The organism is Pseudomonas sp. 43(2021) (assembly GCF_017490805.1).
GTDB lineage: Bacteria > Pseudomonadota > Gammaproteobacteria > Pseudomonadales > Pseudomonadaceae > Aquipseudomonas.
The window spans coordinates 1-114,284 of sequence record NZ_JAFGYJ010000005.1 but is presented as its reverse complement, the minus strand read 5'-3'; the positions used below and the strand labels follow the sequence as shown (position 1 = coordinate 114,284).

General features: G+C 61.1%; 101 protein-coding genes, 4 tRNA genes and 2 pseudogenes (1 of these 107 running past the window's edge). 54 read left to right on the top strand and 53 right to left on the bottom strand.

Annotated elements, in window-relative coordinates; all coding sequences use genetic code 11:
- Positions 1-1,965: the 5' portion of an FdhF/YdeP family oxidoreductase gene (locus J5M71_RS06095; protein WP_207830795.1), read on the bottom strand. It extends 366 nt beyond the left edge of the window; only the first 1,965 of its 2,331 coding nucleotides appear in the window; its start codon is at positions 1,963-1,965; its stop codon lies off the left edge, out of view.
- A gap of 339 nt (positions 1,966-2,304) precedes the next feature.
- Between J5M71_RS06095 and moaA the strand changes: the two genes are divergently transcribed.
- Complete coding sequence (gene moaA, locus J5M71_RS06090; protein ID WP_207830792.1) at positions 2,305-3,309, top strand: GTP 3',8-cyclase MoaA; 1,005 nt, start codon at positions 2,305-2,307, stop codon at positions 3,307-3,309.
- A 20-nt stretch (positions 3,310-3,329) separates the two neighbouring features.
- Positions 3,330-4,229, top strand: coding sequence for a bestrophin family protein (locus J5M71_RS06085; protein ID WP_207830788.1), 900 nt, complete (start codon positions 3,330-3,332; stop codon positions 4,227-4,229).
- 119 nt (positions 4,230-4,348) lie between these two features.
- Here the strand turns inward: J5M71_RS06085 and moaB are convergent, their stop codons facing one another.
- Positions 4,349-4,888, bottom strand: a complete 540-nt coding sequence (moaB, locus tag J5M71_RS06080; RefSeq protein ID WP_003259533.1) for a molybdenum cofactor biosynthesis protein B — start codon at positions 4,886-4,888, stop codon at positions 4,349-4,351.
- A 140-nt stretch (positions 4,889-5,028) separates the two neighbouring features.
- Here moaB and J5M71_RS06075 point away from each other — a divergent pair, with 140 nt between their 5' ends.
- Complete coding sequence (locus J5M71_RS06075; RefSeq protein ID WP_207830786.1) at positions 5,029-5,916, top strand: LysR family transcriptional regulator; 888 nt, start codon at positions 5,029-5,031, stop codon at positions 5,914-5,916.
- Here J5M71_RS06075 and J5M71_RS06070 read toward each other — a convergent pair.
- Positions 5,904-6,686, bottom strand: coding sequence for an AraC family transcriptional regulator (locus tag J5M71_RS06070; RefSeq protein WP_207830783.1), 783 nt, complete (start codon positions 6,684-6,686; stop codon positions 5,904-5,906). The genes J5M71_RS06075 and J5M71_RS06070 overlap by 13 nt on opposite strands.
- Before the next feature lie 378 nt (positions 6,687-7,064).
- Here J5M71_RS06070 and J5M71_RS06065 point away from each other — a divergent pair, with 378 nt between their 5' ends.
- The 5 genes from J5M71_RS06065 to J5M71_RS06045 all read left to right on the top strand — a co-directional run bounded on the left by J5M71_RS06065 (position 7,065) and on the right by J5M71_RS06045 (position 13,607).
- On the top strand, positions 7,065-8,681 hold the full coding sequence (locus tag J5M71_RS06065) for an APC family permease (protein WP_063912991.1): 1,617 nt from the start codon (positions 7,065-7,067) through the stop codon (positions 8,679-8,681).
- Positions 8,682-8,704: 23 nt separating this feature from the next.
- Positions 8,705-9,631, top strand: coding sequence for a 4-hydroxyproline epimerase (locus tag J5M71_RS06060; RefSeq protein WP_207830780.1), 927 nt, complete (start codon positions 8,705-8,707; stop codon positions 9,629-9,631).
- 44 nt (positions 9,632-9,675) lie between these two features.
- The gene (locus J5M71_RS06055) at positions 9,676-10,623 is read left to right on the top strand and encodes a dihydrodipicolinate synthase family protein (protein ID WP_207830777.1); all 948 of its coding nucleotides are present in this window, start codon (positions 9,676-9,678) and stop codon (positions 10,621-10,623) included.
- A 156-nt stretch (positions 10,624-10,779) separates the two neighbouring features.
- A complete protein-coding gene (locus J5M71_RS06050) occupies positions 10,780-12,357 on the top strand; it encodes an aldehyde dehydrogenase (NADP(+)) (RefSeq protein ID WP_207830775.1) in 1,578 nt (525 codons plus the stop codon).
- Positions 12,358-12,359: 2 nt separating this feature from the next.
- On the top strand, positions 12,360-13,607 hold the full coding sequence (locus tag J5M71_RS06045; RefSeq protein ID WP_207830772.1) for an FAD-dependent oxidoreductase: 1,248 nt from the start codon (positions 12,360-12,362) through the stop codon (positions 13,605-13,607).
- 123 nt (positions 13,608-13,730) lie between these two features.
- Here J5M71_RS06045 and xenA read toward each other — a convergent pair whose 3' ends face one another.
- On the bottom strand, positions 13,731-14,822 hold the full coding sequence (gene xenA, locus J5M71_RS06040) for a xenobiotic reductase XenA (RefSeq protein WP_207830770.1): 1,092 nt from the start codon (positions 14,820-14,822) through the stop codon (positions 13,731-13,733).
- Between the two features lie 50 nt (positions 14,823-14,872).
- Here xenA and J5M71_RS06035 point away from each other — a divergent pair, with 50 nt between their 5' ends.
- The gene (locus J5M71_RS06035) at positions 14,873-15,208 is read left to right on the top strand and encodes a helix-turn-helix domain-containing protein (RefSeq protein WP_207830768.1); all 336 of its coding nucleotides are present in this window, start codon (positions 14,873-14,875) and stop codon (positions 15,206-15,208) included.
- A 167-nt stretch (positions 15,209-15,375) separates the two neighbouring features.
- Here the strand turns inward: J5M71_RS06035 and mqo are convergent, their stop codons facing one another.
- Positions 15,376-17,013, bottom strand: a complete 1,638-nt coding sequence (gene mqo, locus J5M71_RS06030; RefSeq protein ID WP_207830766.1) for a malate dehydrogenase (quinone) — start codon at positions 17,011-17,013, stop codon at positions 15,376-15,378.
- Between the two features lie 328 nt (positions 17,014-17,341).
- A complete protein-coding gene (locus tag J5M71_RS06025; protein WP_003254720.1) occupies positions 17,342-17,533 on the bottom strand; it encodes a YhfL family protein in 192 nt (63 codons plus the stop codon).
- Positions 17,534-17,787: 254 nt separating this feature from the next.
- Between J5M71_RS06025 and J5M71_RS06020 the strand changes: the two genes are divergently transcribed.
- The 5 genes from J5M71_RS06020 (at position 17,788) to J5M71_RS06000 (ending at position 20,305) form a co-directional block, all read left to right on the top strand.
- Positions 17,788-18,405, top strand: a complete 618-nt coding sequence (locus tag J5M71_RS06020; RefSeq protein ID WP_063913001.1) for a LysE family transporter — start codon at positions 17,788-17,790, stop codon at positions 18,403-18,405.
- Positions 18,406-18,738: 333 nt separating this feature from the next.
- On the top strand, positions 18,739-19,002 hold the full coding sequence (locus J5M71_RS06015) for a hypothetical protein (protein ID WP_144174751.1): 264 nt from the start codon (positions 18,739-18,741) through the stop codon (positions 19,000-19,002).
- A 138-nt stretch (positions 19,003-19,140) separates the two neighbouring features.
- The gene (locus J5M71_RS06010; protein ID WP_025340252.1) at positions 19,141-19,413 is read left to right on the top strand and encodes a DUF3077 domain-containing protein; all 273 of its coding nucleotides are present in this window, start codon (positions 19,141-19,143) and stop codon (positions 19,411-19,413) included.
- Between the two features lie 254 nt (positions 19,414-19,667).
- Positions 19,668-19,958, top strand: coding sequence for a type II toxin-antitoxin system RelE/ParE family toxin (locus tag J5M71_RS06005; protein ID WP_207830764.1), 291 nt, complete (start codon positions 19,668-19,670; stop codon positions 19,956-19,958).
- The gene (locus tag J5M71_RS06000; protein ID WP_085590631.1) at positions 19,955-20,305 is read left to right on the top strand and encodes an addiction module antidote protein; all 351 of its coding nucleotides are present in this window, start codon (positions 19,955-19,957) and stop codon (positions 20,303-20,305) included. Before J5M71_RS06005 ends, J5M71_RS06000 begins: the two co-directional genes overlap by 4 nt.
- Before the next feature lie 97 nt (positions 20,306-20,402).
- On the opposite strand, the gene J5M71_RS05995 is transcribed toward J5M71_RS06000, so the two are convergent.
- The 5 genes from J5M71_RS05995 to dapA all read right to left on the bottom strand — a co-directional run bounded on the left by J5M71_RS05995 (position 20,403) and on the right by dapA (position 24,108).
- Positions 20,403-20,492: transfer RNA gene (locus tag J5M71_RS05995), tRNA-Ser, on the bottom strand.
- A gap of 91 nt (positions 20,493-20,583) precedes the next feature.
- Positions 20,584-21,294: a phosphoribosylaminoimidazolesuccinocarboxamide synthase gene (gene purC, locus J5M71_RS05990; protein WP_004375217.1), complete on the bottom strand. Its 711-nt coding sequence runs from the start codon at positions 21,292-21,294 to the stop codon at positions 20,584-20,586.
- A gap of 30 nt (positions 21,295-21,324) precedes the next feature.
- A complete protein-coding gene (locus tag J5M71_RS05985) occupies positions 21,325-22,083 on the bottom strand; it encodes an MBL fold metallo-hydrolase (RefSeq protein WP_207830762.1) in 759 nt (252 codons plus the stop codon).
- The gene (bamC, locus tag J5M71_RS05980; protein WP_207830760.1) at positions 22,084-23,205 is read right to left on the bottom strand and encodes an outer membrane protein assembly factor BamC; all 1,122 of its coding nucleotides are present in this window, start codon (positions 23,203-23,205) and stop codon (positions 22,084-22,086) included.
- Between the two features lie 15 nt (positions 23,206-23,220).
- Positions 23,221-24,108 carry a 4-hydroxy-tetrahydrodipicolinate synthase gene (dapA, locus tag J5M71_RS05975; RefSeq protein WP_063913006.1) on the bottom strand — a complete coding sequence of 296 codons (888 nt, stop codon included), beginning with the start codon at positions 24,106-24,108 and terminating at the stop codon, positions 23,221-23,223.
- 259 nt (positions 24,109-24,367) lie between these two features.
- On the opposite strand from dapA, the gene J5M71_RS05970 reads away from it, so the two are divergent.
- Together J5M71_RS05970 and J5M71_RS05965 are read left to right on the top strand one after the other, a co-directional pair.
- Positions 24,368-24,928, top strand: a complete 561-nt coding sequence (locus tag J5M71_RS05970; protein WP_013973793.1) for a glycine cleavage system protein R — start codon at positions 24,368-24,370, stop codon at positions 24,926-24,928.
- Positions 24,929-24,939: 11 nt separating this feature from the next.
- Entirely contained in the window at positions 24,940-25,413 is a 474-nt protein-coding gene (locus J5M71_RS05965; protein WP_207830757.1) for a peroxiredoxin, read from the top strand.
- An 88-nt stretch (positions 25,414-25,501) separates the two neighbouring features.
- Here J5M71_RS05965 and J5M71_RS05960 read toward each other — a convergent pair whose 3' ends face one another.
- A complete protein-coding gene (locus J5M71_RS05960) occupies positions 25,502-26,572 on the bottom strand; it encodes an AI-2E family transporter (protein WP_063913008.1) in 1,071 nt (356 codons plus the stop codon).
- Positions 26,573-26,591: 19 nt separating this feature from the next.
- Entirely contained in the window at positions 26,592-26,831 is a 240-nt protein-coding gene (locus J5M71_RS05955; RefSeq protein ID WP_008097503.1) for a sulfurtransferase TusA family protein, read from the bottom strand.
- 122 nt (positions 26,832-26,953) lie between these two features.
- Between J5M71_RS05955 and J5M71_RS05950 the strand changes: the two genes are divergently transcribed.
- The gene (locus J5M71_RS05950; RefSeq protein ID WP_063913009.1) at positions 26,954-28,390 is read left to right on the top strand and encodes a M48 family metalloprotease; all 1,437 of its coding nucleotides are present in this window, start codon (positions 26,954-26,956) and stop codon (positions 28,388-28,390) included.
- Between the two features lie 109 nt (positions 28,391-28,499).
- On the opposite strand, the gene nadA is transcribed toward J5M71_RS05950, so the two are convergent.
- Entirely contained in the window at positions 28,500-29,558 is a 1,059-nt protein-coding gene (nadA, locus tag J5M71_RS05945) for a quinolinate synthase NadA (protein ID WP_019472564.1), read from the bottom strand.
- A 277-nt stretch (positions 29,559-29,835) separates the two neighbouring features.
- Positions 29,836-31,344, bottom strand: a complete 1,509-nt coding sequence (locus tag J5M71_RS05940) for a YdgA family protein (protein WP_207830755.1) — start codon at positions 31,342-31,344, stop codon at positions 29,836-29,838.
- Positions 31,345-31,789: 445 nt separating this feature from the next.
- Here J5M71_RS05940 and J5M71_RS05935 point away from each other — a divergent pair, with 445 nt between their 5' ends.
- From J5M71_RS05935 to J5M71_RS05925, 3 genes are all read left to right on the top strand, one after another.
- Positions 31,790-33,142, top strand: coding sequence for an APC family permease (locus J5M71_RS05935; RefSeq protein WP_207830752.1), 1,353 nt, complete (start codon positions 31,790-31,792; stop codon positions 33,140-33,142).
- A gap of 66 nt (positions 33,143-33,208) precedes the next feature.
- On the top strand, positions 33,209-35,272 hold the full coding sequence (gene mcpU, locus J5M71_RS05930) for a methyl-accepting chemotaxis protein McpU (protein ID WP_207830749.1): 2,064 nt from the start codon (positions 33,209-33,211) through the stop codon (positions 35,270-35,272).
- Positions 35,273-35,427: 155 nt separating this feature from the next.
- Complete coding sequence (locus tag J5M71_RS05925) at positions 35,428-36,387, top strand: cation transporter (RefSeq protein ID WP_207830745.1); 960 nt, start codon at positions 35,428-35,430, stop codon at positions 36,385-36,387.
- A gap of 314 nt (positions 36,388-36,701) precedes the next feature.
- On the opposite strand, the gene J5M71_RS05920 is transcribed toward J5M71_RS05925, so the two are convergent.
- The 17 genes from J5M71_RS05920 to J5M71_RS05840 all read right to left on the bottom strand — a co-directional run bounded on the left by J5M71_RS05920 (position 36,702) and on the right by J5M71_RS05840 (position 49,710).
- Positions 36,702-36,777 (bottom strand) — tRNA-Lys (locus J5M71_RS05920).
- A gap of 60 nt (positions 36,778-36,837) precedes the next feature.
- Positions 36,838-37,512 carry a 7-cyano-7-deazaguanine synthase QueC gene (gene queC / locus J5M71_RS05915; protein WP_207830742.1) on the bottom strand — a complete coding sequence of 225 codons (675 nt, stop codon included), beginning with the start codon at positions 37,510-37,512 and terminating at the stop codon, positions 36,838-36,840.
- 17 nt (positions 37,513-37,529) lie between these two features.
- Complete coding sequence (gene queE / locus J5M71_RS05910; protein WP_207830739.1) at positions 37,530-38,177, bottom strand: 7-carboxy-7-deazaguanine synthase QueE; 648 nt, start codon at positions 38,175-38,177, stop codon at positions 37,530-37,532.
- A 160-nt stretch (positions 38,178-38,337) separates the two neighbouring features.
- Positions 38,338-39,144: a tol-pal system protein YbgF gene (gene ybgF, locus J5M71_RS05905; protein WP_063913016.1), complete on the bottom strand. Its 807-nt coding sequence runs from the start codon at positions 39,142-39,144 to the stop codon at positions 38,338-38,340.
- 6 nt (positions 39,145-39,150) lie between these two features.
- The gene (pal, locus tag J5M71_RS05900; protein ID WP_015271469.1) at positions 39,151-39,651 is read right to left on the bottom strand and encodes a peptidoglycan-associated lipoprotein Pal; all 501 of its coding nucleotides are present in this window, start codon (positions 39,649-39,651) and stop codon (positions 39,151-39,153) included.
- Positions 39,652-39,705: 54 nt separating this feature from the next.
- A complete protein-coding gene (gene tolB / locus J5M71_RS05895; protein ID WP_063913017.1) occupies positions 39,706-40,977 on the bottom strand; it encodes a Tol-Pal system beta propeller repeat protein TolB in 1,272 nt (423 codons plus the stop codon).
- Between the two features lie 26 nt (positions 40,978-41,003).
- Positions 41,004-42,113, bottom strand: a complete 1,110-nt coding sequence (tolA, locus tag J5M71_RS05890) for a cell envelope integrity protein TolA (protein WP_063913018.1) — start codon at positions 42,111-42,113, stop codon at positions 41,004-41,006.
- The gene (gene tolR / locus J5M71_RS05885; RefSeq protein WP_003254760.1) at positions 42,113-42,565 is read right to left on the bottom strand and encodes a protein TolR; all 453 of its coding nucleotides are present in this window, start codon (positions 42,563-42,565) and stop codon (positions 42,113-42,115) included. Before tolR ends, tolA begins: the two co-directional genes overlap by 1 nt.
- A gap of 14 nt (positions 42,566-42,579) precedes the next feature.
- Positions 42,580-43,275 carry a protein TolQ gene (tolQ, locus tag J5M71_RS05880; protein ID WP_063913019.1) on the bottom strand — a complete coding sequence of 232 codons (696 nt, stop codon included), beginning with the start codon at positions 43,273-43,275 and terminating at the stop codon, positions 42,580-42,582.
- Between the two features lie 2 nt (positions 43,276-43,277).
- Positions 43,278-43,730 (bottom strand): tol-pal system-associated acyl-CoA thioesterase, encoded by a 453-nt coding sequence (gene ybgC, locus J5M71_RS05875; RefSeq protein WP_015271472.1) that lies wholly within the window; start codon positions 43,728-43,730, stop codon positions 43,278-43,280.
- 125 nt (positions 43,731-43,855) lie between these two features.
- Positions 43,856-44,902, bottom strand: coding sequence for a Holliday junction branch migration DNA helicase RuvB (ruvB, locus tag J5M71_RS05870; RefSeq protein ID WP_087502834.1), 1,047 nt, complete (start codon positions 44,900-44,902; stop codon positions 43,856-43,858).
- Complete coding sequence (ruvA, locus tag J5M71_RS05865) at positions 44,899-45,516, bottom strand: Holliday junction branch migration protein RuvA (RefSeq protein WP_015271473.1); 618 nt, start codon at positions 45,514-45,516, stop codon at positions 44,899-44,901. Before ruvA ends, ruvB begins: the two co-directional genes overlap by 4 nt.
- A gap of 109 nt (positions 45,517-45,625) precedes the next feature.
- Positions 45,626-46,150: a crossover junction endodeoxyribonuclease RuvC gene (ruvC, locus tag J5M71_RS05860; protein WP_004375291.1), complete on the bottom strand. Its 525-nt coding sequence runs from the start codon at positions 46,148-46,150 to the stop codon at positions 45,626-45,628.
- A 186-nt stretch (positions 46,151-46,336) separates the two neighbouring features.
- Positions 46,337-47,083: a YebC/PmpR family DNA-binding transcriptional regulator gene (locus J5M71_RS05855; protein WP_013973810.1), complete on the bottom strand. Its 747-nt coding sequence runs from the start codon at positions 47,081-47,083 to the stop codon at positions 46,337-46,339.
- Positions 47,084-47,197: 114 nt separating this feature from the next.
- The gene (aspS, locus tag J5M71_RS05850) at positions 47,198-48,973 is read right to left on the bottom strand and encodes an aspartate--tRNA ligase (protein ID WP_207830737.1); all 1,776 of its coding nucleotides are present in this window, start codon (positions 48,971-48,973) and stop codon (positions 47,198-47,200) included.
- A gap of 93 nt (positions 48,974-49,066) precedes the next feature.
- The gene (locus J5M71_RS05845) at positions 49,067-49,288 is read right to left on the bottom strand and encodes a zinc ribbon domain-containing protein (RefSeq protein WP_003254776.1); all 222 of its coding nucleotides are present in this window, start codon (positions 49,286-49,288) and stop codon (positions 49,067-49,069) included.
- A 92-nt stretch (positions 49,289-49,380) separates the two neighbouring features.
- Complete coding sequence (locus J5M71_RS05840; RefSeq protein WP_207830735.1) at positions 49,381-49,710, bottom strand: ribbon-helix-helix domain-containing protein; 330 nt, start codon at positions 49,708-49,710, stop codon at positions 49,381-49,383.
- Positions 49,711-49,991: 281 nt separating this feature from the next.
- On the opposite strand from J5M71_RS05840, the gene J5M71_RS29545 reads away from it, so the two are divergent.
- The gene (locus J5M71_RS29545; protein WP_207830733.1) at positions 49,992-50,585 is read left to right on the top strand and encodes a cold-shock protein; all 594 of its coding nucleotides are present in this window, start codon (positions 49,992-49,994) and stop codon (positions 50,583-50,585) included.
- A gap of 172 nt (positions 50,586-50,757) precedes the next feature.
- On the opposite strand, the gene J5M71_RS05830 is transcribed toward J5M71_RS29545, so the two are convergent.
- Together J5M71_RS05830 and J5M71_RS05825 are read right to left on the bottom strand one after the other, a co-directional pair.
- Positions 50,758-50,964: a SlyX family protein gene (locus J5M71_RS05830; RefSeq protein ID WP_063913024.1), complete on the bottom strand. Its 207-nt coding sequence runs from the start codon at positions 50,962-50,964 to the stop codon at positions 50,758-50,760.
- Positions 50,965-51,384 (bottom strand): HIT domain-containing protein, encoded by a 420-nt coding sequence (locus tag J5M71_RS05825; RefSeq protein WP_207830731.1) that lies wholly within the window; start codon positions 51,382-51,384, stop codon positions 50,965-50,967.
- Between the two features lie 690 nt (positions 51,385-52,074).
- Between J5M71_RS05825 and J5M71_RS05820 the strand changes: the two genes are divergently transcribed.
- From J5M71_RS05820 to J5M71_RS05810, 3 genes are all read left to right on the top strand, one after another.
- A complete protein-coding gene (locus tag J5M71_RS05820; protein WP_207830729.1) occupies positions 52,075-53,340 on the top strand; it encodes an OprD family porin in 1,266 nt (421 codons plus the stop codon).
- A gap of 160 nt (positions 53,341-53,500) precedes the next feature.
- Positions 53,501-55,216 carry a proline--tRNA ligase gene (locus J5M71_RS05815; protein ID WP_063913027.1) on the top strand — a complete coding sequence of 572 codons (1,716 nt, stop codon included), beginning with the start codon at positions 53,501-53,503 and terminating at the stop codon, positions 55,214-55,216.
- Positions 55,217-55,236: 20 nt separating this feature from the next.
- On the top strand, positions 55,237-56,190 hold the full coding sequence (locus tag J5M71_RS05810; protein ID WP_063913028.1) for a hypothetical protein: 954 nt from the start codon (positions 55,237-55,239) through the stop codon (positions 56,188-56,190).
- A 169-nt stretch (positions 56,191-56,359) separates the two neighbouring features.
- On the opposite strand, the gene dinB is transcribed toward J5M71_RS05810, so the two are convergent.
- Positions 56,360-57,418 carry a DNA polymerase IV gene (gene dinB, locus J5M71_RS05805; protein ID WP_172827523.1) on the bottom strand — a complete coding sequence of 353 codons (1,059 nt, stop codon included), beginning with the start codon at positions 57,416-57,418 and terminating at the stop codon, positions 56,360-56,362.
- Between the two features lie 221 nt (positions 57,419-57,639).
- Between dinB and J5M71_RS05800 the strand changes: the two genes are divergently transcribed.
- From J5M71_RS05800 to J5M71_RS05785, 4 genes are all read left to right on the top strand, one after another.
- A tRNA-Met gene (locus J5M71_RS05800) sits at positions 57,640-57,716 on the top strand.
- Positions 57,717-57,850: 134 nt separating this feature from the next.
- Positions 57,851-57,927: transfer RNA gene (locus tag J5M71_RS05795), tRNA-Met, on the top strand.
- Positions 57,928-58,188: 261 nt separating this feature from the next.
- Positions 58,189-60,831 (top strand): bifunctional lysylphosphatidylglycerol flippase/synthetase MprF, encoded by a 2,643-nt coding sequence (gene mprF / locus J5M71_RS05790; RefSeq protein WP_207830726.1) that lies wholly within the window; start codon positions 58,189-58,191, stop codon positions 60,829-60,831.
- Positions 60,831-62,123, top strand: a complete 1,293-nt coding sequence (locus J5M71_RS05785) for a virulence factor family protein (RefSeq protein WP_207830724.1) — start codon at positions 60,831-60,833, stop codon at positions 62,121-62,123. The genes mprF and J5M71_RS05785 overlap by 1 nt, the downstream gene beginning before the upstream one ends.
- Before the next feature lie 285 nt (positions 62,124-62,408).
- Here the strand turns inward: J5M71_RS05785 and J5M71_RS05780 are convergent, their stop codons facing one another.
- The gene (locus J5M71_RS05780; protein ID WP_207830722.1) at positions 62,409-64,319 is read right to left on the bottom strand and encodes a potassium transporter Kup; all 1,911 of its coding nucleotides are present in this window, start codon (positions 64,317-64,319) and stop codon (positions 62,409-62,411) included.
- A gap of 235 nt (positions 64,320-64,554) precedes the next feature.
- On the opposite strand from J5M71_RS05780, the gene rimO reads away from it, so the two are divergent.
- A complete protein-coding gene (gene rimO / locus J5M71_RS05775; protein WP_207830720.1) occupies positions 64,555-65,886 on the top strand; it encodes a 30S ribosomal protein S12 methylthiotransferase RimO in 1,332 nt (443 codons plus the stop codon).
- A gap of 71 nt (positions 65,887-65,957) precedes the next feature.
- Here rimO and J5M71_RS05770 read toward each other — a convergent pair whose 3' ends face one another.
- The 4 genes from J5M71_RS05770 to J5M71_RS29230 form a co-directional block, all read right to left on the bottom strand.
- Positions 65,958-66,707, bottom strand: coding sequence for a hypothetical protein (locus J5M71_RS05770; protein ID WP_207830718.1), 750 nt, complete (start codon positions 66,705-66,707; stop codon positions 65,958-65,960).
- A gap of 54 nt (positions 66,708-66,761) precedes the next feature.
- A complete protein-coding gene (locus J5M71_RS05765; RefSeq protein ID WP_207830716.1) occupies positions 66,762-68,444 on the bottom strand; it encodes a DUF5666 domain-containing protein in 1,683 nt (560 codons plus the stop codon).
- Positions 68,441-69,286 (bottom strand): DUF6502 family protein, encoded by an 846-nt coding sequence (locus J5M71_RS05760; protein ID WP_207830714.1) that lies wholly within the window; start codon positions 69,284-69,286, stop codon positions 68,441-68,443. Before J5M71_RS05760 ends, J5M71_RS05765 begins: the two co-directional genes overlap by 4 nt.
- Before the next feature lie 197 nt (positions 69,287-69,483).
- Positions 69,484-70,125, bottom strand: a complete 642-nt coding sequence (locus tag J5M71_RS29230) for a hypothetical protein (protein ID WP_243434100.1) — start codon at positions 70,123-70,125, stop codon at positions 69,484-69,486.
- Positions 70,126-70,326: 201 nt separating this feature from the next.
- On the opposite strand from J5M71_RS29230, the gene J5M71_RS05745 reads away from it, so the two are divergent.
- From J5M71_RS05745 to tsaA, 4 genes are all read left to right on the top strand, one after another.
- The gene (locus J5M71_RS05745; protein WP_063913038.1) at positions 70,327-70,779 is read left to right on the top strand and encodes a GNAT family N-acetyltransferase; all 453 of its coding nucleotides are present in this window, start codon (positions 70,327-70,329) and stop codon (positions 70,777-70,779) included.
- A 77-nt stretch (positions 70,780-70,856) separates the two neighbouring features.
- Complete coding sequence (locus J5M71_RS05740) at positions 70,857-71,567, top strand: rRNA pseudouridine synthase (protein ID WP_207830709.1); 711 nt, start codon at positions 70,857-70,859, stop codon at positions 71,565-71,567.
- Positions 71,568-71,615: 48 nt separating this feature from the next.
- Entirely contained in the window at positions 71,616-72,077 is a 462-nt protein-coding gene (locus J5M71_RS05735) for a DUF1456 family protein (protein ID WP_013973832.1), read from the top strand.
- A 6-nt stretch (positions 72,078-72,083) separates the two neighbouring features.
- Positions 72,084-72,776 carry a tRNA (N6-threonylcarbamoyladenosine(37)-N6)-methyltransferase TrmO gene (gene tsaA, locus J5M71_RS05730; RefSeq protein ID WP_063913040.1) on the top strand — a complete coding sequence of 231 codons (693 nt, stop codon included), beginning with the start codon at positions 72,084-72,086 and terminating at the stop codon, positions 72,774-72,776.
- A 204-nt stretch (positions 72,777-72,980) separates the two neighbouring features.
- Here the strand turns inward: tsaA and J5M71_RS05725 are convergent, their stop codons facing one another.
- The 4 genes from J5M71_RS05725 to J5M71_RS05710 all read right to left on the bottom strand — a co-directional run bounded on the left by J5M71_RS05725 (position 72,981) and on the right by J5M71_RS05710 (position 77,491).
- A complete protein-coding gene (locus tag J5M71_RS05725) occupies positions 72,981-74,303 on the bottom strand; it encodes a dicarboxylate/amino acid:cation symporter (RefSeq protein ID WP_025340279.1) in 1,323 nt (440 codons plus the stop codon).
- 411 nt (positions 74,304-74,714) lie between these two features.
- On the bottom strand, positions 74,715-76,061 hold the full coding sequence (locus J5M71_RS05720) for an ATP-binding protein (RefSeq protein ID WP_063913041.1): 1,347 nt from the start codon (positions 76,059-76,061) through the stop codon (positions 74,715-74,717).
- Positions 76,058-76,735, bottom strand: coding sequence for a response regulator (locus J5M71_RS05715; protein ID WP_207830707.1), 678 nt, complete (start codon positions 76,733-76,735; stop codon positions 76,058-76,060). The genes J5M71_RS05720 and J5M71_RS05715 overlap by 4 nt, the downstream gene beginning before the upstream one ends.
- A 150-nt stretch (positions 76,736-76,885) precedes the next feature.
- Positions 76,886-77,491, bottom strand: coding sequence for an outer membrane beta-barrel protein (locus tag J5M71_RS05710; protein ID WP_013973837.1), 606 nt, complete (start codon positions 77,489-77,491; stop codon positions 76,886-76,888).
- 129 nt (positions 77,492-77,620) lie between these two features.
- Between J5M71_RS05710 and J5M71_RS05705 the strand changes: the two genes are divergently transcribed.
- Both J5M71_RS05705 and J5M71_RS05700 read left to right on the top strand, forming a co-directional pair.
- Positions 77,621-78,412 carry a dienelactone hydrolase family protein gene (locus tag J5M71_RS05705; RefSeq protein ID WP_207830705.1) on the top strand — a complete coding sequence of 264 codons (792 nt, stop codon included), beginning with the start codon at positions 77,621-77,623 and terminating at the stop codon, positions 78,410-78,412.
- A 109-nt stretch (positions 78,413-78,521) separates the two neighbouring features.
- Positions 78,522-79,223 carry a 4'-phosphopantetheinyl transferase superfamily protein gene (locus J5M71_RS05700; protein WP_207830702.1) on the top strand — a complete coding sequence of 234 codons (702 nt, stop codon included), beginning with the start codon at positions 78,522-78,524 and terminating at the stop codon, positions 79,221-79,223.
- A 3-nt stretch (positions 79,224-79,226) separates the two neighbouring features.
- Here the strand turns inward: J5M71_RS05700 and J5M71_RS05695 are convergent, their stop codons facing one another.
- On the bottom strand, positions 79,227-80,834 hold the full coding sequence (locus J5M71_RS05695) for an ATP-binding protein (protein ID WP_207830700.1): 1,608 nt from the start codon (positions 80,832-80,834) through the stop codon (positions 79,227-79,229).
- Complete coding sequence (locus tag J5M71_RS05690; protein ID WP_207830699.1) at positions 80,831-81,529, bottom strand: response regulator transcription factor; 699 nt, start codon at positions 81,527-81,529, stop codon at positions 80,831-80,833. Before J5M71_RS05690 ends, J5M71_RS05695 begins: the two co-directional genes overlap by 4 nt.
- An 829-nt stretch (positions 81,530-82,358) precedes the next feature.
- Between J5M71_RS05690 and J5M71_RS05685 the strand changes: the two genes are divergently transcribed.
- Positions 82,359-85,238, top strand: a complete 2,880-nt coding sequence (locus J5M71_RS05685; protein ID WP_207830696.1) for a ribonucleoside-diphosphate reductase subunit alpha — start codon at positions 82,359-82,361, stop codon at positions 85,236-85,238.
- Between the two features lie 246 nt (positions 85,239-85,484).
- Positions 85,485-86,735, top strand: a complete 1,251-nt coding sequence (locus tag J5M71_RS05680; protein ID WP_087502863.1) for a ribonucleotide-diphosphate reductase subunit beta — start codon at positions 85,485-85,487, stop codon at positions 86,733-86,735.
- Positions 86,736-86,880: 145 nt separating this feature from the next.
- On the opposite strand, the gene J5M71_RS05675 is transcribed toward J5M71_RS05680, so the two are convergent.
- On the bottom strand, positions 86,881-87,159 hold the full coding sequence (locus J5M71_RS05675) for a helix-turn-helix transcriptional regulator (protein ID WP_207830695.1): 279 nt from the start codon (positions 87,157-87,159) through the stop codon (positions 86,881-86,883).
- Positions 87,160-88,107: 948 nt separating this feature from the next.
- On the opposite strand from J5M71_RS05675, the pseudogene J5M71_RS29650 reads away from it, so the two are divergent.
- The 3 genes and pseudogenes from J5M71_RS29650 to J5M71_RS05655 all read left to right on the top strand — a co-directional run.
- Positions 88,108-88,669, top strand: a pseudogene (locus J5M71_RS29650) (TIGR03747 family integrating conjugative element membrane protein); the annotation flags it as partial.
- A 179-nt stretch (positions 88,670-88,848) separates the two neighbouring features.
- Positions 88,849-89,661 carry a hypothetical protein gene (locus J5M71_RS05660; protein WP_207830693.1) on the top strand — a complete coding sequence of 271 codons (813 nt, stop codon included), beginning with the start codon at positions 88,849-88,851 and terminating at the stop codon, positions 89,659-89,661.
- A gap of 36 nt (positions 89,662-89,697) precedes the next feature.
- Positions 89,698-90,198 carry a fimbrial protein gene (locus J5M71_RS05655; RefSeq protein ID WP_207830691.1) on the top strand — a complete coding sequence of 167 codons (501 nt, stop codon included), beginning with the start codon at positions 89,698-89,700 and terminating at the stop codon, positions 90,196-90,198.
- A gap of 629 nt (positions 90,199-90,827) precedes the next feature.
- On the opposite strand, the gene J5M71_RS05650 is transcribed toward J5M71_RS05655, so the two are convergent.
- Positions 90,828-94,433: a transporter substrate-binding domain-containing protein gene (locus J5M71_RS05650; RefSeq protein ID WP_347709862.1), complete on the bottom strand. Its 3,606-nt coding sequence runs from the start codon at positions 94,431-94,433 to the stop codon at positions 90,828-90,830.
- Positions 94,434-94,550: 117 nt separating this feature from the next.
- The gene (locus tag J5M71_RS05645) at positions 94,551-95,747 is read right to left on the bottom strand and encodes an EAL domain-containing response regulator (RefSeq protein ID WP_207830688.1); all 1,197 of its coding nucleotides are present in this window, start codon (positions 95,745-95,747) and stop codon (positions 94,551-94,553) included.
- 203 nt (positions 95,748-95,950) lie between these two features.
- On the opposite strand from J5M71_RS05645, the gene J5M71_RS05640 reads away from it, so the two are divergent.
- The 11 genes and pseudogenes from J5M71_RS05640 to J5M71_RS05590 all read left to right on the top strand — a co-directional run.
- Positions 95,951-96,580, top strand: a complete 630-nt coding sequence (locus J5M71_RS05640; RefSeq protein ID WP_207830685.1) for a response regulator transcription factor — start codon at positions 95,951-95,953, stop codon at positions 96,578-96,580.
- A gap of 173 nt (positions 96,581-96,753) precedes the next feature.
- Positions 96,754-97,308, top strand: a complete 555-nt coding sequence (locus J5M71_RS05635; protein WP_207830682.1) for a fimbrial protein — start codon at positions 96,754-96,756, stop codon at positions 97,306-97,308.
- 70 nt (positions 97,309-97,378) lie between these two features.
- Positions 97,379-97,903, top strand: coding sequence for a fimbrial protein (locus J5M71_RS05630; protein ID WP_207830679.1), 525 nt, complete (start codon positions 97,379-97,381; stop codon positions 97,901-97,903).
- 44 nt (positions 97,904-97,947) lie between these two features.
- Positions 97,948-100,434, top strand: coding sequence for an outer membrane usher protein (locus tag J5M71_RS05625; RefSeq protein WP_207830676.1), 2,487 nt, complete (start codon positions 97,948-97,950; stop codon positions 100,432-100,434).
- Between the two features lie 21 nt (positions 100,435-100,455).
- Positions 100,456-101,214, top strand: coding sequence for a fimbria/pilus periplasmic chaperone (locus J5M71_RS05620; protein WP_207830673.1), 759 nt, complete (start codon positions 100,456-100,458; stop codon positions 101,212-101,214).
- 32 nt (positions 101,215-101,246) lie between these two features.
- Positions 101,247-101,816, top strand: coding sequence for a fimbrial protein (locus J5M71_RS05615; protein WP_207830669.1), 570 nt, complete (start codon positions 101,247-101,249; stop codon positions 101,814-101,816).
- Positions 101,817-101,825: 9 nt separating this feature from the next.
- A complete protein-coding gene (locus J5M71_RS05610; protein WP_207830667.1) occupies positions 101,826-102,305 on the top strand; it encodes a fimbrial protein in 480 nt (159 codons plus the stop codon).
- The gene (locus tag J5M71_RS05605) at positions 102,302-102,805 is read left to right on the top strand and encodes a fimbrial protein (protein WP_207830665.1); all 504 of its coding nucleotides are present in this window, start codon (positions 102,302-102,304) and stop codon (positions 102,803-102,805) included. The genes J5M71_RS05610 and J5M71_RS05605 overlap by 4 nt, the downstream gene beginning before the upstream one ends.
- A gap of 8 nt (positions 102,806-102,813) precedes the next feature.
- A complete protein-coding gene (locus J5M71_RS05600) occupies positions 102,814-103,347 on the top strand; it encodes a fimbrial protein (protein ID WP_207830662.1) in 534 nt (177 codons plus the stop codon).
- 1,371 nt (positions 103,348-104,718) lie between these two features.
- Entirely contained in the window at positions 104,719-104,946 is a 228-nt protein-coding gene (locus J5M71_RS05595) for a hypothetical protein (RefSeq protein ID WP_186688025.1), read from the top strand.
- 131 nt (positions 104,947-105,077) lie between these two features.
- A pseudogene (locus J5M71_RS05590) lies at positions 105,078-105,203 on the top strand (IS256 family transposase); the annotation flags it as partial.
- A gap of 704 nt (positions 105,204-105,907) precedes the next feature.
- Here the strand turns inward: J5M71_RS05590 and J5M71_RS29645 are convergent.
- The gene (locus J5M71_RS29645) at positions 105,908-106,816 is read right to left on the bottom strand and encodes a site-specific integrase (RefSeq protein ID WP_207830660.1); all 909 of its coding nucleotides are present in this window, start codon (positions 106,814-106,816) and stop codon (positions 105,908-105,910) included.
- Between the two features lie 173 nt (positions 106,817-106,989).
- Here J5M71_RS29645 and J5M71_RS05580 point away from each other — a divergent pair, with 173 nt between their 5' ends.
- Both J5M71_RS05580 and J5M71_RS05575 read left to right on the top strand, forming a co-directional pair.
- Positions 106,990-107,967, top strand: coding sequence for a DNA-binding protein (locus J5M71_RS05580; protein WP_207830658.1), 978 nt, complete (start codon positions 106,990-106,992; stop codon positions 107,965-107,967).
- 329 nt (positions 107,968-108,296) lie between these two features.
- A complete protein-coding gene (locus J5M71_RS05575; protein ID WP_207830655.1) occupies positions 108,297-108,656 on the top strand; it encodes a hypothetical protein in 360 nt (119 codons plus the stop codon).
- 209 nt (positions 108,657-108,865) lie between these two features.
- Here J5M71_RS05575 and J5M71_RS05570 read toward each other — a convergent pair whose 3' ends face one another.
- The 3 genes from J5M71_RS05570 to J5M71_RS05560 all read right to left on the bottom strand — a co-directional run bounded on the left by J5M71_RS05570 (position 108,866) and on the right by J5M71_RS05560 (position 111,502).
- Entirely contained in the window at positions 108,866-109,024 is a 159-nt protein-coding gene (locus tag J5M71_RS05570) for a hypothetical protein (RefSeq protein ID WP_207830652.1), read from the bottom strand.
- Between the two features lie 136 nt (positions 109,025-109,160).
- Complete coding sequence (locus J5M71_RS05565) at positions 109,161-109,349, bottom strand: antitoxin Xre/MbcA/ParS toxin-binding domain-containing protein (protein ID WP_207830649.1); 189 nt, start codon at positions 109,347-109,349, stop codon at positions 109,161-109,163.
- Positions 109,350-110,575: 1,226 nt separating this feature from the next.
- Positions 110,576-111,502, bottom strand: coding sequence for a hypothetical protein (locus tag J5M71_RS05560; protein ID WP_207830647.1), 927 nt, complete (start codon positions 111,500-111,502; stop codon positions 110,576-110,578).
- A 1,203-nt stretch (positions 111,503-112,705) separates the two neighbouring features.
- Here J5M71_RS05560 and J5M71_RS05555 point away from each other — a divergent pair.
- The coding region (locus J5M71_RS05555) for a transposase (RefSeq protein WP_207830645.1) at positions 112,706-114,284 on the top strand (1,579 nt) is incomplete at its 3' end.

Here is a 114,284-nt window from a genome sequence, read left to right as displayed (position 1 = left end):
ACGCAGGGTCTGCAGGATCAGGTCGGGCTTGTCACCACGCGCCAGCACCTTGGCATTCACCAGTTGCTCCGGCAGCAGGTGCGGGCTGAAGCGCGCCTTGCCAGTGGCCGTGCGCCAGGTACGGTCGGCGGCGTTGTTGCCCAGGTGGAAGCCGCCCGGGTGTTGCAGGCGCTCGTTGAAATCGGTAAAGCCGGGGATCACATCGGCAATCATGCTGCGGATACGGCCGTAATCGGCAACAGCGTACTCCCAGTCGATCGGCTGCTTGCCCAGGGTCGCCTGGGCCATGCCGGCGATGATCCAAGGCTCCGAGCGCAGGTGCGGCGAGCGCGGGCGCAGCTGGCCGTGGGAGATGTGCACCATGCTGAAGGTGTCCTCCACGGTCACGCCTTGCGGCCCGCTGGCCTGCATGTCGATTTCGGTACGGCCCAGGCACGGCAGGATCAGCGCGTCGCGGCCGGTGACCAGGTGCGAGCGGTTGAGCTTGGTGGAAATCTGCACGGTCAGCGCGCAATTGCGCATGGCCGCATGGGTGCGCGGCGTATCCGGCGTAGCCTGGGCAAAGTTGCCACCCAGGCCGATGAACACCTTGGCCCGCCCCTCTTCCATGGCCTTGATCGCCAGCACCGCGTTGTGCCCGTGGGCGCGCGGCACGCGGAACCGGAAGCGTTTTTCAATGGCATCGAGCAGTGCCGCCCCGGGCTTCTCGTCGATGCCCATGGTGCGGTCGCCCTGCACGTTGCTGTGGCCACGCACCGGTGACAGGCCGGCGCCGGGCTTGCCAACGTTACCGCGCAGCAGCTGCAGGTTGACGATTTCCTGAACGGTCGGCACCGAGTGGCGGTGCTGGGTGACACCCATGGCCCAGCACATGATCACCCGCTCGGCCTTGCGGTACATGCGCGCGGCCAGTTCGATCTCGGCCTGGGTCAGGCCCGACTGCTCGACGATGTGCGCCCAGGGCGTGGCATCCACGGCTTCCAGGTATGCGTCGATGCCACTGGTGTGCTCGGCGATGAAGGCATGGTCGAACACCGCCGGTTCGCCCTTGGCCTGGGCTTCACGCTCCCACTGCAGCAGGTACTTGGCAATACCGCGCATCACCGCCATGTCGCCACCCAGTGCCGGGCGGAAGTAGGCAGTGTTGGTTGGCTCGGAGCCATTGCTGAGCATCTCGAACGGGTGCTGCGGGTGCTGGAAGCGCTCCAGGCCGCGCTCCTTGAGTGGGTTGAAGCAGACCACCTGGGCACCACGCTTGACCGCTTCACGCAGCGGTTCGAGCATGCGCGGGTGGTTGGTGCCGGGGTTCTGGCCGATGACGAAGATGGCATCGGCCAGTTCCAGGTCGTGGAACACCACGGTGCCCTTGCCCACGCCCAGGGTTTCCGACATGCCCACGCCGCTGGCCTCATGGCACATGTTCGAGCAGTCGGGGAAGTTGTTGGTGCCGTAGGCGCGGACGAACAGCTGGTAGAGGAACGCCGCCTCGTTGCTGGCCCGGCCCGAGGTGTAGAACTCGGCCTGGTCGGGCGATTCGAGTGCGCGCAAATGTTGGGCAACCAGCGCGAAGGCTTCTTCCCAACTGGTTTCCACATAGTGGTCGGTGGCCGCGTCGTAGCGCATCGGGTGGGTCAGGCGGCCCTGGTACTCCAGCCAGTAGTCGGTCTGCTCGGCCAGCGCACTGACGCTGTACCTGGCGAAGAACGCCGGGTCCACCGAGCGGCCGGTGGCCTCCCAGTTGACCGCCTTGGCGCCGTTTTCGCAGAACTTGACCATGTCGTTTTCCGGCGACTCGCCCCAGGCGCAGCCGGGGCAGTCGAAGCCGCCGTTCTGGTTGGTCTTGAGCATGGCCCGCAGGTTCTTGAAGGCATTGTCGCTGCCCAGCCAGCTCTTGGTCACGCTCTTGAGCGCACCCCAGCCGGCGGCGGCGCCCTTGTAGTCCCTGATATGTTGGTCCTGGCTCATGCGGTGAATCCTCACGCTTCGATGCTTTTTTTCAGCCTATGGAGCGTGGGGTAGAGCCGTCCAATCGAAAGATCTTACGGGGTGATAGGCGGTTTCGATCATGGGCTGGAACCGCGTCACGGCCTTCGCGGGTGAACCCGCTCCCACAGGGCCCCCACAGGTTTCGAGTCCTGCGCTTTACCTGTGGGAGCGGGTTTACCCGCGAATTGGGCGACGCGATGAAATACGTGGCCTGCAGCCATGATAGAGGCCATCGATCAATCGGTCGGACAAAGCAATTTGACGGCCCTGCGCCCAAGTTATAGCTTGAATCGAGTCCCAAGCCATTCGAGCGCGAACGTGGAACAGAACAGCCGGGCCCTGATCGACGGCTTCAACCGGAAAATCGACTACCTGCGGATGTCGGTCACCGACCGCTGCGACTTCCGTTGCGTGTACTGCATGGCCGAAGACATGCAGTTCCTGCCGCGCCAGCAAATCCTCAGCCTCGAGGAACTGTTCCAGGTGGCCGAGCGCTTCGTCGCCCTTGGCACCCGCAAAATTCGCCTGACCGGTGGCGAGCCTCTGGTGCGCCGGGGCATCGTCGACCTGTGCGGGCGCATCGCCGCCCTGCCCGGCCTGCGCGAGTTGTGCCTGACCAGCAACGGCTCGCAACTCGGGCGCCTGGCCCAGCCGCTGTTCGACGCTGGCGTGACGCGCCTGAACATCAGCCTCGACAGCCTGGACGCCGACCGTTTCAAGCAACTGACCCGCACCGGCGATCTGCACCAGGTAATCGCCGGCATCGACGCCGCCCGCCAGGCCGGCTTCAAGCGCACCAAGCTCAACTGCGTGGTGCTCAAGGGCCGCAACGACCATGAACTGGTCGACCTGGTGCGCTTTGCCATCGACCGCGAGCTGGACATCACCTTCATCGAAGAAATGCCCTTGGGCGTGATCAGCGAACATGAACGCGGCGAGTCGTTCTGCTCCAGCGATGAAGTACGTGCGCTGCTGGCCGAGCAGTTCACTCTGGTCGAATCGACCGAGTCGTCCCAGGGCCCGGCCCGCTACTGGCGCCTGGCCGAAGCCGCCAACACTCGGGTCGGCTTCATTTCGCCACACAGCCACAACTTCTGCGCCACCTGCAACCGCGTGCGCCTCACCGTCGAAGGCCGCCTGCTGCTGTGCCTGGGCAATGAACACTCGGTAGACCTGAAACAGGTGCTGCGCGCCCACCCCGGCGACCCCGAACGCCTGGAAAAGGCCATTCGTGACTCGTTGCACCTCAAGCCCTACCGCCATCACTTCGAAGTCGGTGGCGACGTGCAGATCCTGCGTTTCATGAACATGACCGGCGGCTAGGCAGCCGTCCCTGGATTTCCATGATCGTCCATCCCACCCCCGATGTGCTGCGTGTGCTGTTCACACTCAAGGGATCGATCGTCAAGCGCATTGCCCTGCGCTGCCTGACGATCACCCTGCTGGCCGCGCTGATCGTGTTGGTCGAGCGGCATTTCCCGGCGTTTTTCTACCCGGTCAGCGCCACCCCGTTCACCTTGCTGGGCCTGTCACTGTCGATTTTCATGAGCTTTCGCAACAACGCCTGCTATGACCGCTGGTGGGAGGGGCGCAAGGCCTGGGGCAAGCTGATCATCGAAACCCGCTCGTTCGTGCGCGAAAGCCTGGTGATTACCGACGAACCCCTGCGTGCCGAACTGTTGCGCAGCCTGTGCGGCTTTGCCCATGCGCTGAATGCTCGGCTGCGCAGCGAGGATGAACTGGCCGCCGCCCGGCCCTGGCTGGCCCGCCCCGAGGTGATCAGCCCGCACAATGTATGCGACGCTATCCTTCGCGAAGTTGGCGGGCATTGCTCGCGGCTGGCTGAACGGCAGCAGATCAGTGACTGGCGCTACAGCCTGCTGGAGCAGCGGCTGGTGGGCCTGACCGAAGTGCAGGCCACCTGCGAGCGGATCAAGGGCACGCCGTTGCCATTCCCCTACACGCTGTTGCTGCACCGCACCATCTACATCTTCTGCCTGCTGCTGCCGTTTGCCCTGGCCGAGCCGCTGGGCTGGCTGGCACCGCTGTTCACCACCATCGTGGGGTACACGTTCTTCGGGCTGGATGCGATTGGCAACGAACTGGAGGACCCGTTCGGGCGCGATGAGAACGACCTGCCGACCGATGCCATGGTACGGACCGTGGAGCGCGATGTGCTGGCGGGGTTGGGAGAACAACAGCTGCCGCCAGCGTTGTTGCCTGTAGACCATGTATTGAGCTGACCGAATGCAGTGGCCTGTGCCGGCCCTTTCGCGGGTAAACCCGCTCCCACAGGTTTCGAACCCTGCGCGTTACCTGTGGGAGCGGGTTTACCCGCGAAGAGGCCAGGACAGGAGAAGACTCAGCCCCGGCTTGCGCAGGCCTCGATCGGTTTCAGGTGCTTGACGAAGTTGCACGGCCGGTGCCGCGCATCCAGCTGCTCCGCCAGGATGCCCTCCCACGCCGTACGGCAGGCGCCGGTGGACCCCGGCAGGCAGCACACCAACGTGCGGTTGGACAGCCCGGCCAGCGCCCGGCTCTGCACGGTCGAGGTACCGATATCGAGAATCGACAGGGCCCGGAACAGTTCGCCAAAGCCATCGATGCGCTTGTCCAGCAGGCACTCGACCGCTTCCGGCGTGCTGTCACGGCCGGTAAAACCGGTACCGCCCGTGATCAGCACCACCTGCACCTGCTCGTCGGCAATCCAGGTGGCGACCTGGGCGCGAATCTTGTAAAGGTCGTCCTTGAGCAACGCCCGCGCCACCAGGCGGTGACCAATCTCTACCGAGCGGCTGGCCAGCAGCTCACCGGAGGTGTCGTTGTCGTAGGTACGGGTGTCGCTGACAGTCAGCACGGCGATATTGAGCGGTACGAAGACCGCGTCGGGTTGGACACGCACGGGGAGGCTCCTTGAGTGGCATTGCCGCCACGCTAGAGGCATGGCCCAGGAGCGTCCAATCGATATGGCGTACCGACTGATCAATGACATCTATCGCAGACGTGGGTTAAGGTCTGCACAACCCGCTACCAGGCACTTCCATGGACATCAAGCAGCTCAAATTCCTCATCGCCCTCGACCAGACCCGCCACTTCGGCCAGGCGGCGGCGCTGTGCCATATCACCCAGCCGACGCTGTCCATGCGCCTGCGCAACCTGGAAGACGAACTGGACCTGGTGCTGGTCAAGCGTGGCCAGCGCTTCGAGGGTTTCACCGAGGCCGGCGAGCGCATCCTGGCCTGGGCCCGCACCCTGCTCGCCGCTCACGACGGCCTGCAGGCCGAAGCCGCCAGCTGCCGTGGCCAGGTGGTCGGCAGCCTGCGCCTGGGCACGGTGCCGCTGGCCAGTTTCAACCCCATGCACCTGTTGCTGCCGCTGCGTGAAAAATACCCTGAACTGCACTTCCAGCTCAGTTCGCTCAGCTCGGAACAGATCATCGACGGACTCAGCCGCAACCAGCTCGACCTGGGCATCTGCTACCTCGACCAGGTCAACACCAGCTTCTTCGAAGTGATCGAACTGGGCACCACCACCATGGGCCTGCTGCACGATACCCGGCACTTCCAGTTCACCAGCGATACCCTGCGCTGGGACGAGCTGGGCGACATTCCGCTGGGCCTGCTGAGCAAGGGCATGCATTACCGCCAGTCGCTGGACCTGAGTTTCCGCAGCCGTGGCCTGGAGCCGAATGCGGTGCTGGAAAGCGACTCGAGCTTCCAGCTGATCCAGGCCATCAACACCGGCATGTGCTGCGCGGTCATGCCACTGGACTGCGGCCTGGAAGACCTGAGCGAGCACCTGCGCATCCTGCCGGTGGCCGACGCCGCGATCCACAGCCCGGTCGGCCTGCTGCTGCGCCGTAGCGAGCCGCGTTCGGCCATTGCCGAGCAGTGCTTCGATGAGGCGCGGGCGCTGTTTCAGGCCAGCTGAGCGCTGGTCGCCTGGCGGTACTGGCGCGGGGTGAAGCCGGTCAGCTGCTTGAACTGGCGGCTGAAGGCGCTGTGGTCGGTATAGCCGCAGCGCATCGCCACATCAGTGATCGGCATTTCCGAGTGCAGCAGGCGGTGAGCGTGTTCCAGGCGCGCCTTGTGGATCATCTGCCTTGGCGTGAGGTGGAACACTCGCTTGCAGTAACGCTCCAGCTGGGCCACGGAGATGCCGGCGATACGGGTCAGCTCGCCCATGCTGATCGGCTGGTGGAAATGCCGGCGGATATGCTCGTCCACCGCGGCCAGGCGCTGGTACGCGGGGTGGCTGTCGGCGGCTGATTGCAAATCGACCGAGATGCCGACCAGGCCGATGATCTCGCCGGCCTGGTTGTACAGCGGGCGCTTGTGGGTCAGGCACCAGCCAGGCTCGCGGCTGCCGTACAGGTGCAGTTCCAGCTGGTCTGCCAATACCAACCCTTCCTTGAGTACACGACGATCCTGCTCGGTGTAGCCGGGGCCCAGCTGTGCCGGGAACACTTCGGCACTGGTCTTCCCTAGCAGCGGTTGCAGGCGCTTGAGGCCGCAGCGCTGGACCAGGGTGTTGTTGGCCAGCACGTAGCGGGCGGCCGGGTCCTTGATGAAGATCGCGGCGTTGGGGATGGCGTCGAGGATTGGCAGCAGCAGGGAGACACCGGCGAGCAGCGCCTCGAGGCTGGCGGGGCGGTGCTGGTCGAGGGACTGGTACAGGGTTGCCAGGGGGGTGTTGGTCATCTGCTCTGTCTCGGTCTGCTGTGCCGGCCCTTTCGCGGGTAAACCCGCTCCCACAGGTACTGCGCAGCCCTCGAAGCTGCGGGGGTACCTGTGGGAGCGGGTTTACCCGCGAAAGGGCCGGCACAGCGAGTAAATGTCTACAACCCTTATGCGGTATGGCTTACAGCCTATTCACCCCCCGTTCCTCTCGCCACTGTTTTTCTGCAACTGTGCCGATTTCGTCATCAGCCCTGCAGAAAACCATCAAGATCCGCCGCCCTGATCGGTCCACTCTATGCCCCACGCAAGCCGCCCCAAGTCCTACAAGAGCGCGGCCCAAAAAGCCGCATCTCGTGACATCAGACCTGCCTATCCAATAACCAACAAAAAGGCGAACCCATGTCAGGCAAATTCAAAAAACAGTTGTCATTGCTGGACCTCACCTTCATCGGCCTAGGCGCCATCTTCGGCTCCGGCTGGCTGTTCGCCGCCAGCCACGTCTCGGCCATCGCCGGCCCGGCCGGCATCCTGTCCTGGTTCCTTGGCGGCTTCGCCGTGCTGTTGCTGGGCATCGTCTATTGCGAACTGGGCGCTGCCCTGCCGCGCGCCGGGGGCGTGGTGCGCTACCCGGTTTACTCCCACGGCCCGCTGCTGGGCTACCTGATGGGCTTCATTACCCTGATCGCCTTTTCCAGCCTGATCGCCATCGAAGTGGTCGCCTCGCGCCAATACGCCGCCGCCTGGTTCCCCGGGCTGACCAAGGCCGGCTCCAGCGACCCGACCGTGCTCGGCTGGCTGGTGCAGTTCGCCCTGCTGGGGCTGTTCTTCTTCCTCAACTACCGCAGCGTGAAAACCTTCGCCAAGGCCAACAACCTGGTCAGTGTGTTCAAGTTCATCGTGCCGCTGCTGGTAATCGGCGTGCTGTTCACCTTCTTCAAGCCGGAAAACTTCGAGGTCCAGGGCTTTGCCCCGTTCGGTCTGTCCGGTGTTGAAATGGCGGTATCGGCCGGTGGCATCATCTTCGCCTACCTGGGCCTGACACCGATCATTTCGGTGGCCAGCGAGGTGAAGAACCCGCAACGCACCATCCCGATCGCGCTGATCCTCTCGGTACTGCTGTCCACCGCGATCTACGCCCTGCTGCAACTGGCCTTCCTTGGCAGCGTGCCAACCGAAATGCTGAGCAACGGCTGGGCCGCCGTGACCAAGGAACTGGCCCTGCCCTACCGTGACATCGCCCTGGCCCTGGGTGTGGGTTGGCTGGCCTACCTGGTGGTGGCCGACGCAGTGATCTCGCCCAGCGGCTGCGGCAACATCTACATGAACGCCACCCCGCGCGTGGTCTATGGCTGGGCGCAGACCGGCACCTTCTTCAAGTACTTCACCCGCATCGACGCCGAGTCCGGCATCCCGCGCCCGGCGCTGTGGCTGACCTTTGGCCTGTCGGTGTTCTGGACCCTGCCATTCCCGTCCTGGGAAGCACTGATCAACGTGGTTTCCGCCGCCCTGGTACTGAGCTACGCCGTGGCCCCGGTCACCGTCGCCGCCCTGCGCCGCAACGCCCCCGACATGCCGCGCCCGTTCCGGGTCAAGGGCATGGGCGTGCTCGGCCCGCTGTCGTTCATCATCGCCGCGCTGATCGTGTACTGGTCGGGCTGGAAGACCGTGTCATGGCTGCTGGCCCTGCAGATCGTGATGTTCGTGCTGTACCTGCTGTGCGGCCGCTTCGTGCCGACCCAGCACCTGTCGCTGGCCCAGCAAGTGCGCTCGTCGGCGTGGCTGATCGGCTTCTACGCAGTGACCATCCTGCTGTCGTGGCTGGGCAGCTTCGGCGGCCTGGGAGTGCTCGGCCACCCGTTCGACACCGTGGTCGTGGCCGCTTGTGCGCTGGGCATCTACTACTGGGGCGCGGCCACCGGCGTGCCTGCCCACCTGGTGCGCCTGGAGGGTGAGGATGAAAGCGAAGCCTCTGCCGAAAGCTACCCAGGCCAGCGCCCTGCCGCCGTCGCCTCCTGACCCACTCCGGAATGGACAAGCTCATGAAACAGATTCACGTCATCGACTCCCACACCGGCGGCGAACCCACCCGCCTGGTGATGAAAGGCTTCCCGCAACTGCATGGCCGCAGCATGGCCGAGCAACGCGACGAACTGCGCGAGCTGCACGACCAATGGCGCCGCGCCTGCCTGCTGGAACCACGTGGCAACGATGTGCTGGTCGGTGCGCTGTACTGCCCACCGGTGTCGGCCGACGCCACATGCGGGGTGATCTTCTTCAACAACGCTGGCTACCTGAACATGTGCGGCCACGGCACCATCGGCCTGATCGCCTCGCTGCAGCACCTGGGCCTGATCGCACCGGGCGTGCACAAGATCGACACCCCGGTCGGCCAGGTCAGCGCCACCCTGCATGAAGACGGCGCCATCACCGTTGGCAACGTGCCGTCCTATCGCTACCGCCAGCAGGTGCTGGTGGAGGTGCCCGGCCATGGCCTGGTGCGCGGTGACATCGCCTGGGGTGGCAACTGGTTTTTCCTCGTCTCCGAACACGGCCAGCGCATCGAGCTGGACAACCGTGAGGCGCTGACCGAGTACACCTGGGCCATGCTCAAGGCCCTCGAAACCCAGGGCATCACCGGTGAAAACGGTGCCCCCATCGACCATGTCGAACTGTTTGCCGACGACGCCAACGCCGACAGCCGCAACTTCGTGATGTGCCCCGGCAAGGCCTACGACCGCTCGCCCTGCGGCACCGGCACCAGCGCCAAGCTGGCCTGCCTGGCCGCCGACGGCAAGCTCGACGAAGGCCAGACCTGGGTTCAGGCCAGCATCACCGGCAGCCAGTTCCATGGCCGCTACGAGCGCGACGGCGAACGCATTCGCCCGTTCATCACCGGCCGCGCCTACATGACCGCCGACAGCACCCTGCTGATCGACGAACAGGACCCGTTCGCCTGGGGCATCTGACCCCGGCTTTTTCCAAAAAACGAATAGTGCGAGGAGTAACAACAATGACCAACAATATCTTCACCGGCACCATGCCCGCCCTGATGACCCCCTGCACCGCCGAGCGCAAGCCGGACTTCGAGGCCCTGGTGCGCAAGGGCCGCGAGCTGATCGAGGCCGGCATGAGCGCCGTGGTGTACTGCGGCTCGATGGGCGACTGGCCGCTGCTGACCGAGGCCGAGCGCCAGGAAGGCGTGGCACGCCTGGTGGCCGCCGGCATCCCGACCATCGTCGGTACCGGCGCGGTGAACACCCGTGAGGCGGTATCTCACGCCGCCCACGCGGCCAAGGTCGGTGCCGCCGGCCTGATGGTCATCCCTCGCGTGCTCAGCCGCGGTGCCTCGCTGATTGCCCAGAAGCATCACTTCTCGGCCATCCTGGCAGCCGCGCCGAAGCTGCCGGCGGTGATCTACAACAGCCCGTACTACGGCTTCGCCACCCGCGCCGACCTGTTCTTCGAACTGCGCCGCGAGTTCCCCAACCTGATCGGCTTCAAGGAGTTCGGCGGTGGCGCCGACCTGCGCTATGCCGCCGAGCACATCACCTCCAAGGATGACGACGTGACGCTGATGGTTGGCGTGGACACCCAGGTGGTGCATGGCTTCGTCAACTGCAACGCCACCGGCGCCATCACCGGCATCGGCAACGCCCTGCCGCGTGAGGTGCTGCACCTGGTGAGCCTGAGCAAGCAGGCGGCCAAGGGTGACGCCAAGGCCCGCCGCCTGGCACGGGAACTGGAAGCGGCGCTGGCGGTGCTGTCGTCGTTCGATGAGGGCTGCGACCTGGTGCTGTACTACAAGCACCTGATGGTGCTGAACGGCGACAGCGAATACAGCCTGCACTTCAACGAAACCGACCTGCTGACCGACGCCCAGCGCAATTATGCCGAGCAGCAGTACGCGCTGTTCCGCACCTGGTACGCCAGCTGGTCGGCCGAGCAGAACATCGCCTGATCGCCTGATTCAGGCCGAGCCGCAGCCCCTGTGGGAGCGGGTTCACCCGCGAACACCGGCGAAGCCGGTGCCAGGCACCGAGTCGCCTGCTTCGCGGGTAAACCCGCTCCCACAAGAGCTGCGGTCTCCCTTGATATTGATTCCAAAGGAGGCCCCATGACCCTCACAGGCAACCTGCTGATCGGCCAGACACCGGTAACCGGTAGCCGCGAAGCCATCCGTGCCATCGACCCGGCCACCGGCCAGGCGCTGGAACCGGCCTACCTCGGTGGCAGCAGCGAACACGTAACCCAGGCCTGCGCCTTGGCCTGGGCGGCGTTCGATAGCTACCGCGAAACCTCGCTCGAACAACGGGCACAATTCCTCGAAACCATCGCCGCGCAGATCGAAGCGCTGGGCGATGCCCTGATCGACCGCGCCGTGGCCGAAAGCGGCCTGCCCAAGGCGCGCATCCAGGGCGAACGTGGCCGCACCTGCACCCAACTGCGCACCTTCGCCCGCGTGGTACGGGCCGGCGAATGGCTGGATGTGCGGGTCGACAACGCGCTGCCCGAGCGCCAGCCCCTGCCGCGTGCCGACCTGCGCCAGCGCCAGGTGGCCCTGGGGCCGGTGGCCGTATTCGGCGCCAGCAATTTCCCCTTGGCCTTCTCGGTGGCCGGTGGCGACACCGCCTCGGCCCTGGCTGCCGGTTGCCCGGTGGTGGTCAAGGCCCACGGCGCCCACCCGGGCACCAGCGAGCTGGTAGGCCAGGCAGTGGCACAAGCAGTGAAGCAATGCGGCTTGCCGGCCGGCGTGTTTTCGCTGTTGTACGGCTCCGGTCGTGAAGTGGGCATTGCGCTGGTCAGCGACCCGCGCATCAAGGCCGTTGGCTTTACCGGCTCGCGCAGCGGCGGCATTGCGCTGTGCCGGGCGGCCCAGGCCCGCCCGGAGCCAATCCCGGTGTACGCCGAAATGAGCTCGATCAACCCGGTGTTCCTGTTCGACGGTGCCCTGCAAGCCCGCGCCGAGGCACTGGCTCAAGGCTTCGTCGCCTCGCTGACCCAGGGCGCCGGCCAGTTCTGCACCAACCCCGGCCTTGTGATAGCCCGCCAAGGGCCCGACTTGCAGCGTTTCATCAACGCCGCCAGCGAACACGTGCGCCAGGCTGCTGCACAGACCATGCTCACCCCAGGCATCTTCAGTGCCTACCAGGCCGGTGTCGGCGCCCTGGCCGCAAACGCCAATGCCCAGGCCGCCGCCAGTGGCCAGGCCGGGCAAGGCCCCAACCAGTGCCAGGCGCAGCTGTTCGTGACCCAGGCCGAAGCGTTCCTCGCCGATCCGGCGTTGCAGGCCGAGGTCTTCGGCGCGGCGTCGCTGGTGGTGGCCTGCGCCAACGATGAGCAGGTCCGCCAGGTGGCCGAGCATCTGGAAGGCCAACTGACCGCCACCCTGCAACTGGACGATGCCGACATCGACAACGCCCGCGCCCTGCTGCCGACCCTTGAGCGCAAGGCTGGCCGCATTCTGGTCAATGGCTGGCCGACCGGTGTAGAGGTATGCGACGCGATGGTCCACGGCGGGCCGTTCCCGGCCACCTCCGACGCCCGCACCACCTCGGTGGGCACGGCGGCAATCCTGCGCTTCCTGCGCCCGGTGTGCTACCAGGACTTCCCCGATGCCCTGCTGCCGCCGGCGCTGAAACACGGCAACCCGCTGCAACTGCGGCGCCTGCTCGACGGTAAACGGGAAGGCTGAGCATGGTCGAAACCGCTGAAACCGATATCGCCGTGGTCGGCGCCGGCATTGTCGGCGTCGCCTGTGCCCTGCAACTGGCCCGCCAGGGCCGCCGGGTAACCCTGGTCGACCGCCAGGCACCCGGCCAGGGCGCGTCCTACGGCAACGCCGGGCACCTGGCTACCGAGCAGGTATTCCCGATTGCCGACCTGTCGATCCTCAAACGCCTGCCGCGCATGCTGCTGGACCCGATGGGCCCGCTACGCCTGGACTGGAAGTACCTGCCCAAGGCCATGCCCTGGTTCACCCGCCTGCTGCTCAACCTGCGCCCGGGCCCGTTTCAGCGCAGCGTGGCCGGCATTCGCACATTGAACGAAGGCAGCCTGGGTGCCTGGCAGCGGTTGCTGGGTTCGATCGGGCGCAGCGAACTGTTCCAGGAAGATGGCTCGTTGCTGGTGTTCGAACGGCCTGAGTCGCGCCAGGCGCTGGAGGCCTTGCGCGCACGCTTGCAACAGCAGGCGGTGCCGGTGGACTTCTGGTCGGCCGACACCGTGCGCGAGGCGGCGCCGCAGTTGAGCCCGTCACTGTTGGGCGGGCTGTTCTTTCCGCGTACCGGCCACTTCATCGATCCCTACCGGGTAGTGTGCGATTTGTTCGAAGCTGCCAAGGCCAGTGGTGTGCGCTTTGTCCAGGCACAGGTCGATGGCGGGCGGCTGCACAGCGGCGGAGTCAGCCTGGCCAGCGACCAGGGCACCCTCGATGCCCGCCAGGTGCTGATCAGTTGTGGCGCGCACTCTGCGCGGTTGACCGGCGCGCTGACCGGCAAGCAGGTGCCACTGGATACCGAGCGCGGCTACCACCTGATGTTGCCTGGCGAGCATCAGCGCCTGCCGTTTGCAGTCACATCGCTGGAACGCAAGTTCATCATGACGCCCATGGCCGAGGGTTTGCGCCTGGCCGGCACCGTGGAATTCGCCGGGCTGGACGCGCCGCCGAGCATGCAACGAGCGTGGCAGTTGCACCGGTTGAGCAAGGGCTTGTTCCAGCGGGACTTGAGTGTGGAGGGAGCGACGCCGTGGATGGGCTTCCGGCCTTCGTTGCCGGATTCGTTGCCGGTGATCGACCGGGTGTGTGACGGGCGGGTGCTGTTGGCGTTCGGGCATCAGCACCTGGGGTTGACCCAGGCGGCGGTGACGGCGGAGTGGGTGGGGCGGTTGGCTGACAGGGACAGTGGGGCTGATATGGCGGCTTACCGGTTGGACCGGTTTTAGCCTGTACTGGCCTCTTCGCGGGTGAACCCGCTCCCACAGGGATCGCACAGGCCTTGAGGGCAGTGGAGATCCTGTGGCAGCGGGTGTACCCGCGAATGGGCTGCAAAGCAGCCCCTTCATGCCTCAGCGATAACGCTCCAGCCAGTGCGCATACGGTGCCGGCAAGGTCCAGGAGGCTTTCTCCACCCCCAGCTCCTTGGCCGCAAAATATGCCCAGTGCGGGTCAGCCAGGTGCGCACGCCCTACCGACACCAGGTCCAGCTGGTTGGCCTGCAGCGCTGCTTCCGCCAGTTGCGGCGTACCAAAACCCCACGCCGAAGTCACCGGCAGCTTCGCCTCGCGGCGCACACGCTCGGCAATCGGCCCCATGAACGCCGGGCCCCACGGGATCTTGGTGTCAGGAATGGTGAAGCCGACACTCACGCTCAGCAGGTCAAGGCCACCGGCCTTGAAGCGGCGCGCCAGTTCGATCGACTCTTCCAGGGTCTGCTCATCGCGGCCATCGTATTCCAGCACACCAAAACGCGCGGTCAGTGGCAGGTTTTCTGGCCATACCTCACGCACCGCTGCCAGGGTTTCCAGCAAGAAGCGGCTACGGTTGTCGAAGCTGCCACCGTAGGCATCGGTACGCTTGTTGGAGTGTTCGGAGAAGAAGCTCTGGCCCAGGTAGCCATGGGCAAAGTGCAGTTCGATCCACTCGAAGCCGGCATCACGCGCCCGGCGGGCGGCATCGACGAAGTCCTGCTTGACCCGGGCGATGTCGTCCAGGGTCATCTCGCGCGGCACTTGCGGCAGGTGTGCACCGAAGGCGATGGCGGACGGGGCGATGGTTTCCCAGCCGCGGGGGTCGTCGGCAGCGATGTGGTCATCACCTTCCCACGGGCGGTTGGCGCTGGCCTTGCGCCCGGCATGGGCAATCTGGATACCCGGCACGGAACCGGCGGCCTTGATTGCCTGCACCACTGGCACGAAAGCCTGGGCGTGGGCATCGCTCCAGATACCGGCGCAACCGGGGGTGATGCGCCCTTCCGGGGCTACTGCAGTGGCCTCGACCACCAGCAGGCCGGCACCGCCACGGGCCAGACCGGCCAGGTGCACGTGGTGCCAGTCGTTGATCATGCCGTCCTCGGCCATGTACTGGCACATCGGCGGGATGGCAATGCGGTTGCGCAGGGTAACGTCCTTGAGGGTGTACGGTTCGAACAAGGCGGACATGGGCAAGCTCCTGGGCTATTTGATTACGATAGTTCGATCATAATCGAACTATGGCAATTAATGATAGCCCCGTTATCATGAACACCATGCGAGCTTATCAACATCCCAATTCCGAAGACCTCACCCTGGAACGCCTGCTCTATGCCCTGAGCGACCCGGTGCGCCTGGGTATCGTGCGCCACCTGGCGGGCGTGGCCGAAGCCAGCTGCGGCGAGCTGGACGGCGGCCGGCCGAAGTCGAGCATGTCCCACCACTTTCGCGTGCTGCGTGATGCGGGGTTGGTGCATACCCGCAATGTGGGGACTACCCATATGAATTCGTTGCGTAGCGAGATGCTGGGGGAGCGGTTTCCCGGGTTGCTGGACTGCATTCTGCGGCAGCAATGATTTTCCTGTGCCGGCCTCTTCGCGGGTAAACCCGCTCCCACACGGACCGCGTTGGCCACAGGCTTGGCGCTATCCCTGTGGGAGCGGGTTTACCCGCGAAAGGGCCGGAACAGGCAACAAAAAAGCCACGAGGTCTCCCCCGTGGCTTCTTTCACAACAATGGCCGATTACAGCGCCATGTCATTCTCAGGCTTGCTCTCGACCGGCTGGCTCGGTGCAACCGCAGTGCCGACGCTTTCGTCGATCACCGGTGGCTTCTCCAGTTGCAGCACTTCAGCGGTGTAGTTCCACTCTTTCTGGGTGGCCGCCGCCGAGTCGTTCAGCTTGGTGCCATAGCTCGGCACGATCTGCTTGATCTTGGCCTGCCACTCAGGGGTAGCGACCTTCTCCTTGAACACGGTTTCCAGCACGTTCAGCATGATCGGTGCAGCAGTCGAAGCACCTGGCGATGCACCCAGCAGGCCGGCAATGGTGCGGTCTTCGGAAGCGACCACTTCAGTGCCCAGCTTCAGCACGCCGCCCTTCTCGGCATCACGCTTGATGATCTGCACGCGCTGGCCGGCCTGCCACAGGCGCCAGTCTTCCTTCTTGGCGTTCGGGAAGTAGGTGCGCAGGGCTTCGAAGCGGTCGTCGTCAGACAGCATCAGCTGGCCAGCGAGGTACTCCACCAGCGGGTACTGGTCGATGCCGACCTTGGTCATCGGCCACACGTTGTGGGTGGTGGTGCTGCTCAACAGGTCCAGGTACGAGCCGTTCTTCAGGAACTTGGTCGAGAAGGTGGCGAATGGGCCAAACAGGATCACGCGCTTGCCGTCCAGCACGCGGGTGTCCAGGTGCGGTACCGACATGGGTGGTGCGCCGGTCGAGGCGATGCCGTAGGCCTTGGCCATGTGCTGCATGGCCACGGTCGGGTTCTCGGTCACCAGGAACGAGCCACCCACCGGGAAGCCTGCGTATTCCTTGGCTTCAGGAATGCCCGACTTCTGCAGCAGCTTCAGCGCGCCGCCGCCGGCACCGATGAACAGGAACTTGGCGTCGGTGGCCGATTCGCTACCGTCCTTCAGGTTCTTGTACTCGACGTGCCACGAACCGTCCTTGTTGCGGGTGATGTCCTGCACTTCGCTGGACAGCTTCAGGTCGAAGTTTTCCTGGGTTTTCAGGTGGCCGACGAACTGGCGGGTGATCTCGCCGAAGTTGACGTCAGTGCCGATCGGCGTCCAGGTCACGGCCAGTTTCTGGTTCGGGTCGCGGCCTTCCATCATCAGCGGGACCCACTTGGCGATCTGCGCGTGGTCCTCGGAGTACTGCATCGGGCGGAACAGCGGGCTGGCCTGCAGCGCGTCATAACGCTTCTTCAGGAACTTGATGTTGTCATCGCCCCACACGAAGCTCATGTGCGGCGTGGTGTTGATGAACGAGTGCGGGTTCTTCAGCACGCCCTGGCGGACCTGCCACGCCCAGAACTGGCGGGAGACCTGGAAGGCTTCGTTGATTTCGATGGCCTTGGCGATGTTGACGTTACCGTCTTTGTCTTCCGGGGTGTAGTTCAGCTCGGCCAGCGCGGAGTGGCCGGTACCGGCGTTGTTCCAGCCGTTGGAGCTTTCTTCGGCCACGCCATCCAGGCGCTCGACCATTTCCATCGACCAGCTTGGCTCCAGCTCGTGCAGCCACACGGCCAGTGTCGAACTCATGATGCCGCCGCCGACCAGCAGCACATCTACTTTCTTGGTTTCTGCGGCGTGCGCTTGCATGACGCTTGCAGCGACAGCCAGACCCAGCAAGGTCTTGCCAGCTTTCTTGAACATTGATCGATTCCAGTCAGGAGAACAGAGGGCGGGCCTGTGGCTGGCCCAGGTAAAGCGTGTTCTGCAGCGCAGGCTTGTTGTTGATCGTTATTCAGCAGCCAGAGAACCAGAAAACGACTCGGCCTTTTGTCGAATTGACCGACAAGGCTGAATCGTTTTTCCGATTGTAGCTCAAATGCCAGCACAAACAAATTGCCGCCCGGAACGTCAAGGCGACGGGTTGCCTCAGTGGCAGAATGTCACGCCGAAAAACAAAAACCCCCGATCATGTACATGACCGGGGGCCTTGGATCACGCCGCAAGCGTCGCGATCAGGGTACCGCCAAGATTACTGCTGCTGAGGCAGTTTATCGATCGGGCCGCAGCCACCGATGATCTTGGAGATGGAAACCGAAGGGTGGAACAGGTAGTCGTAGGTGCAGTTTTTCGGCTGGTTGTAAACCTGGCCGGTGCAACCCGACAGCAGGGCAACACCCGAAACGACAGCAACGGCTACGGTAGCCTTGAACAGCTTTTTCATACTAAATCCTTTAAATGAATCGTCTTCGGCCATCGTCTGATGGCGGCGGGATGATACAGAACCTGGGCATTGGATCCAAGCAGCGGATGGCACTTGTTCGTTGCAGCCGCGCAACAATACGTTGCGGTTGCAAGCAATGTCTCACTTTCCTGAAACCGGATGTTATGTCCAATTCGCAATGCATGGTTGAAAAGTGAGCGGGTGGCGACGATAGTCTTGAACGCTGCTTTCTCACTGCCCTACAGGAGTTCCCCATGCTCGGCGTCACCGACTACGGCGCGTTCGTCATCGCCTTCATCATCGTCCTGGCCATCCCCGGCCCGGGCAACTTCGCCCTGATCACCGCCACGGGCAAGGGCGGGATCAAGGCCGGCATGGCTGCGACCTGTGGGGTAATCCTGGGTGACCAAGTGCTGCTGTGGCTGGCGGTGGCTGGCGTTGCCACCCTGCTGGCCGCCTACCCTGCCGCCTTTCATGTGGTGCAGTGGGCCGGTGCCGCGTACCTGGCGTACCTGGGCCTGCGCATGCTGCTGAGCAAACCCGGTGGCGCGCCGCGGGCCAGCCGCATGGACAACGGCCAGTACCTGCGCCAGACCATGATGATCACCCTGCTCAACCCCAAGGCGATCATGTTCTACATGGCGTTCTTCCCGCTGTTCGTCGACCCGGTGAAACACCAGGGGCTGGTGACCTTCGGCTTCCTCGCGGCGACGGTGGCGGTGGTGACCTTCCTGTACGGGTTGATTGCGGTGGTACTGACGCACCAGTTGGCCGAACGCATGCGCGCCAATCCGCGGATATCCAATATGTTCGAGCGGTTGGCAGGGGCTTGCCTGGTGGGGTTTGGCATCAAGCTGGCGGCGATGCGCTGAGGGCCCTGGGGGGCGCGTTGCGCTCCCGGTCCTACAGTTGAAACTCAGAATAATCCCCTTCCTTGTAGGCCATTTCCCAAACATACTGCCAACCCGCTCAAACTGTTGCGACGGATTGGGTCGCGCTCTAGTCTCGGTTTGTCGTTGCAAAATCAACGACCGGCTTTGACAGGCCGACTACTCAAGTTTCCGTTGCAGCGCGTTATGGCAGCTGTGCATGGGGCACATTCGTGTGCGCCGGGTCTTGGGTAACCGGTCTGTCAACCCATGTATAGCTGCCCCCATTCGTTTGACAGCGTTGCCAGGCGGCTCCACTTACCCAAGGAGCTTTACATGCGCAAGATGGTCCCCGATCCACCCCACTCCCTCGATTCCACCCAGGCTCTGCAAGACACCCTGGTCCAGTCCTCAGAGTACGTACTCTGCGCCCTGTTCGTGGCCCGCCAATCCGTGCAACTCAAACCCACGGCCCCAAGTTCGATCGTGATGCAGGCTGTGATCCATGAAATGGAAGCAGTACAGGGCCTGGTCGAGTCGGCATTGATGCAATTGCAGATGCAGGCCCATTTACCGGTTGAGCCGCGCACCTTGCACTAAGCAGGTCTGGCCTCTTCGCGGGTAAACCCGCTCCCACAGGGGTAATCATTGCCCTCAAGTACTGCGCCGTACCTGTGGGAGCGGGTTCACCCGCGAAGAGGCCTGTACAGACACCCAAAATCCCAGGGAGATTCACCAATGCCCACCGACGACACAAAACAACCCACCACAGTCGGCAAGACCTGCTTCTACCAAGGCGAAAACAACACCCACCCGCTGTTCCGCATCGAGCCCGGCATCCCCTGCCAGGACGCCCGCGAACAGGCATCGGAACTGATGGGCTACGTCCGCGACCTGATCATCACCGGTTTGATGGATGGCGACCAGAAGCTGATCTGGGCCTCGCATTACCTGAGTGCGATGGCAAAGGCGCTGCTGGATGATGCTGAATTGGGGATGATGAAAAAATAAGAAAAAAGGAAGCCCTTGGAAACGCATAACACCCAGGGGCTTCATTCATCGCATCTCGTCGCGATCACACTCAAATACGCTCCGGCCCCACGCGGTAATGCGACCCCTTCCATCGCGATGTAGTCCATTTCCCAAACAAACAGCAAACCCGCTGTATTCGTTGCCAGTGCACAGCCCGCACCTTAGCCTCGTCTCTTCATCGCCATTCAAGACCAACGCAGGAAGGCGATCATCAGGCTAGGCGCAACCAACCATTGCGTAATGGCCTCCACCTCGTTTCCGCAGGGCCACTCGGTCAAATCGGCAGAGGTGCTGTCACCTCAAGGATTGCCAGAGCCGAAAATGACAGCTTCGGTGATATCGAATCGGTTGGCGATGGTGTCAGTGAGATGCGCGTGTTTGTCGGCCCCGGATATCGAATCTACTTCGTACGAACGGGCCCAACCCGCTACCTGATGCTCTATGGCAGCGATAAAACGGATCAACACAGAGCCATCAAACGAGCCAAGGAAATTCTTGATGCGGTACGAGGTAAAAAACGATGAGCGACAAATCCACCCCTGAAGACATGCCAATCCTTGATCTGGACTTGAGCAATACCAAACGATTCGAGGCATCCCGGTTTCTCGACAGCCCAGAAACCATCGCAGCATTTCTGGCAGAGGCTATGAAGGCTAACGATGCTCAAATCCTGATGCATGCCCTGGGTGAAGTGGCAAAAGCCAAGGGCGTTAACCAGTTTGCGCAAGACGCAGGCGTCAACCGCGAGTCTCTCTACAAAACTTTGAAGGGCGGCGATAAAACCCGTTTTTCTACAATTCAGAAGCTGATGCTTGCCCTGGGCGTAGAACTCACCGTCAGGCCGCTCAAGAAGCTCCCCGCGTCTTCATAGGCTCGCACGCGCAAATGGGATGCTCGCTACAAACAACTTCGCGCCACACAACGAAAAAGCCCCTGAAAACTTTCGTTCCCAGGGGCTTCATCTTGTATGGCGGAGAGATAGGGATTTGAACCCTAGGTACTGTTGCCAGTACAACGGATTTCGAATCCGTCCCGTTCGACCACTCCGGCATCTCTCCAATGCCGCGCATCATACCAGCGTTCTTTTAAAACGCAAACCTTTTTTTCAAAAAAATCGCGTGGTATCAGGCGCTTGCGTGAACGTGCCGCTTACAGCGGCACGCCCAGGCGCTTGGCAACTTCTTCGTAGGCTTCGATCACGTCGCCCAGGCCCTGGCGGAAGCGGTCCTTGTCCATCTTCTTGCGGGTCTCTTTGTCCCACAGGCGGCAGCCGTCCGGGCTGAACTCGTCGCCCAGCACGATCTGGCCGTGGAATACGCCGAATTCCAGCTTGAAGTCGACCAGCAGCAGGCCGGCGTCATCGAACAGCTTGCTCAGCACTTCGTTGACCTTCAGCGACAGCTTTTTCATTTCGGCCAGCTGCTCGGCGGTGCCCCAGCCGAACGCGACAACGTGGGATTCGTTGATGAAGGGGTCGCCCTTCTCGTCGTTCTTCAGGAACAGCTCGAAGGTGGACGGCTCCAGCTTGATGCCCTCCTCCACGCCCAGGCGCTTGACCAGGCTGCCGGCGGCGTAGTTGCGCACCACGCACTCGACCGGGATCATGTCCAGCTTCTTCACCAGGCACTCGTTGTCGCCCAGCAGCTTGTCGAACTGGGTCGGCACGCCGGCTTCTTCCAGTTTCTGCATGATGAAGGCGTTGAACTTGTTGTTCACCATGCCTTTGCGGTCGAGCTGTTCGATACGCTTGCCGTCGAACGCCGAGGTGTCGTTACGGAACAGCAGGATCAAGCGGTCGGCGTCGTCGGTCTTGTAAACCGATTTGGCCTTGCCGCGGTAAAGTTCGTCGCGTTTTTCCATGATTGGGCTCCGCTTGCTTGAGGTGTTGGGCTAGGCGATTTCGCGCCAGTCGAGCCCGTGTTCCTGATTCGCCACCTGGAGCCAGTCCGGGTCGCACCCAAGGGTGTCGACGAAGCACTGGCGAGCCAAGTGTGGCAGGTTGTTCTTGCTGCTGAGGTGGGCCAGCACCAGGTGCTGCAGGTTGTGCCAGCCCAACTCATGCACCAGGCGCGCGGCCTGGTGATTGTTCAAATGCCCTTGCATGCCACCCACCCGCTGCTTCAGGAAGGCCGGGTAGTGACCGCGTGCCAGCAGGTCGCGGCAGTGGTTGGCCTCGATCAGCAGTGCATCCAGGCCCTGGTAACGCTCCAGCAGCAGCGCGTCGTACGAACCCAGGTCGGTCAGCATGCCGAAGCGCCGCTGGCCGTCACTGACCACGTACTGCAGCGGCTCGTAGGCGTCGTGCTCGACCCGCGCCGCGGTCACTTCCAGGCTGCCGATACGCAGGCTGTCGCCACAAGCGAGAAAACCGGCCACCTCCACCGGCTTGCGCATGCCGCGCAAGGTCCCTTGGCTGAGGTAGACCGGTACATTGTAGCGCCGTGACAGCAAGCCGACCCCATGCACGTGGTCGGCATGTTCGTGGGTGACCAGTACCGCACTGAGCTGGGCCGCCGACACCCCGAGCAGCGCCAGGCGCCGCTCGGTCTCGCGCAGGGAAAACCCGCAATCGACCAGGATGAACGTGTCACCACTGGCGATCAGCGTGCCGTTTCCCTGGCTGCCGCTTCCGAGTACCGCGAAGCGCACTTAGCCCAGGTGGTCCTGAATGGCGCTCAGCACGCGGCGGGCGACATCGGCCGGAGCCACGGTGTTGATGTTCTTCTCGACCGTGACCTGCACGCTCTCACCCACCTTGCTCAGACGAACCTGGTAGCGCTCGGCACGGGCTTCACGCTCTTCCTTGGTGGGCTCGCTGCCGAACATGCGGCCAAAGAAGCCAGGCTGGTTCTGCTTGTCGTCAGGCTTTTCCGACAGGTTGATGTAGTACAGGCCCAGGCTGCGGTTGATGTCCTCGACACGCCACTCGCCACCCTGCTCCAGGGCACGACCCACGCTGGACCAGGCGCGGTCCAGGTCGGCGCCCAGGTACAGCACCGGGTTGCCGCTGCCGTCTTCGCTCAGGCTCACGCGGCTTGGCGCGTCGAAATCGCGCGCGGCCAGCAGCGACACCGAACCGCCCTTCTCGGCGCTGCGGTTCATGCTGGCAAGCATTTCGTCGACCAGCAGGGCATCGGCACCGGTGTTGCTGGAGGTGGACGGGAAATCGGGCTCGGCAGTGCTGCCTGCCGGGCGCTCGACGCTGACCACATACACCTCGGAGGTGTTGCGCTGCACGCCAGGCTCCATGCGAACACGCACGCGCACTTCGCTGTCAGCGCTGCTGGCAGTGCTGGCCAGACGCTGGCCGAGCGATGCCGACAGTTCGTCGAAACGCTGCCAGGTCGTGTTGAATTCGCCGGTCTGCGGGCGCTCTTCGGCGATGCGGAAGCCGTTGTCCTCGAAGAACTGGCGGGCCACCGGCCATACTTCGGCCGGCGAATGCTGGGCCAGCACCCAACGGCTGCTGCCGCTGCGCTGCAGGCTGTAGTCGGTAATCTGGGCGGCGCCACCGGTCATCGGTTGCGGGCGCGGCACCTCGAACTCGCCGGTGGCGCTGTCGTCGGCGACGTTACGCGGGATCGGCAGCAGCGGGTCAAGGCGCTTGACGTTGCTGGCGTCCGGCGGCAGTTGCATAGGCGCGGTCGGGCGCGCCTGCAGGTAATCGCTGCCGCGGTCGCGGAAATAGCCATCCTCGCCCCACAGCCAGCCACACCCGCTGGTGCTGGAGATGATCAGGGCAAGGGCGGAAAGACCAGCCAGTCGCTTCATGCGGTGTACTTCCTCTTAAACCAGTACGCCGGACTGGCGCAAGGCAGTACGGACTTTTTCGTGGCAGCCTTCGCTCAACCAGGTCAGCGGCAGGCGAATGCCTTTGTGCATCAGGCCCATTTCGACGAGTGCCCATTTCACCGGGATCGGGTTGGACTCGCAGAACAGGTCTTTGTGCAGCGGCATGAGTTTTTCGTTGATTGCGCGGGCCTTCTCGGCATTGCCCTCAAGGGCGGCCTCGCACAGGTCGGCCATTTCGCGCGGGGCGACGTTGGCGGTGACGGAAATGTTGCCCTTGCCGCCCATCAGGATCAGCTCGACGGCGGTCGGGTCGTCGCCGGACAGGACGATGAAGTCGCTATCGACGCCATCGAGGATCGCCTTGGCGCGTACCAGGTCGCCGGTGGCTTCCTTGATGCCGATGATGTTCTTGACCTTCGACAGGCGGATCACGGTATCGGCCTGCATGTCGCAGGAGGTGCGGCCTGGTACGTTGTAGAGGATCTGCGGGATGTCGACTGCTTCGGCAATGTGCTTGAAGTGCTGGTACAGGCCTTCTTGCGTCGGCTTGTTGTAGTACGGCACTACCAGCAGGCAGGCGTCGGCACCGGCGCTCTTGGCGTTCTGGGTCAGGTGCACGGCTTCGGCAGTGGAGTTGGCACCGGTACCGGCGATGACCGGGATGCGGCGGGTGCTGCGCTTGACGCGCTCGACCACGTGCTTGATGACCAGGATATGTTCTTCGACATCCAGCGTGGCGGACTCACCGGTGGTGCCGACAGCGACGATCGCATGGGTGCCGTTTTCCAGGTGGAAGTCTACAAGTTTGTCGAGGCTGTCCCAGTCAAGACGCCCTTGTGCATCCATGGGAGTGACCAATGCCACCATACTGCCCGCAATCATGTAACTGCTCCTGCCGGAAAAAGAGAGCGGTAATGGTACTGGGGGCATCGGCCTTGCACAAGCGAAGCAGGCGGGTGGAGCATTCCCCTCGGCGCCTTATTTCGCTACCCTTGCTGCTTTGATCGGTGCAGCGCGGCCCGCCGGGCCGTCGACCTTGCTCCCCGCCAGCGTCCACGACCTCGCATGCGAGCCCCGGGCCCTGCCGACTGGAGGCTTTCGCCCGTCCTGTGCCGACCGCTCATCGCTTTAGGAATGCTGCATGTCCACCCCCACCGTCCGCGAACAATTCCTTGTCATCAGCGCCTTGGGCCCCAACCCCATGGAGCTGGCCAACGTCCTCAGCCGCGCTGCCTTCGAAAACCGCTGCGCGGTGGTCACCTCGCGCCTGAGCCGCCACGGCGAGACCAGCGCCCTGGTACTGCAGGTGGGCGGCAGCTGGGACGCCCTGGCGCGCCTCGAAGCCATGCTGCCGGGCCTGGGCAAGAAACACGGCCTGACCCTGGACGTGGTGCGCAGCGCCGACCAGGAAGTGCGCCCGCAGGCCCTGCCCTACGTGGCCTACGTCAGCGCCGCCTACCGCCCGGACATCATCAACGAGCTGTGCCAGTTCTTCCTCGACCACCGCGTCGAGCTGGAAGCCATGACCTGCGACACCTACCTGGCGCCGCAGACCGGCAGCAGCATGCTCAACGCCCAGTTCACCGTGATTCTGCCGGCCGGCACCCAGATCAGCTGGCTGCGTGACCAGTTCCTGGACTTTGCCGATGCCCTGAACCTCGATGCGCTGATCGAGCCATGGCGTCCACAGAACCCAATGTAAGGAAACCGACCATGGCTGTAGCACTCGACCAACCCGTTGCCGACTTCCAGGCCCAGGCCACCAGCGGGCAAACCGTCAGCCTGGCCGAGCTCAAGGGCCAGCAAGTGGTGGTGTACTTCTACCCGAAGGACAGCACCCCGGGCTGCACCACCGAGGGCCAGGGTTTCCGTGACCAGCATGATGCCTTTGCCGCGGCCAACACCGTGGTGTTCGGCGTGTCGCGCGATGGCATCAAGTCGCACGAGAACTTCAAGGCCAAGCAAGGCTTCCCGTTCGAGCTGATCAGCGACAAGGACGAAGCCCTGTGCCAGCTGTTCGACGTGATCAAGCTGAAGAAGCTGTATGGCAAGGAATACATGGGCGTTGACCGCAGCACCTTCCTGATCGACAAAAACGGTGTGCTGCGCCAGGAATGGCGCGGGGTGAAGGTGCCCGGGCATGTGGATGCAGTACTGGCTGCTGCCCAGGCCCTGAACAAGGCTTGAGATCGTTGGGGGCGCTTTGCGCCCCTTTCGCGACACAAGGCCGCTCCCACAAGGTCCCGAATGGGCCGCAAAGCGGCCCCATTTGCATTCAGAGCATCGGCGAAACGCTAGGCTCCTGCCGCGGCCAGGCATCCAGCACGGCCTTGATCAGCGTCGCCAGCGGGATGGCAAAGAAAATCCCCCAGAACCCCCACAACCCGCCAAACAGCAGCACTGCGCAAATGATCGCCACCGGGTGCAGGCTCACCGCCTCGGAGAACAGCAGCGGCACCAGCACGTTGCCGTCCAGCGCCTGGATGATCGCGTACACCGTCATCAGGTAGATGAACTGGTCACCCCAGCCCCACTGGAACAGTGCGATCAGCGTCACCGGCACGGTCACCACCACCGCGCCCACGTAAGGCACCACCACCGACAGCCCCACCAGCAGCGCCAGCAACGCGGCGTAGTTGAGCCCCAGGCTGATGAAGGCGATGTAGGTGGCAATGCCGCAGATCAGGATCTCGATGCCCTTGCCGCGGATGTAGTTGGCGATCTGCCGGTTCATCTCGCTGCCCACGCGGTTCAGCAGGCTGCGCTGGCGTGGCAGGTAGCCGCTGACCCAACGGCCGATCAGTTCACGGTCCTTGAGAAAGAAAAACACCAGGATCGGCACCAGCACCAGGTAGATCATGGCATTGACCAGCAACGGCAGGCTCGACAGCGAGAAGGTCAGTGCCCACTGGCCGAACTTTCCGATTTCCCCGCGCACCGACTCGATGGCATGCAGCACCTGCTCGTCCGACACCAGGTGCGGGTAACGCTCGGGCAACAGCAACAGCAGCGACTGCCACTTGCCGAGCATGCCCGGCAGTTCGTTGAACAGGGTGATCAACTGGTGCCACAGCAGCGGCACCAGCACCAGCATGAACACAGCCAGCGCCCCCATGAACAGGGCGAACACCAGCATCACCGCCAGCCGGGTCGGTACCCGCACGCGCTCCAGGGCATTGACCAGCCCCTGCATCAGAAACGCCAGCACCATGCCCGCCAACACCGGTGCAAGCATGCCACCCAGGGTGAGTACCGCGGTAAAAGCCAGGAACAACAGGACCGCCAGCACCACCGCTTCCTCATCGGAGAAGTAGCGCTGCATCCAGTCGCGAAGCACTTTGAACATTGACGATCCTTGGAAAGACTCAGGCCTTGCGCAGCCAGTAAGTGTAGGTACCGGCCTCGGCCGTTTCCCGCAGCAGGGTATGACCTGCCAACTGGGCGAAAGTGCGGAAGTCGCGTTGTGAGCCGGCGTCGGTGGCGATGACCTTGAGCACCGCGCCGCTGGCCAGGCGGTTGAGCTCCATCTTGGCCTTCAGCAGCGGCAAAGGGCAATTCAGCCCGCTGGCGTCCAGCTCGGCGTCACAGGTCAGGGTGTCACTCATCGTGGGGCTCTCCAAAGGCATTGCCAGGCTGTATCTGGATTTGGCCGGCTAGGATAGCGCCACTGGTCGCCAACGTGTGAGCCCGCTACAGTAGGTATCTTTGACCGACGCGAGCTTCATGCATGAATCTACTGCGCCCTACCCTGCTGACGCTGGCCTGCCTGTTGGCCCTCCCCGGCCACGCTGACGACCTGCCATCACTGGGCGACGCCAGTTCCGCGATCGTCTCGCCACAACAGGAGCACCAGCTCGGCCGTGCCTGGTTGAGCCTGCTGCGTGGCCAGGTCAACCAGCTCAACGACCCGCAGCTGAAAGATTACGTCGAAACCAGCGTGTATCGCCTGGCCGAAACCAGCCAACTGCAGGACCGACGCCTGGAATTCATCCTCATCGATAGCCGCGAGCTCAACGCCTTTGCCGCCCCGGGCGGCATCGTCGGGGTCAACGGCGGGCTGTTCCTCAACGCCCAGACCGAAGGCGAGTACGCCTCGGTACTGGCCCACGAACTGGCGCACTTGTCGCAACGCCACTTCGCCCGCGGCGTCGAGGCCCAGCAGCGCATGCAGTTGCCGATGATGGCGGCGTTGCTGGCCGGTATCGTGCTGGCCGCCGGTGGTGGCGGTGATGCCGGTATCGGCGTGATCGCCGGCACCCAGGCAGCGGCGATCCAGGAACAGCGGCGCTTCTCTCGGCAAAACGAACAGGAAGCCGACCGTATCGGCATCCAGAACCTGGAAAAGGCCGGCTACGACCCGCGCAACATGCCGACCATGTTCGAGCGCCTGGCCCGGCAGTACCGCTACGACGCCAAGCCACCGGAATTCTTGCTGACCCACCCGGTAACCGAGTCGCGTATCGCCGACACCCGCAACCGTGCCGAGCAGGCCCCCAAGGGCGGCGTCGAGGACAGCATGCGCTACCAGCTGATCCGTGCCCGGGTGGCGCTGACCTACGAAGGCACCCCGGGGCTGGCAGCCAAACGCTTCCGCGCCCAGCTGGACGAAGACCCCAAGCTGGACGCCGCGCGTTACGGCCTGGCCCTGGCGCAGATCAAGGGTGGCCAGCTGAACGAGGCGCGCGAACTGCTCAAGCCGCTGCTGGCCAAGGCGCCCAACGACATTACCTACAACCTGGCGCAGATCGACCTGGATATCACCAACAACCGCCTGGCCGACGCGCAGCAGCGGGCCGAACGCATGCAGGGCCTGTACCCGGGCAACTACCCGCTGAAACAGGTGCGTGCCGACTTGCTGGTGAAGCAGAACAAGCCCGCCGAGGCGGAGAAAGTGTTGAACGAGCTGGTGAAGAGCCGGCCGGATGACCCGGACGTGTGGTACGACATGGCCGAAGTGCGGGGCCTTTCGGGCAATACCATTGGTTTGCACCGGGCGCGTGCCGAGTACTTCACACTGGTGGGCGATTTTGACCAGGCCATCCAGCAGCTGGATTACGCCAAGCGCCGTGCGGGCGGGAACTTCCCGCTGGCAGCACAGATTGACCAGCGCCAGCGCGAGGTCATGGAGCAGCAGCGCATGGTTCAGGAAATGATGGGGCGTTGAGGGCCCTTTCGCGGGTAAACCCGCCCCCACAGGGACCGCACCGCCCGTGAGCGCTGCGCTGTACCTGTGGGAGCGGGTTTACCCGCGAAGAAAGCGACGCGGTACAGCGTCAGGCGTTACCGGACAACTTCAGGCGCGCCGCCTGGGTAAAGTCCAGCATCCGGTTCAGCGGCTTGATCGCTTTCGGCACCAGCGCCGGGTCGACAAAAATCTCGTTAGACCCATTACGCAGGCAATCCAGCACACGCTCCAGGGTGTTCATCGCCATCCACGGGCAGTGCGCGCAGCTGCGGCATGCCGCGCCGTTACCGGCGGTCGGGGCTTCGACGAACTCCTTGTCCGGGCACAGCTGCTGCATCTTGTAGAAGATGCCGCGGTCGGTGGCGACGATGAAGGTCTTGTTCGGCAGGGTCTGGGCAGCCTTGATCAGCTGGCTGGTGGAACCCACCGCGTCGGCCAGTTCGATCACCGCTTCCGGCGACTCGGGGTGCACCAGAATCGCTGCATCCGGGTACAGCGCCTTCATGTCGGCCAACTGGCGCGACTTGAACTCTTCGTGAACGATGCAGGCACCGTCCCACAGCAGCATGTCGGCACCGGTTTGCTTCTGGATGTAACGCCCCAGGTGCTGGTCCGGGCCCCAGATGATGGTCTCGCCGTTGTCCATCAGGCTTTCGACGATTTCCAGCGCGCAGCTCGAGGTGACCACCCAGTCGGCACGGGCCTTCACGGCAGCGGAAGTGTTGGCATAGACCACCACGGTACGCTCCGGGTGCTGGTCGCAGAAGGCCGAGAACTCTTCCACCGGGCAGCCCAGGTCGAGCGAGCAGGTAGCCTCCAGGGTGGGCATCAGCACGCGCTTTTCCGGGGTGAGGATTTTCGCCGTCTCGCCCATGAAGCGCACACCGGCAACGATCACGGTTTCGGCCGGGTGGTTCTTGCCGAAGCGGGCCATTTCCAACGAGTCGGACACGCAGCCGCCGGTTTCTTCGGCCAGCGCCTGGATGACCGGGTCGCAGTAATAGTGGGCGACCAGCACGGCGTTCTGGGCCTTGAGCTCGGCAGCGATGGCCGCACGGTATTCGGCCTCCTGCTCGGCTGTCAGCGGGTTGGGCTGCTTGGCGTCGAGGTGGGCCTGAACCAACAGGCGTTCGGAAATCTGGGTCATGATCGCTGGACCTGCAGGCGCTTGTGCGCGTCAAATCGAGTGTATCACCCGGCCCTGACAGATCGGCTAGGGGCGCCGGACGGCACACAGGCCGCCACGGCCCTCTGCGGGCGCGGATTATTATCGGAGGCCGAAGGCTACAGACAATCCAGCGAATTCTAAAGTGGTTTTTGTGTTGCCTGTGCTGGCCCTTTCGCGGGTGAACCCGCTCCCACAGAATCTGCCAAACTCCTGTGGGAGCGGGTTTACCCGCGAAGAGGCCGGTACAGGCTTTCGATCAGCCCTGCGGCGACAGGGCCGCCAGGTGCGAGGCCATGAGCATCGCGAACTCTTCCACGGTCATTTTCTGGCCGTTGAAATCGACCATGCCATCGGCATAGTGCAAGCTGCTTACCACATCATCGCCCTGCACGGTGGCCATGCCGCTCTGCAACGCCATCATGCCGACCATTTCCCCGGCCTGGCTCGATTGCATGGCAATGGACTGGGCGTCGGTCTGGCCATCCAGCAGCGCCTGCAAGGTTGCCAGGTCACCGAACATCGGCTTGGACAACGACAGCTTGCCCTTAACCTCGGTGATCAGCTGCTTGCTCAACTGGTCAGGCGGCAGGTCGAAGCTGGCCGGGGCAGCGAAGCCCATCGAAAGGTCAAAGCGGCTTTCGCCATTGGCGGTCTTGAACGACAGGTTTTCCACCGCCACCCGGGGCTTGGCAGCCAGCAGTTTCTGCAGCTCGCCCTGGAACCTGGCCTTCTCCACATCGTCCATCTGGATTTCCGGCACCGGCTGGCCGGCTGCGGCTGCGGCCTCGAATTCCGGCAGGTGCGCCTGGTACCACGTCGACAGCGCCTGCAGCGCCGGGGCGTTGACCGACGTGATGCTCACCGCCATTTGCGCCTTGCCCACCGCACGGCCATCCCAGGTGATATCCCCAACCTTGTACTCCACGCGGCCACCCACGGTATCCGGGCCGTCAAGGGTTTGCAGGGCGTTCTGCTCCAGGCCCTTGACCACCAGCACCTGCTGCTTGGGCCCCAGAGTGACCTTGGTTTCGGCCAGCGCCAGGTCGACGTTGCCCACATAGATGGCCTCGTGCGCGGTGGCCGCCAGCTGGCCGCCGACCTTCAGGCCGTTGAGCTCGAAGGTGGCAGGCGGCTGGTCATCGCGCACCAGCTTCATCACGAAACGGTCGGCCTGGCCGTGGAAGCGCGAGGCCTTGCCTTCCTGATCACCGCTTACTTGCAACTGCATGCCCGAGAAGTCGAGGCTGTTGCCATCCGCTTCGTCAAGCTTGACCGGCGCCAGCTGGATCTGGCTGACCACATTGCCGTCGTAACCCAGGCTGGTCTGCGCGCTGACCGGTGCCTGCTCGCCTGCGGCGGCGAACCACGGCGCAGTGGCGTCGTCCTTCTGCAGCGTGCTGTTGCTGACCGCCAGCACCGGCATCAGCTTCAACGCCTTTACCCGCGACCAGGGGAACGGGCCATGCTCGATCTGGTCGGTCACGCCCACGTCGAAGTTCACCACTTCGCCTTCGCCCAGGTTGATATCGCGGGCCTTGAGCCGGTACTGGGCGGTACTGCTGAAGAAATGCTGCTCCAGCGATACCCGCTCGATACTCATGCTGCCACCGGTGCTCACCAGGGCCTTCTTGAGTTCGGCGTTGCTGCGGACAAGGGCGTTGTCCAGCTCCGCAGGCAGCTGCTTGCCGGTGTACCAGGCGCCAGCGGTGATTGCGACGGCGATGGCGATAGCCAGGCCGGAAAGGATGCCAACTGATTTCTTCATGAATAGAACCGATTGCTGTCCGTAAGGGCTTCGTAGGCGGCCAAGGGCCACACAGAACGCCAAGAGTACCACCGCAGCCCAGGCCTGGCGCTGGCCCGGCTCGAGAAATCCCGCTTTTGGGAAACGCCTGACAGCCTTTCCATGGGAGACCGGCATTCGTTAATTTTTACGAACACTCAAATTGATCAAAACCGCAAAAAAACGCGCAATAACCGAACAAAACCCCACTTGAATCGATAAATATTTCAATTCAGCAACATCTTGTCATGTTTAACTTGACACCCAGCTACCCATCGTTTTTTATTTTCACCACTTTGCGCGCTCCCCCGCGCCCCCGCCGCTCCAACAATAAAGGTGAACAACATGGAGCCCACCCGCTCGCCCTTGCCGCATGCGCAGTACACCGTGCCCGCCGTTTACGCCCAGCCGCAGGAGCCATGCCAGCATGCAGCATGACCACAGCGCCTCCGGCAATGGCCAACTTCGCAAAACCCTGCGTCTCTGGCACGTGATCATCATCGGCCTGGCCTACCTGACCCCGATGACCGTGTTCGACACCTTCGGCATCGTATCCGGGATTACCGCCGGGCACGTACCCAGCGCCTACATCCTGGCGCTGGCCGGGATCCTGTTCACCGCCGTGAGCTACGGCACCCTGGTACGACGCTTCCCACAGTCGGGCTCGGCCTATACCTACACCCAGCGTGCGATCAACCCGCACGTGGGCTTCCTGGTCGGCTGGTCGTCATTGCTGGACTACCTGCTGCTGCCAATGGTCAATGCGTTGCTGGCCAAGCTGTACCTTTCGGCCATGTTCCCGGAAGTACCGGAGTGGATGTGGGTGGCTGGCTTCGTCACCCTGATCAGCCTGATCAACATGCGCAGCGTGAACCTGGTGGCGCACTTCAACCTGCTGTTCGTGGCCGTGCAGGTGGCGATCATCGCCGTGTTCATCTACCTGTGCGTGCGCGGCCTGGACCAAGGTGAAGGGCTGGGTACCGCCTGGAGCCTGCTGCCATTCGCCGACAACCAGACCCAGCTCAGCGCCCTGGCCGCCGGTGCGACCATCCTGTGCTTCTCGTTCCTGGGCTTCGACGCGGTCACCTGCCTGTCCGAAGAAACCCGCGACCCGGGCAAGACCATCCCTCGGGCAATCTTCCTCACCGCACTGATCGGCGGCATGGTGTTCATCACCGTGTCGTACTTCATCCAGGCCTACTTCCCGACCATGTCCCGCTTCCATGACCAGGAAGCGGCACTGCCGGAAATCGCCCTGTACGTCGGCGGCAAGCTGTTCCAGTCGATTTTCATCGCCTGCACCGTGATCAACACCATCGCCTCGGGCCTGGCCTCGCAGACCAGCGTGTCGCGCCTGCTGTACGTGATGGGCCGCGACAACGTGATCCCGGCCAGCCTGTTCGCCCGCCTGCATTCCCGCTACAAGACGCCAGTGCTGAACATCGCGGTGGTGGGGCTGATTTCGCTGTCAGCGATCTTCTTCGACCTGGTCACCGCCACCTCGATCATCAACTTTGGCGCACTGGTCGCGTTCAGCTTCGTCAACCTGTCGGTGATCAACCACTGCTACCTGCGCGAAGGCAAGCGCCAAGGCCTGGCCAACCAGCTGACGTATCTGGTGGCGCCCACCATTGGCTTCTGCATCATCGTTTCGCTGTGGCTGGACCTGAACGCGCATTCGCTGCTGTTCGGTGGCGTCTGGGCACTGCTCGGCCTGCTGTACCTGGCCTGGCTGACCAAAGCCTTCAGGGACACCCCGCCCAACTACATCGCTGAATGACCCACGCTGCCGACAACGCCCGCGCCTGAACGCGGGCGTTGTACTTGATCGAAAAGGAAAGCCCTCATGCCGCTGCGCCGCCTCTCCATCCAGTGGAAGATCACCCTGCTCGCCGGCCTGTGCCTGCTGGCCATCGTCGCCTTGCTGGTGACTACGTCGCTGGCCCAGGCGCGGCGCAGCGCGGCACTGGTCAACCAGGCCAACACCGAAATGCTCGACAGCAGCGCACGCCTGCGCCTGCAGGCCCATGCCGAAGCCCAGGCCCTGCGCATCCAGCGCTATTTCATGGACGCCTACCAGTACGGCAATGGCTTTGCCCGCCTGGTACAGGTGCTCAAGGCCCGTGGCGGCAGCGACCTGCGCGCCGAGCTGACGCGCCAGGCCCGCACCAGCCTGGCCGGCAACCCGGACGTGATCGGCCTGTACCTGGTTTTCCAGCCCGACGCCCTGGACCAGGACAGCCAGTACCTCGGCCAGGATGCCGTGGGCAGCAACGAAAGCGGGCGTTTCTCACTGTACTGGTCACAACCCCGCCCCGGCACTCTGGAGCTTGAAGCCATGCCGGAATCGATGCTCGGTGACGCCAGCATCGGCAGCAACGGCGTGGCAAAGAACCGCTGGCTGACCTGCCCGCAGGACACCGCCAGAACCTGCATGCTCGAGCCATACCTCGACGAGGTGAATGGCCGCCAGGTGCTGATGACCAGCATCGCCCTGCCGCTGCTGGAGCATGGCAAGGTGGTCGGCGTGGTTGGCCTGGACATCGGCCTGGCCAACCTGCAGCAGTTGAGCCTGGACGGCCGCCGGGAGCTGTTCGATGGCCAGGGCCAGGTCAGCATCGCCAGCGCAGCCGGCCTGCTGGCCGGCAACAGCCGCGACGACAGCAAACTCGGCGAGCCCATGGACAAGACGGTAGCCGATGGCCTGCTGCGTGTTGCCCACCCATTCACACCGATCCCTGATGCCGCCCCTTGGCAGGTACTGCTGGAACTGCCGGAAAGCGTGCTGCAGGCGCCTGCCGTCGCCCTCAACCAGCGCCTGGACGCGCACAACCACAGCGCCAACCTCACCAGCCTGCTGGTTGGCCTGGGCGCTGCGGTAGTCGGTTTGCTGCTGGTGTGGCTGACCGCGCGTGGCGTGACCCGACCAATCCTGGCCGTGGCCGCACGCCTGGAAGACATCGCCAGCGGCGAAGGCGACCTCACCCGTCGCCTGGACTACGCCCGCCAGGATGAACTGGGCCAGCTCACCGGCTGGTTCAACCGCTTTCTCGACAAGCTGCAACCGGTCATTGCCCAGGTCAAAGGCTCACTGCAGGAAGCACGTGGTACCGCCGACCAGTCGGCCGCCATCGCCAGCCAGACCAGCGACGGCATGCAGCAACAGCACCGTGAAATCGAACAGGTGGCCACCGCTGCCAACGAGATGAGCGCCACCGCCCTGGATGTCGCCCATAACGCCTCGCAGGCGGCCCAGGCTGCACGCGCAGCCGACCAGGCCAGCCGCGAAGGCCTGCAACTGATCGACAGCACCCGCCAGGGCATCGACCGCCTGGCTGCCGGCATGAACACCGCCATGGACGAGGCGCGCGCGCTGGAAGGCCGCAGCGGGCAGATCGGTTCGGTGCTGGAAGTGATCCGTACCATTGCCGAGCAAACCAACCTGCTGGCGCTCAACGCCGCCATCGAAGCCGCCCGCGCGGGCGAAGCCGGGCGTGGTTTTGCCGTGGTAGCCGACGAAGTGCGTGGCCTGGCCCAGCGCACGCAAACATCGGTGGAGGAAATTCGCCAGGTCATCGAGGGCTTGCAGCAAGGCACCCAGGATGTGGTGGGTGCCATGCACGAAGGTCAGCGCCAGGCGCAGGACAGCGCCACGCGCATGGAGCAGGCGCTGCCGGCGCTACAACGGATTGGCGAGGCAGTGGCGGTGATCAGCGACATGAACCTGCAGATTGCCTCGGCAGCCGAAGAGCAGAGCGCGGTGGCCGAAGAGGTGAACCGCAATGTGGCCGGCATTCGCGATGTGACCGAATCGCTGGCAGGCCAGGCCGATGAGTCGGCGCGGATCAGCCAGGCCCTGAACCGGCTAGCCAACCAGCAGCAGGCGCTGATGGAGCAATTCCGCGTCTAACCTGTCAGGGCCAATGCGCCTTTTTCGCGGGTGAACCCGCTCCCACAGGGTTTTGCGCCGATCTCCAAGGCGACGCCAACCTGTGGGAGCGGGTTCACCCGCGAAGAGGCCCTGACAAGCAATACAGCATCACCGTTTCTTCTAGAGCACATTTTATGCAAACCGCAACCAGATCCACCTTCTTCGACATCACCAGCGAACAGGGCCTGTTACGCACCTCGATTGCCGTCACCCTGTTCATCGCCATCATCGGCATCGCCTTCGGCCTGGCCTCCGGCTCGTTCTCCATCGTCTTCGACGGCGTCTATTCGCTGGTCGATGCCAGCATGAGCGGGCTGTCGCTGGTGGTGGTCAGGCTGATTACCGCGCACACCACCAGCGTGCAGATGTCGCGCAAGCTGCGCGAGCGCTTCACCATGGGCTTCTGGCACCTGGAGCCGATGGTGCTGGCGCTCAACGGCATCCTGCTCAGCGGCGTGGCCATCTATGCACTGATCAACGCCGTCAGCAGCTTGCTGCAAGGCGGGCGCCACCTGGAGTTCGGCATCGCCATGGTCTACGCGCTGCTGACCGTGATCGCCTGCGTGACCATCGCCATTGTCGAGGCCCGCGCCAACCGCAAGCTGGGCTCGGATTTCGTGCGCATGGACGTAAAAGGCTGGGTGATGTCAGCCAGCATTACCGCCGCGCTGCTGATCGCCTTCTGCTTTGGCTATGCGGTACAAGGCACATCGCTGGAGTGGGTATCGCCGTACATCGACCCGGCGGTGCTGGCGCTGGTGTGCCTGGTGATCGTGCCGTTGCCGATGTCGGTAGTGCGCCAGGCCCTTTCGGAAATTTTTCTGGTGACCCCTGGCGACCTCAAGCTGCATGTGGACGAAGTCGCCAAAGCCTTCGTCGCACGCCATGGGTTGCAGTCGTACCGGGCTTATGTGGCCAAGGTTGGGCGCTCGCGGGAAATCGAGCTGTACTTCATCGTACCGAAGAGCATGGCCGCAAAAACCATCGATGAATGGGATGCGTGGCGCAACGAGATCGGTGATGCCGTGGGAGGTGAAGGGCCGGACCGCTGGCTTACGGTGGTGTTTACCGGGGATCCGGAGTGGGCTGAGTAAGCTGGGGGCGCTTTGCGCCCCTTTCGCGACACAAGGCCGCTCCCACAACGTCCGCACGGCTCTCAAGGCCTGTGCTTTACCTGTGGGAGATTGCCCAGCCCTTTGGGCTGCGCTGTCGCACAGGGAACAATGTTCGAGAGCGCGTCACAATCCCTTGTGGGAGCGGGCACGCCCGCTCCCACAGAGCCCTGCTAAATCAATGATTTATGTGTTGTTCCATGAGAGCTGGCTTGCCGGCGATGAGGCCAGTACAAGCAGCGGAAAACGAAAAAGCCCGCCACCGTTGCCGGTAGCGGGCTTTGACGTACTGAGTATGGTGGGTCGTGTAGGATTCGAACCTACGACCAATTGGTTAAAAGCCAACTGCTCTACCAACTGAGCTAACGACCCGTTGGATGGCGCGTATAATACTGATTTCTAACAGGAAATCAATACCCCATCAAAGTTTTTTCAAAAGTATCGCGTCGGGTCTGCGACACCGGCTGCCTTGAAGCCGTCGGCACGCAGGCGGCAGCTGTCGCATTTGCCGCAGGCACGGCCGTCATCGTCGGCCTGGTAGCAGGAAACGGTCAGGCTGTAGTCCACGCCGCGGGCCATGCCGGCCTGTACGATCTGCGCCTTGCTCATGTTCTGCAGCGGCGCCTGGATGCGGAAGCCCCGCCCTTCGACACCGGCCTTGGTCGCCAGGTTGGCCATGCGCTCGAAGGCTTCGACGAACTCGGGGCGGCAATCGGGGTAGCCGGAGTAATCCACGGCATTGACGCCAATGAAGATGTCACGGGCATCCAGTACTTCTGCCCAGCCCAGGGCCAGGGACAGGAACACGGTGTTGCGCGCCGGCACGTAGGTGACCGGGATGCCTTCACCCGGGGTTTCAGGCACGTCGATACTGCTGTCGGTCAATGCCGAGCCGCCGATACCGTTCAGGTTCAGGCCAATCACCTTGTGCTCGACCACACCCAGGTCGCGGGCAACGCGGGCAGCGGCGTTCAGTTCGGCGCGGTGGCGCTGGCCGTAGTCGAAACTCATGGTGTAGCAGCTGTAGCCTTCGGCCTTGGCCATGGCGACCACGGTGGCCGAGTCCAGGCCGCCGGACAACAGGATGACTGCGCGTTTGTCGGTCATGTGTGCTTGCTCCTCAATCAACGTCCGGGTTCGTCGTTCCACAGCAGCTTGTGCAGCTGCAGCTGGAAGCGTACGGGCAGGTTGTCGGCGACGATCCAGTCCGCCAGGTCGCTGGCGTTCACCTGGTGGTGGCTGGGCGAGAACAACACCTCGCCGGCACGCTCGGCCAGGTTGTACTGGATCAGCTTGGAAACCGCCCAGTCGTAGTCCTCACGGGAACAGATGACAAACTTGACCTGGTCGTTGCGGGTCAGCTGCTCGATGTTCTCGTAGCGGTTACGGTGCGACTCTTCGGAGCCTGGGGTCTTCAGGTCGACCACGCGGCTGACGCGGGTGTCGGTGCCGGCAATATCCAGCGCGCCGCTGGTCTCCAGCGACACCTTGTAACCGGCGTCACACAGGCGCTGCAACAGCGGCAAGGCATTGGGCTGGGCCAATGGCTCGCCACCGGTAACGCAAACGTAGCGCGGCTTGAAGCCGGCGACCTGCTCAAGGATCGAATCGAGGGTGCGAAGGGTACCGCCACTGAAGGCATAGGCACTGTCGCAGTACTGGCAGCGCAGGGGGCAACCGGTGAGGCGCACGAATACCGTGGGCAACCCGGCCGTTCGCGTTTCACCCTGCAAAGAGTAAAAGACTTCGGTGATGCGTAATGTGTCTTGCATGCTCGCCACGGGCGTGACAGCTAAACAGGCTGCCCGCCTCCGTCAGGCACTGTCGCGGACTCGACATAGCGTTATCCGCAGCAGCGTGTTTACGAAAAAAGGGCAGTGATTCTAACGAAAAAACCCGCGACAGGCGCGGGTTTCTTTCAAACGGTGCTGCTTAGAGCTTCTGCAGGTCACGCTGGGCCAGTTGCGCGGCCGAGGTGCCAGGATACTGGGTGATGACCTGCTGCAGGATACCCTTGACCTTGTCGGTATGGCCCATGCGGCGCTCGACATCGGCCAGCTTGTACAGCGAATCCGGCACTTTGCTGTGCTTCGGATACTTCTGGCTGACCTGGGCAAAAGCCTGGCTGGCGGCTGGCAGGTCGCCCTTGGCCAGGTTCACTTCACCCAGCCAATACTGGGCATTGCCCGCGTACTGGCTGTTGGGGTACTTGCGCAGGAAGGCGTTGAACGCCTGGCTGGCCTTGTCGAAGTCTTTCTGCTTGATCAGGTCGAAAGCGGCATCGTAATAGAGCTTTTCTTTCGCCGGATCACCGGGCTCGCTACTGGCGGCCGGTTGTTGCGCAGCAGCACCTGCTGCTGCATCGGGGGCGGCACTGGATGCACCACCACCGGAGGAATTGTCAGGGGTCGCGGCAGGCGCGGCGCCACTGTTGATGCGACGGTCCAGGTCCTGGTAACGCTCCAGGTTTTCCTGCTTCATGCGCGACACATCGTTCTGCAGCTCTTCGATGATGCCTTGCTGGCGGGAAAGCTGATCCTGCATCTGTTGCAGCTGCATGAACAGCTGGCCCTGTGCAGAGGCAGGGGCCGAAGCCCCCGACCCGGCATAGGCGCCGCTCGTGCCATAACCCGCAGGCGGATAACTGCCTGCGTTGTCATCAATTACAGGGACCTCAGCCCAGGCCGCGAGCGGCAGGCTGAGTGCGAGGACGGTTACTACACGGCGGCACATACGCATAAGAACTTACTTACGCAGTTCTACGCGACGGTTCTGAGCCCAGGACTGCTCGTCGTTGCCAGTGGCAACCGGACGCTCTTCACCGTAGGAGACCAGTTCCAGCTGAGCAGGGGAAACGCCCTGCAGAACCAGGTAGCGCTGAACGGCCTTGGCACGACGCTCACCCAGAGCCATGTTGTACTCGCGGGTGCCGCGCTCGTCGGTGTTGCCTTCCAAGACAACGCGGTTGCCGTTGGCTTTCAGGTCCTTGGCGTGAACGTCCAGAGCGCGCATGGCTTCTGGCTTCAGGTCCGAGCTGTCGTATTCGAAGTAGAAGGTGGTGATTGCGCGCAGGGCAGCTTCTTCGCTCAGGGAGCCGTCAACAGCGCCAGCGTTGGCACCGTAGCCAGCGTTCGGATCTACAGCAGCGCCTTCGCCTGCGTTGTCACCGCCCTTCGAGGAGCAACCTACAGCTACGGCCATGGCCAGAGCCAGCGCAGCAAATTTACCAAACTTCAGCATTTCCATCGTGAAACTCCTAATGAAACCCCAGTGTGTTAAGCAAAAATTATTACGCCGCAATCAGTTCAGGTAAGGGGACCAGGACGGTTCTCTGACTTCGCCTTGAGCGGTAGGAAGTGGGAGCCTCACGCGGCCATTAAGCGACACGAGCATCAAGACTCCCCGGCCCTGCTGGCGGGTGGCGTAGATTAGCATGGTGCCGTTTGGCGCAACAGTGGGAGACTCATCAAGACTCGTTTCCGAGAGAATCTTTACACTTCCGCGCTGCAAATCCTGGGCCGCAACTTTGAAGTTGGTGAAGCCCTGCTGGCGATGGATCATCACCAGGGTCTTTTCGTCCGCCGACAGTTTCGGGTTGGCGTTGTAGTTACCCACGAACGTTACACGCTCGGCGCCACCGCCACCGACCGACTGCTTGTAGATCTGCGGCTTGCCGCCACGGTCGGAGGTGAAGTACAGGGTGTTGCCATCCTTGCCCCAGAACGGCTCGGTGTTGATGCCCGGGCCAGCGGTGACACGGCTGATCTGGCGCGAAGCCACGTTCATCACGTAGATGTCCGGGTTGCCGTCCTTCGACAGCACGAACGCCAGGCGCGAGCCGTCCGGCGACCAGGCTGGCGCGCCGTTCAGGCCTTCGAAGTTGGTGACCTGCTCGCGGCGACCGGTATCGATGTGCTGGACGAAGATGCGCGGGCGCTTCTGCTCGAACGAGACATAGGCGATGCGCTTGCCATCCGGTGCAAAGCGTGGCGACAGGATCGGTTCACGCGATTGCAGCAGGGTGACCGCACGTGCACCGTCGTAGTCCGAACGCTGCAGGGTATAGCGGGTGTTGTTGGTGGAGAAACGCTCGGCCGTCACGTACAGCATGCGGGTGGAGAACGCACCCTTGATGCCGGTGAGCTTCTCGAACGACTGGTCGGAAATGTAGTGCGCCATGTCGCGCAGCTGGTCGACGCTGCCCGCCACGCTACCGGTCAGCACTTGCTGCTCGGTGGCGACGTTGAACAGCGCGTACTGCACCTGCAGGCGACCGCCCGACGGCACGATGCTGCCGACCATCACGTACTGCGCGCCCAGCGCTTTCCAGTCACGGAAGATCACTTCGCTGGCCTGCGACGGCTGGCTGATCATGTTCTGCCGCGGAATCGGCGAGTAGTAGCCGGAGTTGCGCAGGTCGTTGCCGATGATGTCGGCCATGTCTTCCGGCAGCACGCTGCCGCCCTGCAGACCAAACGGCACTACCGCGATGGGCGTGGCCCGGTCGCTGCCGCTGGTGACCAGGATGTTCTTTTCCTCTGCCACGGCCATGCCTGCCACGCAGCACAGCATGACCAGCAGTCCTCTCAGACGTTTAATCACAACGCTAGATCCTCAGGTGTAAATGTCATCTTGAACGAACGATATTGGTTGAAATCGCTCGGCTTCATACCCTGCATCTCGGTCAAACGACCAATGTTCTTCACCGCAGCCACCGCCGAACTGTCGTACGGGCCGTCACCACTGGACCGGGCCACGCTGACGTTGGTGATGGTACCGTCCGGCAACATGTTGATCTGCAGGACCACCGTCATGCCCTTGCGCGCGGAAGGCGGACGCGCCCAACCCTCGGCCGCGCGCAAGCGGATCAGGTCGTCGAAGTCGCCAGCCACCTGGTCACCCTGCTCGTCGGCCAGCGCCTGCTGCCGTTCGGTGGTGTCGGACAACAGCTCGGCCAGGGCCTGGGCTTTCTTGTCTTCCGCCGCCTTGCGGGCCGCTTCCTGTGCCTTTTTCTTCTGGGCGTCTGCAGCGGCCTTTTTCTTGGCCTCTTCAGCTGCCTTCTTCTTCGCTTCCTCGGCCGCCGCTTTCTTCTTGGCGTCCTCGGCAGCTTTCTTCTTGGCCTCTTCGGCTGCCTTTTTCTTGGCGTCCTCGGCAGCTTGTTTCTTCGCCTCTTCAGCGGCCTCTTTCTTGGCCTCTTCTTCGGCTTTTTTCTTGGCTTCTTCTTCGGCCTTCTTCTTGGCGATGTCGGCCTGCTGCTTCTCGGCAGCCTTCTTCGCCTCTTCGGCCTTCTTGGCTTCGGCGGCTTTCTTGGCCTCGGCAGCCTTGGCGGCTTCGGCCGCTGCCTCGGCTTTCTTGGCTTCGGCGGCCTCGCGGGCCTCTTCGGCCTTTTGAGCGGCGTCGGCTTTCTTTTGTTCCGCGGCCTTCACGGCCTCCTGCTCGACCTTCTTCTGTTCCAGCTGCTCGACCTCGGTCTGGCGCGAAGCGGTTTTCTTCGCTTCCCCGGCAATCTTCTGATTGGTCTGGGTGGTCGCCTGGCTCTTGGACTTGAGCTGGTACAGGGTAGCCTGGACGATCGGCTTGGATGGCGGCAGCTCAGGCGTCATGGCAAAACTGACGAACAGCAGGGCGAACACCAGCACATGCAGGCCGATGGCCCAGACACTGGGCCAGAAGTAGCTTTCCGAGGCGGATGGCTCTCGCTGTTGCATCAGGGCGCCTCGGTAATCAGGCCAACGTTACCGACACCGGCCTTCTGCAACCCGCCCATGGCACCCATGACCGCGCCATAGTCGACAGCCTTGTCGCCACGAATGAACACCTGGGTCTGCTTGCCCTGGTCACGGCCGGCGGCAATGATCTTGGTCACCGCGTCGGTCATGGCAGGCAAGGTCATGGCCTTGTCCATCTGCTTGTCGGTATCGACTTCGCTGCCGAGGTTCCAGTAGTAGGTCTTGTCAGCCTTGATGGAGATGGTGAGGATCTGGACGTTGTTGTCCTGCGGCAAGGCTTCACTGGAAACCTTGGGCAGGTCTACCTTCACGCCCTGGTTGAGCATGGGCGCCGTCACCATGAAAATGACCAGCAGTACCAGCATCACGTCGATGTAGGGCACCACGTTCATCTCGGCGACGGGCTTGCGTTTGTGGCGAACTCGGGCCATGGGCTTCTACCTGATTACTCTTCGCTGGTGTGCACTTTGCGGTGCAGGATCGCCTGGAACTCGTCGGCGAAGGTGTAGTAACGGCCGATCAGCACTTCACTGCGGGCCGAGAAGCGGTTGTAGGCGATGACCGCCGGGATCGCCGCGAACAGGCCGATGGCGGTGGCGATCAGCGCTTCGGCGATACCCGGGGCAACCGTGGCCAGGGTGGCCTGCTGGGCGCTGGCCAGGCCGCGGAAGGAGTTCATGATGCCCCATACGGTACCGAACAGGCCGATGTACGGGCTGGTCGAACCGACGGTGGCCAGGAACGGCAGGCTCTGCTCGAGTTTTTCTTCCTCGCGCGAGATGGCTACGCGCATGGCACGGGCAACACCCTCCATGACCGCGTCCGGATCAACGCCCGACTGCTGGCGCAGACGCGAAAATTCCTTGAAGCCGGCACGGAAGACCTGCTCGACCCCGGAGTCCGGGTCCGGGTTGCTGCCTGCCTGGCGGTACAGCTTGGACAGGTCGATGCCCGACCAGAAGCGCTCCTCGAAGGCATCCAGCGCACGACGACCGGCGCGCAGCATGGTGCTGCGCTGAAAGATCATGATCCATGAGGTGACCGAGGCGGCCACCAGGATCAGCATTACCAGCTGTACCAACACGCTGGCATTGCTGACCAGACTCCACATGGAGGTATGGTCGACGACGTTAGCTTCCACGCTTATTCTCCTGCATTCGATTGAGTACCCGAGCCGTCCGCCGCAAAGGCGTCGCGCAGCTCCGGGGGTATGGCTCGGGGTTTGAAAGTGTCGGCGCGCACGGCGGCCACCAGGAACTGCCCTTCGCAGAGCAGCGTTTCATCCTTTTCCCGCCAGACCTGCTGCACGAAGCGCAGGCTGGCGCGATTGAGTTCAAGTACTTGCGCGGTAACCCGAAGCTCGTCGTCCAGCCGCGCCGGCGCGTGATAGCGCGCTTCGCTGGAGTGGACCACGAACAGCAGGTTGTCTTCGGCCAGTTGCGCCTGGGAAAAGCCCAGGTGCCGCAGCCGCTCGGTACGCGCGCGCTCCATGAATTTCAGGTAATTGACGTAATACACCACACCACCGGCATCGGTATCCTCGTAATAGACACGACAACGGTGTGCGAACGGTTCCAGGCCATTTTGCGCGCGCATACTCTAGTGCTTACTCCTCAGCTTGCCAATCCGCTGTGGCAACTGTTTTTTCTTCATTTATGTCCTATTGCCAGCGCACCCTCGGCATGCCAGCGGTAGGACCACGAAAAGCTGTTTTCGATCTGTCACTCATCGCCCGTTTCGGAAAAATCCCCACCCTCCCCCAGGCGCCCGGGTACGTTCAGGCCAAAGTGCAGGTAGGCATGCCGGGTGACCACGCGGCCGCGCGGCGTGCGCATGATGTAGCCTTGCTGGATGAGGTACGGCTCGAGCACGTCCTCGATGGTGTGGCGCTCTTCGCTGATGGCTGCCGCCAGGTTGTCCACGCCGACCGGGCCACCGTCGAACTTCTCGATCATGGTCAGCAGCAGGCGGCGGTCGGAGTGGTCGAAACCGCGCTCGTCGACATCCAGCAGATTGAGCGCCATGTCGGCCACGGCCTTGGTGATCTGGCCCTTGCCGCGCACCTCGGCGTAGTCGCGCACGCGGCGCAGCAGGCGGTTGGCGATACGTGGCGTGCCGCGGGCCCGACGGGCGATCTCGTAGGCACCCTGGTCTTCGATGGCCAGGCCGAGGATGCCGGCCGAACGGCTGACGATGGTGGCCAGGTCCTTGTCGCTGTAGAACTCCAGGCGCTGGACGATACCGAAACGGTCCCGCAGCGGGTTGGTGAGCATGCCCGCACGGGTGGTGGCACCAACCAGGGTGAACGGCGGCAGGTCGAGCTTGATAGAACGGGCCGCTGGCCCTTCGCCGATCATGATGTCGAGCTGGAAGTCCTCCATCGCCGGGTACAGCACTTCTTCGACGACCGGTGACAGCCGGTGGATCTCGTCGATGAACAGCACGTCGTGCGGTTCGAGGTTGGTCAGCATGGCCGCGAGGTCGCCCGGGCGCTCGAGGATCGGCCCCGAGGTACTCTTGACCGACACGCCCATTTCATGGGCGATGATGTTGGCCAGGGTGGTCTTGCCAAGGCCGGGCGGGCCGAAGATCAGCGTATGATCGAGCGATTCGCTGCGGCCACGGGCGGCCTGAATGAACAGCGCCATCTGCTCGCGCACCACCGGCTGGCCGATGTACTCGTCCAGCCGCAGCGGGCGGATCGCACGGTCCTGGACTTCTTCACGGTCGCGGCCACTGGCGGCGATCAGGCGGTCGGCTTCGATCACTTGGTAATCATCCCTTTCAGGCTGCGACGGATCAGTTCTTCACTGCTCAGGCCGGCCTTGTCCTTGATCGCGGCGATCGCCTTGCTGGCTTCCTGCGGCTTGTAGCCGAGCGAAACCAGGGCGCTGACTGCGTCGGCTTCGGCTGTGGATGCGCTGGCCACCGGCAGCGGCCCGTCGGAGACCAGGGTGAACATGGCCGGGGAAGTTTCCCAAGCCTTGAAGCGGTCCTTGAGCTCTACCAGCAGGCGTTCGGCGGTCTTCTTGCCGACACCGGGCACGCGCACCAGGGCCGAGGTGTCCTGGGCCTGCACGCAGCGCACCAGCTCGTCCACTTCCAGCCCGGACATCAGCGCCAGGGCCAGCTTCGGCCCTACGCCGTTCAGGCGGATGAGTTCGCGGAACAGCTCGCGCTCGCGCTTTTCGGCAAAACCGTAGAGCAGGTGAGCGTCCTCGCGCACCACCAGGTGGGTATGCACGGTTACGGGTTCGCCCACCTTGGGCAGACGGTACAGCGTGGTCATGGGAACTTCCAGTTCGTAACCCACGCCATTGACGTCGATAATCAGGTGCGGCGGCTGTTTTTCCGCCAGGGTGCCGCGCAAACGTCCAATCACGTTCCGATCCTTCCTCTCGGGGAGCCGGTCAAAGACCGCTCAACCCTATCAGCAAATGCAGCGGGTGAACGCATCACCCGAACAAAATGTGTATCAGCGCATGAAGCGCCTACAGACGCAAGCGCCCTCCGCGTCGCCGCGCCGTGGCCAGGCCATGCGGCACCAGGCTGGAGCGGGTATGGGCGTGGCACAAGGCGATGGCCAAGGCATCGGAGGCGTCGATCTGCGGCTTCTGCGTCAGTTTCAGCAGGTGCATGACCATCATCATCACCTGCTCCTTGTTGGCCCCGCCGGTACCGGCTACCGCCTGCTTGACCTGAGTGGCGCTGTATTCGGCGATTTCCAGGCCGGCTTCGGCGGCGGCGACGATGGCCGCGCCACGGGCCTGGCCAAGCTTGAGCGCCGAGTCGGCGTTACGGGCCATGAACACCCGCTCGATGCCCATGGTGACCGGGCCGTGCTGGGCGATGATTTCACCCACGCCACGAAAGACGATCTGCAGCCGCTCGTGCAGCTCGCCGCTGCCGGTGCGAATGCAGCCCGACGCCACGTACTCGCAACCACGGGCGGTCTGGCGTACCACGCCATAGCCGGTGATGCGCGAACCGGGGTCGATACCAAGAATCAGAGTCATAGTGCCTGTCAAAAAAATTGATGCATCTGTGCAAACTGTACCGGCCCTTTCGCGGGTAAACCCGCTCCCACAGGTACTGCACCGATTCTGAATGTGGTGCAGTACCTGTGGGAGCGGGTTTACCCGCGAAAGGGCCGGTACAGGCGCTGACAAACTTGAAGAACTGGCCTGGATAGCCAGGACACCTTAGCCGAGGTTTTCCATGATCTCGTCGGAAATCTGGGCATTGGAGTAGACGTTCTGCACGTCATCCAGGTCTTCGAGCATGTCGATCAGTTTGAGCACCTTTTCGGCACCGTCCTGGTCGAGTTCGGCGCTGGTGGTCGGCTGCATGACGATTTCCGCGTCAGCGGCCTTGAAGCCCGCCTCTTCCAGGGCATTGCGCACGGCGTAGAAGCTGTTGAACGAGGTGAACACGTCGAACGAGCCGTCATCGTTGGCCACCACGTCGTCGGCATCGGCTTCCATCGCCGCTTCCATCAGCGCGTCTTCCTCCACGCCCGGGGCAAAGCTGATCTGCCCCTTGCGCTCGAACAGGTAGGCCACCGAACCGTCGGTACCCAGGTTGCCACCACACTTGGTGAAGGCATGACGCACGGCGGCGGCGGTACGGTTGCGGTTGTCGGTCATGGCCTCGACCATGATCGCCACGCCACCCGGGCCGTAACCTTCGTAGCTGAGTTCTTCGACGTTGTCGCTTTCGTTGGTACCGGCACCACGGGCCACGGCGCGATCGATGATGTCGCGGCTCATGTTGGCGCCCAGGGCCTTGTCCAGCGCCAGGCGCAGGCGTGGGTTGGAGGCCGGGTCAGCACCGCCCTGCTTGGCGGCGACCGTCAGCTCGCGGATCCACTTGGTGAAGATCTTGCCTCTCTTGGCATCCTGGCGCTCTTTGCGGTGCTTGATGTTTGCCCACTTGGAATGACCAGCCATAACGACTCCGAATCCTTTGAATCACAAACAGCCCCGCCCCTGTGCGGGGCGGGACGGGAAATTGCCTGCGCCGAAACGCAAAGGCGCATCCATGTGGATGCGCCCGGGGACTGCTTACTCGACCTTGGTCTGTTCGCGCAGCCGGATGTGCAGCTCGCGCAGGGCCTTGGCGTCGACCATGCCTGGGGCCTGGGTCATGACACACGCGGCGCTCTGGGTTTTCGGGAAGGCGATCACTTCACGGATCGACTGGGCGCCGGTCATCAGCATGACCAGGCGGTCCAGGCCGAAGGCCAGGCCACCGTGAGGCGGTGCACCGAACTTCAGGGCGTCGAGCAGGAAGCCGAACTTCTCTTCCTGTTCTGCCGCTTCGATGCCCAGCAGGCGGAACACGGCCTGTTGCATCTCCTTGCGGTGGATACGGATCGAACCGCCACCCAGTTCGGTACCGTTCAGGACCATGTCGTAGGCACGCGACAGAGCGCTGGCCGGGTTGGCCTCGAGCTCTTCCGGAGTGCATTTCGGCGCGGTGAACGGGTGGTGCAGCGCGGTGAAGCTGCCGTCTTCGTTCTCTTCGAACATCGGGAAGTCGACCACCCACATCGGTGCCCACTCGCAGGTCAGCAGCTCGAAGTCGTGGCCCAGACGGATACGCAGCGCGCCCAGGGCTTCGCTGACCACCTTGAACTTGTCGGCACCGAAGAACACGATGTCGCCGTCAACGGCGCCAACGCGATCGAGGATGGTGTTGAGGTTGGCCTCGGGGATGTTCTTGACGATCGGCGACTGCAGGCCTTCGACGCCCTTGGCGCGCTCGTTGACCTTGATGTAGGCCAGGCCCTTGGCACCGTAGATGCCGACGAACTTGGTGTACTCGTCGATCTTGCTGCGCGGCATGCTGGCGCCGCCTGGCAGGCGCAGGGCGGTAACGCGGCATTTCGGATCGTTGGCCGGGCCGGCGAACACCTTGAAGTCGACGTCCTTGAGCTGGTCGGCAACGTCGACCAGTTCCAGCGGAATGCGCAGGTCCGGCTTGTCGGAGCCGTAGCGGCGCATGGCCTCTTCGAAGGTCATGTGCGGGAATTCGCCGAATTCCAGGTCCAGCACTTCCTTGAACAGCTTGCGGATCATGCTTTCGGTCAGGCCCATGATCTCGCTTTCATCGAGGAAGCTGGTCTCGATGTCGATCTGGGTGAATTCCGGCTGGCGGTCGGCACGCAGGTCTTCGTCACGGAAACACTTGGCGATCTGGTAGTAGCGGTCGAAGCCGGCGACCATCAGCAGCTGCTTGAACAGCTGTGGCGACTGCGGCAGGGCGAAGAAGCTACCGGCGTGGGTACGGCTAGGCACCAGGTAGTCACGCGCGCCTTCCGGGGTGGCACGGGTCAGGATCGGCGTCTCGACGTCGAGGAAGCCGTTTTCGTCAAGGAAGCGACGAATGCTGCTGGTGATGCGCGAACGCAGGCGCAGCTTGTCGGCCATTTCCGGGCGACGCAGGTCGATGAAGCGGTAGCGCAGGCGGGTTTCCTCGCCGACGTCGGAGTATTCGTTCAGCGGGAACGGTGGGGTTTCCGCTTCGTTGAGCACGTTCAGCTGGTAGCCGAGGATCTCGATGGCACCGGAAGCCATGTTGGCATTCACCGCACCTTCAGGGCGCTTGCGGACCTTGCCGGTGATCTGCACGACGTATTCGCTGCGCACGCGGTCGGCAGCGGCGAAGGTTTCGGCGCGATCCGGGTCGAACACGACCTGGGCCATGCCTTCGCGGTCACGGATGTCGAGGAAGATCACCCCGCCGTGGTCGCGGCGACGATGGACCCAGCCGCAAAGGGTGACTTCCTGGCCGTCCAGGCTCTCGTTCAGTTGGCCGCAATAATGGCTGCGCATCATGATGGTGGTTTCGCTTCTCGTGATTCGTGTATTCGGTGGAGGCCTTGGCCGCCCGGAGGGCTAATACTGCAAGACCCGGTCACAGCATTCAACTCAGTCGGCCTTGTCGCCGCCTGCCAGATTCTTTTTCGCCCCGGTCTTGAAGTCGGTTTCGTACCAACCGTTACCGCTCAGGCGGAAGCCTGGCACCGACAGCAGCTTCTTCAGCGCCGGCGCCTGACAGGCCGGGCAATCGGTCAGCGGCGCGGCGCTGATCTTCTGCAGCACTTCCATGCGGTGCTCGCAGGATGCACATTGATAGTCATAAAGGGGCATGGGTGTCTCTCGTCAACCATAACGCTGGCTGCCGGGGCAGCAAAAAGCGGGATTATATATGGTTAGCAAGCACTGCGCAGCCCGCCAGGCGATCAGCGCGCACTTGGCGGGTCCTGAAGCCAGGCGACGCAGATCACCCGGATCAGCCCGCTGAAGTTGCGCACCCCACCCTGGCGCAGGTGCACTTCGCGGTCCACATAGGACAGCACCGCGCTGACCGAGCAGCGGTTGGCCGCGGCGATGCGCTCCAGGATGCCCCAATAGACGGCCTCCAGCCGCAGGCAGGTGGAAAAGCCGTTGAGCCGCACCGAACGCGACACCGGCTGGGTCTGCAACATGTCGAAATCCGCCCTGAACGGATCGATGCACTGTTTTCCCGGCCAGCGCCCCTGGCCAGCCACACGTTTGCTCGCTTGCATCATGCGCCACACTTCCTCGTCACAGGTACCAGGTGGCCTATGAAGCGCTGACGGGCGTGGTTAAAGCAGCGGCAAAATCTTCCTGCACAAGCTGCATTACCCGCCGCGCAGCCTGCGGTTTGAGTAGCCTGCGGCTTTACTGTTAAATAGGCATGGTGCCACCCGTGCAGATTGTCATTGCCGGGTGCATAGGCTGGCCTGTCCCGTGTTCGCGCTCTACACCTCATGCGCACCGTGCCGCCAGCTCTTCCTGTGATCGGCCTTATCAACTGTGAGCCAACCCCATGTTCAAGATCGTCCATCTGGTGACGGGCGTGGCAGCATTGCTGCTATCGCTCCTACCCAGCCTGAAAACCGATGCGACCCCCTTCCTTCAACAACCCGACGCGGTCTACCTGGCCCTGCTCGGCCTGCTCAACCTGGTGCTGGCCCCGGTCGTGCCACTGTACTACCGCGGCGCACGGCAACAGCTGCAGCACCTGGCCTGCGCCCTGCTGGTGGTGGCCGTGGTGCTGCAGACCCTGACACTGCTGGCCCGCCCGGAAATGGGCAACCTGGCCGCTCTGGTCTGCGCGGCGCTGGCGGTGGCCGTGCACCTGGCCGTGGGCTTTGCCCGCAGCCCGCGCAAGGCACGCGCCAGCCAGCACGCGGCGCAGGATGCCGGCAATCGTGATACCGGTACCGTGAAGTGGTTCAACACATCCAAAGGCTTTGGCTTCATCTCCCGCGACTCGGGCGATGATATCTTCGTGCACTTTCGCGCCATTCGCGGTGAAGGCCACCGCATCCTGGTGGAAGGCCAGCGCGTGGAATTTTCCGTGATGCACCGCGACAAGGGCCTGCAGGCCGAGGATGTGGTTGCGGTAACCCGCCGCTGATTCCATTTGCAGAAACCATCCCTTGTGGGAGACAGCCCAGCCCTTCGGGCTGCGCTGTCGCGCAGTGAACTGAATTCGCAAGCGGTCCGCTCCCACAGGGGCCCTGCCAATTCAATGAGTCATGTGCAGCTCCATGAGAGCTGGCTTGCCGGCGACAGGGCCCTGAAAGGTATCAATAATGAGGCGGCGGCGCCTCGTCCCCTTCGCTGCCGTACTGGCCAACCATCTCTTCGTAACGCTTGATCAGCTCGGCCATCTGCAACTGCAGCCGTTCGATCACCCGCCCCTGCTCGACCACCACGTCATTCAGCGCCTGGATGGTGTCATCCTGGAACGCCTGGCGGGTTTCCAGTTCGACCACTCGTAATTCAAGCGACATTCAGGCCTCCTGGTAGCCGGCAAGTTGCAGCCCGCGCAGGCGCTGGCGAATGGCTTGCACCTGGTCGTCGGTGTAGGCCACCGCCGGGCACTTGCCCCACACCGGTGCCGGCCAGGCGGCGTCGTCGCGCTGGCGCACGATCACGTGCATGTGCAACTGGCTCACCACATTGCCCAGGGTAGCCACGTTCATCTTGTCGGCGTTGTAGCTGGCCTTCAGTGCCTCGGCCAGACTGGTGGTTTCCTGCCACAACTGCTGCTGCTCCGCAGCATCGAGCTCGAACAGTTCGCTGATACCGGCGCGCTTGGGCACCAGGATGAACCACGGATAGTTGGCATCCTTGCTCAGCAACAACTGGCACAGCGCAAACTCCCCCAGCACCAGGGAATCCTGCTGCAAACGCGAATCGAGGACGAACACGGCAAATCTCCTTGAGGCAGAACCAACCGCTTCACGCGGAAAACAGGCCTGCAAGGATACCTTGCACGTTCCCGGTAACACAGCGCTACTTTTCGCACCAAAATGAGGCCGCCGGTACACCTCCCACCACACTTGCCACCCACAGGTGACGCTGCATGAACAAGTTGCGGTAACACATTGACTTTCATGGCAGCTTTTCAATTTTTAATGATTCTCGACAGCAATACGCCGCCAGACGGCTCCCGCCCCGTGTTTACGGCACTTTCCGACCCCCGGTAGCAGGTTTTGTGAAAATTTCATGAAGCGTTGCGAATTTTGAGCACGCTTGTTGCATTCCTTTCACGCCAAGTCGGCACGACATCTGCAACAGCGGGTGTACGCGACAAATAACAACAGCGACATTGGTTACCAGGGAGTTTCCCCAACCGGAATCGGTAGTTACAGATTCATTACGGTGACAGGAACAGCGCTGGGGTTGTACGGCCCTTGAACCGGGGCGTGATTTGCGACATGGAAATACCTAGAAGCGACATGGTGAAAAAGTTCCGAAAAGGATGTTTATACCCATATCGCCAACAACAGTCTGCGTGCTATACATTTTCGCCGACATAACAAGAAAGAGCTGCCCCATATAACTAAAAGACTTGGACGCAGCGGTACTCTTCCTAAAAACCAAAGGAGCAAATCACGATGCGCGTGATGAAGTGGAGCATGATCGCCCTGGCCGTTGCGGCAGGGACCTCGCAGTTGGCATTGGCCTCTTCCCAGGACGAGTCCAAAGGTTTCATCGAAGACAGCAAGCTGAACGTCAAGACCCGCATGCTGTACTTCAGCCGTGACTTCCGTAACAACGAAGGCGGCCAGAGCCGTCGCGAAGAAACCGGCCTGGGCTTCCTCGGCACCTTCGAGTCCGGCTTCACCCAGGGCACCGTGGGTGTGGGTGTCGATGCCATCGGCATGCTCGGCCTGAAACTGGACAGCGGCAAGGGCCGCGCCGGTACCGGCCTGTTCCCGACCGGCTCCGACGGCCGTTCGCAGGATGATTACTCCAAGGGCGGTGGTGCGGTTAAGTTCCGTATCTCCGACACCGTGCTGAAAGTGGGTGACCAGTTCACCGCACTGCCGGTCTTCGCTACCGACGACAGCCGCCTGCTGCCAGAAATCGCTCAGGGCACCCTGATCACCAGCAACGAGATCGAGGGCCTGACCCTGCACGCTGGTCACTTCACCAGCCTGACCGCCCAGGAGCAGACCAACCGCGACAGCTTCGGCCTGAAGGAAGCCAACGTGGTCGGTGGTACCTACGCCTTCACCGACAACCTCAGCACCAGCCTGTACTACTCGAAGGTCGAAGACTACTGGCGCAAGTACTACGCCAACGTCAACTGGGCGCTGCCGATCTCCGACAAGCAAGGCCTGGTGTTCGACTTCAACATTTATGACACCAAGAGCGAAGGCTCGGCCGAGTACCGCGCGTTCGACGGCGACAAGCTGGACAACCGCGCGTTCAGCCTGTCGGGCGCCTACAACATCGGCGCGCACACCTTCACCCTGGCCTACCAGAAAGTCACCGGCGACGGCGACTATGGCTATGGCATCGACGGTGGCGGCACCATCTTCCTGGCCAACTCCATTGCCCGTTCCGACTTCAACGCCGAAGACGAGAAATCCTGGCAGGCTCGCTACGACCTGAACTTCGCCGAATACGGCATCCCGGGCCTGACCTTCATGACCCGTTATGTACGCGGTACCGACGCCAACGTCGCCGGCACCAGCAACGGCAAGGAATGGGAACGCGACGTCGATATCAAGTACGTACTGCAGAGCGGCCCGGCGAAAGACCTGAGCTTCCGCGTACGTCAGGCCACCTACCGCTCTTCCGATGGCGTTTACTACGATTCCCCATCGATCGACGAACTGCGCCTGATCGTGGAGTACCCGCTGAGCATCCTGTAAGCCTGGCTTGCAGTGCCCCGCACCTGAAAAAGCCCGGCGATCACGCCGGGCTTTTTCTTGGCTGACAAGTGTCACGCCCTGGGGCATCCTGTACGCCTTCGTTTCGCCCCCGTACAATGCGGGGTCATTTCAATGTCTTAGGCAATCGACACGGCTCACCATGCGCACCAGTCAATATTTGCTCGCCACCCAGAAAGAAACCCCTGCCGACGCAGTGGTCATCAGCCATCAGCTCATGCTGCGTGCCGGCATGATCCGCAAACTGGCCTCCGGCCTGTACACCTGGCTGCCGATGGGCTTGCGGGTGATGCGCAAGGTCGAGGCCGTGGTGCGTGAGGAAATGAACGCCGCCGGCGCCCTGGAAGTGCTGATGCCCAGCATCCAGCCCGCCGAACTGTGGCAGGAATCCGGCCGCTGGGAACAGTACGGCCCCGAGCTGCTGCGCCTGAAAGACCGCCACCAGCGCGACTTCTGCGTCGGCCCGACCCACGAAGAAGTCATCACCGACCTGGCCCGCAACGAGCTGTCCAGCTATAAACAGCTGCCGCTCAACATGTACCAGATCCAGACCAAGTTCCGTGACGAGATCCGCCCGCGCTTCGGCCTGATGCGCGGCCGCGAGTTCATCATGAAGGACGCCTACTCGTTCCATGCCGACCAGGCTTCCCTGCAGGAAACCTACGACCGCATGCACCAGGCGTACAGCAACGTGTTCACCCGCCTGGGCCTGGACTTCCGTCCAGTACAGGCTGACACCGGCTCTATCGGTGGCAGCTACTCGCACGAGTTCCACGTACTGGCCGAGTCCGGCGAAGACGACGTGATCTTCAGCGACAGCTCCGACTACGCCGCCAACATCGAGAAGGCCGAGGCCATCCCGCGCGAAACCGTGCGCCCAGCCCCTACCGAGGAGCTGCGCCTGGTCGACACGCCGAACGCCAAGACCATCGCCCAGCTGGTGGAAAACTTCGGCCTGCCGATCGAGAAAACCGTCAAGACCCTGATCGTGCGCGGCGCCGAGGAAGGCAAGCTGGTTGCCCTGGTGGTACGTGGCGACCACGAGCTGAACGAAATCAAGGCGGCCAAGCTGGAACAGGTTGCCGACCCGCTGGTCATGGCTACCGACGCCGAGCTGCGCGAGGCCATTGGTGCCGGCGCCGGCTCGCTCGGCCCGCTGAACCTGCCGCTGGAATGCGTGATCGACCGTTCGGTTGCCCTGATGAGCGACTTCGGCATTGGCGCCAACATCGACGACAAGCACTACTTCGGCGTGAACTGGGAGCGCGACCTGCCGGTTCCACAGGTCGCCGACCTGCGTAACGTGGTCGAAGGTGACCCGAGCCCGGACGGCCAGGGCACCCTGGTGATCAAGCGCGGCATCGAAGTGGGCCACATCTTCCAGCTCGGCACCAAGTACAGCGAGGCGCTGAAGTGCCAGGTACTGGGCGAGAACGGCAAGCCGGTAACCCTGTCCATGGGCTGCTACGGCATCGGCGTGTCCCGCGTGGTCGCCGCTGCCATCGAGCAGAGCTACGACGACAAGGGCATCATCTGGAACGACGCCCTGGCCCCGTTCCAGATCGCCCTGGTACCGCTGCGCTACGAGACCGACGTGGTTCGCGAGGCGACCGACAAGCTGTACGCCGAGCTGACTGCTGCCGGCTACGAAGTGCTGCTGGACGACCGTGACAAGAAGACCAGCCCAGGCATCAAGTTTGCCGACATGGAGCTGATCGGTATCCCGCACCGCATCGTCGTCAGCGATCGCGGCCTGGCCGAAGGCAACCTGGAGTACAAGCACCGCACCGAGCAGGACGCCCAGCCGTTGCCGCTCAATGAAGTGCTGACCTTCCTGCAGGCCCGCGTTCGCCGCTGATAACCAATGCACGAGTGATCATGTTCAAGCGAAGTACCTTTCCCCTGGGGGGCGCCGCACTGTGCGGCGCCCTGCTCGTCAGCGGCTGCGCCAACCAGATGTCCCAGCGCAGCGACCATGAGGAGCGCATCGAGCGCAAACTGCTCGAGCACACCCTGCAGATCGATGTCGGCGAGCCGAAGGTGATGGAGCTTCCGCAGCGACGTGTGCGGGTGCATGAGCAGAAGCGCTTCGAAGTCACCGAGTTCGAAGTCACCCGCAGCTATGACCGCTACACGCCTTACCAGCCCTGGCGGGAGATCTACGAGATCCCGCTGGGTGCGGTGGCGGTAGTAGCGGGCGTCGGTGCCAACGTGGTCAACGTCTTTGCCCTGGGCAACCTGCCGGAAAGCATCACCCACGACTGGCTCAGCTACGGCGTGGACGGGCTCAACCCGTTCATGAACGTGCCGTCCAACGGTCGTGCCCAGCAGAACCTGGCCGGGATCAGCGAAGTGCAGAAAGGCAAGCGCGAGGAATCTACCAGCGTGCCCTGGAGCGAGCGCCTGGTCGAGGTCAAGGCCGGCAAGATGACCCACGAGCTGACCACCGACAGGAACGGCGTGCTGCGCCTGAACCTGCTCGACAGCCCGTTCTCCGAGCAGAACCTCAACCACATCGGCACCCTGCACCTGCAGGTGCTGGACGAGGACAATGCGGTACGTGGCGATGCCAGCCTGCTGGTCAGCGCCACCCTGCGCAACAAGCTGCTCGAAGCCCATGAACTGATCTTCGATGACCTGGAAGACGACGATGTCGGCCAATGGGTACACCGGGTCAAGCGCTTGTCCGAACTGGGCCTGGAAGAGGAAGCCAGTGAAATGGAACAGAGCCTGATCGAACTGACCCGCAACGACCCGGAGCTGCAACAGGAGTTTCTGCAGTCGCTGACCAAGGCCACTGGCCGGTTGGTGGCTGATCCGGGCGTGCAGTAACTGCTGCGGGGCAACGCATCCCCCTGTGGGAGCGGCCTTGTGTCGCGAAAGGGCTGCAGAGCAGTCCCGACAATTGATGCATCATTGCTGAAATCCTGGGGCCGCTACGCGGCCCTTTCGCGACACAAGGCCGCTCCCACAGGGGGCCGTGCAGCCAGGCCCAGGCCATTTATTGAGGCGGGAACAGCTCCAGCTGCTCATGCGCCCCGCGCAAGTCGCGCAACCTTACGCCTACCCCCAGCAAGCGCACCGGCTTGCCACCCCGGGCAAACGCCTGCCCCAGCAACTGTCGATAACTCTCCAGGTCCCTGCCCGCCCCTGCCTGCTCCATGGTGGTCTGGCTGAAGTCATGGAACTTGACCTTGACGAAGGGTTTTTCCGGCCGGTAACTGCTGTCCATGCGGGCAATACGCTCGTTCAGGCTTTCCAGCAACTCGGGGAGCCGTGCCAGGCAACTGGCCAGGTCCGGAAGGTCGGTGTCGTAGGTGTTTTCCACACTGACCGACTGCCGGCGGCTGTCATTGTGCACTGCACGCTCATCGATACCCCGCGCCAGCCCCCACAAACGCTCGCCAAAGCTGCCGAACTCGCGCACCAGCGCCAGACGCGACCATTCGCGCAGCTCCAGGCAGGTTTCGATCCCCAACCGCGCCAGCTTGTCTGCCGTTACCTTGCCCACCCCGTGCAACCTGGCCACCGGCAGGGCGGCGACGAACGCCTCCACTTCGCCGGGGGTAATCACGAACAGGCCATTGGGCTTGCGCCAGTCACTGGCGATCTTGGCCAGGAACTTGTTCGGCGCCACACCGGCCGAGACGGTTATATGCAGGGTGCGGGCGACGCGCCGGCGGATATCCTCGGCAATACGCGTGGCGCTGCCCGAGTACCACTGGCTGTCGCTCACATCCAGGTAGGCCTCGTCCAGCGACAGCGGCTCGATCAGCTCGGTGTAGTCGCGGAAGATCGTGTGGATTTCCCGCGAGGCCTCACGGTAGGCCTCGAAGCGCGGCTTGACGATCAGCAAGTCCGGGCACAGCTTCAGCGCATGCCGCGACGACATGGCCGAGCGCACGCCATAGGCACGCGCTTCATAGTTGCAGGTAGCGATCACCCCTCGATGGTCGGGCGAGCCCCCCACCGCCATGGGCCGCCCGGCCAGGCGTGGGTCGTCACGCATTTCGATCGCGGCATAGAAGCAATCGCAGTCGACATGGATGATCTTGCGCAAGGACATGGATGACCGTCAGCACTGTAAATTCATACAGATAGTATCGCATGCGCCCTCGGGGTATGCAGCCTGTAGGCGGCATTGCTCGATAATCGGCCTGAAAGCCCCGTCGTGCCTGAGCTGCGCGTCATATTCAAACGCTAAGAGTTTGAACAGGAAAGGTTTTTTTCAGAAAAAAGCTTGACAGCCACGGGTAAATCCGTAGAATTCGATCTCACAGGCGCGGGATGGAGCAGCCTGGTAGCTCGTCGGGCTCATAACCCGAAGGTCGTCGGTTCAAATCCGGCTCCCGCAACCAGATTCGAGAAAAGGCCACTGTTCACACAGTGGCCTTTTTCTTTTGCGTCAAATAATGCATTCGTAGAAATATTAAAAAAATCAACGACTAGCGCTTGACACCCATCCTGGAAACTGTAGAATTCGCCCCACTGACGCGGGATGGAGCAGCCTGGTAGCTCGTCGGGCTCATAACCCGAAGGTCGTCGGTTCAAATCCGGCTCCCGCAACCATATTCGTCAGAACAAACCCCGCCTGTGTAACAGCAGTGCGGGGTTTGTTGCTTTTCCCCTCCTGCTTTTCGTCGCCCCCAAAATCCATCGCCCTCCAGCCAACCCGCAGGCTTGAGAGGTCGTGCCCTGGATGAACTATCTTTAACCCTGCCAGGCCGCTGCAAGTGCCTGAGGCCGGAGTAACATTGGATACGTTTTCCTAAGGGACTTTCACTTGGCCACACCTTCCCCTCACCTCGCGCTGCATGCCCGGGGCAATCCATGACTTCGCACAACCCCGAACCCCCGGTGCCGCTTGCCTCGGCGCTACCCGGTGCCGTGCAACGCCTGCCCTTGCTCGAACGCTTGAGCCGCTACCGCCAGCCCATCGGCCTGGTGGTGACCCTGGTGTTGTTCACCATGGGCTTGATCGCCTGTCGCCACCTGCTGAGCGAGCTGGACATCTACGCCCTGCATGATGCCATGCTCAGCGTACCGGCCCAGTCGCTACTCGGTGCCTTGCTGGCAACCGTGCTCGGTTTCGTGATCCTGCTGGGTTACGAGTGGTCGGCCAGCCGCTATGCCGGCGTGAAACTGCCGACGCGCAGCTTGGTGCTGGGCGGTTTCAGCGCCTTTGCCATCGGCAACGCCATCGGCCTGTCGATGCTTTCGGGCGGCTCGGTGCGATACCGCCTGTATGCACGCCAAGGGGTCGGTGCAGGTGAAGTTGCACGGATGACCGTTTTTGCCAGCCTGTCACTGGGCTGCGCGCTGCCGCCTCTGGCCGCCTTGGCGACCTTGAGCGACCTGTCGGCAGCCTCGGCCGCACTGGGTTTGGCGCCTGGCTTGCTGGCGGGTATCGCCACAGCAGTGCTGCTGGCGTGCAGCGTGCTGGTGTTCGGCTTGTACCGCCGGCGCCTGGCTGAACAACCACTGGCCAATAACCTGCTGGTACAACTGGGCCGCCGCACACTGCGCCTGCCGGGTGCACGCCTGGCAGCCCTGCAATTGCTGATCACCGCACTGGATGTCGCCGCTGCCGCCACGGTGCTGTACCTGCTGCTGCCCGAAGCACCGCCATTCGGTGCCTTTGTCCTGGTGTACCTGCTGGCCTTGGCTGCAGGTGTGCTCAGCCATGTACCGGGCGGCGTCGGGGTGTTCGAAGCGATCCTGCTGGCGGCTTTTGCCGACCAGCTCGGCGCAGCGCCGTTGGCAGCGGCCTTGCTGCTTTATCGGCTGATCTACGTGGTGCTACCACTGCTGCTGGCCTGCGTGTTGCTGCTGGCCAACGAAGCCCGGCGCCTGCTGTTCGCGCAACAGGCTATCAAGGCCGCTTCCGGGCTGGCCGCGCCGATCCTGTCGATTCTGGTATTTCTGTCCGGGGTGGTGCTGCTGTTCTCCGGGGCCACGCCCGAGATAGACACACGCCTGGAGCACATGGGCTTTCTGGTGCCGCACCGTCTGATCGATGCCTCGCACTTCGGTGCCAGCCTGATCGGCGTGCTGTGCCTGCTGCTGGCCCAGGGCCTGCGCCGGCGCCTGTCCGCCGCCTGGCTGCTGACCACGGTACTGTTGCTGGTCGGCGCCTTGCTGTCGCTGCTCAAGGGCTTCGATTGGGAAGAAGCCTGCCTGCTGACCCTCACAGCTACCCTGCTCGCGCTGTTCCGGCGTTCCTTCTACCGCCCCAGCCGCTTGCTCGAGTTGCCGTTCTCGCCGGTGTTTCTGGTGGCCAGCGCCTGTGTGGTCGGCGCATCGATATGGCTGTTGCTGTTCGCCTACCAGGATGTGCCCTACAGCCATCAGCTGTGGTGGCAGTTCACCCTCGATGCCGACGCCCCGCGTGGCCTGCGCGCCGCCATGGGCAGCGCCTTGCTGCTGGCGGCCGTGGCCCTGACCTGGCTATTGCGCACGGCACCGCCGGTGATCCACCTGCCCGACGAAGAGGAGCTGCGGCGTGCCAACCGCATTCTGCTGGCCTCCGACCAACCCGATGGCGGCCTGGCCCTGACCGGCGACAAGGCGCTGCTGTTCCACCCTCGCGACAACGCCTTCCTCATGTACGCCCGTCGCGGCCGCAGCCTGGTGGCCCTGTACGACCCGATCGGCCCGGCCCAGGAGCGCGCCGAGATGATCTGGCAGTTCCGTGACCTGTGCGATCTGCACCATGCCCGCCCGGTGTTCTACCAGGTGCGCGCCGAGAACCTGCCGTTCTACATGGACATCGGCCTGACCGCGCTGAAGCTGGGCGAAGAAGCCCGGGTCGACCTGCGCCGCTTCGACCTCGAAGCCAAGGGCAAGGAGATGAAGGACCTGCGCTACACCTGGAACCGTGGTGGCCGTGACGGTTTGAGCCTGGAAATCCACGAACCCGGCCATGCCCCGCTGGCAGAGCTGAAGGAAATTTCCGATGCCTGGCTCGGCGGCAAGAACGTGCGCGAGAAAGGCTTCTCGCTGGGGCGCTTCAGCCCGGAATACCTGCAGCACTTCCGTATTGCCCTGATCCGCTTCCAGGGCCGCCCGGTGGCTTTCGCCAACCTGCTGGAAACCCACGGCAACGAACTGGCCAGCCTCGACCTGATGCGTGCGCACCCCGAGGCCCCGAAGCTGACCATGGAATTCATGATGATCGGCCTGATCCTGCACTACAAAAGCCATGACTACGCCCGCTTCAGCCTGGGCATGGTGCCGCTGTCCGGCCTGCAGCCGCGACGGGGCGCGCCCTTGACCCAACGCCTGGGCTCGATGGTGTTCCGCCGTGGCGAGCAGCTGTACAACTTCCAGGGGCTTCGTCGCTTCAAGGACAAATTCCAACCGGACTGGGAACCCCGCTACATGGCCGTGCCGGCCGGGCTCGACCCGCTGGTGGCACTGGCCGACACCGCCGCCCTGATCGCAGGCGGCCTGACTGGATTGGTGAAACGTTGATGACCCGACGCTTTTGGCTGTACCTGCTGGTTCCCCTGCTGTTGGCCACCCTGGGAGGTGCGCTGGCATTCTGGCTGTGGACGCGCCCGGCTCCCGAGGCACGCCTGGAACAACTGAGCATCAATGACACCCGCATCACCCGCGTGACCCCAGGCGTGCACCCCAAGGCTCGGGTGGCCATCGGTGTACCCCAGGACCAGGCGCTGACCGACAGGCAGCTGCTGGACCTTGCCCAGGCCGGCGAAGCGCAGCTGGTGCAGGTGATCCTGCCGCCCAACGATTGCAGCAAGCAGCAACAGGCCCTGGACCAAGCCCTGGGCCAGCTGTCGGAGAAACCGACCCTGGTCGCTGGTATCGGCCCTGGCGCCGCCCAGGCCTGGCGCTGGCTGGCCAGCCAGAACAACGACAAGGCGCGGGCGATTTCCGTGGACTTCAGCCTGGAACAACCCGGCTGCCAGGCCCCACTGCCGAAGTCGGCCGCCCACGGCCACTGGAACGTCGCCTGGAACGACAACCCGGATGACGCCAGCGCCGCCTTCGTGCGCGACCAGGCCAATGCCGAGACCAGCATCAGCGACTACGACATCCACCTGCCACAAGTGCTCAAGGCCCAGCTGACCCAGGCCCTGGTCGGCCACGACGGCAACGCCCTGGCTATCCCGGTGGTCGAGGTGCCTGCCGGGCAGACCACCGACACGGTTACCCTGTTCCTTTCCGGTGATGGTGGCTGGCGTGACCTGGACCGCGACGTGGCCGGGGAAATGGCCAAGCTGGGCTACCCGGTGGTGGGCATCGACACGCTGCGCTACTACTGGCAGCACAAGACCCCGGAGCAAAGCGCCGCCGACCTGTCCGAACTGATGCAGCACTACCGGCAGAAGTGGGGCACAAAGCGCTTCGTGCTGACCGGCTATTCGTTCGGTGCCGACGTGCTGCCGGCGATCTACAACCGCCTGCCGGCCGAGGACCAGCAACGGATCGACGCGGTGATGCTACTGGCCTTTGCCCGCAGCGGCAGCTTCGAGATCGAAGTCGAGGGCTGGCTGGGCAAGGAAGGCCAGGAAGCGCCAACCGGGCCGGAAATGGCCAGACTGCCGGCGTCCAAGGTGGTGTGCGTGTATGGTGTGGAAGAGGCCGACGAGAGCGGTTGCACCGACAAGACTGCGGTGGGTGAACGCCTCAAGCTGCCGGGTGGGCACCACTTCGACGAAAACTACCCGGCACTGGCCAAGCGCTTGATTGGCGAGATCGAGACGCGCCAGGGCAAGTCCAGCGTGGCTGAGCAGAACTGATAGGACCTTGCGGCCCATTCGCGGGTAAACCCGCTCTCATCGAACTGCACATAACTCATTGAATTAGCGGGGCCCCTGTGGGAGCGGTTTGCTTGCAATTTCAGTTATCTACGCGCCAGCGCAGCCCAAAAGGCTGAGCCATCTCCCACAGGTCCAGCGCAAGCCTTGAAAGCTATGCGGCCCATGTGGGAGCGGGCATGCCCGCGAACACCGGCGAAGCCGGTGCCCTACACCGAGTTGCCGGCTTCGCGGGCACGCCCGCTCCCACATGGGGCGAGTTGAGCCTCAGATCTCGACCTGGGTACCCAGCTCGATCACCCGGTTCAGTGGCAGGTTGAAGAAGCGCAAGTTGCCGTTGGCATTCTTCAGCAGGAACGCAAACAGGTTGCCCCGCCAGCGCGACATCCCCTCCAGCCGTGAGGCGATCACGGTCTCGCGGCTGAGGAAGTAGGTGGTGCGCATCGGGCTGAAGTCCAGGTCTTCCAGGTGGCACAGCTTCAACGCCGCCGGTACGTCCGGTTCGTCCATGAAACCGAAGTGCAGCAACACGCGGAAGAACCCGTCGCCATAGGCCTCCACTTCAAAACGCTCATGCTCAGGCACCCGCGGTCGGTCCTCACTGACCACCGTCAACAGCACCACCTGGCTGTGCAGCACCTGGTTATGCAGCATGTTGTGCAACAGCGCATGGGGCACCGCATCGGAGCGCGCCGTAAGGAACACCGCCGTGCCTTCGACCCGGTGCGGCGGCTGAATGCGTATGCTGCTGATGAACAGCTGCAGCGGCAGCGCGCCTTCGTCGATACGCTCCATCAGGATCTGCTTGCCGCGCTTCCAGGTGCTCATCAACAGGTACAGCACGCCACCAGCCAGCACCGGGAACGCACCACCCTGGATGATCTTCGGTACGTTGGCGGCGAAGAACAGCCCATCCACCAACAGAAAACCCATCAGGATCGGCACCGCCAGCACCGGTGGCCACTTCCATAGCAGCAGCATCACCGCCGAAACCAGGATGGTGGTCATCAGCATGGTACCGGTCACAGCCACGCCGTAAGCCGCCGCCAGGGCACCGGATGACTCGAAACCGAGCACCAGCAGTACCACGCCGACCATCAGCGTCCAGTTAATCGCGCCGATGTAGATCTGCCCCTGTTCATCGCTGGAGGTGTGCTGGATCTGCATGCGTGGGATGTAGCCCAGCTGGATGGCCTGGCGGGTCAGGGAGAACGCCCCCGAGATCACCGCCTGCGAAGCGATCACCGTGGCCATGGTAGCCAGGCCGACCATCGGCAGCAGTGCCCAACCCGGCGCCAGCAGGTAGAACGGGTTACGTGCCGCATCCGGGTCCTGCAGCAGCAACGCGCCCTGACCAAAGTAATTGAGCACCAGCGCCGGCAGCACCAGGGCGAACCAGGCCCGGGCGATCGGCTTGCGGCCAAAGTGGCCCATGTCGGCGTACAGCGCCTCGGCACCGGTCAGCGCCAGCACCACCGCGCCGAGGACGGCCACGCCGATGCCGGGGTGGACCACGAAGAAGTTCACTGCCCAGACCGGGTTGAACGCCTTGAGCACTTCCGGGCTCTGCGAGATGCCATGCACCCCCAGCGCGCCCAGCGCCACGAACCAGGTGACCATGATCGGGCCGAACAGCTTGCCGATCTTCTCGGTGCCGTGCTTCTGCACCAGGAACAGCGCCACCAGTATCACCAGCGAAATCGGTACCACCCAGTGATCGATACCATCGAACGCCAGCCCCATGCCTTCCACCGCCGACAGCACAGACACCGCCGGCGTGATCATACTGTCGCCATAGAACAGCGAAGCGCCGATCAACCCGCACACCACCATCAACGTGCGCAACCTCGGGTAGGCCGCCGTGGCCCGCCGCGCCAGCGCGGTCAACGCCATGGTGCCGCCCTCGCCCTGGTTGTCGGCGCGCAGGATGAACATCACGTACTTGAACGACACCACCCACAGCAGCGACCACAGGATCAGCGACAGGATCCCCAGCACGCCGTCATGGTTGACCGGTACCCCGTACCCACCGCTGAAGACTTCCTTGAGGGTATACAACGGGCTGGTACCGATATCGCCATAAACTACCCCGACCGCCGCCACGAGCAGGCTCATCGACCGCATCGCCCCCTGCTTCCCCTCGTGCCCGCCCTCGGCGTGACTGCTTGCCTGAACCATCGACCACTCCCGCAGACGGCCTTGCAAGGCCAGTAGAATTCCCCATGCGCCAGGTGATACGGATACCCCCGACGCAATGGCGCGAAGCATAGCGCAGCGTTCGTCGTATTTCTGCTGGTCAAGCGATCCTGCGCTCGCTAGAATTGCGCACTTTTTGATCAGAGGCGCCAAAAGCGCCCGTCAAGATCGCCCGCGATTCCGGTCGGGCGACCTGCATTCAATACCGAGGTTAGTCATGTCCACCACGCCCGCCACCCCCAAGGTAGGTTTCGTAAGCCTGGGTTGCCCAAAAGCCCTGGTCGATTCCGAGCGCATCCTGACCCAGCTGCGCATGGAAGGCTATGAAGTCGTGCCCACCTACGAGGACGCCGACGTGGTGGTGGTCAACACCTGCGGCTTCATCGACAGCGCCAAGGCCGAGTCGCTGGAAGTGATCGGCGAAGCGATCAAGGAAAACGGCAAGGTCATCGTCACCGGCTGCATGGGTGTCGAGGAAGGCAGCATCCGTGACGTGCACCCGAGCGTGCTGTCGGTTACCGGCCCGCAGCAGTACGAGCAGGTGGTCAGCGCCGTGCACGAAGTCGTGCCGCCACGCCAGGATCACAACCCGCTGATCGACCTGGTACCGCCTCAGGGCGTCAAGCTGACCCCTCGCCACTATGCGTACCTGAAGATTTCCGAAGGCTGCAACCACAGCTGCAGCTTCTGCATCATCCCGTCGATGCGCGGCAAGCTGGTCAGCCGCCCGGTCGGCGAAGTGCTGAGCGAGGCAGAGCGCCTGGTCAAGGCCGGGGTCAAGGAGATCCTGGTGATTTCCCAGGACACCAGCGCCTACGGCGTCGACGTCAAGTACAAGACCGACTTCTGGAACGGCCGCCCGGTCAAGACCCGCATGCTCGAACTGTGCGAAGCCCTGAGCAGCCTGGGCGCCTGGGTCCGCCTGCACTACGTGTACCCGTACCCGAACGTCGACGACGTGATCCCGCTGATGGCCGCCGGCAAGATCCTGCCGTACCTGGACATCCCGTTCCAGCACGCCAGCCCGAAAGTGCTCAAGGCCATGAAGCGCCCGGCCTTCGAAGACCGCACCCTGGCGCGTATCAAGAACTGGCGCGAGCAGTGCCCGGAGCTGGTGATTCGCTCCACCTTCATCGTCGGCTTCCCGGGCGAGACCGAGGAAGACTTCCAGTACCTGCTGGACTGGCTGACCGAAGCCCAGCTGGACCGCGTTGGCTGCTTCCAGTACTCGCCGGTGGAGGGCGCCCCGGCCAACGACCTGGGCCTGGAAGAAGTACCGGACGACGTCAAGCAGGAGCGCTGGGACCGCTTCATGGCCCACCAGCAGGCCATCAGCGCCGCCCGCCTGCAACTGCGCATCGGCAAGGCAATCGACGTGCTGATCGATGAAGTGGAAGAGCAAGGCTCGGTTGGCCGCAGCTTCTTCGATGCCCCGGAGATCGACGGCAGCGTGTTCATCGATGGCGACCACGGCTTCAAGCCGGGTGACAAGGTACGTTGCCGCGTAGTGGATGCCGACGAATACGACATGTGGGCTGAACCCATCTGACGCAGCCGGAGCCTGAAAAGCCCCTGCCCCGGTATTCCCCGCAAGGAACTGCCGGTGCAGGGGCTTTTTCGTCAGAACGCATGAAATAGCATCAGGCCGCCCTCTGCATCCGGGCTGGCATCCGAGAAGCCCTTGACTGCGTAGAGTTGCACTTTCCACTGCTGGTTGAGCTTGTGGGTCAGGAACAGGGTAAGTTCCTTGATCTGTGCGCCCGTCGAGACGACTTTCTGCCGCCAGTCGTAGGAGGCACCCGCCGAAGTGCCTGCGGCCACAGGCATGGCGAAGCCGAGACTGGCAAATACCGGGTCGTCGAAATCGCTGTCGGGCGGGTCGCCGAACTTCTTCCAGCCCAGGGTCGCAAAGCCGGTCACCGGGCCAAAGGCCTTGGCGATGTCGACCTGGCCGGTGTAGTCGTATTCACCGGTGCCCAGACACTGGTCTTCATCGGCAGTGGGGAATTTGACCTTGCCGATCAGGTCCAGCATCAGGCCGCCGTCACTGCCATCGAGCAGGGCATAACCGGCGCTGGCAACCGTATCTCCCAGCCCGCTTTCCACATCCCGGCAGCCACCGGGCAAGGGGTCGCCATTCGGGCCCACTTCAGGGTTGGTGATGCGCAGCCAGGGCACGGTGACCTTGTAGGTCATGGGGCCGGTTTCATACTTGCCGACCACGGGGACGTACCAGATTTCCGAGGTGGTACCCGTGCCATAGTCACCACTTGAATAGTCCATGCCGATGGCGGCGCTGAAGGTATCGCCCAGGACCGACGCGCTGGTACATGACAGCAAGCAGGCGAAAAGAGGGAGCGCGGGTCTCATCTGCACCTCGGCATTCCGGCGGGAAGTGTGATCGCACTTACCCAGCCTAGTTGCCTAATGCCCGGACCGCTCTGGATGCTCCACTTTTTCGATTTTCTCTACCGTCTCGGGCCTTTCGACCTTTTCGACCTTTTCGACCTTTTCGACTTTCTCGACCTTCTCTACTCTTTCGACCTTCTCGACTTTTTCGACCTTCTCGACTTTTTCTACCTTCTCGACTTTCTCAGGCTTTTCGATTTTCTCGACTTTTTCGGGCTTCTCCACCTTCTCGACTTTTTCTACCTTTTCAACCTTCTCTACTTTTTCCACCCGTTCAAGCTCGACCTTCTCTACCCGACCAGAGCTCCCACTATTGCTGCTCTCGGGCTGCTCCACGGTGTCGACATGTTCCGACTTCCCGGACTTGTCCAGGCTTTCAGTACTGTCACGACCGCTGGAATCGTCAACGCCGCCGTGCCCGCTGTGATCATCACTGCTTTCAATGCGAACGCTGGTCGCATCGCGCCCGCCATGCCCGCTATTGCTGGCGCCTTCAGATTCACCAGTGCCGTGCTCGCTGCCCCGCCCCGAATGCCCTCTGTCCGGGTTGTCGGCACGGTCGTCATGGAACTCCACGCGGGTTGCCCGCAGCTCGTGCTTGCCACTGAACACCCCGCTCACCCGCACACGTTGATCGAGCGCCGATGCCGCGGGCTGCTTGCCAACGATCACGGTGCCCTGCCCCAGCGTCACCTTGATGCCGGCGACCACCAACTGCTGTGCGTGGCTGCGCTGTACCAGCCCCTCGATCACCGCCGTCTGCACACGGCCAGCAAAAGGCAGGCTCGGGTCTGGGCGGGTTTGCGCCACTTCCAACTGACGCCCCGTCCACTGCCCACGCACCAGCACTTCCCGCGCGGGTGCCACGCGGGTTCCCAGCTTCAGCCCCTGGAGGCTACCAGTACGATCAACCGCACCGATGGCACTGGCTTCCCTGAGCCCCGGCGCCCGTTCGATACGACTGGCTACCACTTCGCCCCTGGCATCGCGCAGGCCACTGACCCTGACCGGCTCGCCCGGGCGCAGCCCTTCAGCCACCCGCGCGCCTGCAGCAAGCCGCACAGGTTGGCCCATGACCCGCAGAGGGGCCGAAGCATTCGGCAGTGCCGTCAGCGGCCCTTCGTAAACGTTGAGGATCGAGATGCGCCCTGCTTGCAGGCCGCGTTTGCTGGCAAATGCCTCCACCGCAACAACCTGGCCGATTGCCAGGTGAGCGCTACTGGCAGGCGCACCGTTTTCACTCACCGGTACGTCTTTGCCAAAGTGCACTTCCAGGCCATTGACGCAGATCGAAGCGAACCCGGTGATGGTGCCGACGATGCCCGTGCCACCGGTGCCGCCCGGGCGCAGGATCGGCGCGCCGGTACCGCCGACACCGCCGTGATCGATAAAGGTGCCGTCCACACCGTCGGCCACCGCACCGGTCCCGCCTGTGCCGCCGGGACGCTGCTGCAGCGGCGCACCGGTGCCACCCACACCACCGTTTTCACTGCGTACCCCAGTACCACCGACACCGCCCGTTCTGGCCCCGGTACCACCAATACCACCCGGAAACTGCAAGCCCGCTGCCCCCGCCATACCCACTTCGTCACGGCTGACACACACCGGTGCTGCGGCCACCTCGGCAGGCGCCATCAGGTTCAGCCCGAAACCCAGGGCCAGTGTGACGACACTGAGGCAGCGCGCGAGGAAAGTCATGGGTCTGGTGTCTTCGACAGATCGGGGTCGGTGGTTTCAGTGTAGAAATAAAGCCCGACAGTGATGCGCTGACGCTGCTCGGCGCTGGGCACATCGGCATCTTCCAGGTCTGATGCAAGCCGGCTGAAGGCAAGCAGCGTCTGCATGCCTTCCTTGTCCACCGCTTCGCGCAGATGGTCGACGCTGGCCGGGCTCAAAGCGTCGTAGTGCACACTGCGTTCAAAGAACGGCTGCCCTTCACCTGTCAGGTTGTGCACCGCTGCGCAGGCATGGTCATGCAGGTTGTGGCCGAAGTACGCAGCCTTTTCATCAAAGCCCTTCTGCGGCACGAATGCCTGGGCTTCCAGGTGGACACAGTCCTGCTCGTCGAGCCGGACGATGCCCAGGCGCAACCACTCATCCAGCACCACCCGCCCGCGAATGTCGGTACTGATCTTCGCCACCAGGGCATCGAAAGAGCAATCGCCGCCGACACTCGCCAGGCGCGGTAACGGCAGCGCCTGGCCAGGCTCCGAGCAGAACGGTTTGCCAGTGGTCCACATATTGACCAACTGTGCGCCTAACGTGATGTTTTCCGGCAGCGCAGCGAGCGACGTGCCACCCTCGCTGCGCAAACGCCGTACATCCTTGCGATGCACGCCTGTAAGCAGGCTGACACGGCTGTCGGTCGGCACCGTGCCATCCAGGCGAAACTCGCGATGGGCCACATCGACGAACACTTCCTTGAGCAAGTCGGCGAACATCGTATAGGTGACCCCTTTGCGCAGCATCAGGCGCACCAGAGGGCGCATGACACGCCGCAGTGCGCTTAACATCGAAGGGGGGATGGTAGGCGATTGCATTGAGCGCGTTCCTTGACAGATGAACCCAGTATACGACGCGGGAAAACATCCCACACCAACTGTGACCCTATCCCGGACGAGATGAGGGATGGTCTTCAGCGCTCATTGCATTCGCGTTGAGTGGGGCTGCCGTGCATCCGAACCTGGCCTCATGCAGGCCCGCCCCGAGGGCGCTGCATGAAACCGTTCAGAGCCAGTCAGCTCCGGCTGTTGTCATCACCCGGTTCGCCTGCGGCATGCTCACCGCGGTCATCACCCGGTTCGCCACCCAGATGGTCGCCACGATCATCACCAGGTTCACCACCAACGTGATTGCCGCGGTCATCGCCAGGCTCACCGCCAACATGATTGCCATGATCGTCCCCGGGCTCACCGCCAACGTGATTGCCATGATCGTCACCGGGTTCACCGCCAACGTGATTGCCGTGATCGTCCCCAGGCTCACCGCCAACGTGATTGCCATGATCATCACCCGCTTCAGCGTGGTTACCGCTGCGCCCAGAGTTTGAGGGACCGTCATGGCCGCGACCACTGTTGCCGGCATGGCCATCGCCATCGCCGTGGCCGCCGTGGCCGCCGCCTTCACCACCATGGCCGCCACCACCATGACCACCACCGCCGCCACCGTGACCACCGCCACCGCCGCCGCCACCATGGCCGCCACCGCCACCACCGTGACCACCGCCGCCACCACCATGGCCGCCACCGCCGCCGCCATCCTTGGCGTAGGCACTGGAACCATTGGATATCGAGTCAGGGATCAGAACAATGGAAGTCGACAGCACGCCAGCAACGGCAGCCGCCAATAGCGCCTTTTTGAACAGCATATGGATGTGCATGTTTCGTCTCCAGGTCGTCGCCATGAGAAACGCCAAATCAAGCCGGAAATTCTGTGTTCAGTTTTTTGCTTCTTGATGCGTGGGATTTTTTCCCACGTAAAAGTAATAGACCTCTACACCCCGAGGTTCAAGCACCGCACGGAAAAGCCGACCGGTGGTTGGCCTGCTATGTTTGCCTTATCGTCACGGAGGAACACCGGCATGCATTCGGTACTGACGTTGCAAACCCCGCGCTTGAGTGACTACGGCGAACTGGTACAGGTGTGGGAGGACTCGGTACGCGCCACCCACGACTTCCTGCCCGATGGCTACATCGTCTTGCTGCGCGAACAGGTACTGCGTCGCTACCTCGACGCGGTGATGCTGATCTGCTGCAAGGACCGCCAACGCATCTGCGGCTTCGCCGGGGTCGCCAACGGGCGCGTGGACATGCTGTTCGTCGCACCTGCCTACCGGGGCAAAGGGGTTGGCAAGCGCCTGCTGCACTATGCGATCGACGAGCTGAATGCCGAGCGCCTGGACGTCAACGAACAGAACCCGCAAGCCTTGGGCTTCTACCTGCATGAAGGCTTCGAGGTGATCGGCCGTTCGGAAACCGACGGCCTGGGGCAGCCCTATCCCTTGCTGCACATGCGCCTGCGCAAAACGGCGTAAATGACACAGATTCCCAGCCCCTCTGCCGCGCGGGCAGGTACAATGCAGGTCTTTCCCTGCCTTTGCGAATTGCCGTCATGTCCGAACCCGTCCGCCTGTCCAAACGCCTTATCGAGCAGCTTGGCTGCTCCCGCCGGGAGGCCGAGCTGTATATCGAAGGCGGCTGGGTCACGGTCGATGGCGTGGTGGTCGAGCAACCGCAGTTCAAGGTCGGGCAGCAGCGCGTCGAACTGCTGCCGGGTGCTCGTGCCGAAACGCTGGAACCGGTAACCCTGCTGCTGAACCAGCCAGCCAACGTGGACAGCGAAATCGCCCGCGCCAGCATGAACATGGGCAGCCTCAGCGAGGCCCATCGCGAGGGTGTACGCGCCCTGCACGGGCATTTCGCCCGGCAGGCCTGCGTGGCACCGCTGGAGCGCGGCGCCAGCGGCCTGCAGGTCTTCACCCAGGACTGGCGGGTAACCCGCAAGATCGACGCCGACCTGCGCCGCCTGGAACAGGAATTCATCGTTGAAGTGCGCGGCGAGACCACACCCCAGGCGCTGGAACGCCTGGCACGCGGTGCCACCCGCAATGACCGCGAGCTGCCCAGGACCAAGGCCAGCTGGCAGAACGAGACCCACCTGCGCATGGTCCTGAAAAACCCGCAGCCAGGGCAGATTGCCGAGCTGTGCGCCTATCTGCGCCTGGAGCTGGTAGGCATGCGCCGCATTCGCCTGGGTGGCGTGTCGATGGGCAAGCTGCCCTTGGGCCAGTGGCGCTACCTGGCCACTACCGAACGTTTCTAAGCAATACGCCGCGCGACAGGTGCGGCACCTGAACAGGATTCTGCAACAATGAACCACAACGACGTCCTGCGCAGCCTGCGCTACATGCTCAAGGTGAATGACGCCAAGATGGCCGAAATCATCGGGCTATCCGGCCTCGACGTGCATCCCCTGGTGCTGGCCACCTACCTGAAGAAGGAAGACGAGGAAGGGTTCGTGCGTTGCCCGGAACGGGTCATGGCGCACTTTCTCGATGGCCTGGTGATCCACCGCCGCGGCAAGGATGACAGCCGCCCGCCGCAGCCGATCGAGCTGCCGGTGACCAACAACCTCATCCTCAAGAAACTGCGGGTGGCCTTCGAGCTCAAGGAAGACGACCTGCATGCGATCCTCAAGTCGGTCAACTTCCCGGTCAGCAAGCCCGAACTCAGCGCGCTGTTCCGCAAGGCCGGCCACGACAACTACCGCCCGTGCGGCGACCAGTTGCTGCGCAACTTCCTCAAGGGCCTGACCCTGCGCGTGCGCGGCTGAGTGGCCATGCAGCATACGGTTACCCCGGTCGGCATCATCCGCTCCTGTTTCAAGGAGAAGTTCGCCATCCCGCGCCAGCCACAACTGGCGCCCGCTGCACGCGGTGTGCTCGAACTGCTGCCACCGTTCGACCAGGGTGATGCGGTCGAGGGCCTGGAGCAGGTCAGCCATGTCTGGCTGCTGTTCCTGTTCCACCAGGCGCTGGAAGACAAACCCCGCCTGAAGGTGCGGCCACCGCGCCTGGGCGGCAACAAGAGCATGGGCGTGTTCGCCACCCGCGCCACTCACCGGCCCAATGGTATCGGCCAGTCGGTGGTGCGTCTGGAAGGCGTGGAGCCAGGGCGCCTGCTGCTGTCCGGGATCGACCTGCTCGATGGCACGCCAGTGCTGGACATCAAGCCGTATGTGCCGTACGCCGACAGCATCGCTGGCGCCAGCAACCAGATGGCCAGCGAAGCACCTGCCGCGATCGCCGTGCAGTGGGGCGACAACGCCCTGCCCCAGGCCCGTGAACATGCACTGCGCCTGGGTGAACCGTTGGTGGAACTGATCGAGCAATGCCTGGCACAGGACCCCCGGCCGGCCTACCAGGTGCCACCGGCAGAGCGGGTGTATGGGGTGAAGTTCTGGGATGTGCAGGTAAGGTGGCATTACCCGCAGCCGGAGGTGATCCGGGTGTTGGAGGTGGTGCTGGCCTGAAGGGCGTGTGCAGAACTTGTGGGAGCGGCCTTGTGTCGCGAAAGGGCTGCGCAGCAGCCCCGGCAATCTTGCAGGATGGCTGATATCCTGGGGCCGCTGCGCGCCCCTTTCGCGACACAAGGCCGCGCCCACAAGGAACCGCGCACCGCACAGACATGAAAAAGGCGACCCTGAGGTCGCCTTTTTCTTTTCACCATCCCGCGATCAGCGAGCCGGGCCTTCAGCCACGCCCAGGTCGTCGGTCGGACGGGTGTCGACCAGCGGCGCACCACCGGAGGCCAGCTCCGATGCCAGCTTGTCGTTGTCCATTTCCTTCACCCACTTGGCCACGACCACAGTGGCAACGGCGTTGCCTACCAGGTTGGTCAGGGCACGGGCTTCAGACATGAAGCGGTCGATGCCGAGGATCAGCGCCAGGCCGGCAACCGGCAGGTGGCCTACGGCCGACAGGGTGGCAGCCAGGACGATGAAGCCCGAGCCGGTAACGCCGGCAGCACCTTTGGAAGCCACCAGCAGCACCAGCAGCAGGGTGATCTGGTGAGTGATGTCCATGGTAGTGTCGGTGGCCTGGGCGATGAACACTGCAGCCATGGTCAGGTAGATCGAGGTGCCGTCGAGGTTGAACGAGTAACCGGTCGGGATGACCAGGCCAACCACCGACTTCTTCGCACCCAGACGCTCCATCTTGGCCAGCATGCGTGGCAGGGCCGATTCCGAGGAGGAAGTGCCCAGCACGATCAGCAGTTCTTCACGGATGTAGCGGATCAGCTTGAGGACACTGAAACCGTGGGCGCGGCAGATACCGCCCAGCACCACCAGCACGAACAGCAGGCAGGTGATGTAGAAGCAGGCCATCAGGTAGCCCAATTGCACCAGCGAGCCAACGCCGTACTGGCCGATGGTGAAGGCCATTGCACCAAAGGCACCGACTGGGGCGAGCTTCATGATCATGTTGATGATGTTGAACATGACGTGGGCGAAGCGGTCGATCATGTCCAGCACCGGCTTGCCGTAGCTGCCCAGGCGGTGCAGGGCGAAGCCGAACAGCACGGAGAACATCAGCACTTGCAGGATGTCGCCGTTGGCGAAGGCGCCGACCACGGTGTTGGGAATGACGTTGAGCAGGAAGCCGACGGTGGTCTGCTGCGCGCCGGCGGCGGCGTAGGCAGCCACGCTGCTGGCGTTCAGGGTGCTGACGTCAATGTGCATGCCAGCGCCCGGCTTGACCACGTTGACGACGACGAGGCCGATGATCAGGGCGATGGTGGAGACGATTTCAAAGTACAGCAGCGCGTAGCCACCGGTCTTGCCGACCGACTTCATGCTCTGCATGCCGGCGATGCCGCTGACCACGGTGCAGAAGATGATCGGGGCGATGACCATCTTGATCAGTTTGACGAAGCCGTCTCCCAAGGGTTTGAGAGCGACGCCCGTCTCCGGGTAGTAGTGGCCGAGCAGGATACCGATGGTGATGGCGACCAACACCTGGACATACAGGGATTTGTAAAGCGGCTGACGTGTCGTCATGGCTGATTTTCCTCAAGTGTGCCGGTTCACCCTTCCCAGGGCGATGTGGCACCTGAATCGCTAACCCTCCTGCACATGGAGGGATTTGTCGTTGTGTTCGAGCTGCCTGGGCAGGCCTCTGCGAGGATCAATAGCAAGGGTGGTGCCAAAATGCCCACGAAGGGTGCAAGGGCCGTATTTGCCTGGGATAAACGCCCAACGACGGGGCGATTCTGCGGAGAAAGGCTGGCGGATTTCCGCCCGGTGGCGGGATTTGTACAGGGGTGTTGGCGGGAATCCGCCCATTGTGTTTTGCCTGCGCCGGCCCTTTCGCGGGCTCGCCCGCTCCCACAGAGTGCCCGCAGGGCTCAGGACCTGTGCGGTACCTGTGGGAGCGGGTTCACCCGCGAAAGGGCCGGCACAGGCTACAAATCAATCCAGGTTGAAGGTGATTCTGAACGCCGCACCGCCCAAGGGCGAATCTCCCAGGCTCAGCTCGGCGTCATAGCTGTCGACGATATCCTTGACCACCGCCAAGCCGATCCCCTGCCCCGGGTGCTGGCTGTCCAGCCGTTCACCCCGTTCGAGAATGCGCTCACGCTGGTCGGCCGGCACCCCAGGCCCGTCGTCCTCGACGCACAAGGTCAACTGCCCAGGCGCCTGCTCCAGGCTCACACGCACCTGGCCCAGGCTCAGGCGGTAGGCGTTCTCCAGCAAGTTGCCCAGCAGCTCCAGCAACGCGCCCTGCTCCATCGGCACCTGCGCCGCCTCGGGCAGTTGCAGGGTCACGTTCACCCGCTTGTCCCGGTACACCTTGGCCAAGGTACTGCACAGGCTGTCGAGCAACGGTCGCAGCAACACGCTGTGGCGCACCAGGCCACTCTTGCGCAGGCTGGCGCGTTGCAGCTGGTAGTCGATCTGCTGGCTCATGCGCTCGATCTGGCTCTGCAGCACGCGCGCCTGCTCGCGCTCGCCGCTACGCTGCTGCAGGCTTTCGCCCACCCCCTGCAACACCGCCAGCGGCGTCTTCAGGCTGTGCGCCAGGTCATCGAGCGAATCGCGGTAGCGTTGGCGCTGCTCGCGCTCGCTGCGCAACAGACGGTTCAGCGAGCCGGTCAGGCGCAGCAGCTCACGCGGGTGTTCGCGGCTCAGGCCATCCCGCGCCCCCGACTCCACGTCGTCCAGCTCGAGGCTGAGCCGGCGCAACGAACGCAGGCCCCAGGTCAGGCCGGCCCACAACAGCACCAGCAACGCCAGCAGGGCCGCGCCAAAGCCGAGGTAGAGCTTTTCGCGCAGGCCGTCGAGGGTGTGCTGGTATTCGCGCACCGGTTGCAGGGCGACAATGCTGTAGGCGGCGCTCTGGCCACCCAGCAGCTTGATCTCGACGTCATAGACGAAGAACTCTTCGCCATCGGCCTGGTGAATGCGGGCGAATTCGTTGCCGCGGCCGTCGTAGCGCGGGCGGTAGTTGATGTTCTGCGCGGCGGTGGCCCGCGACTGCCAGACCAGCTTGCCATCGCGGTCGAAGATATAGCCGAGCAGGCCGGTGTACGGCAGGTTGTAACGCTCGTCCGGCAGCAGGGTCGGCATCTGCAACTGGCCGTGCTCGATGCGCGCAGCGGAAATCAGCGTGGTCACATCCGAGGCCAGGCGTTGTTCGATCGACTCCTGCAGGGCCAGGCTGAAGGCTTTCTGCAGGGCCGGCAGCAGCGCCAGCATGAACAGCAGCGCCAGCACCGCGGCCGCCAGCATCAGGCGCACCCGCAGCGAACGGATCATCGGCAGCGCTCGGTGAACAGGTAGCCCAGACCGCGCACGGTGTCGATGGGTTTGAAGCCGCGCTCGCCCTCAAGCTTGCGCCGCAGGCGGCCGACCAGTACTTCGATGACATTCGGGTCACGTTCATCATCACCCGGGTACAGCTGTTCCATCAGACGGTCCTTGGCCACCACCTGCTGGTGATGGCGCATGAGGTATTCGAGGATGCGGTATTCGTAGGCAGTCAGGGCCAGGGGTTGCTCGTCCAGCGTCGCCTGCTTGCGGTTGAGGTCGAGCACCAGCGGGCCGGCGGCGATGGTTGACTGAGTGAAGCCGCTGGAGCGGCGCAGCAGGGCATTCAGGCGTGCTTCGAGTTCTTCGAACTGGAACGGCTTGACCAGGTAGTCGTCGGCACCGGCGGCCAGGCCCTCGACCTTGTCCTGCCAGTTGCCGCGGGCGGTGAGGATGAGAATGGGGAAGGTCTTGTACTGGCTGCGCAGGCGTGTGATCAGGTCCAGGCCGCCGATGCCGGGCAGGCCCAGGTCGATGACGGCCAGGTCGAAGTGGTATTGCCCGGCCTGGTACAGCGCCTCCTCGGCATCGGCGACGGCCTCGACCACATGGCCGCTTTCGCCCAGGCGGGTGTAGAGGTGATGGCGAAGCAGGGCTTCGTCCTCGACCACCAGCAGTTTCATGTGCAGCTCCTTGATATGTATTGCCTGTACCGGCCCTTTCGCGGCTAAAGCCGCTCCCACAGGTATTGCACAGGTTTTATGGACTGTGCGATCCCTGTGGGAGCGGCTTTAGCCGCGAAAGGGCCGGTACAGGATAACCCGGCTCGCCGGTCAGAACTTGTAGCTTGCAGCCAGGTAGGTCTGCGCGCTGCTGGTCAGGCGCAGGGTGCCGTCCTTCGGCCCGCCGTGCGCACCCACTTCGGTGGCGGCATTGGTGCGCAGGTAACGGTAGCCCAGTTCCACCGAGGCCTTGTCGGTGATGTCCTGGATCACACCGGCCTGCAGGCCATACGCGTAACCGTAGTCGGTATCCCGGCTGGCACCTGGCGAGTCCTGGGTCAGCTTGGTCACGCCCAGGCTGCCACCGCCAAACAGCTTGGTGGTATCACCCACCGGCAGGAACAGGTCGTAGCTGCCCAGCAGGTTCTCCTGGCGCAACTTCAGGCCACTGTGGTCGCCCGAGACGTTGTCGTAAGTCATGTAGTAGCGGCCCTGGTCATTGATCTTGCCCACCCGCACACCCCAGGTGTCGTCCTTGCCGATGATGCCGTCGGCGTTGAGGTGGTCGGTGTTGCGCTGCAGCAGGCCGGACTTGCGAACCTTGTCGCTGGTCTGGCCGTAGGTCAGGCTGGCGAAGTTGTCGTCCGCGGCCTGGGCGGTGGTGATGCCAGCGGCGCAGACGGCCATGGCGGCAAGCAGGGTGTTGAAGGTTTTCATGGCTGGATACTCCAGTTGGGTGCGCTGTTTCGGTCTGGAAGCTAGAGTAAGCAGGGCACCCTGAACCGCGACTGAACCCTGGCTGAACCCCGGCTGAACGAACCATTTGCAGAACAAGGAGTAGTGACCATGCGTGCCCTGCTGGCCTTGACCCTGATGTGCTGCGCCGCCCTCGCCCAAGCGGCGGTACAAACCCGCGAGATCCCCTACCAGGACGCCGACGGCAACCGCCTGGTCGGCTACTACGCCTATGACGACGCCCTAGAAGGCAAGCGCCCCGGCATTGTCGTGGTGCATGAGTGGTGGGGGCTGAACGACTACGTCAAGCGCCGCGCCCGCGAGCTCGCGGCGCTGGGCTACAACGCACTGGCCATCGACATGTATGGCGACGGCAAGCACACCGAGCACCCGACCGACGCCCAGACGTTCATGGCAGAGGCGATGAAGGACCCCAAGGCCGCGGAGCAGCGCTTCGATGCCGGCCTCGAACTACTGAAACTGCAGCCGAACACCAACAAGCACCAGTTGGGCGCGGTCGGTTATTGCTTCGGCGGCAAGGTGGTGCTGGATGCCGCACGCCGCGGCGAAAAACTGGACGGCGTGGTGAGCTTCCATGGCGCACTGGCCACCCAGACCCCGGCCAAGCCTGGGGTGGTACGCGCGCAGATCCTGGTCGAGCACGGCGCGGCAGACAGCATGGTTACCTCGCAGCAGGTGGAGGCGTTCAAGGCCGAGATGGATGCAGCCAAGGTCGACTATGAGTTTGTCAGTATCGAAGGGGCCAAGCATGGGTTTACCAACCCGGATGCAGACCGGCTGAGCCATGGCGAGCATGGCGGGCCGGATATCGGCTACAACAAGGCGGCGGATGAAAGCTCCTGGGCGGATATGCAGGCGTTCTTCAGGAAGGTGTTCAAGTAAGGATTGCCGGGGGCGCCCTGCGCCCCTTTCGCGACGCAAGGCCGCTGCCCCAAGGATGCATTGCCACGCTAGCTCCCTTAGTGCCCATACAGCTGGCACAATACCCCCCATGAACACACTCCCCGCCTGCTGCGCCCCGCTCCAGCACCACTGGCCCCTGCCCCGCCCGCTACCCGGCGCGGTGCTGGTCAGTTGCGCCTTCGACCCCACACGACTGGCACCCGACGACTTCCAGCGCGCCGGCGTCGTGCCAGGCGCCAGCCTGCAGCGCTCGGTGGCCAAGCGCCAGGCCGAGTACCTGGCCGGCCGGGTGTGCGCCCGCGCCGCGCTGCTACGCCTGGACGGCCGTGACTACGTGCCCGGCACCCACGAAGACCGCTCGCCCATCTGGCCAGCCGGTATCCACGGCTCGATCACCCACGGCAAAGGCTGGGCCGCTGCCGTGGTCGCCGCCGAGGGCAGTTGCCAGGGCCTGGGCCTGGATCAGGAAGCGCTGCTGGATGACCAGCGCGCCGAGCGGTTGATGGGCGAAATCCTCACCCCACCCGAAGTCGAACGCCTGGACCGCCGCCAGCTCGGCCTTGCCGTCACCCTGACTTTCTCGCTCAAGGAAAGCCTGTTCAAGACCCTTTACCCGCTGACCCGCCAGCGCTTCTACTTCGAGCACGCCGAAGTGCTGGACTGGTCCGCCGAAGGCCTGGCCCGCCTGCGCCTGCTCACCGACCTGTCGCCGCAGTGGCGGCATGGCAGCGAACTGCAGGGCCAGTTCTGCCTGCAGGACGGCCACCTGCTCAGCCTGGTCAGCGTCTGACCGTCACAACGGTGCCTGCTGCCGTGGCCAGTTCAGGCTGAAGCAGGCCCCGCCCAGCGCGGCGCTGCGCCCCACCGTGGCCCGGCCCGCGTGCCAGTAAATGATCCGCCGCACGATCGACAGGCCCAGGCCATGCCCGCCCGAGGCGCGGGTGCGGCTGTCGTCGAGGCGGGTGAACGGTGTGAAGATGCGGTCCCAGAAGCCCTCGGGGATCCCCGGGCCGTCATCCTCCACATCGATACGGCAGCGTTGCTGCCCCAACTGGTAGCTAAGGCGCACCTCGGCCTCGGCATGGCGCATGGCGTTGCCCACCAGGTTCTGCAGGGCCCGGTGCAGGTAGCGCGGCTCGGCCTCGACCCAGGCACCTTCGGCATCGGCGCCCTGGCATTCACCTCGCACCACCCGTACCTCGGCACGCAGCGGCGCGAGCTCTTCGATCACCCGGTCAAGCAAGGCATCCAGGTCGATCCGCTGGAACTTCAAGGCCGGCGCCCCCTGCTCCAGACGGGCATAGGTGAGCATCTCGTCGACCAGCTTGTCGAGATCCTGGATATCGCCGTCCATGCCCGCCAGGTGTTTGGCCCGTGCCTGCTCGGTGGTGGCGTTCTCGATCATCTCCAGGCCAAAACGCAGGCGGGCCACCGGCGTGCGCAGCTCGTGGGAAACCGCCCGCACCAGCTCACGCTGCATGGTCAGCGAGCGCTGCAGGTGCTCGGCCATGCCGTTGAAGGCTGCAGCCAGGCGCCCTACCGAGTCGGCGTCGCCGGCCGGCACGCGGGTGTCCAGGCTACCCTGAGCGATACGCGTGGCGGCAATCTCCAGGCCCGACACGCGCCGCTCCAGCTGGCGCACCAGCAGGTAGACCACCAGGCCGATCAGGCACAGGCCGAGAAAGGCGATCAGGATCAGCAACTGCGGCGGATACGGGTTGAGCTGGTACAGCGGGCCGATTTCCAGCACCCAGGGCGAGCCAGCCAGCCCGGCGAACACGCGGATCGAGTCACCATCCTTGCCCAGGGCCATGACCGTGTCGCCCTCCTCGACCCGGCGCCGCTGGTCATCGTCCAGGCTCACCCGCTCGATGCGCTGCAGGGCCACGCCAAAGCCGAAACCCTTTTCTTTCTTGATCTGTGCCAGGCGCTGCTGCTGCTCGGTTACCGGGTAGCGCACCAGTTCGTCGGCCAGCAGGTAGAGGGTGGCCCGCGCCAGTTGCTCGCTTATCTGCTTGATCTGCGCTACCAGCATCAGGTCTTCCTGGCCGACCTTGCGCAGTACCTGGGCCGCATGCGGGCCGGTCTTCTCGACCACCACCAGGCCGCGGTACAGGCGCGCCCGCTGGCCACCATCGAGGGTGCGCGCGGTCATTGGCTGCAGCGCCAACGGCACGCCAAGCAGGCGCTCCCAGATCAGCAGTGAACGCTTGCGCTCGGTGTCGTTCTGCAGCGCCAGGTTGTCGGCCATCAGGCTGAAAGTACCCTGGGCCAGGCCCTCGCGGTGCTGGGCGGCACGCACTTCGTTGACCAGGTGCAGGCTGAGCACCCCGAGCAGGGCCACCAGCACCAGCACGGCCAGCATGCCGCCATAGATGCGCAGGAAGATCGAGTTGTTCATGAGGCCTCGCCAACGAACAGGTAGCCTTTGCTGCGCAGGGTCTTGATCAGCCTTGGCTGGAGCGGGTCGTCGCCGATCTTGGGGCGGATCCTGGAAATGCGTATGTCGATGGAACGGTCCTGGCCGTCGTAGCCGACGCCACGTAGCGCGGTGAAGATCTGCTCGCGCGTCAGCACCCGGCCGGCGTTGCTGGCCAGCAGCCAGAGCAGGTCGAATTCGGCGCCGGTCAGCTCGATCAGTTGTTCACCCAGACGCGCCTCGCGCAGGCGATTGTCGATGCGCAGCGCGCCGAAGGCCAGGTCCTGGCGCTTGCTGTCCGGTGCTTCGCTGCGGCGCAGCAGGGCCTGAATGCGCGCCAGCAGCAGGCGTGGGCGTACGGGTTTGCAAACGTAGTCGTCGGCCCCCAGGTCCAGGCCCTGGACCTGGTCGAGTTCATCGCTGCGTGCGGTCAGCATGAGGATCGGGCCGGGGTACTGGCTGCGCACCCGGCGGCAGATGCTCAGGCCGTCCTCGCCGGGCAGCATCAGGTCGAGAATGACCAGGTCGGGCTGGCTGTCGACGATGCGCCGCGCAGCGCGGGCGCCATCGCCCTCGACGCTGACTTCGAAGCCGTTGGCCTGCAGGTACTCGGCGGTGAGCTCGGCCAGGCGCTGGTCGTCTTCGACGATGAGGATACGGGGTGCGGGGTGGTCCATGGCTTGTGCCTTTGCTTGTTGTTTTTCTGTGGCCTGTACCGGCCTGTTCGCGGGCACGCCCGCTCCCACAGGGACCGCGCCCCTTTCAAGGCTTGCACAGTACCTGTGGGAGCGGGCGAGCCCGCGAAGGGGCCGGTGCAGGAAACATGACCCTTTAACCAAAAGGCAACATCTGCTTCGGATACTACGTCCCGCCCCCAGGCACTGCCAACCTGCCAGCAGCCCCTCGACTGAACCGTTTTTTGTGACAGGGTTCGCGCCCGAAAAATTCTGCCCAGAACCGGCAAGGCGCAGAAAAATACTGCAAACCACTTGGCACAAGGCCTACAGCGAATACCCACCATTCACTCACAAAGTACGCACAAGTTATCCACAGGCGCTCGCCTTGCAAAGCCCCCAATACCGCATTATCTTGTATCCCGATCGCAGCGAACCACTAGATATAGGGTTTCGTGCAAAATCACACACAAAAGTCAACCCGCAAAATCAAGCGTTTTTTCGGGTGAACTTCAAGTGATTTCAGCAGCCAAACCGCTCCTGCGGAGGCGACCGAGGCAAGCCCTTCCAGGGCCTTGTTCGGGTATGGGTGTGGCAGGCCAGGCCTGGCATCCATCAGCAACAGTTTTTGGGCACGGCCCAGAACCTTTGACTTCGGCCAGGGAGCGGCAAGCCATTGCCCCTTATTCCTGAGTCTGTCCCGAAGTCGGTACGCCCGCGCGGGCGGATGCGCATGCATTGCCCATCCCCGCCAGGCCATCGAGCAAGTGGACGGAACGGTGGGCGCCCAAAAGGCGCCTGAACAATATAGAAACTGTGGAGACACCCACCCATGCAAACCGACACAACTCGCGAGAACCCGCAGGCCAAGGTGCCGCAGGCCGCCGATTCCAACCAGGATCTGGCCGCCACCGCCCCCGGCCAACTGCGCGTGATCAAGCGTAACGGCACTGTCGTCCCCTACACCGACGACAAGATCACCGTTGCCATCACCAAGGCGTTCCTCGCAGTTGAAGGCGGCACCGCCGCCGCTTCGTCGCGCATCCACGACACCGTCGCGCGCCTGACCGAGCAGGTCACCGCCACGTTCAAGCGTCGCATGCCATCGGGTGGCACCATCCACATCGAAGAAATCCAGGACCAGGTCGAACTGGCCCTGATGCGCGCCGGCGAGCAGAAAGTCGCCCGTGACTACGTCATCTACCGCGAGCAGCGCGCCAAGGAGCGTGCCACCCGCGTGAACGCCGAGTCCGTGGTCGAGCCGCACCCGTCCATCCGCATCACCCTGGCCGACGGCAGCCTGGCGCCGCTCGACATGGCCCGCCTGAACACCATCATCAGCGAAGCCTGCGAAGGCCTGGCCGAAGTCGATGGCGACCTGATCCAGCGCGACACCCTGAAGAACCTGTACGACGGCGTGGCCATCAAGGACGTCAACACCGCCCTGGTAATGACCGCCCGTACCCTGGTAGAGCGCGAGCCGAACTACTCGTTCGTGACCGCCCGCCTGCTGATGGACACCCTGCGCGCCGAAGGCCTGGGCTTCCTGAACGTGGCCGAGAGCGCCACCCACCACGAAATGGCCGACCTGTACGCCAAGGCCCTGCCAGCCTACATCGACAAAGGCGTCGAGTTCGAGCTGCTGGACCCGGCCCTGAAAGGCTACGACCTGGACCGCCTGGGCAAGGCCATCGACCACGAGCGTGACCAGCAATTCACCTACCTGGGCCTGCAGACCCTGTACGACCGCTACTTCATCCACAAGGATGGCGTGCGCTTCGAGCTGCCACAGGTATTCTTCATGCGTGTGGCCATGGGCCTGGCGCTGGAAGAGAAAGACAAGGAAGCCCGTGCGATCGAGTTCTACAACCTGTTGTCGTCGTTCGACTACATGGCCTCGACCCCGACCCTGTTCAACGCCGGCACCCTGCGCCCGCAGCTGTCCAGCTGCTACCTGACCACCGTGCCGGACGACCTGTCGGGCATCTACCACGCGATCCACGACAACGCCATGCTGTCGAAATTCGCCGGTGGCCTGGGCAACGACTGGACCCCTGTGCGTGCACTGGGCTCCTACATCAAGGGCACCAACGGCAAGTCGCAGGGCGTGGTTCCGTTCCTGAAAGTGGTCAACGACACCGCCGTTGCCGTGAACCAGGGTGGCAAGCGCAAGGGCGCCGTGTGTGCCTACCTGGAAACCTGGCACCTGGACATCGAAGAGTTCATCGAGCTGCGCAAGAACACCGGTGATGACCGTCGTCGTACCCACGACATGAACACCGCCAACTGGATCCCTGACCTGTTCATGAAGCGTGTCTTCGATGACGGCAAGTGGACCCTGTTCTCGCCTTCGGAAGTGCCAGACCTGCACGACCTGACCGGCAAGGCCTTCGAAGAGCGCTACGAGTACTACGAAGCCCTGACCGAGTACAACAAGATCAAGGTGTTCAAGACCATCCAGGCCAAAGACCTGTGGCGCAAGATGCTGTCGATGCTGTTCGAGACCGGCCACCCGTGGCTGACCTTCAAGGACCCGTGCAACCTGCGTTCGCCGCAGCAGCACGTGGGCGTGGTCCACAGCTCGAACCTGTGCACCGAGATCACCCTGAACACCAACAAGGACGAGATCGCGGTCTGCAACCTGGGCTCGATCAACCTGCCGAACCACATCGTCGACGGCAAGCTGGACACCGCCAAGCTGCAACGCACCGTGAACACCGCCGTGCGCATGCTCGACAACGTGATCGACATCAACTACTACTCGGTGCCGCAAGCGCGTAACTCGAACTTCAAGCACCGCCCGGTCGGCCTGGGCATCATGGGCTTCCAGGATGCGCTGTACCTGCAGCACATTCCGTACGGTTCCGATGCCGCCGTCGAGTTCGCCGACAAGTCGATGGAAGCGGTCAGCTACTACGCCATCCAGGCGTCCTGCGACCTGGCCGACGAGCGCGGTGCGTACGAGACCTTCCAGGGTTCGCTGTGGTCCAAGGGCATCCTGCCGCTGGATTCGCAACAGATCCTGATCGAAGCCCGTGGTGCCAAGTACATCGACGTCAACCTGGAAGAGTCCCTGGACTGGGCCCCGGTGCGCGAGCGCGTCAAGAAAGGTATTCGTAACTCGAACATCATGGCCATCGCGCCGACCGCGACCATCGCCAACATCACCGGCGTGTCGCAGTCCATCGAGCCGACCTACCAGAACCTGTACGTGAAATCGAACCTGTCGGGCGAGTTCACCGTGATCAACCCGTACCTGGTCCGCGACCTGAAGGCCCGTGGCCTGTGGGACTCGGTAATGATCAACGACCTGAAGTACTACGACGGTTCGGTGCAGCAGATCGAGCGTATCCCGCAAGAGCTGAAAGACCTGTACGCCACCGCGTTCGAAGTCGAGACCAAGTGGATCGTCGATGCCGCCTCGCGTCGCCAGAAGTGGATCGACCAGGCCCAGTCGCTGAACCTGTACATCGCCGGCGCCTCGGGCAAGAAGCTGGACGTGACCTACCGCATGGCCTGGTACCGTGGTCTGAAGACCACCTACTACCTCCGTGCCCTGGCCGCGACCAGCACCGAGAAGTCGACCATCAACACCGGCAAGCTCAATGCCGTTTCCAGCGGTGGCGACAGCGCCCCGGTCCAGGCAGCCGGCCCTGCGCCAGTGCCGAAGGCCTGCGCGATCGACGAGCCTGACTGCGAAGCCTGCCAGTAAGGCCAGGCCGAGGCTTCCTACGGGAAGCCTCAACGCGTTTTGCGCACCACTGCGGACCCTGTGGGAGCGGGTTCACCCGCGATGAGGCCGGCACTCCCGCCGCCTCTCCACAGCCAGACACAACAAGCCGTGGCTGCAAAGCCGCGGCCAGCCCTTTTCGGGCACTTCAGATTTGCGTGCACCGCACCGCAACCAAGATCCACCGGCCATACTTGATAGATGGCCCTCAAGCAGGAGAATCTCACCATGCTGAGCTGGGACGAATTCGATAAAGAAGACGGCGAAGTAGCCGCCAAAGGCAACACCCCTGCGCAGGCCGCTGCCGCCGCCACCCTCGACAAGCTCGACAGCGCCGGTGGTGCCGCCGCCCTGGAAGCCCGTGTCGCCACCGCCGACGACTCCGACGCGGTCAAGCGCGCCAAGGCTGCCCTGAACGACCTCGACATCGCCGAAGGCCTGGCCGAGCTGGAAGGCTCCAGCGCCCGCGTGCGCGTTGACGAAAAGCGCATGATCAACTGCCGCGCCGACCTCAACCAGCTGGTACCGTTCAAGTACGACTGGGCCTGGCAGAAGTACCTGGACGGCTGCGCCAACCACTGGATGCCGCAAGAGGTCAACATGACCGCCGACATCGCCCTGTGGAAGAGCATGGACGGCCTGACCGAAGACGAGCGTCGCATCGTCATGCGCAACCTCGGTTTCTTCTCCACCGCCGACTCGCTGGTCGCCAACAACCTGGCCCTGGCCGTGTACCGCCTGATCACCAACCCGGAGTGCCGCCAGTACATCCTGCGCCAGGCCTTCGAAGAGGCGATCCATACCCACGCCTACCAGTACTGCATCGAGTCGCTGGGCATGGATGAAGGCGAGATCTTCAACATGTACCACGAGATCCCGTCGGTCGCGAAGAAAGCTGCCTGGGGCCTGAAGTACACCCGCGCCATCTCCGATCCGGAATTCAACACCGGCACCGTCGAAACCGACAAAGAGCTGCTGCGCAACCTGATCGCCTACTACTGCGTACTGGAGGGCATCTTCTTCTACTGCGGCTTCACCCAGATCCTGTCCATGGGCCGCCGCAACAAGATGACCGGCGTGGCCGAGCAGTTCCAGTACATCCTGCGTGACGAGTCGATGCACCTGAACTTCGGTATCGACGTGATCAACCAGATCAAGATCGAGAACCCGCACCTGTGGGACGCGGCGATGAAGGAAGAAGCGACCCAGATGATCCTGCAAGGGACCCAGCTGGAGATCGAATACGCCCGTGACACCATGCCACGCGGCGTGCTGGGCATGAACGCAGCGATGATGGAGGACTACCTCAAGTTCATCGCCAACCGTCGCCTGACCCAGATTGGTCTGAAAGAAGAGTATCCAGGGACTACCAACCCGTTCCCGTGGATGAGCGAGATCATGGACTTGAAGAAGGAGAAGAACTTCTTCGAGACTCGTGTGATCGAGTATCAGACTGGCGGTGCACTGAGCTGGGACTGATCGTCCGGGCTGAGCCTTATTTTTCAGCGAGAACCGAACGAATTTCAGATTTTCCGAATTCTCGCACCAAATAAGCGCATTAAATGAAAAAAGCCACCTGAGCCGCAAAGGCCAAGGTGGCTTTTTCGTATAAGCCGAAGAACGGCTAAACCCCTACCCGCTTCAGCGCCCTGATTTCATCCCGTATTTTTGCCAGAAGCTCGTCCACATCACCCTCCTGACCTAACTGCATCAAGACAATCAAGGTCGCAGGATTCACTCCTAGTCGCTCCGCAAATTCTTCCATTTTTTCGATCGTTGGGCTGCGAATGCCACGCTCAATTGTGGAAACGAAGGATTGGCTCGCCCCCAGCTGCTCTTGTGCGATCTCCTTTCGTACCCGCACCTCCTTAAGCGCGGAGCCAAAAGCCAACTTGCGTTCCATCTGGTTACCCACAAAAGGAACGATAAAGCCCTGATGCGGACTAAAACGCTATGCTGCATACAGCATATGTGAGAAGATTCGTTGTACTACTAATTAATCAGTACGACCCCACTCCGTCTCCGTTTTGATTGAGGTTTCAAGCCGTGTTTGTTTCAGATCCCCAGGAAGAGGTCATCACTCTTATAGGCAAGGTCGACCCCAGCCACAAGAGTTGGCCTAGAGTTGATACGAGCGAAACATTCTTCCAGGTTCATACTAAGCAGCAAGGGGACCCCAAGCTCACCTTCGGCGTAATATTGCTGGCGACCCCGCGGGCGCTCCTAGATTTTCTGGAATGCTGTCAACGGGATGAGCAAATACGAATTGTACAGATTATTATATCAACCCCTCCTCATGTTAACCGGTCCAGGAAATGGCGCACCGAGGCACTCGTCAAACTGGAGGTAGGCTTCGATGACAATGAAGTTCCAAACTCGATCATCTACCACACGATTGACGAAACCTACTACGAGGATCGTGTGTACGGAAAGCGCAGAAACCGAGGCCAACCAGCATTAAAAACAGTATACAAATCGCGCTCAAGAAGCTCACCAGCTCAAGGAAAAGTTAACAAGCAGCAGTCACTAGACAGCAGAAGCGGTGTCCACTGCTAAAACGTACAACGCTTGGAATCACTTTTTAGAGCTCACGCTCTTTTTAGCTCGCGCGGGCCACGCCCTCCACTAGGCCGTGGAGTGCTTCTTCAACATGAGAAACACTTCAACAGTATTAAGTAGATCAACCAGGCAATCCGGGTGCGACATATTAATTCGCACTCCATCACCTAAAACTAGTTAAAAGCTAGGATTTGAAAACACTATGTTTTGCTTCAAAAGCCAAAACAGATGAAACGATTCATCAAAGTTTATGATTTTTAGCTTCCGAATGAATCCATGATCAAATCTCCCGCAAATGCTGGTCAGCGAGGTCAGCTGGTAATCCAAAGGCCTGGTCCACAGTGCCATAGTCCAAGAGCCGGGGCGCACTGCGACATGGCTGGTCACCGAAGCTTATGACTGGCTGATCGTGAAGACCGGGACGCTCAGCTCGGTCCAAGGGATGGAGTCGATCGCCACGCCGGGCCCCGCAACGAGTTGGACATGCGCTACTGGGCCGCGCAAAGCGTCACAACGGTCCAGAACTATGTGCTGGCGGCTCTCTTCACCGTTCTGGTGTTTTGCGTCCGCTTGGTCGTGCTACTGATGACCATACCGCTGTTCGCCATGGCGGCACTGACGGGTCTGGTCGACGGCCTGGTGCGCCGAGATCTGCGCAAATTCGGCACAGGTCGCGAATCCAGCTATCTCTATCACAACGCCCGCGCAACGATCATGCCGTTGGCTATTTTCCCTGGACCTTCTACTTGGCACTCCCGATCAGCATCAGTCCCATGGTGGTGGTGCTACCTTTCGCTGCCTTGCTCGGCGTGTCCGTGAGCATTAAGGCGGCTAGCTTCAAGAAATATCTCTAAACGACTTGATGCAGAATGCTTACTCCCGGATTTTCAGCTATCGAGTCGCTTTTGACTGGCTGATTACTGCGCACTTGACCTAGGAATTTTCCCACGCAACCACCAGAAATATCTTAAAGAAATTTAAACTTTTTTACGATACATTTGAACTTATCATCAATACCACCCCGGACTTAAGAATGCGACTCGCCGCTATCATTCCTCTGCTTTTTTTAACCTTACAAAATTCAGCCGCTGTCACAATAGAAACAATCGGCGCAAGATATGAACAAGGCGGTACTAGATATTATTTCGTTATCACTGACTGGTACAAATCCGGAACAAAATTCTGCCAAAGCCAAAGCGGTGGAAAATGTTACTTAGCAATATATGGAATTCATGGACCTGGCAACTATATGAACATGATAGGAAGCAATTACAAGTGGTCAGATCTAGAAACCAACACTTCAATGCTTGACCTGTATTACCAAATGAGATCAAAAGGCGGCTTCACAATCCCTTTTGACGGAAGCCTATTTGTCCCTTCAAGCGTGAAAGTTAAAGACGACTTCTGCATAGGCTTCGCTCAAGCCTCGACCACCCCCACTACCGGAGGGGTTGTCGGACCAATAGGGCCTTGCACACAGGTTCAAAAACCGACACTAACTTGTTACGCAACTGGAAGCATCATAATAGACCATGGCGCACTTAGCCATAAATCCATAGATGGGAAATCAGCTGGAGCGCAGCTTTCTTTCAGGTGTAAAGGAGCTGCGACAAGTGTTTTTCTAAAATCTACCGAAACGGACACAGACGGTGTACAGCTAACAACGAGTGGCAATTTATACTCAAAGTTGACTGTTGAAAATGAGGATCTAGCAAGAGGTGTCGTCATACCAATTAAAAATGACGTAACCGAGCGAATTTATATCAAGTCAACATTAAAAACCAAAGGACCGGTGATGCCAGGAAAATTCTTAGGCTCATCAGTAATTACCATTTCCTTACCGTAACCGCGCAAGCTCATAAATTAATAGGCATTATCAGAAATGGCTTATATAAATCTCCCAAACGCCCTCTTACTAGCCATCACATTTTATTCCCTAACTGCCACGGCCAACGCCAGCTTAAGCCAAATAACTGCGACTATCAAAGGTGTCGTCTACGCTGACCCTCCCTGCATCGTCAATAATAACTCACCAATTATCGGATCATTCGGAGACGTAGATGTAGAAAAAATTGATGGGAATTATAAAACCATTACTTTAAATTATTCTCTTGACTGCAGCCGGGCAGTCAGCAATGACTTAAGGTTTTATATATCCGGCAAGGCTACCGAGTTCGATCTTGGGGCATTATATGTCCCAGACCACAAAAACATCGGAATAACCTTTAAAAGAGACGGCCATCATCACGCAATTAATACGTACTACTCATTAACCCCCTTAAACCCACCAACTTTACAAGCCGTTTTGATTAAGCGGCCTGACGGCGATATCAATGGCGGCCCATTCAGATCCTCCGCCGCCTTAGTAGTTGAGTACCAATAACGGACACAATTTCATCTACATTTTTTTGCAATCGCCAGTTTTACGTCAAACGCTGCAAATACACCTGCATTCTCGGCAAAATATTTCGACTTCAGACCTATCAAAATAACGACAAAAGTGAAAATAGTGCAGTGCGATTTTTCACACACATCGCAGCAGAAATTCATATATGACACTCCCGGCAGCCCACACCTGAGCAACAGAGGGCTGACCAAGGGAAACCAAACATTTAAAGAATTTGCATGTGCTGCTACTCCAAAAGAAAAGCAGCGCACCTTTGGTGCCATCTTATCAATAGAAAGCTTGGATAGTAGACGCGTAACCGGCTGTAAAAACTCTTAATAGCAGTCTTTGCAGAGTAACAGCATTACCAATACTCACAACACAAATTTACAGCTCAACCCCGGCACAACCAAGGCACCAGAACGCATGTAAGCTCAAGAATATTACTCTAGATTTTTCCGCTTAATTAAGATGACCAAAGGCTGGCCTGGTTTCATGCAAGGGTGCGTTCTATAAGCGCTTATTTAAGCGCCATAGAGACATCGTGCATGTCCAAAACTTATCGGATCGTCAATGAAATTCTCAATCAGCTCTAGCCGGATGGAGATTAGATCCATAAAGCCCACCTAGCTGACCAGCGATAACATGAGTGCCTGATTCAACCTCTCAATAGCCTTCTTAAGCTGATCAACCGCGTGCTCCAACTCCTGTGAAGGTATCTGGGCAAGTAAACACACCGCCTCCAACTGCCGACAGCATTCGACCACCTGATCACCCCTGACCACTCGCGCAGCACCTTTCATGCGATGCGCAAGCTCGCCGAGCTTGTTGGTGTCCCTCTCAAGCAGCAATACATTCAACTGCTCACAATCACTGCGGTTGTTCTTGATCAGCTCGTCGAGTATCTGGCGAAACTTCACTGGCTCGCTACTGATCATCAGCTCCAGCGGCCCCAGGTCAATGACCTGCGACGTCTGAGGTGGCAGCATCAGCTGTTCCTGCTGACAGTGTTCAATAGTCTCCTCGGAATATGCATCTTCCGGCTGCAACGCGCGTAGCCGAGCATCCAACTCATCCAGACCCACTGGTTTAATTAGGCAATCGTTCATACCAGCCTGAATGCACAACTCGATTTCTTCTGGTTGAGCGTCTGCCGTCAGACCGATGATCACGGTCGCAGCTAAGCCCTGTTCCTGCTCGGTCTGGCGTACGGCACGGGTGAAATCGGTACCGTTCATTACCGGCATATGGCAGTCTGTGATAATGATGTCGAAAGGTTGCTCGCACCAACGCGCGTAAGCCAGCTTACCGTTCTCTGCCTCGAATACGTCATGGCCGAGGTAGTTCAGTTGCTGATGCAACACTTGGCGATTGATCCGGTGGTCGTCAACCACCAACACCTGCAATCGATACCGGGGAACATCCTGGGTCAAGGCAGACACCTGATCGAACTCGATCGGCTCCAACACTTGCAAGCGCATCTGGACGTCGACCCGAGTGCCCCGCCCCAGGGTACTGGTCAGGTCCACTCTGCCCCCCATCATTTCGCATAGCGATCGGCTGATCACCAACCCCAGCCCAGTCCCTTCGGTATGCTGGACATTGCGTTGGGCCTGGGCAAAAGGTCTGAACAAGCGCTCTTGATCGCCCGTGCTGATACCCACGCCAGTATCTTCGACACTCAGGTTGACTGTGAGCAGGCTGGCATCGATCAACATCCCAGCAATACAGATAGTGATCCTCCCCTCTTCGGTGAACTTGATTGCATTGCTAACTAGATTGGAAAGAATCTGTTTGAAACGCAGGGCATCGATGAGCACATCACAGTTGATGCTCGAATCGATCTCGAGGACCAGGGTCAGGCGTTTCTGCCGTGCCAGGCCTTCAAACACGCGCGCCACCGATTCCACAAGCTCTCGAAGGTTGGCGCGCTTGGGCAACAGGCTCAGGCGTCCAGACTCGATTCGAGCGATGTCCAGGATATCGCCGATCAACTCCAGCAGGCTCTTTGCAGAGGCATGGGCGATTTCGATGCTGGCGCGATCAATCGGCTTGTCATCCGCACGCTTGAGGGCGAGTTCGAGAATGCCGATCACAGCATTCATCGGTGTTCGGATCTCATGGCTCATGGTGGCCAGGAAACTGGTCTTGGCGCGGCTGGCATCGTCGGCAAGTGTCTTAGCCTCTTGCAGTTGTTGAACAAGCTGGCGGTGCTCGGTGATGTCCAACCAGCCGCAGATAACCCCTTTGATCTGGCCTGTAGAATCCCGGAAGGGTTGCACCCAGTGATTGATCCACACTTCTCTGCCCTGCAGGACGATGGCATGCACCGACTCGATGGTCTGGCCGTCACGCATGGCTTGTAGGTAACTACGGTGAAAATCCGGGCGGCTCTCGAAGTTTTCCTTGGGTAGCTGGCGCACTGTCTTGTTTAGCACTTGATCAGCGCTCAGGCCGACACTTTTCAGATAGCTGCGATTGCACGACAGCATGCGCCCTTTGATATCGCGTACATACAGCGGCGGAGGCATGCAGTCGGTTAGGGTTTCGACAAACTGCAACTGATCGTTGAGCATCCGCTCGGCTTTGAGCCGTGCTTTGATCTGGCGCCGCAGATAGAACACCCATACCAGCAACAGCACCAGCAGAACCACAGCAGCGGCGACGATTTCGTTAATCACCCGTTGGTAATCGACCCAGGTCTGTCCACTCATTCCCGGCGGCGAGCGCCAGCGATTGGAGATGGCATTGAGCTCGTCGGGTGCAACGGTCTGCAAAACCTTGTCGATGATGGACTGAAGCTCGACATCACTGCGGCGCATCGCGAAGTTTGTTGTGGATGGACCAAGATCGAGCATTTGATTTATGACCAGTCTGTCACGGAATAACCGCTCAATGTAGTAGCGCGCGGCAGGCAGCGACACCATGGCCGCATCGGCCTTGCCCTGGTAAAGCAGATTCATCGCATCCAACGAGCTGCCCGCTTCCATCACTACAGTTTCCGGATAACGTTTACGCAATTGCCGGATAGCCACGTGACCTGTAGGAACAGCCACCCGCTTTTCATCCAAGCTCACCAGTTTGCCTTGTTGATCAACGCTACTGAGCAAAACAAAAGGACTGTTGAGCAGCGACCGGGAAAAGCGCAGATACTCTTCCCTTTCTGGACTGGCCGTCATCAACGCCAGATCGGCTTGACCTAGATTTACCGCTTCGATGATTTGCGGGAGGCCGCCACTGCGCGTAACCACTTCAAAATGCAGGCCAGTAGTGAGGGTGATCACTTCAAGGAGATCGGCTATCGCCCCCGAAAATACACCGTTCGAATCAAAGAACGCACCCGGCGCAAAATCATCATTGATCACCAGACGTACCACCGGGTGTCGATGGATCCAGCGCACCTGCTCTGCCGTCAGGTCGACAGACTCTTCACCGGGAATGAAGCTATTGCCCACCCAGCGTTTGGCCAGGGTGCGCAATTGGTCTTCACCGATAGTCTCTATGGCGGTGTTGATCAATTGCAGCAACCGCGTGTTGCCGGCCGCTAACGCATAACTGTAATCGCCGCCCCGCACGCCTGCGAAACGTTCAAAACGGACATAGTTGTAGAACGCACGGTTGATTAGGAAATACGCACTGTACAGGTCATCTAAGTACACATCCGCCTGGCCAAAGGCGGCAGCGGCTATCGCCTTTTCATGGCTGCCATAAACCCGAATATGGGCCCGAGGGTAGCGCTTCTTGAGCTCGACGCTGTGTTCATCCGTGATCGCTACGCGCAACCCGGCAAGGTCGGAGGGCGATTGCCTTCTTTCAGAACTGCGCTTGAACACCGCCAGCCGATCCTGGGCATAGGGCGTGCTTAGCAGCAGGTCTGAACCCGGCTCCGTGCTGCCATGGGTGCTGATCACATCAACGCGCCCGGCCTGCAACGCCTTCCGTGCCTCCTGCTCGTTGCCGTAGGTCACTATCTTGACTTGCAAGCCCAATAGCTGCGCGACCAAAGCTGTGACATCGGCACTGATGCCTTCGTACAGGCTATCTTGGACATTGACCGAAAATGGCGCGGACTCGGTCTGTGACACACCGACCCTGAGCTCAGCCTTATGGCGCAGCCATTGCCAGTCCTCTATCGAAATCGCCATATCGTGGCGATCGATTTGCAACCGGCTGGCCAGCGTCCTAGGAACTGCTGGCAGTGAGGTCGCCAGCACCGAAGCGCAGCTCAACATCAGGCCAATGGATAGGCAGACAATACGTAGATACATGCTAGATAAAAGCCGAGGCAGTCTGGGATGGCCAACAAGACGGCGCAATGATAGTTCAAAGCAGTTACCGTCGCTCATTCATTACAAGCCGCCTTGCTCCGTCCTTTGGGTGCAAAAGTCGATCAGATGACGCTCCGGCATGGGGCGAGCAAACAAAAAGCCTTGGGCAAGGGTACCGCCCAGCTCGATCAGCCGAGCCTGTTGCTCCACGGTCTCTACCCCTTCGATGACTAGCGAGATACCCAGTGCATGGGCCAATGCCACCGCACAGCTAATGATCGCGGCGCTCTTGGGCTGGCTTTGCATCTTGCGTACAAATGCGCGATCAAGCTTGACCTGGGTAAAAGGTAGTTCGCTAAGCCGGTCCAGCGAGGAGTAGCCTGCGCCAAAATCATCCATGGCCAACCCGCAACCGAGAATACGCAGCCGTACAAGATTCTCTAAACTACTTGCGGGCGCGCTGATCAAGGAGGACTCGGTAATTTCGAACGTGACGCTGGTGGCAGACACCTGGGCGCGTTTGAGCATGAGTGGGATGCGCTCAGTCAGCGCGGTACGAGCAAGCTGTGATGGATGCAGGTTGAAGGCCAGATTGATCGCCCTGCCCTCCAGTTTCAGTCTTTGCTGCAGCGAAAGGCCCTGCTCGAACAATTGCCAGAACAACCGGTCGATAAGGTTGTGCGCTTCCATCACCGAAAGAAAGTGCGCAGGTGTCAACACCCCCCATTGCGGATGCTTCCAGCGTGCGAGCACTTCTGCGCCGACCATCACATTACCTTGAAGCGTGACTTTAGGTTGGTAGTAGGCCTCGAACTCACCGTTGTCTAGCCCCTGCTGCACATCGCTCAGGGTGGGGAGTTCTGCAGGCGACAAGCGTTGTGGGACAGCACTGCATAACTCCCGGTAGCGCTTGACCAATTGACTGAATTCTTCAAGTTTGAACGGCTTGCCAAGATCGCCCAGAAAGGTCAGACCCAGACAGTGGATCATCGCGACCGTGGCCTGGCGCAAAACGGGGTCAAGTTCGCTGCACAAAACCACCGCCCTGACCTTGCCACCGCTACTAGCATGGCGTAGCAATGCCAAACCATCCATACCTGCCATTTTAAGGTCGCATAGAAGGATGTCCACCGTGTCGCAAGCGGATAATTGGCTAATTGCTTCATTGCCATCTGACGCTTGCAAAATCGGACCTGGTAGGAGTTTTTTCAGCGCCGTCACGGTGACGAGGCGCTGAAAGGGTTCATCCTCCAGCACCAAAACAGTCAAATCTTGCATTGTAGGTCTACACATGGCCCATTGAACGACAAACAGTGTGCAAACATGCCAAGGTCCTTTCCATCAGAATTTTCCTGCGCTACGCTAGAATTTTCCCAGCGCGAACCGGGAAGGATTACAGCGCAGTGCTGCATAGAGCATACTGTCATCCGGTGCAGCGAGACTACACACCTCGCAACAAAATCATTTCAAGGTAGGCTTATATGCATAGCGTTCTAATAGTTGACGACCACCCAGTCATTCGAATGGCAGTTCGCGTTCTATTGGAAAAGCACGGCATGCGCGTAGCCGGCGAAACAGATAATGGCATAGATGCAATCCAGCTCACACGTGAACTCGCCCCTCAGGTGGTTGTTCTTGATATTGGCATTCCTAAGCTGGACGGATTTACCGTTATTTCGAGAATAAAAGCGCTGGATGTGCGTAGCGAGATATTGATTTTGACTTCACACCCCGCCGACTCGGTTTGTCGACGCTGCATTCAGCTGGGCGCACGCGGCTTTGTCAATAAGGAAGAGGATTTAGCCAGTCTGATTTCAGCAATCAAGGCAGTGGTTTCCGGCTACACCTTTTTTCCTGTCCTCACGTTTGATAGCGTAACCTCAACCGAACAGCCAACTGAGATGGAGTTAATTCGCTCGCTGACCGACCGAGAAATGACAGTATTGCAATATTTAGCCCAAGGTTATTCAAATAAACAGATCAGTGAAATCCTTCTACTCAGCAACAAGACTGTAAGCACCTATAAAATCCGAATACTACAAAAACTGGGAATCTCCTCACTGATAGATCTTGCCGAGTTCGCCAAACGCAACTCATTGATTTCTCGATAGCCAGCGAGAAGACCTCTAGGAAATTTCTTAGGGCTGCTTCAGCAACGTCCTACATACATCTCCCGTAACCTCTTCTAGGCTAACCCCACCTCAACGGTACGCAGGTATTCGAGATAGACACCTGCTCCATTGAGTTCCCCATCAAGGATTCCAACATCACCTAGGAGTATCAGATGCAAGTTCGTTCGTTGGCTGGTGCAATCATGGCCGTCACCTTGGCAGCAACTTCAGCGGCCAGTTTTGCCAAAGATCAGGGGCATGGTGTGATTACCTTCAAAGGCGCGATTATCGATGCGCCGTGCTCCATCGCTCAAGAGTCGCAATACCAGACTGTCGATTTTGATCAAGTTTCCAACGTCGCCCTGAAGAACGGTGGCAAATCCAACCCGAAAACGTTCAAGATCGAATTGCGCGGCTGTGAACTGGGCGCCCTGAAGTCGGCCACCGCCACGTTCACTGGCTCGCCGGCCGCCAACCCTGACTTGCTGGCCATCAAAGGTACCGCTCAAGGTGCGAGCCTGGCCATTGCCGACCACACCGGCGCGCTGATCAAGCTGGGCGACGCATCCCCTGCCCAGACGCTGAGTGATGGCGACACCTTCCTGCAGTTCAGTGCCTACCTGCAGGGCGATATGGTGACGCCAGGTGGTGGTGGCCAAGCGACGCCTGCCGAAATCGTACCGGGCGACTTCGAAACCTTCGCCAACTTCACCCTCGCCTATCAGTAACGGACGCCGTCACTGAAGTGACCCGCAGTGCGCACGGCTGCGTACTGCGGGGGAGCTCGCGGAGGTTTGGATGATTCGCTCAAGCGCGCTGGTACTGGCCCTCTGCACGTTGGGCGTACCCGTCTGTGCTGCCGATGTATTCAAGGGACGTGTACAACTGACCGGAAGCATCGTCGATAGCGCCTGCACTATTCGTATGGGTAATGACAACCAGACCATTGCCTTCAATCCCTTGGCACTCAATAGCCTGGTCAGCGGCAATACGTCGGCCAAGCAATCACTGAAGATCGCTATCAGGGACTGCTTTACATCGACAACAGCGCGTGACATCGCCCCTTCGCAACGCTTCAGGCTGACATTCGAAGGTCAGCCCGAGGGCAAGAACTTTGCCATTCAGGGCGCTGCAAAAGGCATTGCACTGCGGATTGAAGATGAACACGGGAAGTTGATTTCTCCCGGCGAGTCCATAGTGCACAACACCGACACTGCCGACCGTTTGCTACTCAACTATTCGCTGACGCTTGTCGGCAGCGGACATGCACTGGAAACGGGCGACTATCACGCCACGATCAAACTGAGTATTCAGCACTTCTGAACTGCAAGCACTCAGTGTGCAGTTTCGCTCAAGGATTTAATCACGTGGAACACCATAAGTTACTGGCCGCCACGGCATTGTGCTGTGCCGCGACGTGGGCAAATGCAGCCGAAGAATTCCAATTCAACACCGATGTCCTAGAACTCAAGGATCGCGAGAACCTTGACCTTGGGGTGTTCGCCTCGGCCAACTTCATTATGCCCGGCCAATACAACCTTTTGGTCCACGTGAACCGCGATACATTGACGGAGTATGCCGTCGACTATATTCCGGCCGATGACGACCCCAAAAGCAGCGTAGCCTGTCTTTCGCCGGCGTTGGTCAATGAACTGGGTCTCAAGACACACGTCCTAAAGTCACTCAAGTGGTGGCATGACGGCGCCTGCCTGGACCTCAGCAGTGTCCCGGGCATGCAGGCCCGTGGCGAGCTGGGCCCCTCGGCCCTGTATCTGAGCATCCCTCAGGATCAGCTGGAATACACCACACCGAACTGGGATCCGCCCTCACGTTGGGATGACGGTGTTTCCGGCGTGCTGCTGGACTACAACCTCAACGCACAGACCACCGAGCGTCGGCAAGGCAAAGGCCGCAGCGACAACCTAAGTGGCAATGGCACCGCTGGCATCAACCTCGGCGCCTGGCGGTTGCGCGGCGACTGGCAGACCCAGATGCAACGCAGTGACGACCAGCCATCGCTCAATCAGTTCGCCTGGAGCCGCTTTTATGCCTTGCGCGCCGTGCCGTCGCTGCGCTCGAACCTGATCGTCGGTGAGGACTATCTGGACTCCAGTCTGTTCGGCAGCTTCCGCTACACCGGCGCTAACCTGAGCAGCAACGACAACATGTTGCCCCCCAACCTAAGAGGGTATGCTCCGGAAGTCACTGGCGTGGCGCGGACCAACGCGCGCGTGGTGATTCGTCAACAAGACCGGGTGCTCTATGACACCCAAGTGCCGCCCGGTGCGTTTCGTATCCAGGACCTCAACGATGCAGTCTCTGGCCAGCTTGACGTGCGCGTCGAAGAACAAGATGGCAGCGTCCAGGAATTCCAGCTGGACACCGCCAGCATCCCCTACCTGACCCGTCCCGGCACCGTTCGCTACAAACTGGCCGCCGGCAAACCTTCCGATTGGGAGCACCAGATGGACGGGCCGGCGTTCGCCACCGGTGAGTTTTCCTGGGGGGTGAGCAATGGCTGGTCGCTGTATGGCGGCAGCCTCGGTGCCAAGGACTACGGTTCCCTGGCCGTGGGCATAGGCCGCGACCTGATGGCCTTGGGAGCGCTGTCGTTCGACGTCACCCAGTCGCGCGCGACGCTGCAGGACGATACGCTCAGCGGCAAGTCCTACCGTGCCAGTTATTCCAAGCGTTTCGATGAATACGACAGCCAGGTTACCTTCGCCGGTTATCGGTTCTCCGAGCGGAACTACCTGAGCATGAACGAATTCATCGAGGCCCAGCGTGGCAGCCAGTCGTTGAACCAGAGCAAGGAGCTGTACACGGCGACTTTGAGCAAGCAGTTTCGAAATTCCGCGCTCAGCCTGTACTTCAACTACAACCACCAGACGTACTGGAACAGCCAGGCGAGCGACCGCTACAGCCTGTCGCTGTCGCGCTACTTCGATGTCGGTGGCCTGAAAAACCTGAGCCTGTCGCTGACTGCGTACCAGAACAAGGCAAACGGCACCTCCGAGGACGGTGCTTATCTCTCGGTGAGCATCCCCTGGGGCAGCAGCGGTTCGGTCAGCTACAACTCCTCGGTCAATCGCGGCGATACCAGCCACAGTCTGAGCTACTACGACCGTATCGATGAGCGCAACCACTACATGGTCAGCGCCGGCCAGGCTTCAAATGGTCAAACCGCCAGCGGTTACCTGTCCCACGACGGGGACCTGGCTCAGGTCGTTGCCAGCGCCAGCTACCAGGCCGGCGAGTACACCTCGGCTGGGTTGTCCCTGCAGGGCGGTGCCACCCTCACCGCGTACGGTGCCGCGCTGCACCGGAGCAACGTCATGGGCGGCACTCGGCTGCTGGTCGACACCCAAGGCGTTGCCGACGTCCCGGTCCGCGGCAACGGCGGAATCACCCGCACCAACCGTTTCGGCAAGGCCGTGGTAACCGACGTCAACAGTTACTATCGCAACCAGGCCAGCATCGTGTTGGACAGCCTGGCCGATGACGTCGAGGCCACGCAGTCAGTCACCCAGGCGACCCTGACCGAAGGCGCAATTGGCTATCGCCGCTTCGATGTGATCGCAGGCCACAAAGCCATGGTCGTCATTCGCATGAACAACCACCGTGCGCCACCGTTCGGCGCCTCGGTACAGAACAGCCGCGGCCAGGAAACCGGCATTGTCGGTGAGGGCGGATCGACCTACCTGAGCGGCATGAAACCGGGGGAAACCATGTCGTTGCATTGGGACGGCAGCGCACGCTGCCACTTCACCCTGCCCGACCCCGTGGTCTCGCCCGACCGACAACTGGAGCTGCTGTGCCTGCCGGCCAGCGACGCGGACAACGCCACTGCTTGATTCACCACACCAGGTACATTCATGAACACAAGCTACACACGCACCACCCTGACCCTGCTCGCCCTGTTGAGCACCTGCGCGGCGCAAACCAGCTTGGCTGCGATATCGCTCGACCGCACCCGCGTGATCTTCACTGGCAGCGAAAAGTCGGTCAGTCTCAGCATCAGCAACCAGAACACCCAGCTGCCCTACCTGGCCCAAGCCTGGATCGAAAACGAACAGGCCGAGAAGATCACTACCCCATTGGTGGTGGTACCGCCGATCCAGCGCCTAGAAGCCGGGGCCAACAGCCAGGTGAAAATCCAGGGCCTGCCTGCGCTCGGTCAGTTGCCCCAGGACCGCGAATCGCTGTTCTACTTCAACCTGCGCGAAATACCCCCACGCAGCAACAAACCCAATACCTTGCAGATCGCCCTGCAGACGCGGGTCAAGTTGTTCTATCGACCTGCGGCAATCGCGCCGAGGGCGGGTGTCAACCAAGCTCCCTGGCAGGAACAACTGACCCTGACACGCCAGAACGACCGCTACCAGGTGAACAACCCGACGCCCTACTACATAACACTGATCGATGCTGCGCCCAACCTCAAGGCTGACGGCGTCACCGGCTTCAAACCGCTGATGATCGCCCCCAAAGGCCAGCTCGATCTGGGGGTGAGCAGCAAGGTGCTGGGCGACAAGCCAGTGCTGACCTACGTTAACGACTACGGCGGCCGTCCGCAGTTGCAGTTCAGTTGCGCTGCCGGCACCTGCAAGGCCAGCCCCGTTGCCAACAAACAGTAAATTCCCATGCTGTGTTCCTGTGAGGGCCAATCATGAAGATCGGACGCCGTAGTGCCCTGGCCGTCTTGCTGTGCGGGGCCAGCCTCTCGACTCACGCGGCCAGCCCTGCGCAATCGGCCGAGTTCCAGGTCACCGGCACCCTGCTTGAGAGCGCCTGCTACCTGGACCCCAGCTCCGCCTACCAGCGCTTGTCATTGGGTGAGCTGAGCACCACTCGCCTATCGCACATAGGCGACCAAGGCACGCCCGTGGCCCTGCACCTGAAGCTGCAGGGCTGTGTGCGCAGCGACGGCGGTCGTCATGACGAGCAGCAAGGCTCGCTGGTGTGGAGCTCCATCGAGCCGGTGGCGGCTGTGACATTCCAGGCGGTGGCCGACGCCGACACTCCCTCGCTGATCAAGGTGGTCGGTGCCGAGGGGTTCGGCCTGCGCTTGCTCGATGTCCAGGGCAATGACGTGCGCCTGGGCCGCACTGCCCCGGCCTGGTTCGTCTCGCCCGGTGACAGCCAGCTGACCTATTACATTCGCCCCGAGCGCACGACAGCCCCACTGCGCCCGGGGGCTTTTCGCGCCAGCCTCAATGTGAATCTGGCATATGACTGAGGTCCCATCATGACTGTCGCACGTCTCGCGCTGCTTGCCCTGCTGCTTGACTGCGGGCCTTTGGCCCAGGCCGCTGAGCAACTGCTGACAATCAAAGGTGTCATCTATGCGGCGATTCCCTGCGTGATCAACAAAAACGCGCCCATCAGCGCCCCGTTCAATGATGTTCAGATTGCCGGTATCGATGGCCAATACAAGACCATCTCCATTGACTACTCGCTCGATTGCAGCCGCTCGGCCACCAATGAACTGCGGATGCAAGTGCGGGGATACCCGGCCTTCGACCCCACGACGCTTGAGATACCCGGATACGACAACATCGGTATCGCATTGAAGAAGGACGGCGAACGGTGGGCGCTCAACAGCTGGTCCAACTTCGATACGCGTAAACAACCCGTGCTGCAAGCCGTGCTGGTCAAGCGCGATGCCAGCGAAATCAAAGCCGGCGCGTTCAAGGCCAGCGCAACCCTGGTGGTGGACTATCGATGAGCCTCCTACATCGCACTTTGGCAATACTGTCGATCGCTGCCCTGCCCTTGTCGTGCGTCGGGGCAGGCAATCTTGAGTTCAGCGGGACGCTGTTGGCGCCGTCTGGTTGTACCGTCAGTGACAAAGGCGGGCGTATCGACGTACGTTTCACGCAAAACATCGCCGTCAACCGCATCGATGGCGAGCGCTATCGCCAGGCGATCCCCTACCAGATCGAGTGTCCGGGGGTCACCGATTACAACATCACCTGGCACATGCGCCTGACCCTCAAGGGGACACCCGCATCTTTCGACACCACCGCGCTGCAAACCTCGGAAAACGATCTGGGCATCAGAGTCCTGCTTGGCGGTACCGCATTGGCGCCCAACGAGCCACGAGAGATCGATGTCCGTGCATCGACACCGCCCGTGCTGGAAGCCGTACCGGTAAAGCTCGCTGGCGCTGCATTGCCCAGCACCGAATTTACTGCCTCGGCGCTCTTGATGGCTGAGCTCTACTAGGAGGATCCATGGGCAAGTGGGCCATTACCCTGGGCGTCTGGGCTGCTACCAGCCTCTGCTTGTCGGCGACCCAGGCTGCAGAAGACAACCTGTACTTTTCCGGCACCTTAGTAAATGAGCCTTGTGCGCTCGCCGAAAGGGATAAATTGATCGAAATGAACTTCGAGAGCGTGATCGACAAGGACCTTTACCTGAACGGCAGGACCAAGGGACGCCCCATCGAGTTACACCTGCTGAACTGCGACCTGGACGTCGGCAAGCGCATGGTCAACATCACCTTCAGCGGCAACGAGAGCAGCGAACCACCCGGGTTTCTTGTGCTGCGGAGCACAACCGTTCAAGGCTTGCTGGTGGGGCTGGAGACAACGCAAGGCGTAGCGCTGCCGTTGAACAAGACCCACCGCATCGGCGTGCTGAGCAGTGGCGACAACCTGCTCAGCTTCAACGCTTACCTGCAAGGCGATCCCAAGGTACTGGCCAACCGCACACTCGGCCAAGGCGACTTCGAGGCGTCCCTGACCTTTGCTTTGAGTTACGAGTGATCATCATGGAGAAATTTTATGTAACAGCGTTGCGCTGCCCCCTAGCAGCGATGCTGCTGGGAAGTATGTCGGCCCACGCACGCGTTATCGTCATTCAAACGACAAAGACTTAGTACGTCCTTGGAGGCGTACGTTACCATTTCGAGTTGACTAGCTGGGGAAGCTAAAGCCTCCCCCTGCACGTCGCAGCGATCCTGGAACTTATTATATGCTGCGTTGATTTTAACACATTAATGACCATTCAGTAGGAGATTACGCCGACTGGGACGTTTCCGCTCGCCCTAACTCTAACATGGGAGACATGTTGAAGGATTTGGAAACCAAGGGATTTCGGGTTCCGCTCAGTTGATCAATTTTTGTATATTTAAATATCGGCCTTGTAGTTTTTTTATCGGTTTGTAGCTCAAATGAGAGAGGAAGGCTCAGTTGCTCCTGCCTACCCCTTCGGATGAGGCCTGTACAGCAAGGTTACAGTTAATGACAAGGACCTCACGGCAAACATAGATATGCCAATCACACAGCGACAGCTCACGCCGTTAACCGTTACCTCGACACTGGTTAAGCGCGGGGACGTTTTGCCAGGTCAGTTCATTGGGTCAACAGTGCTAGATTTTCCATTGTAGGCTTCTGTACAAATTTTTATTGCATCCTTATGAGTGGTCGCCGCCAGCCCTCGAAAACCATCGAAAACTTCTTACACGCAAAATGCAAGATATATTTTATCATTATCAACCATAAGTTCGCGCAAAATTAAATTAAGGAGCATTTGGAGCGATGGAAGTACTTGTTCGCCTTATATGGCTTTGGTCTGTTTTCGTTATTTCTTATTCTGCGGTCGCGGTAGAGATAGAATCTACCGGAAGCAGGAACGAAGAAAATGGAGTTCGTTATTTCTTTACCGTTACCCAGTGGGAAGGGGGGGGCGATAACTTTTGCCGGGACCTTTCAGCGCGCACCTGTGATTTAACCATAGCAGGAGTTTTGGGCCAAGGCTATCACGCGTCAAGCAGCTATTATTGGTACAACTTGCGACCTAATAGTACTATGACGGATCTTCGTACTAGCATGTCCAATAGCATAGCCGTAGGGTCGACGGTTTTCACAATACCCTTTAGAGGCTCGATTTTTGTGCCGGGCCCCCGCCGTAGTATATGTATTAGCTTTTTGCAACAGTTTAATTATGGCGGCGGCACCAAAACTCGGTTTGATCCCGTTGGCCCTTGTAGGTCGACTATGGAGCCGCCGGCGAAGTGTGACATCAATGGCTCTCCAACTATTAATCATGGCTCGGTTTCTGACAATATCGACACCCTTAACCTTAGTTCAGCGCAAACGACTCTACAATTGACATGTACTGGGAAAGGAACCGTAATGGCTAGCGCAAGCAAAGAAAGCCCAACAGGCATCAAACTACGAGCCGATGGTAGTCTGTATTCCAAGATCACAATTGAAGGTAAACCTGCCGCAGCTGGTGTTCGCATAAATGTGGAGAGCGGTTTGGCTACTCCCATCACCATCAAGTCACAGCTGTATAGCAATGGTGCTGTTAAGCCAGGTGCTTTTTCTGGGTCTACTGTGCTGACAATCGCTCCCCCTTGATCGGCGAGCTGGCTGTCAGCGCTGCAGGACATAGCTTGATCGTGTCCCGGTAAGTGGTGTAACTGAACCAGCCGAAGGCGCCTTGCGGGCGAAAGAGGATGGTCATCGTGGTTCTTGGCTAACGTTGAGGGCTGGTAGGCGCGATGCTGCTGGAGCAGAACGACGAGTGGTGCCTGCAAAGACGTTACATGCAGTTGGAGGCCTTCGAAGCGGTCAGCGATAATCCACAAGCCAAGCTGTCAGCTGTGATCAACTAAACGGCGAACTCAATGGCAAGAGCCATGATGAGTTACACCACTTCCTGGGACACGATCCATAGCTTCGTGCAAGGATTCGCCCGAGGGTCGGTCAATCGCAGAAAACAGTGACCTGCCTGAGGTAGTTGCATGTCACCTGCAGAATGACATTCTGATGAGAGTTGCTGCGGTCGAATGTCCTTGTCAGCCTATCACCGCCCTCCCCCTTACACCGTGCAGGCCAAAGAGTGACGCGCGTCCGCTCGTACCTCGCTGCCTCGACATTTTCGTCCAGGCCAAACCGCAAATCTAACCGGATGATATAACCCTCCGGCATGGGCCTATCGAACACATGCGCCCAAATAGCGGTGGTGCGATGCTCAATCGCGGAGGAAAGCCAATTCAGGTACACCTGCCAAACGGCAGGGAGTGAGACAGCCAGAATGGTCAACCTGAGCTTGTTCAAATGCCTGCGCCAAATCCCACCCACGGTGATGGCTGCGTTTTGCCTGGCGTTGAAATGGTGTGTTTCGGCTGCTTTGCCACTCTTCGCTGTTGATGCATTCCCGGGACAGGATCAGAGCATACCTTACCAACCGCCGTGGCTAGGAAGAGGGTAATCGTAACTTCGCAATTACCGGGAATTGGCGAAAGCCGCCTCACTGTAAACATCCTCCCTTGAACAGTTGCAGCTTGGTACCCGGCGGTGAGACCTACGCCTAGGGTCAGCGGGCCCACTCCCCAAACGGCGCATCGCCTTCGATATACCGCGCAGCCGTCTGCACATCGCGCCATCCGACATAGTCCATCAAGGCTTTGCTGCTCCATTGATTTTCACTCGCCCAAGTGGCGAAGCCGCGTCGCAGCGAGTGGGCCGAATACCCCTCGGGGTCGACGCCGCTGCGCAGAAAAACCTGGCGCAGTAAACGCGAGAGGCTGTTGGCATTAAGCGTCTGCTTCCCAATATGGCCCCAGCGGTCGATGGAACGAAACAGCGCCCCCTCGTTGAGCCCACTCTCCTCCAACCACACCTCATAGGCCGCGACGGGGCACAAGCGCTTGAGGGCCGGCACCTTGACCACGCGGCCGCGGTTGCTGCGGTCGGACTTACTACTCGGCAAGAACACCTCCAGCCCCTGCGCTGCGCGCCACTGGATGTGCTCGATGCGCAACCGGCTCAATTCATCGCTGCGAAATGCCCGCCAGAAGCCGAGCAGGATCAGCGCTTGATCACGGGCTGCACGCATCCTCACCACTGGCAGCGGATCCGCAAGCTCCTCAGCTAATTGGGCGATGCAGGTTTCCAGCTCCTTTAACGCCAAGGCCTCGGCCTGCTTCACCGGCTGCGGATGCAACGCCTGGATCCCCTTAAGCGTATCGCGCACCCGATAGGATTTGGTGGGGTCAGTAAAGCCCAATTGCTGATGCCAGCGCGCCAAGGCGGCCAGATTCACACGCAGGGTACGGGTCGTGATTTGGTCGCCGTAATGCGTGAGGTAGCGCACGACACTTTCGCTGGACGCCGGCAGCAAGCCACCCCACTCCGTCTCGAAGTGCGCGATGGCCTGGGCGTAGCGCCGCTCGGTACTGGCTCGACGCGCCGCGCGGAGATAACGATCGGGCGAAGTGTCCACCACCGCCTCCGTCTGTACCCCCGCAAGCGGCAAATAACCGCTAAACACACTATCACGTGCGAGAAACTTGGCTTCTCAAACGTCAGTCTGTCCGATTATTGGTACCGGATCAGGCGCCTGTACACGTGTACTTCCATAATGATTGAACAGTACGAAAAAGTGGGAGCAGAACCATGGCCCGCGCTGGTATCAACAAAGCCCTCGTGCAGCGAGCACGGGATGCCCTCCTCGCCCGTGGTCTGTCACCCAGCATTGAGGCCGTGCGAGCAGAGCTAGGTCACACGGGTTCAAAGACCACCATCCTTCGCTACCTGCGTGAACTGGACGTAGCAGAACCCCATCCGCCACAGGTGAATCTGTCGGAAGAATTACAGGCGCTGCTGCAGAGTCTAGCTGAGCGTTTGGCCAACGAAGCGCAGGCCACGGTCGCCGCCGATCGCGCCCGCCTGGAACGGCAACAAGCGGCCTATCAGCAGCAGCGTGCGGTGGAGGCGGCGCGGTTCGAGCAATTGCAGGTGGCACATACCGCAGAGATGGAGGCCCACCGACAGTTGCGTCTACGTGAAGTGCAGCTGACGGGCCAACTGCAACTGTCCGAAGGCGAGCGACGGCGTCTTGAGGAGGCTTGCCGGCAACAGCTCCAACTGCTCGAGGAGCGGGCGACGACGATTCACTCGCTCGAGTCAAAACACCAGCAGGCGCGTGAATCCCTGGAGCACTTTCGCCAGCAGCATAAGTTACAACGCCAGGAAGAACTGCAACGGCATGATCAGCAGTTGAGTCAGTTACAAGCCGAGGTGCGGGGATTACGTGAACAACTCGCTGTCCGCCAGGAAGAACTGACTCAACTCTACCGAGATCTGGAACGTTCGACCGGCGCACAGGGCTTCCAGCAGCAACAGCTCCGTCAGCTCGAGCGTGAGTTGAACGCCGCGCAGCAGCACTTGGCGGCCGAGAAGCTGCTCATCAACCAGGCGCATCAGCAGGAAGAAATAATGGCGAGCGAGATCACCTTGCTACGCGAGAAGTCCAGGTCTTACCTCTTGGCCCACCGACATGACCAGCGCCTCCTACGGGCGCAGGCGCAACAACTGGCACGCCTGCAAGGCTTGGTCGAGCTGGGGTCATCCGACAGTCCAATTCCTCAATGACGGATCGAGCCTGGCGCGGAGTCTTCCCACCTCACGCGAGCGTCGCTGTGTGCCTCAGCGCATGCGGGCAGGAAAGTTAAGAAAAAATGCAGCAAAACTCCAAAACTGAAGATTTTCATGGGCCGCTTAAGAAAAATCTGACGCCCGAGTCTTTCTGAACAGAAAATTCCCGGATAGCCTCATAACACTCGAGCACTAGGCTAGCCTGCCACAGCGACCTGCCGGTCCCTACTCACGACCCTGGTCCGCCCGCACAGGCCGGATGTGAGCTTACTCACCACATCATAAAATTGGGTGGTAGGCGGCCACTGATCACCGGACGGAGATCCATGTCTATGCGCCCTACCCTTTCCCGTGAAACGGCCATGCTGGAGAAGGGCAAAGCACGCCTCCTGAGAAGCGGTGATTTCTTGACTGTCGATACGTTTGCAGTGCTGGCTCAGCTGAGCACGGAGCAATCCAGAGCTGAACTCAAGGAGTGGAAACGCGCGGGCAACATCTTCTCGCTGGCTCATGAGGACAAGGAATACTTTCCCCTCTATGCCTTTGACCCCGCTTCCAACTTCCGCCCATTTTCGTCATTGGCGGCCATCATCACGGCGCTTGGTTCCAACAAGCCAGACTGGGCTGTGGCGCTCTGGTTCGGCTCATCCAATAGCTACCTGGGGGGCAGATGCCGAAGGATGTGATGGTGGACGACCCGGCGCGGGTACTGGATGCCGCCCGAAGTGAGACGTACGGGGCGCTACAGGGTTGATGGGTTGCCACACCATTTGCCTAGGCTTGGCCAAAGTCGTAGACATACCAAATCACAATACGTTACCACCGTAAGCGAGGTCAAAAGCTGACACAACAGGCTCAGCACTGGACCCGGGAAAGTACTTTTTCGCAGGTAGACCTAACCTGCCAGACGCCCTACAGGCTCCCAACTCCGGTCTTTGGAGGCCGCAATTTCGAGAAAGCGACTTTGGTTGCTGCGCTTGGCCAGTGCTTGGCGTGCTTCTGCTTGAAAACGGGCGGTCATCAGAGGCTTGGGATCGTGTTTGATTTGCTTCATGGGCCCCCCGCGTATCATGACATTTCGGTGGATAGTATTACGCTCAGCGACCCTGCCCAAGCGCTTCGCCGTCTCGTACTCGAATGGGGCAGCATCGGGGCAGGCAGCAACCTGCTACCTAGAGTATACGTGGCGATCAATAGACACCGTAATCGAGCCGTACCAGGAAATCCACAACCTCCATGTACTCCTGATCAGTTTCCAAGAGCATGCACGGCAGACGCCGGCCAAGTCCAATCGCCTGCTTGGTGAGCCATGCTTCAGCCAGCTCAGAGTTGCCCAACACTTGCTCAGCTGCCATCAAAATTTGTTCGCGGCGTCTCATGAAGCAGCGGTGCTTTAGGCTCCAACACCTGTCAGGAAACGGCGAGCCGAGTATGAGGATTCTAAATACAGTCATGCTGCATAACGCCCGAGTGGTAAACCCGAACTGCATCGGGGAAATCTGATTTGCGATGGTGATGTCTCATAGGGGCTGCCGGTCCTTTTTCCCCGTAACGGTATTCATGAGGAGAGAATCGTCCCGAGCCAAATAGCAAATGAGCGGTGCACGATTCCACGAACGCAATAGCCTCGCTTTGCACGTTGCGTTCGTAACGGGCGCGATAGGCCAGAGGCACGGTAGCGCGATTGTTTAAGCAAAGGCTGACTAGCTCCGATAACAGATAGCCACGGACGTCGTATCGCATATCCGCCGCTTTGAGCACAGTTGCATAACAAAAGTGGTAAACGAGCGTTGCATCACCGGAGCTCTGGGGCAAATTTTGATCGCTAATCTCTAAATTCCTATAACGCCATTGAACAGCTAACGCAGTGACGACACAACTTCCTAATCTGGGATGCCAGCGGCCAAGGCTTCAAGGTAACGTCTCAAGGTATCCACGGCCTGCTGGGCTAGCGGTTGGCTCTCGGTATCCGTCCGGCCAACACACCTTCGGCGGAGGCGTCAGGAAGTGTTGGCCGGACGGATACCTTGACTATCGTGAAATCTCGATAAATCTACTGTCCACATTTCATGGAATGTGGACAGTTGGCATTCAGGAGTCCGCAACTGTCAATGGGTATGATCCAGGCCAAGCCCATCTGAGGAGTGGCGAGTCCAGGTACCGATTTGCTGACGTCTCTCAGTTTGTTGATGATCCTGAGCAGTGTCCCCTGGCGGCCATGCAATTGCTCAGCCTGCTCTTCAGACACGCTGTCTCGTACCATGGGCACGAGGCCTGCCTTATACCGCGGCTGTCAGATAGCCCCCACCGGACACCAACAGGCTGCCAACCGGTAGCATTGTCAATCTGTCAACCATGCAAGAACATCGACAAAAAAATGTGCAAAAAACTTTGACGTACCGTCCAAGATACAGCTCTGAAACCCCCGGATTTGTTGAGGTAGACAGTTTAAAAAATCTGAAAAAAAATGTGCACATTCGCGTCACCGTCACCAGGATTTACTCGCCCGGTCCGATCAAGCTGCAGAGTTTTAGCCTTTCAACTTCCCCATCAGGGTACGCTGAGCTGCTCCCACGCCGTGATGATCAACAAGCCGGTGAAGGCCCTAATCCCAAGCGTCCTGATCACTGTTTGCCCAACCTTGGAAAGCCTTAGGGTGACAAGCCAGATTTGCAAAATTGAAAACTGTGCCCCCGGCAGTTCGCATATTCAGGCTTGCCAGCCGCCGACAACGCGGCCATACCGCTTGCATCTGGTCATTGACATTTTGACTGAAGGCAGTACGACAGACGTTATCAGTGAGCAGTTCGAATAGCAGTGCGGAAGGACTAATCGCAGTCTTTGGATGTCGAGCACGTACCTTTTGTTTTAAAGCACGCGCCTGTTTGAGTCGGAACTTGAATGCTTGCAAACTAGCAGGCCAACCGTGCACTGGCGCCAAACGCCCCGACGTCAAATGGGTGGAGATAATCTCATAAAACAACCGAGCTGTCCCGGTTAGCTCAGGCTCTGTGCACATCAACAGGAACGACAAAGTGAAGTTACGTCTTAACCAAACCCGCGCTTCATAATAGCGCTTCGAACGGCTGGCGAGGACGGCCAACTGAACACAAAGCGCTATCCAGGAGCTTCCTTTAATCAACCGTTGGTACCGCCTGAGCGTCAACCGGGACAGGGGTAAATCGTTCAGCCTCAAATCATCGGCAAAACGATCAGGCCCCCCAGTACGTCTTTCTAACCAAGCGAGGATTGACCACAACGGGTTAGTCAGCACCAGCAGCAATCCGGTGAAGGGTCGCTGTCGCATCAGTGCCACGCGTAACGCCGGTCCTATCAGCACCCCTTTCAGATATCGACGCCATTTGTGCGTGGACTCTTCGGGCCGGGGGCCCCGAAAAACCTCGGCTTCAAACGCTTCACCCCATCGCTCCAACGCACCCGGCGACCTAGCACATTGGGCAGCAATAACGACGTGATTAACAAAAGTAATCGCGTGGATACGCTTGGCAAGCCTGCGCAGACGGCAACTCATAGGGGCTCTCCACCTGTTCTGTATTTTTTACATCATGCCTTTCCATAGTGTAGGAGCCCCGATAAAAATCCGTATGAACAAGTCAACCATACGTGGACTGACAAAAGTTTCCGCATTAGAGAGGCCCCAAACACGCGAAATAGAGCTGTTCGACTTAATGCGCTTTTTAGGAATCGATACACTTTTTTGAATATTTATTGAAGCGCATACTTAAATGCACTGCAGGGCATGCCATAGCTATGGGTAATCCATCCCGGAGGAGCTGCCGTGACAAAACAGTTGAAGCAGGCTGCTCCCCTCGAGCGGCTACTCAACCATCTGGGAAGACAAGCCAAGTGGCTCCGACGTCTACGGCGCATGGCATTACTTCGTTTGAGGTGGAAAGCTACAGATACTCTGCAGAGGGCTTGCCCGCGCCCTCCGAGCAACAACATTTCACGCTCTCAAATTTCTGATTTGCGGACGAGATGGCTTAGCTATCCAGCCGTAGTGCAAGGGCTGTCGCTCCAGCACGGTTCTACCGAGATTGCACTGACTTTTCTACGGGAAAGCGAGCGATGAATAGCCCCGCGAAGTGCATCTTGGATTCGGCTACTTTCACGCCTAAAAAGCCGCTCTACAAAGGCCGTCACCATATGAGTGTGACGATGTTTCCATCCAGGAAAAATGCTTGTCGATACATGTGTGGCACCACCGCAGAAGCTCAGTTCTGTGTACACCTGGAGTATCTGCTAAATGTCAGCTCTTATACGGTCAGGCCAGGCACCATTGAAATCGCCACGCGAAATTTCAAATTTGATCCAGACATCGTGGTAACGCTCTGCGATGGTAGGACTGTATATTTTCAAGTCGACTCCTACCCTGCGCACGCCGATACTCCGCAAACGCGAAGAATTGACCAATGCAAAGAGCGTCTAAGCAGTGCAGGATTAATTTACGAATATACGGCCCCTGAATTGTTTGGCTCACCGGCCATCACTTTAAACTTAGAGGTGCTATATCATTACAGCCATTCAGGGTCTATTGAACAATCACGCGAATCGGCTGCTAGCCTTAGAAAAAATTTCGCTGGCCAGGCAACCATTCAGTCACTTATTGACTACGGCCACTCTCAAGCTGATGTGACACTAGCCCTTTTCAACCATCAGATACAGTGCAACCTCAATTCGCCTTTGAGGCCATACTCGTCGATATGGACTGATAATGAAAATCCCACTGGAAATTAAGACTGGCGAACACTACTTATATTGTGGCCAGCCCTATCAAGTGATAGAGATTTCTGGCGATCGCGTGCAACTTAGATCTTTACATAGCGCAAGTGATGTTCGATACCTACGGTTACCGAATCTGCGCGCATCTCATCAGAAAGGAAACCTCAGAAAAATCCAGGATGCCCCACTAAATTCTGAGCGAAACCGTGTTATATCCTCGTTGCCGCCCGGCAAATTGAACGGATTAAAACGCAAATTACATTATTTGAACGCGCTATTGGAAAACCGAGGCGGATCGTTGCCCAGCGGCACCAGCTATACCGAGTGGGTATCGTCTATAAAAGAAGAACTCCAAGATCCTACTCCGCCAAGCCGCACCACACTCTATGAGTGGAAGTGCAAGTATTTACTGGCGGGACAAAATTGTTTGGCCCTAGTAGACGTGCGAACCAGCATCCGGCTCTCGCCCCTTGAACGATTACCAGTGCAGATTCAGGAGAAAATCCGGCACTATGTGGAAAAACATTACAAGACCACAACGCCTTACTCACAAGTGGCGCTATTCACGGAAATCAGGGATGCTATTGAAGACTTAAACTCTCACCTGCCTAAACTGGAAGCATATCGCATACCTTCCAACTCCACTTTGTATCGCATACTTCTTAGCTGGGACAAATATGAAATTGATCATGCTCAACTAGGCCGAGACAAAGCCAATAAACTGCATTATTGGGGACGTGCATTTTTTCGTCAGCGTCGTCTTCTGGAATATGTGGAAGCCGACACACAGCAACTTCATATTTTTGTTGTCGACAAATACGGAGAAGTTATTGGTCGCCCCTACTTAACAATATTTATTGAAGTTAAAACGCGCTGGGTAATTGGCTGGGATATATCCTTCAACCCACCGTCCATCGATACAACGCTCAAAGCATTGAGAAATTCCATTCACGAAGACAACCCACGTGGTGGACTCGCGATGTGTTACCGCACTGACAATGGAGCGGAGAACATTGCCGAAGATCTTAAGATAAAACTGTACTGGCAAGGAGCTAAACTATTGTTGTGCCCGCCTAAAACACCTAACCGCAAGCCCTTCGCCGAGTCACTTTTCAAAGTTTGGAGCATCCAGATCGTTCATCACTTGATGGGCACAACTCTTTCAAACGCTGAGGCACTGGGTGACTATAACCCGGAAAAGGAAGCAGGTCTTACAATCGAACACATCAGGGAAGGGTTTGCCAGGTGGCTGAACGAAGATTACGGAGTTCACCCCCATAGCGGCATTGGCGGTATCTCACCTCTAGCTGCCTGGGATGAAGCTATTAAGATGGAATTCACCCCGCGGAAATATTCGGAGAAGGATCTTCGAATGCTGTTCTGGCATTGCGAAACTGTCACTCCTTACGCCAATGGCCGCGTACGCTATAAATATCTATTCTGGACGGGTAGTGCAGTGCAATATCTGAAGCATCGCCAGCCACATTCAGACTACTTATTACTCTACTACGACCGTTCGGACCTAGGTAGAGCATGGCTAGTACATCCTGCCTACAAAGACGCCCCGATAG

What these genes read in the sequence shown, in the direction of transcription:
- mprF (WP_207830726.1), top strand. Translation starts at nt 58,189, where the DNA reads ATGACTTCGCACAACCCCGAACCCCCGGTGCCGCTTGCCTCGGCGCTA.
- J5M71_RS05600 (WP_207830662.1), top strand. Translation starts at nt 102,814, where the DNA reads ATGGGCAAGTGGGCCATTACCCTGGGCGTCTGGGCTGCTACCAGCCTC.
- ybgF (WP_063913016.1), bottom strand. Translation starts at nt 39,144, where the DNA reads ATGCGTATGTGCCGCCGTGTAGTAACCGTCCTCGCACTCAGCCTGCCG.
- J5M71_RS06070 (WP_207830783.1), bottom strand. Translation starts at nt 6,686, where the DNA reads ATGACCAACACCCCCCTGGCAACCCTGTACCAGTCCCTCGACCAGCAC.
- J5M71_RS05955 (WP_008097503.1), bottom strand. Translation starts at nt 26,831, where the DNA reads ATGAGTGACACCCTGACCTGTGACGCCGAGCTGGACGCCAGCGGGCTG.
- J5M71_RS06050 (WP_207830775.1), top strand. Translation starts at nt 10,780, where the DNA reads ATGACCCTCACAGGCAACCTGCTGATCGGCCAGACACCGGTAACCGGT.
- J5M71_RS05940 (WP_207830755.1), bottom strand. Translation starts at nt 31,344, where the DNA reads ATGAAGAAATCAGTTGGCATCCTTTCCGGCCTGGCTATCGCCATCGCC.
- J5M71_RS05570 (WP_207830652.1), bottom strand. Translation starts at nt 109,024, where the DNA reads ATGAAGCAAATCAAACACGATCCCAAGCCTCTGATGACCGCCCGTTTT.
- purC (WP_004375217.1), bottom strand. Translation starts at nt 21,294, where the DNA reads ATGGAAAAACGCGACGAACTTTACCGCGGCAAGGCCAAATCGGTTTAC.
- J5M71_RS05695 (WP_207830700.1), bottom strand. Translation starts at nt 80,834, where the DNA reads ATGAACAACTCGATCTTCCTGCGCATCTATGGCGGCATGCTGGCCGTG.
- J5M71_RS29230 (WP_243434100.1), bottom strand. Translation starts at nt 70,125, where the DNA reads ATGCACATCCATATGCTGTTCAAAAAGGCGCTATTGGCGGCTGCCGTT.
- J5M71_RS05735 (WP_013973832.1), top strand. Translation starts at nt 71,616, where the DNA reads ATGAACCACAACGACGTCCTGCGCAGCCTGCGCTACATGCTCAAGGTG.
- nadA (WP_019472564.1), bottom strand. Translation starts at nt 29,558, where the DNA reads ATGACCCAGATTTCCGAACGCCTGTTGGTTCAGGCCCACCTCGACGCC.
- ybgC (WP_015271472.1), bottom strand. Translation starts at nt 43,730, where the DNA reads ATGCGCGCGCAAAATGGCCTGGAACCGTTCGCACACCGTTGTCGTGTC.
- J5M71_RS05610 (WP_207830667.1), top strand. Translation starts at nt 101,826, where the DNA reads ATGACTGTCGCACGTCTCGCGCTGCTTGCCCTGCTGCTTGACTGCGGG.
- dapA (WP_063913006.1), bottom strand. Translation starts at nt 24,108, where the DNA reads ATGATTGCGGGCAGTATGGTGGCATTGGTCACTCCCATGGATGCACAA.
- J5M71_RS05660 (WP_207830693.1), top strand. Translation starts at nt 88,849, where the DNA reads ATGCGACTCGCCGCTATCATTCCTCTGCTTTTTTTAACCTTACAAAAT.
- J5M71_RS05815 (WP_063913027.1), top strand. Translation starts at nt 53,501, where the DNA reads ATGCGCACCAGTCAATATTTGCTCGCCACCCAGAAAGAAACCCCTGCC.
- J5M71_RS05950 (WP_063913009.1), top strand. Translation starts at nt 26,954, where the DNA reads ATGAATCTACTGCGCCCTACCCTGCTGACGCTGGCCTGCCTGTTGGCC.
- J5M71_RS05960 (WP_063913008.1), bottom strand. Translation starts at nt 26,572, where the DNA reads ATGTTCAAAGTGCTTCGCGACTGGATGCAGCGCTACTTCTCCGATGAG.
- J5M71_RS06060 (WP_207830780.1), top strand. Translation starts at nt 8,705, where the DNA reads ATGAAACAGATTCACGTCATCGACTCCCACACCGGCGGCGAACCCACC.
- mcpU (WP_207830749.1), top strand. Translation starts at nt 33,209, where the DNA reads ATGCCGCTGCGCCGCCTCTCCATCCAGTGGAAGATCACCCTGCTCGCC.
- J5M71_RS05810 (WP_063913028.1), top strand. Translation starts at nt 55,237, where the DNA reads ATGTTCAAGCGAAGTACCTTTCCCCTGGGGGGCGCCGCACTGTGCGGC.
- J5M71_RS06045 (WP_207830772.1), top strand. Translation starts at nt 12,360, where the DNA reads ATGGTCGAAACCGCTGAAACCGATATCGCCGTGGTCGGCGCCGGCATT.
- J5M71_RS05595 (WP_186688025.1), top strand. Translation starts at nt 104,719, where the DNA reads ATGGCTAGCGCAAGCAAAGAAAGCCCAACAGGCATCAAACTACGAGCC.
- J5M71_RS05965 (WP_207830757.1), top strand. Translation starts at nt 24,940, where the DNA reads ATGGCTGTAGCACTCGACCAACCCGTTGCCGACTTCCAGGCCCAGGCC.
- J5M71_RS06010 (WP_025340252.1), top strand. Translation starts at nt 19,141, where the DNA reads ATGCCCACCGACGACACAAAACAACCCACCACAGTCGGCAAGACCTGC.
- J5M71_RS05630 (WP_207830679.1), top strand. Translation starts at nt 97,379, where the DNA reads ATGATTCGCTCAAGCGCGCTGGTACTGGCCCTCTGCACGTTGGGCGTA.
- J5M71_RS05690 (WP_207830699.1), bottom strand. Translation starts at nt 81,529, where the DNA reads ATGGACCACCCCGCACCCCGTATCCTCATCGTCGAAGACGACCAGCGC.
- J5M71_RS05820 (WP_207830729.1), top strand. Translation starts at nt 52,075, where the DNA reads ATGCGCGTGATGAAGTGGAGCATGATCGCCCTGGCCGTTGCGGCAGGG.
- J5M71_RS06020 (WP_063913001.1), top strand. Translation starts at nt 17,788, where the DNA reads ATGCTCGGCGTCACCGACTACGGCGCGTTCGTCATCGCCTTCATCATC.
- xenA (WP_207830770.1), bottom strand. Translation starts at nt 14,822, where the DNA reads ATGTCCGCCTTGTTCGAACCGTACACCCTCAAGGACGTTACCCTGCGC.
- J5M71_RS05635 (WP_207830682.1), top strand. Translation starts at nt 96,754, where the DNA reads ATGCAAGTTCGTTCGTTGGCTGGTGCAATCATGGCCGTCACCTTGGCA.
- J5M71_RS05740 (WP_207830709.1), top strand. Translation starts at nt 70,857, where the DNA reads ATGTCCGAACCCGTCCGCCTGTCCAAACGCCTTATCGAGCAGCTTGGC.
- J5M71_RS05840 (WP_207830735.1), bottom strand. Translation starts at nt 49,710, where the DNA reads ATGATGCAAGCGAGCAAACGTGTGGCTGGCCAGGGGCGCTGGCCGGGA.
- J5M71_RS05650 (WP_347709862.1), bottom strand. Translation starts at nt 94,433, where the DNA reads ATGTTGAGCTGCGCTTCGGTGCTGGCGACCTCACTGCCAGCAGTTCCT.
- J5M71_RS05580 (WP_207830658.1), top strand. Translation starts at nt 106,990, where the DNA reads ATGGCCCGCGCTGGTATCAACAAAGCCCTCGTGCAGCGAGCACGGGAT.
- J5M71_RS05720 (WP_063913041.1), bottom strand. Translation starts at nt 76,061, where the DNA reads ATGATCCGTTCGCTGCGGGTGCGCCTGATGCTGGCGGCCGCGGTGCTG.
- J5M71_RS06065 (WP_063912991.1), top strand. Translation starts at nt 7,065, where the DNA reads ATGTCAGGCAAATTCAAAAAACAGTTGTCATTGCTGGACCTCACCTTC.
- J5M71_RS05855 (WP_013973810.1), bottom strand. Translation starts at nt 47,083, where the DNA reads ATGGCTGGTCATTCCAAGTGGGCAAACATCAAGCACCGCAAAGAGCGC.
- J5M71_RS06075 (WP_207830786.1), top strand. Translation starts at nt 5,029, where the DNA reads ATGGACATCAAGCAGCTCAAATTCCTCATCGCCCTCGACCAGACCCGC.
- J5M71_RS05575 (WP_207830655.1), top strand. Translation starts at nt 108,297, where the DNA reads ATGTCTATGCGCCCTACCCTTTCCCGTGAAACGGCCATGCTGGAGAAG.
- J5M71_RS06035 (WP_207830768.1), top strand. Translation starts at nt 14,873, where the DNA reads ATGGCAATTAATGATAGCCCCGTTATCATGAACACCATGCGAGCTTAT.
- J5M71_RS05565 (WP_207830649.1), bottom strand. Translation starts at nt 109,349, where the DNA reads ATGAGACGCCGCGAACAAATTTTGATGGCAGCTGAGCAAGTGTTGGGC.
- J5M71_RS05715 (WP_207830707.1), bottom strand. Translation starts at nt 76,735, where the DNA reads ATGAAACTGCTGGTGGTCGAGGACGAAGCCCTGCTTCGCCATCACCTC.
- J5M71_RS05680 (WP_087502863.1), top strand. Translation starts at nt 85,485, where the DNA reads ATGCTGAGCTGGGACGAATTCGATAAAGAAGACGGCGAAGTAGCCGCC.
- J5M71_RS05780 (WP_207830722.1), bottom strand. Translation starts at nt 64,319, where the DNA reads ATGGTTCAGGCAAGCAGTCACGCCGAGGGCGGGCACGAGGGGAAGCAG.
- aspS (WP_207830737.1), bottom strand. Translation starts at nt 48,973, where the DNA reads ATGATGCGCAGCCATTATTGCGGCCAACTGAACGAGAGCCTGGACGGC.
- tolB (WP_063913017.1), bottom strand. Translation starts at nt 40,977, where the DNA reads ATGCTGTGCTGCGTGGCAGGCATGGCCGTGGCAGAGGAAAAGAACATC.
- J5M71_RS05770 (WP_207830718.1), bottom strand. Translation starts at nt 66,707, where the DNA reads ATGAGACCCGCGCTCCCTCTTTTCGCCTGCTTGCTGTCATGTACCAGC.
- J5M71_RS05620 (WP_207830673.1), top strand. Translation starts at nt 100,456, where the DNA reads ATGAACACAAGCTACACACGCACCACCCTGACCCTGCTCGCCCTGTTG.
- J5M71_RS05745 (WP_063913038.1), top strand. Translation starts at nt 70,327, where the DNA reads ATGCATTCGGTACTGACGTTGCAAACCCCGCGCTTGAGTGACTACGGC.
- rimO (WP_207830720.1), top strand. Translation starts at nt 64,555, where the DNA reads ATGTCCACCACGCCCGCCACCCCCAAGGTAGGTTTCGTAAGCCTGGGT.
- J5M71_RS05700 (WP_207830702.1), top strand. Translation starts at nt 78,522, where the DNA reads ATGAACACACTCCCCGCCTGCTGCGCCCCGCTCCAGCACCACTGGCCC.
- J5M71_RS05615 (WP_207830669.1), top strand. Translation starts at nt 101,247, where the DNA reads ATGAAGATCGGACGCCGTAGTGCCCTGGCCGTCTTGCTGTGCGGGGCC.
- J5M71_RS05605 (WP_207830665.1), top strand. Translation starts at nt 102,302, where the DNA reads ATGAGCCTCCTACATCGCACTTTGGCAATACTGTCGATCGCTGCCCTG.
- mqo (WP_207830766.1), bottom strand. Translation starts at nt 17,013, where the DNA reads ATGTTCAAGAAAGCTGGCAAGACCTTGCTGGGTCTGGCTGTCGCTGCA.
- pal (WP_015271469.1), bottom strand. Translation starts at nt 39,651, where the DNA reads ATGGAAATGCTGAAGTTTGGTAAATTTGCTGCGCTGGCTCTGGCCATG.
- tolA (WP_063913018.1), bottom strand. Translation starts at nt 42,113, where the DNA reads ATGCAACAGCGAGAGCCATCCGCCTCGGAAAGCTACTTCTGGCCCAGT.
- bamC (WP_207830760.1), bottom strand. Translation starts at nt 23,205, where the DNA reads ATGAAGCGACTGGCTGGTCTTTCCGCCCTTGCCCTGATCATCTCCAGC.
- J5M71_RS06055 (WP_207830777.1), top strand. Translation starts at nt 9,676, where the DNA reads ATGACCAACAATATCTTCACCGGCACCATGCCCGCCCTGATGACCCCC.
- J5M71_RS05785 (WP_207830724.1), top strand. Translation starts at nt 60,831, where the DNA reads ATGACCCGACGCTTTTGGCTGTACCTGCTGGTTCCCCTGCTGTTGGCC.
- J5M71_RS05710 (WP_013973837.1), bottom strand. Translation starts at nt 77,491, where the DNA reads ATGAAAACCTTCAACACCCTGCTTGCCGCCATGGCCGTCTGCGCCGCT.
- J5M71_RS05725 (WP_025340279.1), bottom strand. Translation starts at nt 74,303, where the DNA reads ATGACGACACGTCAGCCGCTTTACAAATCCCTGTATGTCCAGGTGTTG.
- J5M71_RS05640 (WP_207830685.1), top strand. Translation starts at nt 95,951, where the DNA reads ATGCATAGCGTTCTAATAGTTGACGACCACCCAGTCATTCGAATGGCA.
- J5M71_RS29545 (WP_207830733.1), top strand. Translation starts at nt 49,992, where the DNA reads ATGTTCAAGATCGTCCATCTGGTGACGGGCGTGGCAGCATTGCTGCTA.
- J5M71_RS05970 (WP_013973793.1), top strand. Translation starts at nt 24,368, where the DNA reads ATGTCCACCCCCACCGTCCGCGAACAATTCCTTGTCATCAGCGCCTTG.
- J5M71_RS06015 (WP_144174751.1), top strand. Translation starts at nt 18,739, where the DNA reads ATGCGCAAGATGGTCCCCGATCCACCCCACTCCCTCGATTCCACCCAG.
- J5M71_RS05830 (WP_063913024.1), bottom strand. Translation starts at nt 50,964, where the DNA reads ATGTCGCTTGAATTACGAGTGGTCGAACTGGAAACCCGCCAGGCGTTC.
- J5M71_RS05760 (WP_207830714.1), bottom strand. Translation starts at nt 69,286, where the DNA reads ATGCAATCGCCTACCATCCCCCCTTCGATGTTAAGCGCACTGCGGCGT.
- J5M71_RS05675 (WP_207830695.1), bottom strand. Translation starts at nt 87,159, where the DNA reads ATGGAACGCAAGTTGGCTTTTGGCTCCGCGCTTAAGGAGGTGCGGGTA.
- J5M71_RS05655 (WP_207830691.1), top strand. Translation starts at nt 89,698, where the DNA reads ATGGCTTATATAAATCTCCCAAACGCCCTCTTACTAGCCATCACATTT.
- queC (WP_207830742.1), bottom strand. Translation starts at nt 37,512, where the DNA reads ATGACCGACAAACGCGCAGTCATCCTGTTGTCCGGCGGCCTGGACTCG.
- J5M71_RS05645 (WP_207830688.1), bottom strand. Translation starts at nt 95,747, where the DNA reads ATGCAAGATTTGACTGTTTTGGTGCTGGAGGATGAACCCTTTCAGCGC.
- J5M71_RS05560 (WP_207830647.1), bottom strand. Translation starts at nt 111,502, where the DNA reads ATGAGTTGCCGTCTGCGCAGGCTTGCCAAGCGTATCCACGCGATTACT.
- J5M71_RS06000 (WP_085590631.1), top strand. Translation starts at nt 19,955, where the DNA reads ATGAGCGACAAATCCACCCCTGAAGACATGCCAATCCTTGATCTGGAC.
- tolR (WP_003254760.1), bottom strand. Translation starts at nt 42,565, where the DNA reads ATGGCCCGAGTTCGCCACAAACGCAAGCCCGTCGCCGAGATGAACGTG.
- queE (WP_207830739.1), bottom strand. Translation starts at nt 38,177, where the DNA reads ATGCAAGACACATTACGCATCACCGAAGTCTTTTACTCTTTGCAGGGT.
- ruvC (WP_004375291.1), bottom strand. Translation starts at nt 46,150, where the DNA reads ATGACTCTGATTCTTGGTATCGACCCCGGTTCGCGCATCACCGGCTAT.
- J5M71_RS06085 (WP_207830788.1), top strand. Translation starts at nt 3,330, where the DNA reads ATGATCGTCCATCCCACCCCCGATGTGCTGCGTGTGCTGTTCACACTC.
- J5M71_RS06025 (WP_003254720.1), bottom strand. Translation starts at nt 17,533, where the DNA reads ATGAAAAAGCTGTTCAAGGCTACCGTAGCCGTTGCTGTCGTTTCGGGT.
- J5M71_RS05845 (WP_003254776.1), bottom strand. Translation starts at nt 49,288, where the DNA reads ATGCCCCTTTATGACTATCAATGTGCATCCTGCGAGCACCGCATGGAA.
- tsaA (WP_063913040.1), top strand. Translation starts at nt 72,084, where the DNA reads ATGCAGCATACGGTTACCCCGGTCGGCATCATCCGCTCCTGTTTCAAG.
- J5M71_RS05765 (WP_207830716.1), bottom strand. Translation starts at nt 68,444, where the DNA reads ATGACTTTCCTCGCGCGCTGCCTCAGTGTCGTCACACTGGCCCTGGGT.
- J5M71_RS05685 (WP_207830696.1), top strand. Translation starts at nt 82,359, where the DNA reads ATGCAAACCGACACAACTCGCGAGAACCCGCAGGCCAAGGTGCCGCAG.
- J5M71_RS05925 (WP_207830745.1), top strand. Translation starts at nt 35,428, where the DNA reads ATGCAAACCGCAACCAGATCCACCTTCTTCGACATCACCAGCGAACAG.
- J5M71_RS05935 (WP_207830752.1), top strand. Translation starts at nt 31,790, where the DNA reads ATGCAGCATGACCACAGCGCCTCCGGCAATGGCCAACTTCGCAAAACC.
- J5M71_RS05705 (WP_207830705.1), top strand. Translation starts at nt 77,621, where the DNA reads ATGCGTGCCCTGCTGGCCTTGACCCTGATGTGCTGCGCCGCCCTCGCC.